The organism is Nocardia sp. NPDC004151 (assembly GCF_042874235.1).
In the GTDB taxonomy this organism is placed as follows: Bacteria; Actinomycetota; Actinomycetes; order Mycobacteriales; family Mycobacteriaceae; genus Nocardia.
This window is the reverse complement of record NZ_JBIAMR010000017.1, coordinates 1-113,592: the sequence shown is the minus strand read 5'-3', so window position 1 is coordinate 113,592 and position 113,592 is coordinate 1. Positions and strand designations below refer to the sequence as shown.

General features: G+C 69.0%; 105 protein-coding genes and 2 riboswitches (1 of these 107 only partly in view). Of the genes, 59 read left to right on the top strand and 46 right to left on the bottom strand.

What is annotated here, in order from left to right; genetic code table 11:
- Positions 1-1,309, bottom strand: the 5' portion of a protein-coding gene (locus tag ACFYTS_RS30250; RefSeq protein ID WP_387308949.1) for a hypothetical protein. Its footprint begins 1,220 nt before the window's first position; 1,309 of the gene's 2,529 nt are visible here — the first part of the coding sequence; it begins with the start codon at positions 1,307-1,309; its stop codon lies beyond the left edge, outside the window.
- An 83-nt stretch (positions 1,310-1,392) separates the two neighbouring features.
- Between ACFYTS_RS30250 and ACFYTS_RS30245 the strand changes: the two genes are divergently transcribed.
- Positions 1,393-1,836, top strand: coding sequence for a DUF3151 domain-containing protein (locus tag ACFYTS_RS30245; protein WP_357284848.1), 444 nt, complete (start codon positions 1,393-1,395; stop codon positions 1,834-1,836).
- Positions 1,837-1,894: 58 nt separating this feature from the next.
- A complete protein-coding gene (locus ACFYTS_RS30240) occupies positions 1,895-2,989 on the top strand; it encodes an FUSC family protein (RefSeq protein ID WP_357284982.1) in 1,095 nt (364 codons plus the stop codon).
- 1 nt (position 2,990) lies between these two features.
- On the opposite strand, the gene ACFYTS_RS30235 is transcribed toward ACFYTS_RS30240, so the two are convergent.
- Both ACFYTS_RS30235 and ACFYTS_RS30230 read right to left on the bottom strand, forming a co-directional pair.
- Entirely contained in the window at positions 2,991-3,773 is a 783-nt protein-coding gene (locus ACFYTS_RS30235) for a site-2 protease family protein (RefSeq protein WP_357284845.1), read from the bottom strand.
- A gap of 60 nt (positions 3,774-3,833) precedes the next feature.
- A complete protein-coding gene (locus ACFYTS_RS30230) occupies positions 3,834-4,493 on the bottom strand; it encodes a hypothetical protein (protein WP_357284843.1) in 660 nt (219 codons plus the stop codon).
- 297 nt (positions 4,494-4,790) lie between these two features.
- Between ACFYTS_RS30230 and ACFYTS_RS30225 the strand changes: the two genes are divergently transcribed.
- Positions 4,791-6,080, top strand: coding sequence for an adenylosuccinate synthase (locus ACFYTS_RS30225; RefSeq protein ID WP_357284840.1), 1,290 nt, complete (start codon positions 4,791-4,793; stop codon positions 6,078-6,080).
- Between the two features lie 72 nt (positions 6,081-6,152).
- Here the strand turns inward: ACFYTS_RS30225 and ACFYTS_RS30220 are convergent, their stop codons facing one another.
- A complete protein-coding gene (locus ACFYTS_RS30220) occupies positions 6,153-7,646 on the bottom strand; it encodes a PLP-dependent aminotransferase family protein (protein WP_357284837.1) in 1,494 nt (497 codons plus the stop codon).
- 62 nt (positions 7,647-7,708) lie between these two features.
- On the opposite strand from ACFYTS_RS30220, the gene ACFYTS_RS30215 reads away from it, so the two are divergent.
- Together ACFYTS_RS30215 and ACFYTS_RS30210 are read left to right on the top strand one after the other, a co-directional pair.
- Positions 7,709-8,011: a hypothetical protein gene (locus ACFYTS_RS30215; protein WP_387308948.1), complete on the top strand. Its 303-nt coding sequence runs from the start codon at positions 7,709-7,711 to the stop codon at positions 8,009-8,011.
- Positions 8,012-8,063: 52 nt separating this feature from the next.
- Positions 8,064-8,624, top strand: a complete 561-nt coding sequence (locus tag ACFYTS_RS30210; protein WP_357284831.1) for a methylated-DNA--[protein]-cysteine S-methyltransferase — start codon at positions 8,064-8,066, stop codon at positions 8,622-8,624.
- 365 nt (positions 8,625-8,989) lie between these two features.
- Here the strand turns inward: ACFYTS_RS30210 and ACFYTS_RS30205 are convergent, their stop codons facing one another.
- The 3 genes from ACFYTS_RS30205 to ACFYTS_RS30195 all read right to left on the bottom strand — a co-directional run bounded on the left by ACFYTS_RS30205 (position 8,990) and on the right by ACFYTS_RS30195 (position 13,842).
- Complete coding sequence (locus ACFYTS_RS30205; protein ID WP_387308947.1) at positions 8,990-10,000, bottom strand: hypothetical protein; 1,011 nt, start codon at positions 9,998-10,000, stop codon at positions 8,990-8,992.
- A 343-nt stretch (positions 10,001-10,343) separates the two neighbouring features.
- Complete coding sequence (locus ACFYTS_RS30200; RefSeq protein WP_387308946.1) at positions 10,344-12,956, bottom strand: LuxR C-terminal-related transcriptional regulator; 2,613 nt, start codon at positions 12,954-12,956, stop codon at positions 10,344-10,346.
- Between the two features lie 64 nt (positions 12,957-13,020).
- Complete coding sequence (locus tag ACFYTS_RS30195; protein ID WP_357284824.1) at positions 13,021-13,842, bottom strand: helix-turn-helix domain-containing protein; 822 nt, start codon at positions 13,840-13,842, stop codon at positions 13,021-13,023.
- Between the two features lie 102 nt (positions 13,843-13,944).
- Between ACFYTS_RS30195 and ACFYTS_RS30190 the strand changes: the two genes are divergently transcribed.
- Positions 13,945-14,481, top strand: coding sequence for a YceI family protein (locus tag ACFYTS_RS30190; RefSeq protein ID WP_379274717.1), 537 nt, complete (start codon positions 13,945-13,947; stop codon positions 14,479-14,481).
- A gap of 84 nt (positions 14,482-14,565) precedes the next feature.
- Here the strand turns inward: ACFYTS_RS30190 and ACFYTS_RS30185 are convergent, their stop codons facing one another.
- From ACFYTS_RS30185 to ACFYTS_RS30175, 3 genes are all read right to left on the bottom strand, one after another.
- Positions 14,566-15,663 carry a CaiB/BaiF CoA transferase family protein gene (locus ACFYTS_RS30185; protein ID WP_387308945.1) on the bottom strand — a complete coding sequence of 366 codons (1,098 nt, stop codon included), beginning with the start codon at positions 15,661-15,663 and terminating at the stop codon, positions 14,566-14,568.
- Positions 15,664-15,763: 100 nt separating this feature from the next.
- Positions 15,764-16,630, bottom strand: coding sequence for an amidohydrolase family protein (locus ACFYTS_RS30180; RefSeq protein WP_357284816.1), 867 nt, complete (start codon positions 16,628-16,630; stop codon positions 15,764-15,766).
- Between the two features lie 91 nt (positions 16,631-16,721).
- Positions 16,722-18,113 carry an FAD-dependent oxidoreductase gene (locus ACFYTS_RS30175; RefSeq protein ID WP_387308944.1) on the bottom strand — a complete coding sequence of 464 codons (1,392 nt, stop codon included), beginning with the start codon at positions 18,111-18,113 and terminating at the stop codon, positions 16,722-16,724.
- 222 nt (positions 18,114-18,335) lie between these two features.
- Between ACFYTS_RS30175 and ACFYTS_RS30170 the strand changes: the two genes are divergently transcribed.
- From ACFYTS_RS30170 to ACFYTS_RS30160, 3 genes are all read left to right on the top strand, one after another.
- Positions 18,336-18,770 (top strand): hypothetical protein, encoded by a 435-nt coding sequence (locus tag ACFYTS_RS30170; protein WP_357284810.1) that lies wholly within the window; start codon positions 18,336-18,338, stop codon positions 18,768-18,770.
- A gap of 63 nt (positions 18,771-18,833) precedes the next feature.
- Positions 18,834-18,949, top strand: a riboswitch (SAM riboswitch).
- Between the two features lie 14 nt (positions 18,950-18,963).
- Positions 18,964-19,386, top strand: a complete 423-nt coding sequence (locus tag ACFYTS_RS30165) for a rhodanese-like domain-containing protein (RefSeq protein WP_357284807.1) — start codon at positions 18,964-18,966, stop codon at positions 19,384-19,386.
- Positions 19,383-20,597 carry an O-succinylhomoserine sulfhydrylase gene (locus tag ACFYTS_RS30160; protein WP_357284804.1) on the top strand — a complete coding sequence of 405 codons (1,215 nt, stop codon included), beginning with the start codon at positions 19,383-19,385 and terminating at the stop codon, positions 20,595-20,597. The genes ACFYTS_RS30165 and ACFYTS_RS30160 overlap by 4 nt, the downstream gene beginning before the upstream one ends.
- A gap of 171 nt (positions 20,598-20,768) precedes the next feature.
- Here ACFYTS_RS30160 and ACFYTS_RS30155 read toward each other — a convergent pair whose 3' ends face one another.
- Positions 20,769-21,236 (bottom strand): VOC family protein, encoded by a 468-nt coding sequence (locus ACFYTS_RS30155; protein WP_387308943.1) that lies wholly within the window; start codon positions 21,234-21,236, stop codon positions 20,769-20,771.
- Positions 21,237-21,349: 113 nt separating this feature from the next.
- Between ACFYTS_RS30155 and ACFYTS_RS30150 the strand changes: the two genes are divergently transcribed.
- From ACFYTS_RS30150 to ACFYTS_RS30140, 3 genes are all read left to right on the top strand, one after another.
- On the top strand, positions 21,350-22,351 hold the full coding sequence (locus tag ACFYTS_RS30150; protein ID WP_387308942.1) for a helix-turn-helix transcriptional regulator: 1,002 nt from the start codon (positions 21,350-21,352) through the stop codon (positions 22,349-22,351).
- A 137-nt stretch (positions 22,352-22,488) separates the two neighbouring features.
- Complete coding sequence (locus ACFYTS_RS30145; RefSeq protein WP_357284797.1) at positions 22,489-23,127, top strand: type 1 glutamine amidotransferase family protein; 639 nt, start codon at positions 22,489-22,491, stop codon at positions 23,125-23,127.
- Positions 23,124-23,585, top strand: coding sequence for a MarR family transcriptional regulator (locus ACFYTS_RS30140; protein WP_357284795.1), 462 nt, complete (start codon positions 23,124-23,126; stop codon positions 23,583-23,585). The genes ACFYTS_RS30145 and ACFYTS_RS30140 overlap by 4 nt, the downstream gene beginning before the upstream one ends.
- On the opposite strand, the gene ACFYTS_RS30135 is transcribed toward ACFYTS_RS30140, so the two are convergent.
- A complete protein-coding gene (locus tag ACFYTS_RS30135; protein ID WP_357094669.1) occupies positions 23,586-24,344 on the bottom strand; it encodes an HAD-IIA family hydrolase in 759 nt (252 codons plus the stop codon).
- 193 nt (positions 24,345-24,537) lie between these two features.
- Here ACFYTS_RS30135 and fgd point away from each other — a divergent pair, with 193 nt between their 5' ends.
- From fgd to ACFYTS_RS30120, 3 genes are all read left to right on the top strand, one after another.
- A complete protein-coding gene (fgd, locus tag ACFYTS_RS30130; RefSeq protein WP_387308941.1) occupies positions 24,538-25,545 on the top strand; it encodes a glucose-6-phosphate dehydrogenase (coenzyme-F420) in 1,008 nt (335 codons plus the stop codon).
- 91 nt (positions 25,546-25,636) lie between these two features.
- A complete protein-coding gene (gene pta / locus ACFYTS_RS30125; protein WP_357284789.1) occupies positions 25,637-27,715 on the top strand; it encodes a phosphate acetyltransferase in 2,079 nt (692 codons plus the stop codon).
- On the top strand, positions 27,716-28,912 hold the full coding sequence (locus ACFYTS_RS30120) for an acetate kinase (RefSeq protein WP_387308940.1): 1,197 nt from the start codon (positions 27,716-27,718) through the stop codon (positions 28,910-28,912).
- Positions 28,913-29,110: 198 nt separating this feature from the next.
- Here ACFYTS_RS30120 and ACFYTS_RS30115 read toward each other — a convergent pair whose 3' ends face one another.
- The 3 genes from ACFYTS_RS30115 to ACFYTS_RS30105 are packed head-to-tail and all read right to left on the bottom strand — an operon-like array spanning position 29,111 to position 33,878.
- The gene (locus ACFYTS_RS30115; protein WP_357284784.1) at positions 29,111-31,561 is read right to left on the bottom strand and encodes a tetratricopeptide repeat protein; all 2,451 of its coding nucleotides are present in this window, start codon (positions 31,559-31,561) and stop codon (positions 29,111-29,113) included.
- Between the two features lie 2 nt (positions 31,562-31,563).
- Entirely contained in the window at positions 31,564-32,550 is a 987-nt protein-coding gene (locus ACFYTS_RS30110; protein WP_357284782.1) for a transporter substrate-binding domain-containing protein, read from the bottom strand.
- A complete protein-coding gene (locus ACFYTS_RS30105; RefSeq protein WP_357284779.1) occupies positions 32,547-33,878 on the bottom strand; it encodes a hypothetical protein in 1,332 nt (443 codons plus the stop codon). Before ACFYTS_RS30105 ends, ACFYTS_RS30110 begins: the two co-directional genes overlap by 4 nt.
- 133 nt (positions 33,879-34,011) lie before the next feature.
- Between ACFYTS_RS30105 and ACFYTS_RS30100 the strand changes: the two genes are divergently transcribed.
- Both ACFYTS_RS30100 and ACFYTS_RS30095 read left to right on the top strand, forming a co-directional pair.
- A complete protein-coding gene (locus tag ACFYTS_RS30100; protein WP_387308939.1) occupies positions 34,012-34,686 on the top strand; it encodes an NUDIX domain-containing protein in 675 nt (224 codons plus the stop codon).
- Positions 34,687-34,689: 3 nt separating this feature from the next.
- A complete protein-coding gene (locus ACFYTS_RS30095) occupies positions 34,690-36,873 on the top strand; it encodes a molybdopterin-dependent oxidoreductase (protein ID WP_387308938.1) in 2,184 nt (727 codons plus the stop codon).
- A 2-nt stretch (positions 36,874-36,875) separates the two neighbouring features.
- On the opposite strand, the gene ACFYTS_RS30090 is transcribed toward ACFYTS_RS30095, so the two are convergent.
- Complete coding sequence (locus ACFYTS_RS30090; RefSeq protein WP_387308936.1) at positions 36,876-37,322, bottom strand: hypothetical protein; 447 nt, start codon at positions 37,320-37,322, stop codon at positions 36,876-36,878.
- A gap of 203 nt (positions 37,323-37,525) precedes the next feature.
- Here ACFYTS_RS30090 and ACFYTS_RS30085 point away from each other — a divergent pair, with 203 nt between their 5' ends.
- On the top strand, positions 37,526-38,017 hold the full coding sequence (locus ACFYTS_RS30085; RefSeq protein WP_357284769.1) for a hypothetical protein: 492 nt from the start codon (positions 37,526-37,528) through the stop codon (positions 38,015-38,017).
- Between the two features lie 527 nt (positions 38,018-38,544).
- Here the strand turns inward: ACFYTS_RS30085 and ACFYTS_RS30080 are convergent.
- Together ACFYTS_RS30080 and thiE are read right to left on the bottom strand one after the other, a co-directional pair.
- Complete coding sequence (locus ACFYTS_RS30080; protein WP_357284760.1) at positions 38,545-38,928, bottom strand: hypothetical protein; 384 nt, start codon at positions 38,926-38,928, stop codon at positions 38,545-38,547.
- A 184-nt stretch (positions 38,929-39,112) separates the two neighbouring features.
- Positions 39,113-39,814: a thiamine phosphate synthase gene (thiE, locus tag ACFYTS_RS30075; protein ID WP_387308935.1), complete on the bottom strand. Its 702-nt coding sequence runs from the start codon at positions 39,812-39,814 to the stop codon at positions 39,113-39,115.
- A gap of 152 nt (positions 39,815-39,966) precedes the next feature.
- Between thiE and thiO the strand changes: the two genes are divergently transcribed.
- The 6 genes from thiO to ACFYTS_RS30045 all read left to right on the top strand — a co-directional run bounded on the left by thiO (position 39,967) and on the right by ACFYTS_RS30045 (position 45,223).
- A complete protein-coding gene (gene thiO / locus ACFYTS_RS30070; protein ID WP_387308933.1) occupies positions 39,967-41,034 on the top strand; it encodes a glycine oxidase ThiO in 1,068 nt (355 codons plus the stop codon).
- Positions 41,031-41,243, top strand: a complete 213-nt coding sequence (gene thiS, locus ACFYTS_RS30065; protein WP_357284752.1) for a sulfur carrier protein ThiS — start codon at positions 41,031-41,033, stop codon at positions 41,241-41,243. The genes thiO and thiS overlap by 4 nt, the downstream gene beginning before the upstream one ends.
- Positions 41,236-42,000, top strand: coding sequence for a thiazole synthase (locus ACFYTS_RS30060; protein ID WP_357284749.1), 765 nt, complete (start codon positions 41,236-41,238; stop codon positions 41,998-42,000). Before thiS ends, ACFYTS_RS30060 begins: the two co-directional genes overlap by 8 nt.
- A 119-nt stretch (positions 42,001-42,119) precedes the next feature.
- Positions 42,120-43,064, top strand: a complete 945-nt coding sequence (locus ACFYTS_RS30055; RefSeq protein WP_357284746.1) for an ABC transporter ATP-binding protein — start codon at positions 42,120-42,122, stop codon at positions 43,062-43,064.
- Positions 43,064-43,882, top strand: coding sequence for an ABC transporter permease (locus ACFYTS_RS30050; protein WP_357094460.1), 819 nt, complete (start codon positions 43,064-43,066; stop codon positions 43,880-43,882). Before ACFYTS_RS30055 ends, ACFYTS_RS30050 begins: the two co-directional genes overlap by 1 nt.
- Before the next feature lie 573 nt (positions 43,883-44,455).
- The gene (locus ACFYTS_RS30045) at positions 44,456-45,223 is read left to right on the top strand and encodes an adenylate/guanylate cyclase domain-containing protein (protein ID WP_387308979.1); all 768 of its coding nucleotides are present in this window, start codon (positions 44,456-44,458) and stop codon (positions 45,221-45,223) included.
- 54 nt (positions 45,224-45,277) lie between these two features.
- Here ACFYTS_RS30045 and ACFYTS_RS30040 read toward each other — a convergent pair whose 3' ends face one another.
- Complete coding sequence (locus tag ACFYTS_RS30040) at positions 45,278-45,436, bottom strand: hypothetical protein (RefSeq protein WP_357284743.1); 159 nt, start codon at positions 45,434-45,436, stop codon at positions 45,278-45,280.
- A 168-nt stretch (positions 45,437-45,604) separates the two neighbouring features.
- Here ACFYTS_RS30040 and ACFYTS_RS30035 point away from each other — a divergent pair, with 168 nt between their 5' ends.
- The 7 genes from ACFYTS_RS30035 to ACFYTS_RS30005 all read left to right on the top strand — a co-directional run bounded on the left by ACFYTS_RS30035 (position 45,605) and on the right by ACFYTS_RS30005 (position 54,863).
- Positions 45,605-47,320: an acyclic terpene utilization AtuA family protein gene (locus tag ACFYTS_RS30035; protein WP_387308931.1), complete on the top strand. Its 1,716-nt coding sequence runs from the start codon at positions 45,605-45,607 to the stop codon at positions 47,318-47,320.
- Between the two features lie 82 nt (positions 47,321-47,402).
- Entirely contained in the window at positions 47,403-48,551 is a 1,149-nt protein-coding gene (locus ACFYTS_RS30030) for an acyl-CoA dehydrogenase family protein (RefSeq protein ID WP_357284980.1), read from the top strand.
- Positions 48,548-50,152: a carboxyl transferase domain-containing protein gene (locus tag ACFYTS_RS30025; RefSeq protein WP_357284738.1), complete on the top strand. Its 1,605-nt coding sequence runs from the start codon at positions 48,548-48,550 to the stop codon at positions 50,150-50,152. The genes ACFYTS_RS30030 and ACFYTS_RS30025 overlap by 4 nt, the downstream gene beginning before the upstream one ends.
- Before the next feature lie 8 nt (positions 50,153-50,160).
- Positions 50,161-52,197 (top strand): acetyl/propionyl/methylcrotonyl-CoA carboxylase subunit alpha, encoded by a 2,037-nt coding sequence (locus ACFYTS_RS30020; protein ID WP_387308929.1) that lies wholly within the window; start codon positions 50,161-50,163, stop codon positions 52,195-52,197.
- Between the two features lie 3 nt (positions 52,198-52,200).
- A complete protein-coding gene (locus tag ACFYTS_RS30015) occupies positions 52,201-53,364 on the top strand; it encodes an acyl-CoA dehydrogenase family protein (RefSeq protein WP_357284734.1) in 1,164 nt (387 codons plus the stop codon).
- Between the two features lie 83 nt (positions 53,365-53,447).
- Complete coding sequence (locus ACFYTS_RS30010; RefSeq protein WP_357284731.1) at positions 53,448-54,242, top strand: enoyl-CoA hydratase family protein; 795 nt, start codon at positions 53,448-53,450, stop codon at positions 54,240-54,242.
- Positions 54,243-54,248: 6 nt separating this feature from the next.
- Positions 54,249-54,863 carry a TetR/AcrR family transcriptional regulator gene (locus tag ACFYTS_RS30005; protein ID WP_357284725.1) on the top strand — a complete coding sequence of 205 codons (615 nt, stop codon included), beginning with the start codon at positions 54,249-54,251 and terminating at the stop codon, positions 54,861-54,863.
- Positions 54,864-54,900: 37 nt separating this feature from the next.
- Here the strand turns inward: ACFYTS_RS30005 and ACFYTS_RS30000 are convergent, their stop codons facing one another.
- A complete protein-coding gene (locus ACFYTS_RS30000) occupies positions 54,901-55,188 on the bottom strand; it encodes a hypothetical protein (RefSeq protein WP_357284722.1) in 288 nt (95 codons plus the stop codon).
- Between the two features lie 209 nt (positions 55,189-55,397).
- Between ACFYTS_RS30000 and ACFYTS_RS29995 the strand changes: the two genes are divergently transcribed.
- The gene (locus ACFYTS_RS29995; protein ID WP_387308928.1) at positions 55,398-56,261 is read left to right on the top strand and encodes an alpha/beta fold hydrolase; all 864 of its coding nucleotides are present in this window, start codon (positions 55,398-55,400) and stop codon (positions 56,259-56,261) included.
- 46 nt (positions 56,262-56,307) lie between these two features.
- Here ACFYTS_RS29995 and ACFYTS_RS29990 read toward each other — a convergent pair whose 3' ends face one another.
- The 6 genes from ACFYTS_RS29990 to thiD form a co-directional block, all read right to left on the bottom strand.
- Positions 56,308-57,000: a hypothetical protein gene (locus ACFYTS_RS29990; RefSeq protein ID WP_387308927.1), complete on the bottom strand. Its 693-nt coding sequence runs from the start codon at positions 56,998-57,000 to the stop codon at positions 56,308-56,310.
- A 342-nt stretch (positions 57,001-57,342) separates the two neighbouring features.
- Positions 57,343-57,495, bottom strand: a complete 153-nt coding sequence (locus ACFYTS_RS29985; RefSeq protein WP_387308925.1) for a hypothetical protein — start codon at positions 57,493-57,495, stop codon at positions 57,343-57,345.
- 133 nt (positions 57,496-57,628) lie between these two features.
- Complete coding sequence (locus tag ACFYTS_RS29980) at positions 57,629-59,728, bottom strand: glycosyltransferase family 39 protein (RefSeq protein WP_387308924.1); 2,100 nt, start codon at positions 59,726-59,728, stop codon at positions 57,629-57,631.
- Positions 59,725-59,886 (bottom strand): hypothetical protein, encoded by a 162-nt coding sequence (locus ACFYTS_RS29975; RefSeq protein WP_387308922.1) that lies wholly within the window; start codon positions 59,884-59,886, stop codon positions 59,725-59,727. The genes ACFYTS_RS29980 and ACFYTS_RS29975 overlap by 4 nt, the downstream gene beginning before the upstream one ends.
- Positions 59,883-61,127 carry a glycosyltransferase gene (locus ACFYTS_RS29970; protein WP_387308920.1) on the bottom strand — a complete coding sequence of 415 codons (1,245 nt, stop codon included), beginning with the start codon at positions 61,125-61,127 and terminating at the stop codon, positions 59,883-59,885. Before ACFYTS_RS29970 ends, ACFYTS_RS29975 begins: the two co-directional genes overlap by 4 nt.
- Positions 61,128-61,213: 86 nt before the next feature.
- Entirely contained in the window at positions 61,214-62,056 is an 843-nt protein-coding gene (gene thiD / locus ACFYTS_RS29965) for a bifunctional hydroxymethylpyrimidine kinase/phosphomethylpyrimidine kinase (RefSeq protein ID WP_357284705.1), read from the bottom strand.
- Positions 62,057-62,245: 189 nt separating this feature from the next.
- Here thiD and ACFYTS_RS29960 point away from each other — a divergent pair, with 189 nt between their 5' ends.
- A complete protein-coding gene (locus tag ACFYTS_RS29960) occupies positions 62,246-63,997 on the top strand; it encodes an Ig-like domain repeat protein (RefSeq protein ID WP_387308919.1) in 1,752 nt (583 codons plus the stop codon).
- Positions 63,998-64,127: 130 nt separating this feature from the next.
- Positions 64,128-65,276: a GTP-binding protein gene (locus ACFYTS_RS29955; RefSeq protein WP_387308917.1), complete on the top strand. Its 1,149-nt coding sequence runs from the start codon at positions 64,128-64,130 to the stop codon at positions 65,274-65,276.
- Positions 65,277-65,281: 5 nt separating this feature from the next.
- Here the strand turns inward: ACFYTS_RS29955 and ACFYTS_RS29950 are convergent, their stop codons facing one another.
- Positions 65,282-65,905 carry an SDR family oxidoreductase gene (locus ACFYTS_RS29950; RefSeq protein ID WP_357284697.1) on the bottom strand — a complete coding sequence of 208 codons (624 nt, stop codon included), beginning with the start codon at positions 65,903-65,905 and terminating at the stop codon, positions 65,282-65,284.
- A 155-nt stretch (positions 65,906-66,060) separates the two neighbouring features.
- The gene (locus tag ACFYTS_RS29945) at positions 66,061-67,212 is read right to left on the bottom strand and encodes an epoxide hydrolase family protein (RefSeq protein WP_387308914.1); all 1,152 of its coding nucleotides are present in this window, start codon (positions 67,210-67,212) and stop codon (positions 66,061-66,063) included.
- A gap of 86 nt (positions 67,213-67,298) precedes the next feature.
- On the opposite strand from ACFYTS_RS29945, the gene ACFYTS_RS29940 reads away from it, so the two are divergent.
- The 3 genes from ACFYTS_RS29940 to ACFYTS_RS29930 all read left to right on the top strand — a co-directional run bounded on the left by ACFYTS_RS29940 (position 67,299) and on the right by ACFYTS_RS29930 (position 68,982).
- The gene (locus tag ACFYTS_RS29940) at positions 67,299-67,949 is read left to right on the top strand and encodes a TetR/AcrR family transcriptional regulator (RefSeq protein WP_357284691.1); all 651 of its coding nucleotides are present in this window, start codon (positions 67,299-67,301) and stop codon (positions 67,947-67,949) included.
- An 87-nt stretch (positions 67,950-68,036) separates the two neighbouring features.
- Positions 68,037-68,492, top strand: a complete 456-nt coding sequence (locus tag ACFYTS_RS29935; protein WP_387308912.1) for a hypothetical protein — start codon at positions 68,037-68,039, stop codon at positions 68,490-68,492.
- 85 nt (positions 68,493-68,577) lie between these two features.
- Positions 68,578-68,982, top strand: a complete 405-nt coding sequence (locus tag ACFYTS_RS29930) for a VOC family protein (RefSeq protein ID WP_357284685.1) — start codon at positions 68,578-68,580, stop codon at positions 68,980-68,982.
- Between the two features lie 60 nt (positions 68,983-69,042).
- On the opposite strand, the gene thiC is transcribed toward ACFYTS_RS29930, so the two are convergent.
- Positions 69,043-70,701 carry a phosphomethylpyrimidine synthase ThiC gene (gene thiC, locus ACFYTS_RS29925; protein ID WP_357284682.1) on the bottom strand — a complete coding sequence of 553 codons (1,659 nt, stop codon included), beginning with the start codon at positions 70,699-70,701 and terminating at the stop codon, positions 69,043-69,045.
- Positions 70,694-70,804, bottom strand: a riboswitch (TPP riboswitch). It overlaps the preceding gene by 8 nt.
- A 92-nt stretch (positions 70,805-70,896) precedes the next feature.
- Positions 70,897-72,291: a lipase family protein gene (locus ACFYTS_RS29920; protein WP_387308908.1), complete on the bottom strand. Its 1,395-nt coding sequence runs from the start codon at positions 72,289-72,291 to the stop codon at positions 70,897-70,899.
- Positions 72,292-72,387: 96 nt separating this feature from the next.
- Between ACFYTS_RS29920 and ACFYTS_RS29915 the strand changes: the two genes are divergently transcribed.
- Positions 72,388-73,062, top strand: a complete 675-nt coding sequence (locus tag ACFYTS_RS29915; protein WP_357284677.1) for a TetR/AcrR family transcriptional regulator — start codon at positions 72,388-72,390, stop codon at positions 73,060-73,062.
- Here ACFYTS_RS29915 and ACFYTS_RS29910 read toward each other — a convergent pair.
- The 4 genes from ACFYTS_RS29910 to ACFYTS_RS29895 form a co-directional block, all read right to left on the bottom strand.
- Positions 73,059-75,323, bottom strand: coding sequence for an MMPL family transporter (locus ACFYTS_RS29910; RefSeq protein ID WP_387308906.1), 2,265 nt, complete (start codon positions 75,321-75,323; stop codon positions 73,059-73,061). The two genes, ACFYTS_RS29915 and ACFYTS_RS29910, sit on opposite strands and share 4 nt — an antisense overlap.
- A 102-nt stretch (positions 75,324-75,425) precedes the next feature.
- Complete coding sequence (gene fahA / locus ACFYTS_RS29905) at positions 75,426-76,604, bottom strand: fumarylacetoacetase (protein ID WP_387308904.1); 1,179 nt, start codon at positions 76,602-76,604, stop codon at positions 75,426-75,428.
- A gap of 1 nt (position 76,605) precedes the next feature.
- Positions 76,606-77,811, bottom strand: a complete 1,206-nt coding sequence (locus ACFYTS_RS29900) for a homogentisate 1,2-dioxygenase (protein ID WP_387308901.1) — start codon at positions 77,809-77,811, stop codon at positions 76,606-76,608.
- 39 nt (positions 77,812-77,850) lie between these two features.
- Positions 77,851-78,477 (bottom strand): TetR family transcriptional regulator, encoded by a 627-nt coding sequence (locus ACFYTS_RS29895; protein ID WP_357284666.1) that lies wholly within the window; start codon positions 78,475-78,477, stop codon positions 77,851-77,853.
- A 124-nt stretch (positions 78,478-78,601) separates the two neighbouring features.
- Here ACFYTS_RS29895 and ACFYTS_RS29890 point away from each other — a divergent pair, with 124 nt between their 5' ends.
- From ACFYTS_RS29890 to ACFYTS_RS29880, 3 genes are all read left to right on the top strand, one after another.
- Positions 78,602-80,521, top strand: coding sequence for an acyl-CoA dehydrogenase family protein (locus ACFYTS_RS29890; protein WP_387308898.1), 1,920 nt, complete (start codon positions 78,602-78,604; stop codon positions 80,519-80,521).
- Positions 80,522-80,979: 458 nt separating this feature from the next.
- Complete coding sequence (locus tag ACFYTS_RS29885; RefSeq protein ID WP_387308896.1) at positions 80,980-82,806, top strand: acyl-CoA dehydrogenase; 1,827 nt, start codon at positions 80,980-80,982, stop codon at positions 82,804-82,806.
- Positions 82,807-82,944: 138 nt separating this feature from the next.
- Positions 82,945-83,583, top strand: a complete 639-nt coding sequence (locus tag ACFYTS_RS29880) for a hypothetical protein (protein ID WP_387308894.1) — start codon at positions 82,945-82,947, stop codon at positions 83,581-83,583.
- Positions 83,584-83,600: 17 nt separating this feature from the next.
- On the opposite strand, the gene ACFYTS_RS29875 is transcribed toward ACFYTS_RS29880, so the two are convergent.
- Genes ACFYTS_RS29875 through ACFYTS_RS29865 form a run of 3 tightly spaced genes read right to left on the bottom strand, consistent with a single transcriptional unit; the run spans position 83,601 to position 86,071 of the window.
- A complete protein-coding gene (locus ACFYTS_RS29875; protein ID WP_387308892.1) occupies positions 83,601-84,416 on the bottom strand; it encodes an exodeoxyribonuclease III in 816 nt (271 codons plus the stop codon).
- Between the two features lie 50 nt (positions 84,417-84,466).
- Positions 84,467-85,441: a GNAT family N-acetyltransferase gene (locus ACFYTS_RS29870; protein WP_357284652.1), complete on the bottom strand. Its 975-nt coding sequence runs from the start codon at positions 85,439-85,441 to the stop codon at positions 84,467-84,469.
- A gap of 6 nt (positions 85,442-85,447) precedes the next feature.
- Positions 85,448-86,071 (bottom strand): peptide deformylase, encoded by a 624-nt coding sequence (locus ACFYTS_RS29865; protein WP_387308889.1) that lies wholly within the window; start codon positions 86,069-86,071, stop codon positions 85,448-85,450.
- A 318-nt stretch (positions 86,072-86,389) separates the two neighbouring features.
- Between ACFYTS_RS29865 and ACFYTS_RS29860 the strand changes: the two genes are divergently transcribed.
- From ACFYTS_RS29860 to ACFYTS_RS29840, 5 genes are all read left to right on the top strand, one after another.
- On the top strand, positions 86,390-86,707 hold the full coding sequence (locus ACFYTS_RS29860) for a DUF3263 domain-containing protein (RefSeq protein ID WP_379102288.1): 318 nt from the start codon (positions 86,390-86,392) through the stop codon (positions 86,705-86,707).
- Between the two features lie 91 nt (positions 86,708-86,798).
- Positions 86,799-87,368, top strand: coding sequence for a LytR C-terminal domain-containing protein (locus ACFYTS_RS29855; protein ID WP_387308887.1), 570 nt, complete (start codon positions 86,799-86,801; stop codon positions 87,366-87,368).
- Between the two features lie 151 nt (positions 87,369-87,519).
- Complete coding sequence (locus tag ACFYTS_RS29850; RefSeq protein WP_357284644.1) at positions 87,520-88,197, top strand: superoxide dismutase family protein; 678 nt, start codon at positions 87,520-87,522, stop codon at positions 88,195-88,197.
- A 16-nt stretch (positions 88,198-88,213) separates the two neighbouring features.
- Positions 88,214-89,362: a glutamate--cysteine ligase gene (locus tag ACFYTS_RS29845; RefSeq protein WP_357284641.1), complete on the top strand. Its 1,149-nt coding sequence runs from the start codon at positions 88,214-88,216 to the stop codon at positions 89,360-89,362.
- A 184-nt stretch (positions 89,363-89,546) separates the two neighbouring features.
- Positions 89,547-90,911: a DUF5933 domain-containing protein gene (locus ACFYTS_RS29840; RefSeq protein WP_387308884.1), complete on the top strand. Its 1,365-nt coding sequence runs from the start codon at positions 89,547-89,549 to the stop codon at positions 90,909-90,911.
- 12 nt (positions 90,912-90,923) lie between these two features.
- On the opposite strand, the gene ACFYTS_RS29835 is transcribed toward ACFYTS_RS29840, so the two are convergent.
- The 4 genes from ACFYTS_RS29835 to ACFYTS_RS29820 all read right to left on the bottom strand — a co-directional run bounded on the left by ACFYTS_RS29835 (position 90,924) and on the right by ACFYTS_RS29820 (position 96,335).
- Complete coding sequence (locus ACFYTS_RS29835; RefSeq protein ID WP_357284636.1) at positions 90,924-92,267, bottom strand: hypothetical protein; 1,344 nt, start codon at positions 92,265-92,267, stop codon at positions 90,924-90,926.
- 140 nt (positions 92,268-92,407) lie between these two features.
- On the bottom strand, positions 92,408-94,678 hold the full coding sequence (locus ACFYTS_RS29830; protein ID WP_387308881.1) for an AAA family ATPase: 2,271 nt from the start codon (positions 94,676-94,678) through the stop codon (positions 92,408-92,410).
- A gap of 53 nt (positions 94,679-94,731) precedes the next feature.
- On the bottom strand, positions 94,732-95,622 hold the full coding sequence (gene pssA, locus ACFYTS_RS29825) for a CDP-diacylglycerol--serine O-phosphatidyltransferase (RefSeq protein WP_357284631.1): 891 nt from the start codon (positions 95,620-95,622) through the stop codon (positions 94,732-94,734).
- Positions 95,619-96,335, bottom strand: a complete 717-nt coding sequence (locus ACFYTS_RS29820) for a phosphatidylserine decarboxylase (RefSeq protein WP_387308978.1) — start codon at positions 96,333-96,335, stop codon at positions 95,619-95,621. Before ACFYTS_RS29820 ends, pssA begins: the two co-directional genes overlap by 4 nt.
- A 289-nt stretch (positions 96,336-96,624) precedes the next feature.
- Between ACFYTS_RS29820 and ACFYTS_RS29815 the strand changes: the two genes are divergently transcribed.
- Positions 96,625-97,653, top strand: coding sequence for a beta-ketoacyl-ACP synthase III (locus tag ACFYTS_RS29815; protein WP_357284627.1), 1,029 nt, complete (start codon positions 96,625-96,627; stop codon positions 97,651-97,653).
- Between the two features lie 3 nt (positions 97,654-97,656).
- Here the strand turns inward: ACFYTS_RS29815 and ACFYTS_RS29810 are convergent, their stop codons facing one another.
- The gene (locus ACFYTS_RS29810) at positions 97,657-98,355 is read right to left on the bottom strand and encodes an SIMPL domain-containing protein (protein ID WP_357284624.1); all 699 of its coding nucleotides are present in this window, start codon (positions 98,353-98,355) and stop codon (positions 97,657-97,659) included.
- Between the two features lie 15 nt (positions 98,356-98,370).
- The gene (locus tag ACFYTS_RS29805) at positions 98,371-98,829 is read right to left on the bottom strand and encodes an SRPBCC family protein (RefSeq protein ID WP_357284622.1); all 459 of its coding nucleotides are present in this window, start codon (positions 98,827-98,829) and stop codon (positions 98,371-98,373) included.
- Between the two features lie 262 nt (positions 98,830-99,091).
- Between ACFYTS_RS29805 and ACFYTS_RS29800 the strand changes: the two genes are divergently transcribed.
- The 10 genes from ACFYTS_RS29800 (at position 99,092) to groL (ending at position 108,602) form a co-directional block, all read left to right on the top strand.
- A complete protein-coding gene (locus ACFYTS_RS29800; protein WP_357284620.1) occupies positions 99,092-99,292 on the top strand; it encodes a hypothetical protein in 201 nt (66 codons plus the stop codon).
- 18 nt (positions 99,293-99,310) lie between these two features.
- Positions 99,311-100,984, top strand: coding sequence for an FAD-dependent oxidoreductase (locus ACFYTS_RS29795; protein WP_357284618.1), 1,674 nt, complete (start codon positions 99,311-99,313; stop codon positions 100,982-100,984).
- Positions 100,985-100,996: 12 nt separating this feature from the next.
- Positions 100,997-102,478, top strand: coding sequence for an ATP-binding protein (locus ACFYTS_RS29790; protein ID WP_387308878.1), 1,482 nt, complete (start codon positions 100,997-100,999; stop codon positions 102,476-102,478).
- Positions 102,478-102,831, top strand: coding sequence for a UBP-type zinc finger domain-containing protein (locus tag ACFYTS_RS29785; RefSeq protein ID WP_357284614.1), 354 nt, complete (start codon positions 102,478-102,480; stop codon positions 102,829-102,831). Before ACFYTS_RS29790 ends, ACFYTS_RS29785 begins: the two co-directional genes overlap by 1 nt.
- Before the next feature lie 132 nt (positions 102,832-102,963).
- Positions 102,964-103,419: a hypothetical protein gene (locus tag ACFYTS_RS29780; protein ID WP_357284612.1), complete on the top strand. Its 456-nt coding sequence runs from the start codon at positions 102,964-102,966 to the stop codon at positions 103,417-103,419.
- 32 nt (positions 103,420-103,451) lie between these two features.
- Positions 103,452-104,330: an RNA polymerase sigma-70 factor gene (locus tag ACFYTS_RS29775; RefSeq protein ID WP_387308876.1), complete on the top strand. Its 879-nt coding sequence runs from the start codon at positions 103,452-103,454 to the stop codon at positions 104,328-104,330.
- 92 nt (positions 104,331-104,422) lie between these two features.
- Complete coding sequence (locus ACFYTS_RS29770; protein WP_387308874.1) at positions 104,423-105,505, top strand: NAD(P)/FAD-dependent oxidoreductase; 1,083 nt, start codon at positions 104,423-104,425, stop codon at positions 105,503-105,505.
- Positions 105,506-105,571: 66 nt separating this feature from the next.
- Positions 105,572-106,327 carry a Clp protease N-terminal domain-containing protein gene (locus ACFYTS_RS29765; RefSeq protein ID WP_357284606.1) on the top strand — a complete coding sequence of 252 codons (756 nt, stop codon included), beginning with the start codon at positions 105,572-105,574 and terminating at the stop codon, positions 106,325-106,327.
- Positions 106,328-106,434: 107 nt separating this feature from the next.
- A complete protein-coding gene (locus ACFYTS_RS29760; protein ID WP_357284604.1) occupies positions 106,435-106,737 on the top strand; it encodes a hypothetical protein in 303 nt (100 codons plus the stop codon).
- Between the two features lie 242 nt (positions 106,738-106,979).
- Entirely contained in the window at positions 106,980-108,602 is a 1,623-nt protein-coding gene (gene groL, locus ACFYTS_RS29755; protein ID WP_357284602.1) for a chaperonin GroEL, read from the top strand.
- A gap of 395 nt (positions 108,603-108,997) precedes the next feature.
- Here the strand turns inward: groL and ACFYTS_RS29750 are convergent, their stop codons facing one another.
- Positions 108,998-109,699, bottom strand: coding sequence for a TetR/AcrR family transcriptional regulator (locus ACFYTS_RS29750; protein WP_387308871.1), 702 nt, complete (start codon positions 109,697-109,699; stop codon positions 108,998-109,000).
- A 148-nt stretch (positions 109,700-109,847) separates the two neighbouring features.
- On the opposite strand from ACFYTS_RS29750, the gene ACFYTS_RS29745 reads away from it, so the two are divergent.
- Both ACFYTS_RS29745 and ACFYTS_RS29740 read left to right on the top strand, forming a co-directional pair.
- The gene (locus ACFYTS_RS29745) at positions 109,848-110,798 is read left to right on the top strand and encodes an NAD-dependent epimerase/dehydratase family protein (protein WP_387308869.1); all 951 of its coding nucleotides are present in this window, start codon (positions 109,848-109,850) and stop codon (positions 110,796-110,798) included.
- A gap of 8 nt (positions 110,799-110,806) precedes the next feature.
- Positions 110,807-111,892 carry a DUF4386 domain-containing protein gene (locus ACFYTS_RS29740; protein WP_387308867.1) on the top strand — a complete coding sequence of 362 codons (1,086 nt, stop codon included), beginning with the start codon at positions 110,807-110,809 and terminating at the stop codon, positions 111,890-111,892.
- 14 nt (positions 111,893-111,906) lie between these two features.
- Here the strand turns inward: ACFYTS_RS29740 and ACFYTS_RS29735 are convergent, their stop codons facing one another.
- Both ACFYTS_RS29735 and ACFYTS_RS29730 read right to left on the bottom strand, forming a co-directional pair.
- Positions 111,907-112,779 carry an SDR family NAD(P)-dependent oxidoreductase gene (locus tag ACFYTS_RS29735; protein WP_387308865.1) on the bottom strand — a complete coding sequence of 291 codons (873 nt, stop codon included), beginning with the start codon at positions 112,777-112,779 and terminating at the stop codon, positions 111,907-111,909.
- A gap of 58 nt (positions 112,780-112,837) precedes the next feature.
- Positions 112,838-113,098: a hypothetical protein gene (locus ACFYTS_RS29730; protein WP_357284592.1), complete on the bottom strand. Its 261-nt coding sequence runs from the start codon at positions 113,096-113,098 to the stop codon at positions 112,838-112,840.
- Positions 113,099-113,592 lie beyond the last annotated feature (494 nt).

The window sequence follows — 113,592 nt, the reverse complement described above, 5'->3', positions numbered from 1 at the left end:
CGGCGGCATCGCCCGACTTCTCGTCGTCATCGGCTGAAGCGGCGGGCATCCCCTGCGTCGGAACATCCTCCGGCGCGGTCTTCCCCGACTTCCCGCCCTTACCGGCAGCTTCGGTCGAGGCCGCAGCAGTCGTGCCCGCGCCCGCGGCGCCGACGGCCGCGCCGCCCGCGACGGTCTTCCCGGAATCGGTGGAGCCGGATTGCCCCTGCTCGCCGCGCTTCCCGGCGCCCGGACCACTCGCACCCTGTGCGGGCCGCTGAATCTTGATCATCTGCGTGGTGGCATCGGCCTGCGCGTCGGCGCCCTGCGCGCCTCCGCCCGCCTTCTCCCCGGCGGGTCGCTGAATCGGAATGAACTGGGTCGGAGCGTCATCGGCGGGCGACGGCGCTCCCGGCCCCTGCCCACGTCCGGCCGGCTGCGCGCCCGCATCGGATTGTCCAGCGCCGCTGGGCTTTCCGCCGGTCGCGGGCTGTCCGTCGGACGCCGCGGCACCCTGGCGTTCCCGGGACTCGGGAGCCTGGGGCTTTTCGTCCGGCCCGGATCGCGCGCCCTCCGAGGGGCGTCCACCCGCGGCGTTCCCGGAACCGGGTGCGGCAGCGCCGGACTGCGCGGACGCGCCCGGCTGTACGCCCGAGTCGCCGGGCGAGGGCTGCCCACTCGGCGTGCTCTGCGGCTTGAACTCACCCGAGCCCTGGCGCGCGGCCGCCGGCTGTCCGCCGGACCCACCCTGCGCTCCGGCAGGGTTGCCCGGTAGTCCACCGGGCGCGCCTTGTGATCCGCCGGATCCGCCCTGCTGTCCGGCAGCTGTGCCCTGAGCTCCAGCTGACGTGCCCTGGGGTCCGGCAGGTTCACCCTGCGGTCCGGCCGGCGTGCCCGGCGTTCCGGCGGGCGGCTGCACTCGGCCCGCGCCGGCCTGGTCGGCGGGAGACTGGCCTCGGTTCGCGGCCGGGGGCTGGACGCGGTTCGCGCCCGGAGTGCCTGCGGGCTTGGAGGTTTCGTAGTGGATGGTGGCGAAACCGGCGGGGCCGGACTTGGCCTGCGGGGTCTTGGGGGCGCCGGGTCGAGGTGCGCCGGTGCGGATTTCCTCGGTGCGCGCGTTGGGGGAGGGGATGGCCTCGGTGGCGGCGGTCGCGGGTGCGGCGTCGGCGGTCGCCGGCGTGCTCGTGCCGTTCGCGGCCGCGGGAGCGGACTGGTCGGCCGGGTTCGCCGGGCGGGCGGGGGTGGCGCTGGTGTCCGTGTCGCCTGCGGCGGGACCCGATGCCTGGTTGGCAGAGCCCTGCTGCTGTTGGTCGTCTTTCGGGTCGGACACGCGCTGCACCCCTCGTATCGGCGGAACTGTGATTCGAAGGTCAGCCTACTGAGCATTCCGGGTACCGGTGCAGAATGATCGGCATGACCTCCTTCGGCGATCTGCTCGGACCGCAGCCGGTCCTCCTTCCGGAAAACATCGACGCGGAGGACGCGCTGCTCCAGAAACAGGACCCGGTGCAGGTCGCCGCGGCCCACCCGACCGCCTCCATCGCCTGGGCCCACCTGGCCGAAGCCGCCCTGGAGCGGGGCGCCGCCGCAGACGGCGACGTCAACCTCGACATCATCTCCGCCTACGCGTTCGCGCGCACCGGCTACCACCGCGGCCTGGACCTGTTGCGCCGCAACGGCTGGAAGGGCTTCGGCCCGGTGCCGTGGAGCCACGAGCCCAACCAGGGCTTCCTGCGCAGCGTGGGCGCGCTCGCCAAGGCCGCCCGGGCCATCGGCGAGACCGACGAGTACGCGCGCTGCCTGGACCTGCTCGAGGACTGCGACCCGCGCGCCGCCGCCGAGCTCGGCCTCGACTGAATTGACCGGTGGCCTGGGCGAAACCATCGACGCCGCCCGCGAGAGCGGCGTCACCCGCATGCGCAAGGCCGCCGGACGGGTCCGCTCGTCACTGTTGCCGATCGTGCAGTGCGCCATCGGCGCGGGCGTGGCCTGGTTCATCGCTCACAATGTGATCGGGCACGAACACCCGTTCTTCGCGCCGATGGCGGCCATGATCTCCATCGGCGTCTCGTTCGGGGCCCGGCTGCGCCGCTCGATCGAGCTCATCGTGGGCGTGGCCGTCGGCATCGGCATCGGGGACCTGTTCGTGTCCCGGGTCGGCACCGGCGGCTGGCAGATCATGCTGCTGGTGGTGCTGGCCATGTGCACCGCAGTCTTCCTCGACGGCGGTCCCGTCATCACCATGCAGGCGGCCAGTTCCGCGGTGCTGGTGGCGACCCTCTACCCGCCCGGCCAGGGCGGCGCGTCGCTGCGCATGATCGACGCCCTGGTGGGCGGACTGGTCGGCATCGTGGTGGTGGCGGCCATTCCGCTGCACCCGGTCCGCCGCGCTCGGGAGCAGGCGGCCGGAATCCTGGAGGTGATGGGCGCCGCCCTCACCGAATGCGCGGACGGCCTGCTCGAACACGACGCCGCCAAGATCAAGGCGGCTCTGGAGGCGGTGCGCGGCACGCAGGGTGCGATCGACTCGCTGCGCAACACTCTCGAGGGCAGTCGGGAGATCATTCGAATCTCCCCGCTGTACTGGAACTCTCGCGCCCGCCTGAGCCGGTTGCGCTACGCCGCCGACCCGCTCGACAATGCGGTCCGCAACACCCGCGTGCTGCTGCGCCGCGCCCTCACCTCGGTCCGCGACGACGAGGTGCTCGACCCGGGCCTCATCGTGGAGGTCGAGAAGCTCGGTCAGGCGGTCGACGTGGTGCGACGCATGATGCTCGCCGACCCGGACGAGAAGCCCGATCCCGCCGAGGCGACCCGCGTGCTGCGGTCGGTCGGCAAGGGCGCGACCAAGGATCTGGTCGACGGTGCGGGCCTGTCCGCGCACGTGGTGTTCGCCCAATTGCGGTCCATCGTGGTGGATCTCATGCAGGTGTGCGGGGTGCGGCGGCTGTCGGCCATGGCACTGCTGCCCCCGACCGTCGCGCACCCCTACGTCACGCCGATCGACTGACTCAGAGCCAGAAGCGCGTCAACCGGCTGCCCATCGACCACCACCAGCCCGGCAGCCCGGACAGCTCGAACAGCGCGTTCACCCCGTCGAAGAACAGCCGGTTCAGCTGCGGCGTGAACAACAGCGCGAACAGGATCAGCAGGCCGTACGGCTTGATCTGATCCAGCGACCGCCGGGTCTGATAGCTCAGCGACGGCTCCAGGATCCCGTACCCGTCGGTGCCGGGAATCGGCAGCAGATTCAGGACGGTCGCCGAAATCTGGAGGAAGGCAAGGAAACTCAGCCCGAACCAGAACGCGGCGTTCGAATGCCGACTACCCCACAGCGACACCATCACCAGCAGCACCACCGCGCACAGCGCGTTCACCGCGGGCCCCGCCCCACTGATCATCCGCTGCGTGCGCGGACTGAAATTGTGCGAGTGCACGTACACCGCGCCACCCGGCAGCGCGAACCCGCCGAGCGCGATGAACACCACCGGCAACCCGATCGACAGCAGCGGATGGCTGTACTTGAGCGGGTTCAGCGTGAGATACCCGCGCATCTCGACTTCCCGGTCCCCGGCTCGCCACGCCACGAACGCGTGCGCGAACTCGTGCAGGCAGACCGTCACGATCCACCCGGCCACCACCAGGATGAAGACTCCGAATTGGGCTTGGCGCGAATCGAGGTCGGCGTTCCAGGCGAGTACCCCGCCCAGTACCGCGACCGCCACCACCGCCAGGAACACCGGGCTGGGCCGGACCGCCCCGGAGGCCCGTCTCACCGCGCGCGCGTCATCCACCTGTCACTCCCAACCGGCCCGGCTCGTTGTCGCCGTGCCGACACCCATTCTGGGGGTGAATCAGCGAACCAGCAGCCAAGGCTCGTGGTGTCGATAGAACGTGGAGCGCTTCACCACCCGATCGGTGGTGATCCCGTCGCGGGTGACCAGCGCGCCCGGGGTGCCGAGCTGCATGGCGCGCCCGGCGACCCAGCGCTTCTTGCGCAGTCCGCGGTGCACGGTGGCGTGCAGGCCCGGCATCTCCAGCATGGGCGAAACATGCAGGGCCGCGACCTTTCCGGTGAACAGCCGGGTGTCGTCGACGTAGGCCTCGCCCTCGAGTTTCGCGCCGCCCTCACCGACGATGGTGGCGCGGCCGATGAGCACCTTGCCGGTGTCGTCGCGGATCAGCGGGGTCTCGACGGCCCGGCCCTCGAGCGCGCGCTTGGCGGCGGCGGATCCGGTGCCGGTCTCGTAGGCGCGGGAGCCGTAGGTGCGGTCGATGGGCACGTAGCCGATCTCCACGCCGAGACGTTCGGTGCGCATGAGATGGGTGAGCACGGCGGCCAGTCCGGCATCCTCACCGAGCACGATGAGGCGCGGCAGACTGTCCGCGGCCATCACCGGCAGCAGCTCGTCCAGGGTCCCGGTATCGGGAATGGCGGCGGTCTGCGTGAGGGACAGAGAAGCGAGCGCGATGGGAACGGGTGCGCCGTCGCAGCGGAGAACATGGGTACTCAACTGCCGAACACCCTCCTCTGGCCTGCCAACACCTATCCGCCTCGCTGCGTCCCGATGGAACCCCCTGCCGGTCCCTCTCCCCGTGCCACCATAGCCCTGTCTCATTTGCCCTGCTGTCCTCAGTGCGTATCCGTTATGTCTGGTTCACACAGGGTCGGGTCGGGTGCATGCAGAGCCGGGGCGTGCACCTGGACGTATGTGGTCATCCAGTAAAGTGTGCCCACGGCCACCGCCTTCTGATGGCGGGTAGCTGCAGCAACATGGGTGCTGCGCGTCGAACCCGTAGGAGACACTCGCATGCCGGCAATCGTGCTGATCGGCGCCCAGTGGGGCGACGAAGGCAAGGGCAAAGCCACCGATCTGCTCGGTGACCGAGTCCAGTGGGTAGTTCGATACCAGGGCGGCAACAACGCGGGGCACACCGTGGTGCTGCCGAACGGTGAGAGCTTCGCGCTGCACCTGATCCCGTCCGGCATTCTCACCCCCGATGTGACCAACGTCATCGGCAACGGCGTGGTCGTGGATCCGGGCGTGCTGCTGGCCGAACTCGCCGGTCTCGAAGAGCGCGGCGTGGACACCTCCCGCCTGCTGCTCTCGGCCGACGCGCACCTGATCATGCCGTACCACGTGGCCATCGATAAGGTCACCGAACGCTTCCTCGGCAACAAGAAGATCGGCACCACCGGCCGCGGCATCGGCCCCTGCTACCAGGACAAGGTCGCCCGCGTCGGCGTCCGCGTGGCCGACGTGCTGGACGAGAAGATCCTCACCCAGAAGGTCGAGGCCGCACTGGAATTCAAGAACCAGGTACTGGTCAAGATCTACAACCGCCGCGCGCTGGACCCGCAGCAGGTGGTGGACGAGGTGCTGGAGAAGGCCGAGGGCTTCAAGCACCGCATCGCCGACTCCCGCCTGCTGCTCAACGAGGCGCTGGAGCGCGACGAGATCGTGCTGCTGGAGGGCTCGCAGGGCACGCTGCTCGACGTCGACCACGGCACCTACCCCTACGTGACCTCGTCCAACCCGACCGCGGGCGGCGCGGCCGTGGGTGCGGGCGTCGGCCCCAACAAGATCACCACGGTGCTCGGCATCCTGAAGGCGTACACCACCCGCGTCGGCTCCGGCCCGTTCCCGACCGAACTCTTCGACGAATCCGGCACCTACCTGGCCAAGACCGGCGGCGAGGTCGGCGTCACCACCGGCCGCGCCCGCCGCACCGGCTGGTTCGACGCCGTGATCGCCCGCTACGCCACCCGCGTCAACGGCATCACCGACTACTTCCTCACCAAGCTGGACGTGCTCTCCAGCCTGGACACCGTCCCGATCTGCGTCGCCTACGAGATCGACGGCGAGCGCGTCGAGCAGATGCCCACCACCCAGACCGACTTCCACCACGCCAAGCCCATCTACGAGGAGATGCCCGGCTGGTGGGAGGACATCTCCGGCTGCCGCACCTTCGAGGAGCTCCCGGCCAACGCCCAGGCGTACGTGCAGCGCCTGGAAGAGCTGTCCGGCGCGCGGGTCTCGTGCATCGGCGTCGGCCCGGGCCGCGATCAGACCATCGTCCGCCACGACATCCTGGGCTGACACGCCCGAGCCGTGAAGCGACTTCGCCCCCGCCGCATCGAATGCGGCGGGGGCGAAGTGTTTCCGGCGGTATCAGTAGGTGATGAGGGGAGCCAGCGGGTCGGCCGCGTGCGGGGTGAGGCCCTGATACGCCGCGGCGATCGACTTCACCGCGACGCGGATATCGGCCTCCTCGTGGGTGAAGGGGAGGCGGATGAACCGCTCGAACGCGCCCTGGACGCCGAAACGTGGTCCGGCGGCGAGCAATACGCCGTGATTGGGGGCGGTGGCGGCGAGCGCCGTCGAGACCGGAGCGGGGAGCTGAGCCCACAGGGACATGCCGCCCGCGCCGGGGGTGACCCGCCAATCGGGGAGTTCCTCGGCGAGGGTTTCCAGCAGGACCGCGCGGCGGGAGCGGAGTTGCGCCCGGCGGGTGGTGAGGATCTCGTCCTCGTTGCGGAGCAGATGGACGGTGGCCAGTTGGTCCATCACCGGGGTGCCGAGGTCGACGGTGGAGCGGGTGCCCAGCAGTTTGGTGATCAACGGCTGATTGGCGCGGACCCAGCCCACCCGCAGACCGCCCCAGAACGACTTCGAGGCCGAACCGATGGTGACGATCTCCGAGCCGCGGGCGAAAGCCGCCGCGGGCGGCGGGGATTCGATATCGGAGAGATTCAGGTCGCCCATCGACTCGTCGACGATCACCGTCATCCGGGTCTCGCGGGCGATGGCGGCCAGTTCGGCGCGGCCCTCCGCGTCCAGCAGATGCCCGGTGGGGTTGTTGAAGTCGGGGATCAGGTACGCCATGCTGGCGGCGGTTTGCCGTGCGGCACTGCGGATTCCGTCCAGATCCCAGCCGTCCGGGCGCATCGGCACCGGCACCGGGCGCGCGCCCACATCGCGAATCGCCTCGATGGCGTTCGGGTAGGTGGGGTGCTCGATCAGGACCCGCTCGGCCGGGGTGGTGAGCACATTGAGCAGCAGGCGCAGGCCGTGCTGCGCGCCCAGGGTGATGAGGATCTGGTCCGGTTCGGTGGGCAGGCCGCGTTCGGTGTAGCGGCGGGCCAGCGCCTCGCGCAGCATGAGCACGCCCACCGGGTCCATGCCGTGCGTACCCAGATAGGTCGGAAGACCTTGCAGGGCAAAGGAGTACGCCTCGGTCATCTGCGGCGGGGCGGCCATGGACGCATAGGTCATGTCGATGGTCGGCAGTTCCGGCTGCGCCATCATGGCCAGGATGCTGCGGGCCGGCTTCGCGCCGTCGTGGACCACGGTCGGCGGCAACGCCACCGTGCTGCGCGAACCCTGACGGCTGATCAGGTAACCGTGTTCGCGCAGTAGCGAATACGCGGAGGTGACGGTGGTGCGGCTGACCGCGAGGCTGGTGGACAGGTCGCGTTCGCTGGGCAGGGCCACGCCCAGCGGGGCGCGGCCGTCGTGGATGAGCAGGCGGATGCTCTCGGCCAGGGCCACGTACGCGGGCCGCGTGGACCGCTTGCCGTTGTCGGCGGCCGCGCCCGATTCGTCGTTACGCCACCGGCCCAGGTCGCGTGTGAGGCTGGCCGCGCCGATCACTCGTGTCGCCATACAGGCCAGTATCCAGGCACTGGATATTTTCTTCAAGTCCAGGGCGGGTCCACCATGGGGGCATGGTCGCACTACTCGGTTCCCTCGTGATTGTCGCCGCGTTCGCCGGTCTCGTGTACCGGTTCGCGCCCGCACCCGGCGAGCGCTGGGGTGTGCTGCTGGAGCGGTATCGCCCGCATGCCCCCATGTCGGACTGGTCGGTCGGCGAATATGAAGCGGCCCGCCAGTATTCGGACCTCGCCGCCATCGCCTCGCTGCGTCCCGACGTGCCCTCGGAGCCCGCGCGCCGGAAGGCGGGCCGCGGCGCCCCGGCCGCGGCGGCCCTCTCCACCATTCCCTGCCGCAATGAGTCAGTCCAGTTCTAGCAAACTGGCCTTGAATCTGCGTTCTGTCGGTGCCAGCGTGCACACTGGCCTTATGTCCGCCCCGGTCCGCCCCCAGGCGTCGGCGGCGCTCTTCGATACCGCGATCGGCGTCTGCGCCATCGCGTGGAGCGCCACCGGCGTCCTGCGTTTCGCCCTCCCCGACCGCGACCCGGCGGCCACCCGCACCCACATCCTGCGCCGCCACCGCCGCGCCGACCTCCACGAGGCCGCCCCCACCCCCGAGATGGCCGAGGCCATCGCCCGCATCCAGGCCCACCTGACCGGCGACCTCGACGACCTCCGCTGGATTCCCGTGGACCCCACCCTCTTCAACGACTTCGACCGAGCCGTCTACGAGGTCACCCGCGCCATCGACCCCGGGCACACCCTCAACTACGGCGCGGTCGCCAACCGCATCGGCGCCCCCGGCGGCGCCCAGGCCGTAGGCCAATCCCTCGGCCGCAACCCCATCCCGCTGATCATCCCCTGCCACCGAGTCCTCGCCGCCGACCACGCCCTCCACGGCTTCTCCGCCCCCGGCGGCCTCACCACCAAACAGCGCCTCCTCGAAATAGAGCGCACCCCCGGCTTCGGCGAACCCACCCTCTTCTGACCCTGCTCACCCGAACAACGACAACGCCCACACCGACCAGACCGGTGCGGGCGTCGCCACGAAATCCGCTGTCAGTCCCGAGTTCTCATGACGTGATTCCAGCCGAGCTACGGGCGGATGAGAGCCTCCACGTCCAAGTCCGGGAGCTGGTTGCGTGTGCAGAACACCCACACGTCGGCGCCGGGGGTGAAGGTCATCCGCGCCGTGCCCCGGTCCCTGCACGAGACCGATCGGCGGCGCGCCGTTGACGTTACGGCGGCTGCAGACTCCAGCCACCGCAGTTCCACCACTCGCCGGGTGCGGTATCCGCCCGGATCACGCCGCCCGGCTCGGTCGTGATGACCGGCGCCATGGCCGAGGCCGAATCAGAGGGCACTGCCCAGGAAGCCGCCGATGGCAGCGCCACCCGTGCCGCCGACGGCGGCACCGAGGGTGGCAGCGGGAAGGCCCACGGCCGCGGCGCCGGCCGCCGCGCCGATACCGCCACCGATGAGCGCGCCACCGACCATGCCGCCGGGTACATCGATCGGAGCGAGTCCCGGCATGACCACTGCGGCGGCGGATCCGAGGCCGAATCCGATCGCGGTGCCGATGGCCGCACCGGCCGTTCCGCCCATGGCCGCACCGACCAGGGCGGCGGGGACTCCCGCGCCCACAGCTCCCGCGCCCGCTCCGATGGCGGCTCCGCCCAGGGTGCCCGCGGCGATCTTGTCGGAGCGGGTCGGGCTGACGCCGATGGAGTTGAGGCCGGTGGCGAGGCTCGCTTCGGCTTCGGCGGCGACGCCGTTGACACCGTCGAGGACGGTGCCGGGGAGTTCGTCCGGGGCGAGGGTGGTGAAGTCGCCGATACGGACGGTGCGCGGGGGCGGGGCGATGGGGAGGACCGGCGTGACGACGGTGGGGGCGTGCAGGGATTGGACGTCCAGGGCCGGGGCCGCGTCCCGGGTGTTGGGGACGGGGCGGAAGTTGGCGGGGACCGGGTAGTCCGCGAGCTGGGACGGTGGCTGCGGCGACGCGGGCCGGGGGCGCGGGATGGTGACGCCGGGCTGCACGGTCGTCACGCGGACGGGGTGGTCCTGGTCGCCGGTGGGGAGCGCTACGCCCGGCTGGGCGGCGGCGGTGCGGAGTGAGGGGAGGATGCCGGAGCCGGTGGCGTCGATGCCCTGCGAGTCCGGGTCGGCGGTTCCGGGCCGGGCGGTGTTGTGCGGGGAGCTGTTGCCGCCGGGTGTGCCGGTGCCGCCCGTCAGGGGCATGGAAGCCTGGGTGGCGGTGCCGTCGGCCACCTGGGCCGGTTCACCGGCGTTCGAGCAGGCCACGGCAAGTGCCAGCGGAATGGCCCCGACCACGAGCGCGCGCCGGGCGACGCTGCTGTTCATTTCACGATTTCGTCCACGCACGCGAAACACCAACTTTCCGAACGTATTTCGTTTCACCGGTCCGGCGGACCGTCCATCGATGCCGGTGATTCGCGACCGCCGCTGCCGGAGCGTTGCCGCCGGTCCGGTGTGACCGCGTTGACGCACGTCACAGCACCGGATCGGGGGTGCGAAGTTTTCCGGCCCTCAGGTTGTGACCCTCATCGGGTTCACGCTGCGCGGAAAGGTGACTGATGGAGAGCTGTTGGCTCCAGCCTCAATTGCCGACCCGGTGACATGACCGTGGGTGGCGGGAGGTATCGCATATTTTGCTGGTAAGCGGTGCGAACAACCCGACGTCGGGTCAGTTCACGGTGCTGCCGGACGATGTCCCGCCCCGCATGAGATCGGCCAGCGCCTCGCGATCGGTGACATCGAGCTTGATGCACGCCCGGTACAGATGCCCCTCGACCGTGCGCACCGAGACGGTCAGCCGATCCGCGATCTGCCGGTTCGACAGCCCGGCCGCGACCAGATTCGCGATCTCCCGTTCCCGCGCGGTGAGCGGTAACGGCTGTGCGGACTGCCGCAGCGCCGGGGTGGAGGCTCCGCCGCAGGCGGCGGCGAGCCGGTTGGCGGTGGCCGCGGATTCCAGCAGGCGGCGGCGATCCCCGGCCCGCTCGTGCGCGGACGCGGCCTGCGCGGCGGCGTCGGCGGCCGACAGCATCGCCCCGATGGACTCGAATTCCGCTGCGGCGGTGTCCAATCCGGGCCCGTCGTGGGCGGCGACCGCGACCGCGTGCCGGGCCTGCACCTGCACCAGCCGCCCGTCGATGCGCGCCGCCAGATCGGCGAGCCGGCCTGCCACCGTGGCATCGCCGAAGCGGGCGGCGGTGTGCAGCGCCATCGCTTCGACAGCATGCTGATGCGATCGCGCGGCCAGGTCGGCGGCGCCGATGGCGAGCCGGACCGCGGGCGTCGCGGTGCCTTCGGCGGCGGCCTGCATCGCGCGCGCCAAATCCAGCATCGCCTCGTACACCGCGCTGTGCCGCCCGCCCCGGAAGGACGCCGCCGCAATGGCTTCCGCGGCGTCGGCGGAGCGCCCGAGCGCCGAATAGGCCTCCGCGAGGCGCAGTTGGGCCGGGAACATCCAGGCCGCCGCGCCCTCGGTGGTGAGCGCGGCGAGCGCCTGCTCGAGATTGTCGATGCCCTGGGGGAACTTGCCCTGCGCCACATCCACGGTGCCCTGCAGGATCTTGGCCAGGCCCCAGGCCAGGTATTGCCCGGCGGAGGAGAACGGGTAGGGCCGGTTGGCGCACCCCCGTGCGGCTTCGAGTTCGCCGGTGAAGGTGAGCGCCAGGACTTCCGCGTGCGTGAACATGAACCGGTTCAGGCCGTCGATGTGCGGTTCCACGGCGTGCCCGCGGGCGGCGTACTGCCGGGCCGCCTCGCCGCGCCCCATGAGCGCCAGCGCGAGCCCGCCGCCGAACGCGGCCCAGTACACCGCCCAGGGCGGCGCCTCGGGCGTGGACATGACCGATTCGGCGAGGGTGAACGCCTCCTCGATGCGGTTCTCGTTGACCGCGCACGCGGAGGCCAGGCCGTCCAGCGCCGCAATGATTTTCGGGTGGCTGACCCGTTTGCGCACCGAGGCCAGCACCTCGTCGGCGCGGTCGGCGTCGCCCATGGACCACAGCAGATTCGCGACCCGGGTGCTGCCCCAGCGCGCCAGCTGGACCTCGGTGAGCTGGTCGGGGTCGAATCCGGCGAGGGTGCGTTCGGCCTCGATGCGATGCCCCTGCCAGAGCAGGGCGCGGGCGAGCAGATCGGCGGCCTCGACGCCGCCCTGTCGTTCCACCGCGGCGCGCGCGAACCGTTCTCCCAGTGACAGATTCGCCAGGCTGATGGCGTCGGCGGCCGCGGCCTGGAACAGCTCCAGGTCCGCGGATTTGTCGCTGTCCAAGGCCAATTCGGCGAGCCGGATGCGTTCGGAGGCGGAGTTGACGGGCCGGTCCTTGAGCGAGGAGTACAGCCGCCCGCGCAGCCGCCGCGCCGACGCGATGCCCAGTCGCCGCCGGATCACCTCGCCGAACAGCGGATGGTTGTAGCGCACCAGCAGCTGGTGCTCGTTCTCGACAATTCTGATGAGCCCGCGGGTTTCGGCCGATTCGACGGCTTCCTCGCCCGCGATCTCGGATAACACGTCCAGGTCGATGGGCTCGCAGAAGGTGAGCAGTTCCAGCACCCGCAGCACCGATTCGGGCAGCTGTTCCACCCGATCCTCCAGCAGCGCCGCCAGTTCCGAGGTGACCGCGGCCCGCCCGCGCAGCTGCCACACCCCGTTGACCTGTCGCAGCGTGCCCGCCTCGAGCGCGCCGTCGACGAGGTGGCGCAGGAAAAGCGCGTTGCCGCCGGAGGATTCCCACATCAGGTTGGCGGTGAAGCCCTCCAGCTGCCCGCCCAGCATGGATTCCACGAGTTCGACGCTCTGCCGCTGGGTGAACGGCTTGAGGTCGATGCGCAGCAGATGGCCGTCCTTCCACAGCGAGGTGATGGCGTCGGGCACCTGCACCCCGCTGCGCACGGTGGCCACGATGTGGGCGGCCTTGTCGATGGCCAGCTGCAGCAGCAGGGTGGCGGAGAGCTGGTCGAGCAGATGGGCGTCGTCGACGCCGATGATGGTGTGCCCGTCGGAGAGCAGCGCTTCGCGGGCGGCGGCCATGAAGGTCACCGGGTCGTGGGCGGTGTACACCCCCACCATGTGCGCGAAGACCCCGAGCGGAATGCTGCGGGCGGACTCGGTGCCGGCCACCCAGCGGACATTTCCCGCGGAGGCGGTGGCCATTCGCGCCAGCGTGGTTTTCCCGACCCCCGCGTCACCCGTGAGCACCACACCGACGAAGTCGCCGCCGGTGAGCGCCGACCTGATCGATTCGAGCTCGTTCTCCCGTTCGACCATCGGCCAATTCCGAGCCATAGGTCAACTGTAGTTCTCCGGGCCCGCCCCGGCGGTCGGAACGCGGGCCTGCGAGCTGCGGTTTTTATTCGTTGACCAGCCGCAATCCGGGGGTTCGGGCGTGTCGCCGGTCGACCAGCCAGATCATGACCGTCTGGTCTGCGGCCGGATCCAGGGTCTCCACTTCGACCTCCACCTCGCCGCGCAGCGGGTGTTGCAGGCGCACCACGACGGAACGGAAGTCGGTGAGCCGGTGCTCGCGCCAGCGCCGCTCGAATTCGGGATTGCGGCTCAGGGTCTCGATGGTCCCGGCGACCGACGGGTCGTCGGGGAACCGGGTGGCGGCGGCCCGCAGCGCCGAGGTGGCCATGTCGGCGACGTCGGGCCAGTTCAGGAAGGTTTTCCGGGCGGCCGGATGGTCGAAGACGTAGATCGCGAAGTTGCTGTGCGCCTCGGTGTCGAACATGCCGAGCGGTTCGGCGAAGTCGCGGAAGGACGGGTTCCAGGACAGCAGGTTCAGCCAGCGGCCGAGCACGAAGGCGGGCGTGGGCTGCAGGGCGTCGATGACGGCCTGGATGGTGTCGGAGACCTGTTCGCGGGCCTGTCCGGCGGCCGGGCAGGAGGTCTTCTGTTCCAGGCTCAGGGCCAGCTTGCCGAAGTGGTGCTTCTCGACTTCGTTGAGCCGCAAGGCATCCGCGAGCGCGGCGAGCACGGCGGTGGAGGGGTTGGTGTCGCGTCCCTGTTCCAGCCGGGCCAGGTAGTCTGCGCTGACTCCGGCGAGCGCGGCCACCTCCTCGCGGCGCAGGCCGGGTGTGCGCCGGCGGCGGCCGCTGGGCAGGCCGACGTCCTCGGGCTGCAGCTGGGCGCGTCGGGCGATCAGGAACTCGGCGAATTCGGAACGGGACACCCTTCCATACTGCCTGGTCCGTGTTCCGTTATCCCCGCCCTGCCAGTCCCCGGATAACCACGGTGTGGATAAACGGACCGGAGTCCACTTACGGTAGGTGACATGACGACTTCCGAGCAGACCACCCTCGCCCCCGGCTCCTGGACCCTGGACGCCGCCCACTCCTCGGTCAACTTCACCGTGAAGCACCTGGGCATCTCCAAGGTCCGCGGCCGCTTCAACCGCTTCGAGACCGGCTTCGTGGTCAACGAGGCCGGCGAGGCCGCCATCGAGGCCACCATCTACTTCGACTCCTTCGACACCGGCAACGAGATGCGCGACGGCCACGTCCGCAGCGCCGACATCCTGGATGTCGCCAACCGCCCGCACCTGACCTTCCGCATCCCGGAGCCGATCGCCCTCTCCGAGGAGTTCGAGGTCACCGGTGAGGCCACCATCGGCGGCATCACCAAGCCGGTCACCCTCGCGGTCGAGTGGGGCGGCGTGCAGGTCTTCCCGCAGGACAACAAGGAGCACGCGGGCTTCAACGCCACCGGCTCCATCAAGCGCAGCGATTTCGACGTCGCGCCGGGCATGCCGAACGCCATGCTGAGCGACAAGATCGCCATCGAGCTGGACATCCAGCTGGTCGCCCCGTAATTCCCGAGCGACACCCCGCCGCATCGGAAAAGTCAACGCCCCCTGTGGAATTCCAGAGGGGGCGTTCGGCCGTCTACGGGGAGGTCAGTCGGCCCAGACGTTCTCGATCGGGGTGCCCTCGTTCGGCGGCGGCGTCGGAACCGCGGCCGGAGTGCGCGAGAAGCGCGGCGCCGGGGCGTGCTGTACGACGCCGTCGATCTCGACCAGGCCGGTGCGGGCCTGGATGTGCGGGTTCTGCTCGGCCTCGGTGAAGGTCAGCACCGGGGTGGTGCAGGCGTCGGTGTGCTCGAAGATCGCCCACCACTCGTCGCGGGTCTTGGTCTTGAACTTCTCGGTGAACAGCTTGCGGAGCTGGTCCTGGCCGTTGGGGTCGAGCTGGTTGGGCAGGCCCTCGGGCGAGATCTCCAGGCCCCGCAGTAGTTCGGCGTAGAACTGCGGCTCGATGCAGCCGACGGCCATGTACTTGCCGTCGGAGGTCTCGTAGGTGTCGTAGAACGCCATGCCGGTGTCGAGCAGGTTGGTGCCGCGCTCGTCCGACCACAGGCCGACGCCCTTCATGCCCCAGATCATGTGCGACAGCGCGAGCGCGCCGTCGATCATGGCGGCGTCGATGACCTGGCCCTTGCCGGAGTTCTGACGTTCCACCAGCGCGGCCAGGATGCCGAAGACCAGGAACATGGAACCGCCGCCGAAGTCGCCGACCATGTTCAGCGGCGGAACCGGCCGCTCGCCCTTGCGGCCGATGGCGTTCAGCACACCGGTGAGGGAGATGTAGTTGATGTCGTGGCCCGCGCGGTCGGCCATCGGGCCGTACTGGCCCCAGCCGGTCATGCGGCCGTAGACCAGGCGCGGGTTGCGTTCCAGCGCGGCGTCGGGGCCCAGGCCCATGCGCTCGGTGACGCCGGGGCGGAAGCCCTCGAGCAGCACGTCGGCCTTGTCGATCAGGCCGAGCACCTTCTCGATGTCGGCGGGATCCTTGAGGTTGGCCTCGACGATGGTGCGGCCGCGCCACTGCGGGCGTTCCATGAAGCCGGGCAGCATGCCGGGCCGCTGGACCCGGACCACGTCGGCGCCGAGGTCGGCGAGCAGCAGTGCCGCATGCGGACCGGGGCCGATGCCGGCCAGTTCAACAACCCGGATGCCCGCGAGCGGGCCCTGCTTGGCGGTGGATGGAGTGCTCACGCCCTACCTCGGTTCGTCGTCGAATGCTGCGCACCGGCTCACCCGCCGGTGTTGACGCTATGACAATAACGCGAAGGTTCGGAAGCGCGGAGGGCGCGGCCTATCGATCGATGCGGGGCAGCGGGAGCGTGGCAGGGTGCTGGGGAGCGGGCAGTTCCGAGCGCGGCAGCCGCAGCGTCGGCGGTTCCCCGGTCGAGCGGTTCGCGGCCGGGTCCTCGAAGTCGCGCACCTTGGCGGGCAGGCCGTAGAAGGCGCGGGCATTGTCTTCCAGGACCTTGTGCAGATCCGAGCCCACGGAGTCGGCGAGCAGGGAGATGTCGGCGTCGCGGAAGGGCCGTCCGGCCCGGGTGCCCGGCAGATCGGTGCCGAACATGAGGGCTTCGGGGTTGACGGTGTGGATCTTGCGCAGGGCCGAGCCGACATTCATCGCCACCCGCCCGAAGCCGGAGGCCTTCACCTTGGCTCCCCGGTCGACCAGATTGAGCAGGTACGGCAGGCAGTCGTCGGACATGCCCAGGTGGTCGATGGACAGCTTGGGCAGCTTGGTGATGACCGGTTCCAGCGAGCCCAGCATGGACCCGTCGATGTAGAGCTCGACATGCCACCCGGCCAGTTCGTAGGCGCGCAGGGCCAGCATGGTGAGTCCGACGATGTCGCCGCCCGCCCGCTTGAGGTTGAACCGGATGGCCCGCACCCCGGCCTTGCTCAGCGCGAGGATCTCGGCGTCGCTCGCGTCGACGTGGAGATTGGTGACGCCGACCCAGCCCTCGCCGAGTTCGGCGAGGGCGGCCAGCAGATAGCTCTGATCGGTGCCCTGGAAGGACCCGCTGACCACCGCGCCACCGTCGATATCGAAGCGGGACATGCGCTTGCGATAGTCGGCGATGGTGTACGGGTCGGGCAGGTAGCCCTCGTTCTCGACCAGCGGGAACCGCGGATCGAAGATGTGGAGATGGGCATCGAACACGTGATCAGCATGCCTCAGAACGGTGACAAGTGTGGACAACCTTGTCCAGCAGGCGGATTCACGCTGGTCAGGACGTCGGGTCGGTGACCGCTCAGGAGGCCTTGTCGGGCTCGGAGGCGGCCAGCATCGCGTCGCGCTCGACGACCTTGACCCGCTCGCGGCCCTGCGGCTCGCCGAGGGCGCGCTCGTGCGCGTCCAGGCGGTACCAGCCGGCCCAGGTGGTGAACGGGATGCCCTTGCCCTCGAGGAACTCGGTGACGGCCTCGAGCTCCGGCTTGGCGGCCGGGGCGAAGTTGGCGGCGTCGTCGAGCAGGCAGGCGATGGTCTCGTTGGCGTCGCCCTTGGTATGGCCGATCAGGCCGACCGGGCCGCGCTTGATCCAGCCGGTGACGTAGGTAGCGGGCATGTAGCGGGCCGCGCCGTCGGCGTCCTCGTCGATGATCACGCGACCGGCCTCGTTGGGCACGGTGCCGGCCTGGTCGTCGAAGGGCAGGGCCGGGATGTTCTGCGACAGGTAGCCCACCGCGCGGTACACGGCCTGGATGTCCCAGTCCTTGAATTCGCCGGTGCCCTTGCAGTTTCCGGTGCCGTCGAGCTGGGTGCGCTCGGTGCGCAGGCCCACGACCTTGCCGTCCTCGCCCAGGATCTCCGAGGGGTTCTCGAAGAAGTGCAGGAACAGCTTGTGCGGGCGGTTGCCGACGTCGCGGATGGCCCACTGCTCGAGGGTGTTGCAGATCATGTCGACCTGCTTGGAGTGCCGGCGCGCGGCCTCGGAGCCCTCGTCGTAGTCGATGTCCTCGGGGTCGACGATGACCTCGATGGTCGGCGAGTGGTCGAGTTCGCGCAGCTCGAGCGGGGTGAACTTGGCCTGCGCGGGACCGCGGCGGCCGAACACGTGCACCTCGAGCGCCTTGTTGCCCTTGAGGCCCTCGTAGACGTTCGGCGGGATCTCGGTCGGCAGCAGCTCGTCGCCGGTCTTGGCGAGCACGCGCGCCACGTCGAGGGCGACGTTGCCGACGCCGAGGACGGCGACCTTCTCCGCCTCCAGCGGCCAGGAGCGGGCGACGTCGGGGTGGCCGTCGTACCAGGACACGAAGTCCGCGGCGCCGTAGGAGCCGTCCAGGTCGATGCCCGGCACGCCCAGCGCGCGGTCGGCGTTGGCGCCGGTGGAGAAGATGACCGCGTCGTAGAACTGCTGCAGGTCCTCGAGGGTGATGTCGACGCCGTAGTCGATATTGCCGAGCAGGCGGACCTGCGGCTTGTCGAGCACCTTGTGCAGCGCGGTGATGATGCCCTTGATGCGCGGGTGGTCCGGCGCCACGCCGTAGCGGATCAGGCCGAAGGGCGCGGGCATGCGCTCGTAGAGATCGATGCTCACGTCCGCGTCGGACTTCATCAACGCGTCGGCGGCGTAGATGCCGGCCGGTCCTGCGCCCACGATCGCAATGCGTAGCGGGCGGGTCGCTGCACTCTGTTCGGTCATTCTTCCGCGCACCCTTTGGGTCGAAACTAACTTGCCGTCAAAACTCAGCCGTCGCTCTTAGCTTAGGCTAAGTTGACGCTCTGGCCTCGGCGGCCTCCGTTGGCCCCCGACGCTGCAGCGTTGCTGCGTAGTCTTGCTATTCCCGCGCTGGGGCGGGAAATTCTGCTGATTCTATCGATGGCACGCGGCGGCCCGCACAAGGGGACCAGGCATGATCTACCCATGAGCGACGCCGAGGAGACCCCGATCCGGATCGACCAGAACGAGACCCGCAGCATGTGGCCGTTCCTGGTGGCGGCGGGAATCATCGCGATGGTGATCCTGGGAATCGTGATCGCGTCGGTCGTGTCGCCGGTTGAGAAGAATGTCACAGATTCCGATCGGCTCTCGCTGGCGGCGACCAAGTTCGTGATGGCCCGCAACGAGAAGGGGCAGTACGACCCGGCGCTGTCCTGCAAGGGATTCGACGAGAACGCCTCGCCGCTGAAGGCGGCCACCGCGACCGGCGGCTCGATCGCCTTCGACAAGCTGACCGACGCGTCCGTCACGGGCGACCAGGCCACCGCGCAGGTCACGTTCACCGTCGCCGGGGCGCCGTCGACGTCGACGTGGCACTTCGCCAAGGAGAATTCCCGCTGGTTGGTCTGTAATTCGTGACAACAGCCGAGTGCGCCGCCGGGGTTTGACAGTGGGGATGGTTCTTCGGCAATCTCAATCCCAGGTCATGAGTACCAGCGCCAAGCCCCGGCTGGCTGGTCGGCAACCCTCCTCCGCGGTGGGGTGCTCCGGGTGACGACCTGGCCTCGCATCGGACAGCGGTGCGGCAAGTGCGGATTCTCAGGAGGTACAAGTGAGCTACGCCGGTGACATCACGCCCAAGCAGGCGTGGGAGTTGTTGCGCGACAACCCCGACGCGGTCCTGGTGGACGTGCGCACCGAGGCCGAGTGGCGGTTCGTCGGCGTGCCCGACACCAGCGGCATCGGCCGCCCGACCGCGCTGATCGAATGGGTCGACGTGACCGGTACCCCCAATGCCCGGTTCACCGACCTGCTGAAGCAGTCGCTGGCCGACCGTACCGCGGACTCGGACGCGCCCGTCATCTTCATCTGCCGCTCGGGCCAGCGTTCGATCGGCGCGGCCACCGCCGCCACCACGCTCGGCATCACCCCTTCGTTCAACGTGGTCGACGGCTTCGAGGGCGCCCTCGACGGCCAGGGCCACCGCGGCAGCACCGGCTGGCGCGCCGACGGACTTCCGTGGAGGCAGTCATGATCACCGGCGGCTCTTTCGAGAAACCGCTCCCCGAGGGCGTCGGCCCCGCCACCCAGGCGGTGCGCGGCGGCACCCGGCGTTCCGGCTTCGACGAGACCTCCGAGGCGCTGTTCCTCAATTCGGGTTTCGTCTACGAGAGCGCCGAGGCGGCCGAAGCCTCCTTCACCGGCGATATCGAGCACTTCGTGTACTCGCGCTACGGCAACCCGACGGTCGCCATGTTCGAGGAGCGGCTGCGCCTGATCGACGGCGCGGAGGCCTGTTTCGCGACCGCGTCGGGCATGTCGGCGGTGTTCACCGCGCTGGGCGCGCTGTTGTCCGCCGGTGACCGGCTGGTCGCGGCGCGTAGCCTGTTCGGCTCCTGCTTCGTGGTGGCCAACGAGATCCTGCCGCGCTGGGGCGTGGAGACGGTGTTCGTCGACGGCGAGGACCTGAACCAGTGGGAGCAGGCGCTGTCCGTTCCCACCCAGGCCGTCTTCTTCGAGACCCCCTCGAACCCGATGCAGACCCTCACCGATGTGCGCGCGGTCTCGGATCTGGCGCACGCGGCGGGCGCGAAGGTGGTGCTGGACAACGTCTTCGCCACCCCGCTGCTGCAGCGCGGCTTCGATCTGGGCGCGGACATCACCGTCTACTCGGGCACCAAGCACATCGACGGCCAGGGCCGGGTGCTCGGCGGCGCGATCCTGGGTCCGCAGGACTACATCGACGGCCCGGTGAAGAACCTGATGCGCCACACCGGTCCGGCGCTGAGCCCGTTCAACGCCTGGACCCTGCTCAAGGGTCTGGAGACGATGCCGCTGCGCCTGCGTCAGTCGGTGGACTCGGCGTTGAAGATCGCCGAGTTCCTGGAGTCGCATCCGGCGGTGGCGTGGGTGAAGTACCCGTTCCTGTCCTCGCATCCGCAGTACGAGCTGGCGAAGCGCCAGATGTCGGGCGGCGGCACGGTGATCACCTTCGAGCTGAAGGCCGACGACAACGAGGCCAAGAAGCGCGCGTTCGAGGTGCTGAACCGGCTGCGGATCATCGACATCTCCAACAACCTCGGTGACGCGAAGACGCTGATCACCCACCCGGCCACCACCACCCACCGGGCGATGGGGCCGGAAGGCCGTGCGGCCGTGGGCATTACCGACGGTGTGCTGCGCGTCTCCATCGGTCTGGAGGACGTGGAGGATCTCCTCAACGATCTGGATCACGCGCTGAGCTGATCCGAAGATCTCTGCGAAGGGCCGGAACCCGCTGGGTTCCGGCCCTTTCGTCATTCCGTCAGCCCGGCACCACCCCGGCGCCTGCGACCGGCCGATACCGCCTGTGCTGCTGGGAATTTCGCGGCAGGGACTGGGGTGTGACCGGATCGGCCGCACCCCGGTGGAATGGCGTCAGGCCGGGTTGTACTCGGCTGTGACGTCGAGGATCCACGTGATGCCGAAGCGATCGCGCAGCATCCCGAAACCGGGCGCCCACTGCGCCGGGCCGAATTCCTCGATGACGCTTGCCCCGTCCGCGAGGCGTTCCCACAGCGCGCCGACCTCCTCGACGGTGTCGCCGCGGACGGAGAGGAAGAACGGTTCCGTGGTGCGGGTGGTGCCGTTCTCGCGGCGGGTGGTGGGCGCGTCCTGGGCGACCGGTGTGTCCGCACCGGGGACGTCGTATGCCATGACCCGGAAGCCGCTGCCGGCGATGATCTGTCCGAACATCACCTTGGTGGCTTCTGGCAGTTCCGCGGGCATCCCGAAGTCGCCGTAGGTGGCGATGGTGGTCTGACCGCCGAACACCGACTGGTAGAACTCCAGGGCCGCACGGGCCTGACCGTGGAAGTTCAGGTGGGCGACAGCGTTTACCGACATGGTGATCGGGTCCCTTCGGAGGTGATGTCGCCGCCGGAGGGTTCCGGCGACAACGCCACCCTGGCAGCAGTACCGGCCAGGGAACGTCCGCTATTTCTGGCAGCCTGGGGAGCATGCCGACCGCGTCTTCGAAGGTGACGTCTCGCCGCCTGCTCTCGCTGCTGTCGTTGCTGCAGGTCCGCCGTGACTGGCCGGGATCGCTGCTCGCCCAGCGGCTGGCGGTGAGCGAACGCACGGTTCGCCGCGATGTCGATCGGCTGCGCGAACTCGGTTACCCCGTCCGGGCGGTCAAGGGACCCGAGGGTGGTTATCGGCTCGAGGCGGGTAGCGAGCTGCCCCCGCTCCTGTTCGACGACGAGCAGGCGGTCGCGCTCGCTGTGGCGTTGCGGATCGCGGCCGGGACGGGTGCCGGTATCGAAGAGGCAGCCGCGCGCGCGTTGGCGACTGTGCGGCAGGTGCTGCCGTCCCGCCTGCGGCAGCGTGTCGACGCCCTCGACGTGACCGCGATCGAAGCGGCCGGGCCCGGCGCCGATCCCCAAGTCGACACCGCCGTTCTGCTCGCGCTGAGCGCCGCCGTCCGATCCGCGGAGGAGGTGCGGTTCGACTACCGGTCGGCGGCCGGGCCGCGGGATCCCGGGTCGCGGCCGGCGCGGCGGGTACAGCCGCACCACCTCGTGGTCCGGGCTGGACGCTGGTATCTGATCGGATGGGATCCCGAGCGGCAGGATTGGCGGATTCATCGTGCCGATCGGATGGCGTTGCGCGTCCCGAACGGGCCGCGCTTCATACCCCGGCAAGTTCCAGGTGGCGACGTCGCCGCGTTCCTGTCCGCCCGGTTCAAGGGTTCCGACAGCGCGAACATCTGGCCCTGTCGCGGTGAGGTGGTCCTCGACCTCCCCGCCGCACAGGTTGCCCCGTTCGCCGGCGACGGCATCGTCGAGGAACTCGGCCCCGCCCGAACCAGACTGCTGACCGGTTCCTGGTCCTGGGTCGCGCTCGCCGCGATGCTGGCGCGTTTCGACACCGAGATCGAGGTCATTGGCCCGGACGCACTGCGTGATGCCTTCGCCGCGCTGTCCCGGCGCGCCGCACGTGCCGCACGCCCGGAGTCATAAGCCTGTTCGAAGCATCGGCCGAACTCGCGCGGCGACGGCCTCGAGAGGGGGAGGTGGTTGTCGCTCGCGGCACTACTGCGTGTGGGCGCTTCTCCGAGTTATTGACAGCATGCTGTCAATCATGACAGCATGCTGTCATGATGAAAACAGTTCACATGGCCGTCTACGACACCTTCTCGGACTGGGAGGTCGGCCATGCGACCGCACACATCAATCGCGCACTCTGGCACCGTGACCCGGGAACGTGGCAGGTCAAGACCGTCGCCATCAGCGCCGAACCGATCACCTCGATGGGCGGCATGCGCATCCTGCCCGATCTCGCCCTCGAGGATCTGAAGTCCGGCGACAGCGCCATGCTGATCCTGCCGGGTCTGGAGACCGAGCTGGATTCCGAGACGCCCGCCGCTTTCGCACGCAAGGCCCGCGAGTTCGTGACGGCCGGGGTGCCGGTGGCGGCGATCTGCGGCGGAACCTTCGCGCTGGCGCAGGAGGGGCTGCTCGACGACCGGCCGCACACCAGCAATGCCGCTGAATACCTCGCCTACAGCGGCTACGCGGGCGGCGAGCACTTCGTCCAGGCGCCGGCCGTCACCGGTGGCGATGTGATCACCGCGTCCGGCACCAGCCCGGTCGAGTTCGCGCGCGAGATCCTCGCTCGCCTGGACATTTTCGAGCCGCACGTCCTGGAGGCCTGGTACAAGCTGTACGGGAACAACGATCCCGCGGGCTTCTACACGCTCTACGAGTACGAGCAGCAGCGGGCGGCGGCGCGGTGACGCGTACCGGGCAGGAACTATTCGCGACGGCGGCGGTCACGTCGTTCAAGCTGAACGGCCAATTCCTCGGTATCGCCGAGGAATTGGCGAGGCCGTCCGGGATCACGGTGGCGTGGTGGCAGGTGCTGGGCGCGATCCTGCACCAGCCGCTGCCGGTGGCGGGCATCGCCCGGGAGATGGGTATCACCCGGCAGAGCGTGCAGCGCATCGCGGATGTGCTGGAGGGCAAGGGATTCGTCGAGTACAAGCCGAATCCGGCGCATCGGCGCGCCAAGCTGGTGGCCATCACCGAGTCGGGTCACGACGCGGTCCGCGCGATCGACCCACAGCACGCGGCGATGGCGAAACGCCTTGTCGCGCACCTGGGCAGGGCCGAGCTGGAGCGGGTCGTGGACGCGCTGACGACCCTGTCGGCCGCCCTCGACGTGCTCGAGGACGACGCGACGGGCGCCGCCTGACTACAGCGCGAACGGGTCCTTGGTCTTGCCGACCAGCGAGGCGACCGACGGCAGGATGGCGGTCGGGCGGTACGGGAACTGCTCGACCAGGGCGGGCGTCGAGATGCCGGTGGTGACCAGGATGGTCCGCATGCCCGCCTCCAGGCCGGAGATGACGTCGGTGTCCATGCGGTCGCCGATCATGACGGTGGACTGCGAGTGCGCGCCCAGCCGGCGCAGCGCCGAGCGCATCATCAGCGGGTTGGGTTTGCCCACGTAGTACGGCTTCTTGCCGGTGGCCTGGGTGATCAGCGCCGCGACCGAACCGGTGGCCGGGAGGATGCCCTCGCGCGAGGGCCCGGTGGCGTCGGGATTGGTGGCGATGAAGCGCGCACCCGCCGCGATCAGGCGGATGGCGGTGGTGATGGCCTCGAACGAGTAGGTGCGGGTTTCGCCGAGCACCACGTAGTCGGGGTTGGAATCGGTGAGGACGTAACCGATCTCGTGCAGCGCGGTGGTGAGCCCGGATTCGCCGACCACGTAGGCGGTGCCGTCGGGCCGCTGGTCCTTCAGGAAGGTGGCGGTCGCCAGGGCGGAGGTCCAGATGGATTCGACGGGGATGTCGAGGCCGGTGTGCTGGAGCCGGGCCTGCAGGTCGCGCGCGGTGTAGATGCTGTTGTTGGTGAGCACCAGGAACGGGATCTGATTGTCGCGCAGTTCGGCGAGGAACTCGTCGGCTCCGGGCACCAGGTGGTTCTCGTGGACCAGGACGCCGTCCATATCGGTCAGGTAGGAAAGGATCGGTTCTCGGCTCGCGTTGGTCACGCGCATATTCTCCGCTATCCGCGGATCGAAAGCTCACATATTCCTGCGGTGTGACCGCTGCCGCATCGTCTTCCGGTGCTGACTACTGTGCGAAGTAGGCCGTTCGCGCCGACCGGTGCGAGCGCAGCATGGCGACAGGAGTGCCCAGGTGAAGGACCTCAAGCTCGGCTACAAGGCGTCCGCCGAACAGTTCGGCCCGCGTGAGCTGGTGGAGCTCGCGGTGGCGGCGGAGGAGCACGGCCTCGACAGCGCGACGGTGTCCGACCATTTCCAGCCGTGGCGGCACAATGGCGGGCACGCCCCGTTCTCGCTGGCCTTCCTGGCCGCGGTGGGGGAGCGCACCAACCGCATTCAGCTCGGCACCTCGGTGCTGACCCCGACCTTCCGCTACAACCCGGCGGTGATCGCGCAGGCATTCGCCACCCTGGGCTGCCTGTACCCGGATCGCATCATGCTGGGTGTCGGCTCCGGTGAGGCGCTCAACGAGATCGCGACCGGGTTCCAGGGCGAGTGGCCGGAGTTCAAGGAGCGGTTCGCCCGCCTGCGCGAGTCGGTGGAATTGATGCGCGCGCTGTGGACCGGCGAGCGCGTGGACTTCGACGGCCAGTACTACAAGACCGTCGGCGCCTCCATCTACGACGTGCCCAAGGGCGGCATCCCGGTGTACATCGCGGCGGGCGGCCCGCTGGTCGCCCGGTACGCGGGTCGCGCGGGTGACGGTTTCATCTGCACCTCGGGCAAGGGCATGGACCTCTACACCGAGAAGCTGATGCCGGCGGTCGCGGAGGGTGCGGCCAAGGCGGGGCGTGCGGTCGAGGACATCGACCGGATGATCGAGATCAAGATCTCCTACGACACCGATCCGGTTCTGGCGCTGGAGAACACGCGTTTCTGGGCTCCGCTGTCGCTGACCGCGGAGCAGAAGCACTCGATCACCGATCCGATGGAGATGGAGGCGGCCGCCGACGCGCTGCCGATCGAGCAGATCGCCAAGCGCTGGATCGTGGCCAGCGACCCGGACCAGGCCGTCGAGCAGATCAAGCCGTATCTGGATGCGGGCCTGAACCACCTGGTCTTCCACGCCCCGGGCCACGACCAGCGTCGCTTCCTGGACCTGTTCCAGCGCGACCTGGCCCCCAGGCTGCGCGCCCTCTGAGGTATTCCGCCACTCGGGTGGGGGACGGGCGTCCGATCCGGATGTCCGTCCCTGCGGAAAACAGCGCATAACGGTCGGTAGGCTTTCGCCCATGGCTGCCACACCGGTCTCCAGTGTGTACATCGCGTCCCCCGAGGGCGACACCGGCAAATCGACGGTGGCGCTCGGCGTTCTCCAGGCCCTGGCCGCCACGACCCCACGAGTGGGCGTGTTCCGGCCGATCACCCGGTCCGCCACCGCCCGGGACTACATTCTCGAGCTGCTGCTCGAATACTCGACCTCCGACGTCGACTACGACCAGGCCACCGGCGTCACCTACGAGCAGGTGCACGCGGACCCGGACGCCGCGATCAGCGAGATCGTCATGCGTTATCACGCCGTCGCCAAGCAGTGCGACGCCGTGCTCGTCCTGGGTTCGGACTACACCGATGTGGCCAGCCCCAGCGAACTGCGGTTCAACGCCCGCATCGCGGTCAACCTGGGTGCGCCGGTGCTGCTGGTGGTGCGCGGAATCGGCCGCACCCCGGGCGAATTGGGTCAGCTGGTGGAGTTGTGCCGCAACGAGCTGGTGGCCGAGCACGCCAAGCTGGTGGCGGTGATCGCCAACCGCTGCGAGCCCGATCAGCTGGAGGCCGACGCCGAAGCCCTGGCCAAGGCGTGCGCGGTGCCGTCCTGGACGCTGCCGGAGGTGCCGCTGCTGCAGGCCCCCACCATGGAGGAGCTGCGCGAGGCCATCGGTGGCGAGATCTACAGCGGCGACCCGGAACTCATGCACCGTGAGGCGCTGCACGTGATGGTGGGCGGCATGACGGCCGAGCACATTCTGGAACGCCTCACCGACGGTGTCGCCGTCATCGCCCCCGGTGACCGCTCCGACGTGCTGCTGGCCCTGGTGAATGCCCATGAGGCGGAAGGTTTTCCGTCGCTGGCCGGCATCATCATGAACGGCGCTATCCGCCCCCAGCCCGCCATCGCCCGGCTGATGGCGGGTCTCAAGCCCCGGCTGCCGATTCTGGCCACCGATCTCGGCACCTACGAGACCGCCAAGGCCACCGCGCTGACCCGGGGCCGGGTGTCGTTGTCGAGCATGCGCAAGGTGGACACCGCCCTGGCCGTCATGGAGGAGCGGGTCGATCCGAGAGAGCTGTTGCGGCAGATCGAGGTTCCCATTCCGAACATCGTCACCCCGCAGATGTTCGAGTACCAGCTGATCGAGCGCGCCCGCAACGACCGCAAGCGGATCGTGCTGCCCGAGGGCGACGACGACCGCATCCTGCGCGCGGCCGGCCGGGTGCTGCAGCGCAAGATCGCCGATCTGACGATTCTGGGCGACGAGACCGCGGTGCGCGGCCGCGCCGCCGAACTGGGCGTGAACATCGACGCCGCCGAGGTGCTCGATCCCCAGACCTGCCCGCTGCGTGACGAATTCGCCGAGGAGTACGCCCGCCTGCGCGCCCACAAGGGCATGACCGTGGACCGGGCCCGCGAATACATGGGCGACATCTCGTATTTCGGCACCATGATGGTGCACATGGGGGTCGCGGACGGCATGGTGTCGGGCGCGGCGCACACCACCGCGCACACCATCCGCCCGTCGTTCGAGATCATCAAGACCGAGCCGGGCGTGTCCACGGTGTCGAGCGTGTTCCTCATGTGCCTGGCGGACCGGGTGCTGGTGTACGGCGACTGCGCGGTGGTGCCGGACCCGACCTCGGATCAGCTGGCCGATATCGCCATCTCGTCGGCGCGGACCGCCGCCCAGTTCGGCATCGACCCGCGCGTGGCCATGCTCTCCTATTCGACGGGAGAGTCGGGCACCGGCGCGGATGTCGACAAGGTGCGTGACGCCACCAAGTTCGTGCACGATCGCGCGCCGGAGCTGTTGGTGGAGGGCCCGATCCAGTACGACGCGGCGATCGAGCCCGCGGTGGCCAAGACCAAGCTGCCGAATTCCGAGGTAGCCGGGCAGGCGACGGTCTTCATCTTCCCGGACCTCAATACCGGCAACAACACCTACAAGGCCGTGCAGCGCAGTGCGGGCGCGGTGGCGATCGGCCCGGTGTTGCAGGGTTTGAACAAGCCGGTCAATGATCTGTCGCGGGGCGCGCTGGTCGCCGACATCGTGAACACGGTCGCGATCACCGCGATTCAGGCGCAGCAGGAGGCGTAAATGAAGGTCCTGGTGATCAATTCGGGTTCCTCGTCGATCAAGTACCAGCTGCTGGAGCCCGCCACGGCCGACGTGTGCGCGCACGGCATGGTGCAGCGCATCGGCGAGGCGGTCGAACCGGACGTGGTGACCGTCGAACACCACACGGGAGAGAAGACTTTCGAGTACCAGGGCTCGATCGCCGATCACGCGCAGGGCCTGCAGGTGGTGTTCGACCTGTTCATCGCGAGCGGCCAGGATCTGGCGCACGCCGATCTGGGCGCGGTCGGGCACCGGGTGGTGCACGGCGGCGAGGTGTTCTACGAGCCGACGCTCATCACCGACGACGTCGTGCAGGCCATCACCGACCTGTCCTCCCTGGCGCCCCTGCACAATCCGCCGAACGTCACCGGCATCGAGTCCGCGCGGGCGCTGCTGCCGCGGGTGCCGCAGGTCGCGGTGTTCGACACCGCCTTCTTCCACAATCTGCCCGCCGCCGCCAAGACCTACGCCATCGACGCGGAAACCGCCGCGGCGCACGGGGTTCGCAAGTACGGGTTCCACGGCACCTCGCACGACTACGTGTCCGGGCAGACGGCGGATTTCCTCGGCAGGGATCGCGCCGAGTTGAACCAGATCGTGCTGCACCTGGGCAACGGCGCGTCCGCCTCCGCCATTCGCGCCGGGCAGGCGGTGGACACCACCATGGGCCTGACGCCGTTGGAGGGCCTGGTCATGGGCACCCGGTCCGGGGATCTGGATCCGGGCATCATCTTCCATCTGATCCGCACGGCCGGCATGGATGTCGACGATGTGGACGCCCTGCTGAACCGGTATTCGGGGATCAAGGGCCTGTCCGGCGTCAATGACTTCCGCGAGCTGGGCCGTCTCATCGAAACCGGCCATCCCACCGCGAAACTCGCGTTCGATGTCTACATCCACCGGTTGCGGCGCTACATCGGCGCGTATCTGATCGAGCTGGGCCGGGTGGACGCGATCACGTTCACCGCCGGGGTCGGCGAGAACGACGCGCGGGTGCGCGCGGAGGCGCTGGCCGGTCTGGAGCGCTACGGCATCCGGATCGACGCCGACCGGAACACCGCCGAAGACCGGATGGCACGTCGCATTTCGGCCGACGACTCGGAGATCTCGGTGCTGGTGGTGCCGACCAACGAGGAGCTCGCCATCGCCCGCGCGGCCGCGCGATTGGTCGGCTGAGGCTTCCTCACGAAATCATCATGATGCGGTCGGCACAGTGGTGCCCGGACCCGGTTCCCGCCGGTCCACCGGAACCCGTGTCGCACCACGCACAACCGCGGTGGTGGCCGAAAATCCCTCGCCGGTCACATGGTCTCAGGCTGCCCTCGAGACCGCCGCGGGCGGCACGGGGCTCCTCCGGATTCCTGAGACCGGCTGTCAGAACCAGGATTTGGCGCGCACCGCGTTGGCCAGATCCACCAGCGCGTACCGGTGATTCCGTTCGGGCGCGGACCGGGCCAGTCCACGCAGCCCCGTCTCGATGCCGCGCCGCAGATCCCGCTCGGTGAACGGCGAACCGAACAGCGTGGAGCCGGCCGACTTCGGCTTGTTTCCCGCCTGCACCCAGCCCAGCGCGATGCCCATCGACAGGATCCGCAGTTGCGCCGCACGCCCCTCGCCCGGCGGCAGGTCCTGCACGCGCGCCGCCGCCACCTGGAGGGTCGATTCGTCCAGTTCCGCGGCTGGAGCGCAGGTCAGCAGCATGAGAATGGCCGTCATCCGGGCTTCCGCGTAATGCCGGGAGGCGGGCGGCACCTGGTCGAGTGCGTGCACCGCGGCGGTGATGTTCCCGGCCGCCGCGAGCTGCCGAGCCAGGCCGAACGCGGCGCTCACCACGCCCCGGTCGGTGCGCCACACGGTGGCGTAGTAGTTCTCGGCGTAGGAGCGCCATTCCTCGGGGTCCGGCGAATCCCAATGCTGGAGAATGAGTTCCGCGGTGGCGGCGAGCGCCAGCTTGGGCGCGATCTCACCGGGCAGCGCCTCCAGCACCGCGTCGAAGCGGGCGAAGGCGCGCTCGTACTCCAATTCCAGCAGTTCGGTGAGCCCGAGATACCAGTCGATGCGCCAGTCCCAGGCGGGCGGCTCGGGTTCGTCGGTGAGCCGGGCCAGCAGCATGCGCGCGGCCGCGGGCTCGTTCAGGTCCAGATGCGCGCGGGCCTCGGCGAGGGTGACCTCCAGTTCGAGGGTCTCGGGCGCGCCACCGGGTTCGGCGGCCCCGCGTTGGCGGGCGTGCCGCAGTTCCTCGAGCGAGTGCCGGGGTTCGGGGTGGGCGGCGCCGGCCAGCAGCGGCGCGGACGGGTCGCTCGGATCGATGATGGGCACCGGTAGCGCGGCCACCACGTCACCGGGTTGCAGCAGGGTGCCGCGGCCGATGCCGTCGATGATGCCGTCGGTCTGCGCGATGAGTTCGCCGGTGCCGAAGCTGGTGCGCGGCGGGCTGAACAGGGTCGACAGCTGCGGGTGCTCGTTGCCGGTCTCGGCGGCCAGGATCTCGCGCAGCACGCCGGTGAGCTGGGCGGCCAGGACCCGCGCGGATGGGAAGCGGCGGTCCGGATCGGGATCGGTGGCGCGCAGCAGCAGCCGGTAGAGGAACGGATGCTGGGCCAGCATCGGCTCGTCCTTCGGATCCGGGATACCGTCGACGTAGGCGCCGCGCTCCATAGGCAGGTGCAGGGTGAGCACGGCGAGCGCACGTCCGACGGTGTAGATGTCCGAGGCCACGGTGGGCCCGGTGTGGGCGATCTCGGGGGCCTGGAATCCCCTGGTGCCGTACAGGTTTCCGTACGCTTCGAACTGGGTGACCGCGCCCAGGTCGATGAGCTCCACCCGGTCGGTGGTGATCATGATGTTGTCGGGCTTGAGGTCGTTGTAGGCCAGCCCCACCGAATGCAGATAGTCCAGGGCCGGAAGGATTTCCAGCAGGTAGGCGATGGCCACCGAGACCGGCATGCGGGCGGGCGCGTAGTGGTCGAGCAGGTGGCGCAGCGAATGCCCGCCCACGTACTCCATCACGATGTAGCCGATCGGCGTCCCGTCCGGGCCCGGATGCTCCACGAAGTTGTGGATCTTCACGATGCTCGGGTGCACCACCTCCGCGAGGAACTGCCGTTCGGCCAGCGCGACCGCCTGCGCTTCGGCGTCACCGGCGTGCAACAGGCCCTTGAGCACCACCCAGCGGTCGCTGACATTGCGGTCGATGGCGAGGTAGATCCAGCCCAGGCCGCCGTGCGCGATACAGCCCTGGATCTCGTACTGGCCCGTCACCCGGTCGCCGGGGTAGAGGGAGGGCCGGAAATCGTAGGGGGCGCCGCAGGTTTGGCAGTCACCCGCCGTGGTGGACGGCAGCGTCGGGGTGGCCCGGCCGACCGGTTTGCCGCAGCGCCAGCAGAATCGGCGGCCCTCGGCGACCACGGGATCGTCGAGCACCGCCTGCTCCGGATCCACCGGCTCCACGGTCGGGATCGGCACCAGGCCCGCGCCGAGCCGCCGCACCACCGGGCGCGGGCGGGCCATGCGCGCGGTGCGCTGGGACGGCCGGGTGGGGGTGCGCGGTTCGCCCTCGGAGCCCGGAACCGCCTCCGCCGGTGGAACTTCCGGTTCGTCCTCGATGCGGGGTGCGCGCTGGGTCATCTCGGTGCGCGGGGTGGCCTGGGTCGCGGCGGGTTCGTCCGGCTCGGCGGCGTGGCGTGCGCGTTCGCCGCGCGGGGGCACCTGCCGGGTGGTGATCTCGGTGCGGGCGGGCCAGTGCGGTCCGACGTTGGTGGCGTGGGTCGGGACGCCTTCGGCGTCGCCGCGGTCGGGGTGCTGCGGATCGGACGGAGTGCTCATCGTCAGTCCTGGTACCTCGGGGGCGGCGGGATGGCGGCGTCGCCGAGTTCGGCGCTGAGCCAGCGGCGGTAGAGCCGGTTCCAGGTGCCGTCGGCGCGAATGCGTTCCAGCGTGCCGTTGACGAATCGCACCAGATCGTCGGAGCCCTGCGAGATTCCGATGCCGTACTGCTCGGTGCTCAGGTTGGGCCCGACCACCTCGATGGCCGGATCCTGCTGGGCCAGCCCGGCCAGCACGGTGTCGTCGGTGCTGATCGCGTCGACCTGCCGCTGCTGCAGCACCACCAGGCAGTCGGCCCAGCTGGGAACGGTGAGGATGGAGACGGCGGGCTGGGTGCGCCGCACCAGGTCCAGGGAGGTGGTGCCGCTGACCACGCACAGCCGCTTCCCGGCCAGATCGGTGAGTCCGTCGATCCCGGAATTGCGTACCGTCAGCACGCGCTGATGCGCCTGCAGATAGGAGGTGGAGAACGTGACCCGTTGCCGCCGTGCGCAATTGATCGTCATCGTCTTGACCACGACATCGACGGTGTGTTCCTGCAGCGCCTTCTCGCGGTCGGCGGAGCCGAGGATCCGGTATTCGATGGCGCCCGGATCGCCGAGCAGGTCGCGGGCCAGTTCCCGGGCGATCTCCACGTCGAAGCCCGCCAGCGCCCCGGTGGTCGGGTCGCGGAAGCTGAACAGGTTGCTGCCCGGATCCAAGCCGACCAACAGCCGGCCCCGGGCCCGGATGGCGTCGAGTGTCGGCCCGCTGCGCACGCCGGTGGGGCGCAGGCTGGCGGTGGGGTCGCCGCAGTCGGTCACCTCGGGCGGTGGTGTGGCCTGCGGCTGGGCGGCGACCGCGCCGGAGGGCAGCGGCGGTTCGACGTAGCTGGGGACCCGGGTCGAGGGCGCGGGCGGGGGCGGACTGTTGTCCCCGCAGGCGGCGGTGCAGGCCACGGTCGCGGCCAGGGCCGCCAAGGCCAGGGAACGGACCGGTCGGCTGGTCATCGGTACTCCCGCAGTCGCGGCCAGAGCCCGACGGCGATCAGCACGGCGGCGGCGGTGCTGAGCACCAGCGCGCCGGGGCCGAGCAGATCCAGGGTGCGGGCGGCGTGGGATGTGTCGGCGCGCAACCGGTTCCGGGTATCGGCGATGCCGTCGCCGAGCGCGCGGTCCAGGGCATCGGTCTGCGCGGTGGCCTCGACCGCGCCCGGCCCGGTGGCCACCGCGGCCGCGCCGATGAAGTCGCCCTTCGAGAGGGCGTCGTTCATCCGCTGGTGGGCGGCCCGCCAGCGGTCCAGGGCGGCCGCCGCGGTCTTCACGTCACCACTGCCCGGCGCGTCGGATCGGTAGCCGGACAGGATGTTCCGCAGTTTCTCGATGGCCTGGTCGTAGGTGCGGTCGTAGTCGGCGCTGGTGTCGCGGCGCACCAGTTTCAGGGTTTCCGCGGTGCGGGCCTGCTGGGCGAGGATGCGGCTCTCGGTGAGGGCGGCCGTCGGCACGCTGCCCTTGTCGCGGGCGTGGGTGGTGTCGACCGCGGAGATGAAGCCCGCGATCACCGTCCAGGACAGCAGCACCACCATGGTCGCGGTGGCCAGCAGCAGTCCGAAGTTCAGCACCCGGTGCCAGCGCCGGAACAGGAACAGCTGGGCCGCGATCAGCGCCGCCACCGCCAGCAGCGGCAGCAGGATGGCGGGCCACGGCGGTCGCACGTGATTGCGCTGGGTTTCGGTGATGGCGGTCGCGCGATGCTCCTGCAGTTCCTGCGCCATCGGCAGCACGGACTTCTGCATGAGGTTGGAGGCCTCGCTCAGATAGGCCGCGCCGACCGGCTGCCCACTGCGATTGTTGGCCCGCGCGGTCTCGACGATGCCGGTGTACACCGGCAGCCCGGTCGCGATGCCGGTGCGCAGTTGCGCGTCGGTGTCGGCGTCGCCGCCGGTGGACTGCACCACCAGTTCCGCGGCGGCCTGGCCGACGGCCTGGTTGTAGCGGTCGCGGACCGGCTTCGATTCCAGCCCACCGGAAATGAAGGCGGTGCCCGCGGAGGCGTCGGCCACCGACAGCGAGGTATAGAGGCGCTGCGCCGAGTAGGCGTCGGGTTCGGACTGGTCGAGCAGGACGTCGAGCGCGTGTTGCCGATCGGTCACCGCGGTGGCGGTGACGATGCCCGCGGACACGCACAGCGCGAGCAGCACCAGCCCGACCGCGATCAGCTTGGCGGGCGACGATTCGGCGAAGGCGCGCAGTTCAGTGGTAGCGAACCGTTCGCGCCACGCTGCCGCGGCGGCGCGCGGGGAAAGCTCGTCCAGCCTCAACTCCTCGGCTCGAGCCATCCTCACCTCCCACTGACCGAAATCGAACGACCGACTTGTTCCTGCCGGATGAGCTTATTGTGGACGTACCGCCGCCGTGACGCGGGAATCCCCGCGGCAGTTCTCGGCGCGGTCGGACGATGGGATTGCGAAGATGCGTGGTGACGGCGACGGGTGGGCGGAGAGCGCTGACGGCACCCGCCAGTGGGGTCGTTTCGGGGCTGCTGGATTGTTGCTGCGCGCCCCGCTGGTCGATGGCGGTTCTGCAGTGCTGCTGCATCACCGGGCCGCCTGGACCCATCAGGGCGGCACCTGGGCGCTGCCCGGCGGCGCCCGCGACTCGCACGAGACCAGCGTCCACGCCGCGGTCCGCGAGGCCGAGGAGGAGGCGGGGATCGCGTCCGGCTCGATCCGGGTGCGCGGTTCCCGGGTGACCGCGACCGCGCCCAGCGGCTGGACCTACACCACGGTCATCGCCGACGCCGCCGACCGGCTGCGTACCCGCGGCAATATGGAGAGCCAGGATCTGGTGTGGGTGCCCGAGGACGAGGTCGTGGACCGGCCCCTGCATCCGGGATTCGCCGCCGCCTGGCCGACCCTGCGCGCTACCCCCACCCGGGTCAGCCTGACCGGGATCACCGACAGCGGCGCGGTGGCGGCCGCGTTGCCGCGCACCCTGGATCTGGCCGAATTGGGTTTCCTGTGGCTGCACTCCACCGGCGACGAGACCGGCCGCACCGCCCGGATCGGGACCGCCGAACTCGGCCTGGAACAGACCGATATGGCCGGAAATGTGTTGTTCCTCACTCTGGATCAGGTGTTGTCTTGAGGCGTGAGCACGCGCGAGCTTCCCACGTACTGCCGGATCTGTGAGCCGCTCTGCGGCCTGATCGCCACCGTCGAGGACGGCAGGCTGGTGCGATTGCGCGCCGACAAGGATCATCCGCTGTCCCGCGGCAACGCCTGCCCCAAGGGCATCGCGTTCACCGAGATCCAGAACGACCCGGACCGGGTGCTGCATCCGCTGCGGCGCACGGCCTCCGGCGAGTTCGAGCGGGTGTCCTGGGATACCGCGCTCGACGAGATCGGCGAGCGGCTGCGCGCGCTGATCGGCGAGCACGGAATCGACAGTCTCGGATGGTATTTCGGTAATCCGTCCACCTTCTCCTACTCGCACACCCTGTGGATGGTGGGTTTCCAGCTGGCCGCCGGGCTGAAGCACGTGTATTCGGCGGGCTCGCAGGACATCAACAACCGCTTCGTGGCCAGCGAACTGCTCTACGGCTCGGCGACCTCGGTGCCGGTCCCCGATCTGGACCGCACCGACTTCCTGCTCATGCTGGGCGCGAATCCCCTTGTCTCGCACGGCAGCGCGATGAGCGTGCCGCGGGTCCGCGACAAGCTGACCGGGATCACCAAGCGCGGCGGCCGGGTGGTGGTGGTCGATCCGCGCAAGACCGAGACGGCGAAACTCTTCGAGCACGTCGGCATCCGGCCCGACGGGGATGCCTGGCTGCTGGCCGCGCTGCTCCAGGTGATCTTCGCGGAGGGCCTCCAGGACGAGCAGGCCCTGCGCCGTCAGGCGCGCGGCGTCCGCGAATTGCGGTCCGCCGTCAGTCGTTTCACCCCCGAGGCGACCGCCGGGATCACCGGCCTGGACCCCGATCTCGTCCGCACCCTGGCCCGTGACCTGGCCCGTGCCGACTCCGCCGCCGTCTACGGCCGCACCGGCACCTGCCTGGGCCGCCACGCCACCCTGGTGGCCTTCCTCGTGGACGCGCTCGCCCTGGTCACCGGCAATCTCGACAAGCCGGGCGGCAGCGTCTTCGGCAAGGAGCTGGTGGCGGTCTCCGAGCTGAGCGCCCGCCTGGGTTTCGCGGGTTACGGCCGCAACCACTCCCGGGTCGGCGGATTCCCGGACGTCCTGGGCGCGTTCCCCGCCGCCATCATGGCCAAGGAGATCACCACGCCGGGCCCGGGTCGCCTGCGCGCCCTGTTCACGTCCGCGGGCAACCCGGTCTCCTCGGTCCCGAACGGCCGCGAACTCGCCTCGGCTCTCCCGGAACTGGACCTGTTCGTCTCCATAGACCTCTACATCAACGACACCAACCGCATCGCGGACTACATCCTCCCCGCGACCACTTTCCTCGAACGCGACGACATCCCGCTCCCGTTCACCGCGCTCTCCCCGACCCCGTATACCCAGTACACCGAGCGCGTCGTCGAACCCTACGGCGAGGCCCGCGAGGAATGGCGGATCATCGACGCCATCGCCACCCGAATCGGCGTGCAGCCCTTCGCCGTAGGCCCCGCCCGCCCGCTCGGCCGCGCGTTGAGTTCCCTGCGCCGCCGCGGCCCCCGGTTGGCCTCGGCCCGCCCGACCCCGCCGCTCCTCGCCGATCTCGCTCTGCGAACCGGTCCCTACGGCGACCGTTTCGGCCTCCGGCGCGAGGGTCTGAGCCTGCGCATGCTGCGCCGCCACCCCCACGGCGTGGTCCTGGCCGACAGCATCGCCACCGGCGTCCTGCGAAACATCGTGCGCCACAAGGGCGGCCGCGTCCGCCTCGACCCCGACGAGATCATCATCGAACTCCGCACCCTCACCGCCCGCCCCGCCGACCCCACCTACCCCCTCCGCGTGATCGGTCTCCGCGAACTCAAGTCCCACAACTCCTGGATGCACAACGTCGAACCCCTCATGCGAGGCGACCGCGAACACGCCGCCCGCATCAACCCCAAAGACGCCGCCGTAGCGGGCATCTCCGACGGCGACCGCTGCCGCGTCACCTCCGCCCACGGCACCATCGAAGTAACGGCCCGTCTGACCGAGGACCTGACCACCGGCACCATCGCCATCCCCCACGGCTGGGGCCACACCGGCGGCTGGCGCCGGGCCAACGCCGCCGGCGGCGCGAACGTGAACGACCTGATGTCAACAGATCTGGCCGACGTGGAACGCCTGGCCGGCATGGCCAACCTGAACGGCGTCCCGGTGCGCCTGGATCCGGTGAGCTGACCTCACAGCCCGGAGCAGCTGGAACCGGTCGAGTTCTGAGCGACCTGGACCCCGACCGGCGGGTTGGATCCGTCGCGGGTGAATTTGAGCGTTGAGGTGAACCACACCAGCCCGAGCTGGACGTTGTACCGGCCGCCGCTGGCCAGGGAGAAGTTGCCCAGGCTGCCCGGAACGTGCAGGCAGGATTCGGCGTAGACCACCACGAAACTGCCGTCGGTCGGCACGAAGATGTTCTTGGCCTCGTCCCACGCCTCGATCCGCAGGGCCTTGGCGCGTGTGGTGTGCTGACCGTCGGCGGGGTTGATCAGCCCGATGGCGGCGCCGGTCCCGTTCCACACGGTGATCATGACGACGGGGATGGTGTCCGCCTGTGCCGGTTGCGAATTCGCCGCGCCGAACGCGATCGTGATCAGCATGGCGACAGCGGCGAAGAGCCTGTTGAACCTCATGGGTGTACTCCATGTTTCGAGGGCTCCGGCCGTGGTTCGCCGGAGCCACGCGGCAGACGGTAGCAGTCGGCAGCTCATCTGAAACGCGAATGACTCTATTTCGGGGAACATGGAACAACTTGTGCTGCAAAGGATTCCGGTACTGGTAGCTTCCCACCCCGAGACCCGGCCGCACCGGCCCGGCTCACCGTTGGAGAGCGCACATGAAGATGTTCAAGCAGTTCCTCGCCGCCGTGTCCCTGGCCGCGGCCGCCGCGACCATGACAGCCGGTCCGTCACAAGCGATTCCGGACCTCCAGCCCGCGCAGGCCTCCCTGGTCTACGTCTGGATCCACAACAACACCGGCGCCGCTATCGGCATCATCAACCCCCAGGATTCCCACCACAACACCCGGGCCACCGCCCTCCCCATGGGCGCCTGGTCCAACCAGGCCATGTACGTCCTCTCCACCGGCTTCACCGTCATCTACGGCGAAACCTGCCTGAAGGTACCCGGCAGCCTCCCCAAGACCACCAATTTCTACTCCACCCAATCAGACAACGGCTTCACCCTCCGAAGCACCAATTACGATGTCGCCCTGGGCATCAAGAACAGCCTCGGCGGCGCCCTGATCATGACTCAGGAATACAGCAACCCCGAGAACAACGTCTACGTCAACCACGGCGTCTCCGGCGCCAGCTGCGCGGGCCTGTAGCCATACGCCCTCCTGCTTCGCTGTTCCACTGCGGAGCAGGAGGATTCATCGCTCGGTGATCGCCCCCGGCATCCGCCGTTCGATGACGTAGGCGCGGTGGCGTTCGGTCGAGGGCCGGCTACCGGACCCGCGGTGTCAGCTCCGCGGGTTCCACCGATTGTCCGCACGCGCAGGTCAATTGGGCGGTGACGATGCCGTCGCACCCGGCGTGGCGGAATTCCAACGGCCCGTCCTCGTCGTTGGGTGATGCTCGACGAAATGCCCGACGATCACTTCATGGTCGCCGGAAAGACGTGGGCGCAACTGAAATCCACCCGGATCGAAGGCCCCGCGAGCTGAGGAGTCTCGACCCGGTGAGTGTTATGCCGATTCGCCCGAAGAGTCGGCCTCGGGCTCGAGGATCTTTGCGGCGGAATCCACGATGAGTGCCAGATCCAGCCACCGCGTCAATCTGGCCAGATCCGAACAGCCGACCCCGGTGTCCTGACTGCCGCCGCCGCTTCCCGGCGGCCGAATGTCGCGGCGTGTCAGCCGGCGCTGCCGCTGCCGATCTGTTTCGGTTCGCCGCTGCCGGTGGAGAGGAAGGTGGCGGAGAGCTGGGAGTCGCCCTGTTTGACGGTGACGCTGTGGATGCCGCTGGCGAAGAGGGGGATGCTGGCCCAGTAGTGCTTGCCGTCGATGGTGACGGGGGTGGCGGGGCTGCCCGGCATGAGTTTGCCGTTGTCGTAGAAGGACACGGGGGCGGTGCTGTCAACGTCCGCGGCGAGGTTGGACTGGGCGTCGCTGACTTGCTGGATCCAGATGCGGGTGACCGACGCCTGTGCGGGCGCGGCCGTGATGACACTGCCGACCGCGGTGGCGGTCAGCAGTAGCGCGCCGAATCCATTGCGTACCACAGAACTTGCAAGCATTGGCAACCTCCGAAGGATGTGGCGATCGGACTGATCGCCATCGCAGCCGAACCTAGGTGACATCCGGATCTTTGAAATGCCGCCAGTTCCAATGGCACGACGGAGCTACCCGTGCGGCCGTCGGGCTCGCGACTACGCATTCGTCACCGAAGTTCGCGCCGCCCGACAGCACTCGAGATCCGTGCTACCGGTCGTTCTCCAGGATGCGCTGCTTGATGGCGCGGGCGGCGGCTTGGGGGTTGTCGGCGGCGGTGATGGCTCGGACGACGACGATTCGGGTGGCGCCGGCGGCGAGGACTTCGGGGAGGGTGTTCTCGTCGATGCCGCCGATGGCGAACCAGGGGCGGGTGGGGTGGGAGTCCGTGGTGGAGCGGACGAAGTCGAGTCCGGCGGGGGTGCGGCCGGGTTTGGTGGGGGTGGCGTAGACGGGGCCGGTGCAGAAGTAGTCGATGTGTTCGTCGATGGCGGCCAGACCGGCTTGGGCGCGGTTGTGGGTGGAGCGGCCGAGGACCACGTCGGGGCCCAGGATCTGGCGGGCGTACCAGGGCGGGAGGTCGCCCTGGCCGAGGTGGAGGACGTCGACTCCGGCGGCGAGGGCGATGTCGGCGCGGTCGTTGCAGGCGACCAGGGCGCCGTGGCGGCGGGCCACCGCCTTCAGTTCGGCGAGGGCGGCGAGTTCGGCCTTCGCCTCGAGCGGGCCGAACTGCTTCTCACCGGCGGAACCCTTGTCGCGGAGCTGGATGATGTCGACGCCGCCGGCGAGGGCCGCATCGGCGAAGTCCGCCAGGTCGCCCCGGTCGCGGCGGGCGTCGGTGCACAGGTAGAGCCGCGCGGTGGCGAGGCGTTCCCGTGGGGTGGCGGGCCGGTTCGGGTGGGAGGGTTGCACAGGGGTGACGGTAGTCGCGCTACGGTTGTCGGGTCGAAACGACCCGAGGGAAAACGCCCGGTGCGGCGGCTCGCGGCTTTCCTCGCGGCCGATGTTTCGGATCGGATATATGCGGGTCCCCGGGAACGCGGGGACGAGTTAGGTGGATTCACATGCGGACTCTGGCCGTCGTCGGCGGCGGTGTGATCGGACTGTCGGTGGCCTGGCGGGCCGCCGGAGCGGGCTGGACCGTCACCCTCTTCGACCCGGCCTCGGGTACCGGATCCTCCTGGGTCGCGGGCGGGATGCTCGCGCCGCTGTCGGAGGGCTGGCCGGGGGAGGACGCGGCCCTCGCGTTCGGCGCCGCCTCGCTGGTCCGCTGGCCCGAGTTCGCGGGTGATCTGAAGGCCGTCACCGGGACCGATGTCTTCGTCGCCGACGCCACCCTCACCGTCGCCCTGGACGCGGCCGACGCCGCTGACCTGCGCACCATCGCCGACTGGGTGAATGCCCGCGGCCACGAGCTGAGCCTGCTGGATCGCGCGGGCGTCCGGGCGGCCGAACCGAGCCTGGGTCGCGGCGTGCGGGCCGGACTGCTGGCCGCCGCCGAACCCGCCGTCGACAACCGGGCCCTGGTGAACGCGCTGAAATTCGCCTGCCTCGAGGCCGGAGTCGAGTTCCGCCGGGAGAGGATCGAGGACGTGGCGGCGCTGCCGCACGATCGCGTCGTGCTGTCCGCGGGCGCCGCCTCCGGCCAGCTGTGGCCGGGCCTGCCTGTGCGTCCGGTGAAGGGTGAGATCCTGCGCCTGCGCCGCCGCCCGAGCGCCCCCACCCCGCCCACCCGGGTGATCCGGGCCCGCGTGCACGGCCGCCCCATATATCTTGTGCCGAGGGCTGACGGGATCGTCCTGGGTGCAACACAATACGAAGTCGGGTTCGACAACGCCGTCACCGTCGCCGGTGTCCGGGACCTGATCACCGATGCCGAGGCCGTCCTGCCGGGCCTGGGCGAATACGAGTTCGCCGAGGCCGTCGCGGGTTCGCGTCCCGGCTCGCCGGACAATCTGCCGTTGATCGGATACCTCGACGACAAGGTGATCGTGGCCGCGGGCCACGGCCGCAACGGCATCCTGGACACCCCGGTCACGGCGGACGCCGTACTGGCCCTGCTCGCCGACACCGAGCTGCCCGAGGCGCGAGCCGCGGACCCGCACCGTTTCATCTCAGGAGGAGTTCGATGACCGCAATTCCGGTCGGCGTCACCGTCAATGGTGAGGACCACGTGTTCCCGGAGGAGCTCACCGTCCGCGAGCTGCTGGAGCGCCTGAACCTGCCGTGTCAGGGCGTGGCGCTGGCGATCGACGGCGCGGTCTTCCCGAAGTCCCGCTGGGACGAGCCGGTGGGCCGCGGCTGGGAGATCGAGGTGCTGACGGCGGTGCAGGGTGGCTAGCGCGGTCGAGCCGCTGGTCATCGCGGGCCGCGAGTTCGGTTCGCGCCTGATCATGGGCACCGGTGGCGCGGAGAACCTGGCCGTGCTGGAGGAGGCGCTGCTGGCGTCGGGCACCGAGCTGACCACGGTCGCCATGCGCCGGGTGGACGCCGCGGGCGGCACCGGCGTGCTGGACCTGCTGAAGCGCCTGGAGATCGCCCCGCTGCCGAACACCGCGGGCTGCCGCACCGCCGCCGAGGCCGTGCTCACCGCGCAGCTGGGCCGCGAGGCCCTCGAAACCGATTGGGTGAAGCTGGAAGTCATCGCCGACGAGCGCACCCTGCTCCCCGATGCCATCGAATTGGTGTCCGCCGCAGAGCAATTGGTGGACGACGGCTTCACGGTGCTGCCCTACACCACCGATGACCCGGTGCTGGCCAAGCGCCTCGAGGATGTCGGTTGCGCCGCGGTCATGCCGCTGGGTTCGCCGATCGGCACCGGCCTGGGCATCGGCAATCCGCACAATATCGAGATGATCGTGGCCGCCGCGGGCGTCCCGGTGATCCTGGACGCGGGCATCGGCACCGCCAGCGATGCCGCCCTGGCCATGGAACTGGGCTGTTCGGCGGTCCTTTTGGCGACCGCGGTCACCCGCGCCCGTCAGCCCGCGGTGATGGCGGCGGCCATGGCCCGTGCGGTGGAGGGCGGTTGGCTGGCTCGCCGGGCGGGCCGCATCCCGAAACGCTTCTGGGCGCAGGCTTCCTCGCCCGGTTTCTGATTCCCCGGTCCGCGGCCTGAACCCGGAGCCGGGTCCGGGCCGTAATCATCCCCGAGGATGAGCGACGCGCGACCTTTTGGCGATAGTGCGCGCTCACTACATGGGGAAGACTGGGCAGCATGATCGAACTGAGAGGCCTGACCAAACATTACGGCCAGACCGTCGCGGTGTCGGATCTGTCGTTCACGGTCCGTCCGGGGCAGGTGACCGGCTTTCTCGGCCCGAACGGGGCTGGTAAGTCGACCACCATGCGCATGATCCTGGGGTTGGACACCCCGACCTCCGGGACCGCGCTCATCGACGGCAAGCCGTACCACGACCTGAAACGTCCCCTCGACACCGTCGGCGCGCTGCTGGACGCGAAGTGGGTGCACCCCAATCGTTCCGCGCGCTCGCATCTGCGCTGGATGGCGGCGTCCAATGACATTCCGCAGTCCCGGGTCGAGGAGGTGCTGCGCCTGGTCGGCCTCAACGAGGTGGCCGGGAAGAACGCGGGCGGCTTCTCGCTGGGCATGTCGCAGCGGCTGGGCCTGGCGGGCGCGCTGCTCGGCGACCCGCAGGTGCTGCTGTTCGACGAGCCGGTGAACGGCCTGGACCCGGAGGGCATCCTCTGGATCCGCCGTTTCATGCAGCGGCTGGCGTCGGAGGGCCGCACCGTGCTGGTGTCGAGTCACCTGCTCTCCGAGATGGCGCAGACGGCAGAGCATCTCATCGTGATCGGCCGCGGTCGGCTGATCTCCGACACCTCCACGAAGGATTTCATCGAGAAGGCGTCGGAACAGTCTGTGCGCGTGCGCAGTCCGCAGCTGGATCAGTTGCGCAGCCTGCTCACCTCGAACGGCATGACGGTGCGCGAGGACGGGGCGGAGGCGGACGGCCGGGCGCTGATGGTGGCGGGCGTGACCAGCGACGCGGTCGGAAAGCTGGCCGGGGCCAATGACATCACGCTCTACGAGCTGTCCCCGCAGCGCGCGTCGCTGGAGGAGGCGTTCATGCGCATGACCGGTGGCGCGGTGCAGTACCACGGCGAAGGCTTCGATCAGGTGATGGGAGGTGGCCTCTGATGGGAGTGCTCACCGCGGAACGAATCAAACTGACCTCGACCAAGTCGCCGGTGTGGTGCACGGTGCTGCTGGCGGTGTTCGCGCTGGGCATCGCGGCGCTGTTCAGCCTGGCGTTGAACGCGTCGTGGCGGGTGTTCCAGGACCAGCTGGCCGAGGGCAAGATGCATCCCTCGGACGCGCCGTACGCGGAGAACTCGATCGCGGGCCTGGGTATCACGGGTCTGGCGCAGGGTATGCCGGGCTTCGGCTACCTGATGGTGATGATCCTGGCGGCGCTGGCGGTCACCAGTGAGTACCGCTTCGGCACCATCAAGACGACCTTCCTGGCGACCCCGAGCCGGACCACCGTGCTGCTCACCAAAGCGGGCCTGATTGGTGTTGCTATGGGTTTGCTGAGCTTGGTGCTGACCTTCCTCGGCTTCTTCATCTTCAAGGCCATGGTGACCCACGACGCGGGCGCCCACCTCAGCCTCACCAGTGGCGACCTGCGGGTCTTCTACGCCGTCCCGATCTTCATCCTGCTCATCGTTTTCCTGGCGGTCGGCGTCGGCACCCTGATCCGGCAGTCGGCGGGCGCGCTCTCGCTACTGATCGTGTGGCCGGTGATCCTGGAGCCGATGGTCGGCGCGTTCGGCAAGGTCGGCCGGGAAATCCAGGTGCTGCTGCCCTTCCAGAACGCGGGCCTGTTCCTCGGAACCGTGGACGAGAAATCCGAGTATTGGCATTGGGGTCCTTGGGGTGGTCTCATCTACTTTGCGGCCTTCGTCGCAGTCGTGTTCGGAGCCGCGCTCTTCGTGGTGAACAAACGCGATGCCTGACTCGTGTTACGAGTGATATAGACCCTGCCCGGGGAGCCGCCGGCCACTGCCCGGCACGGCGGCGCGCATCGGCCCGATACGGATTCCGTATCGGGCCGATGTCATTCGGCGGGGTGGTTCATACCGTTCCGACAGTGTGGTCCAGCTTACGTTTGATTCGCGCCGTGGTGATGTGGCGCGTGGCACCGGACGGTCGGTAGCATCGGTTCAGCAACCAAAACACTCAAACCTTCGGCGGGTCCAACGATGTGGCCGCTAGCACCGATCGGGAGGTGTCCGGTGGCAATCGTTGATCCATCCCATGACGGAACGCTGGGATACGCTCTGGGCGTGAGCGAACGACCCTCCGACGGCGGAGACCGCGCCAAAGACGCGAACCGCACGGACGGACTGGGGACCGATCGCAACCGCTCGCGTGACGCGGGCGGGAACCGGGGGCGCGACCAACCGCGTATCGACCCGGATGTGGTCATCCCGCTGATCCCCGCAGAACTTTCCGAGGACCCGGAGGACCCGGACGAGCTCGACGGGCAGCCGCGTCGCCGCGGCCGCTTCCCCGGCCAGCTCTCGGCCCTGGTCAATGCCGCCAATCAGCGCGGCGACATCATCGGCGCGATCCGCAAGGCGCGCGAGAATCTGCCCGGCGACCCGGGTTTCGGCGATCCGCTGTCGGTCTCCGGACCGGGCGGGGTGCGCGCGGTGGCCCGCGCGGCGGACAAGCTGGTCGGCGATTCGCCCAGCGCCGCACGCGAATTGGGGCTGGGTGCGCTGCAGGTGTGGCAGGCCATGCTGGAGCGGGTCGGCAAGGGCCGCGGCAGTGACGAGATCACCATCATGTTCACCGACCTGGTGGCCTTCTCCAGCTGGTCGCTGGCGGCGGGCGACGAGGTGACCCTGGACCTGCTGCGCCGGGTGGCCAAGGCCATCGAGCCGCCGATCGTGGATCGGGGCGGCCAGGTGGTCAAGCGCATGGGCGACGGTGTGATGGCCGTCTTCCCGTCCGCGGACCGGGCCGTACGGGCGGCCATCGCCGCCAAGGAGAACCTGTCCGCCGTGTCGGTGGACGGTTACCGCCCGCAGATGCGCCTGGGCCTGCACACCGGCAGCCCCCGTGAGATCGGCGGCGACTGGCTCGGCATCGACGTGAATATCGCGGCCCGCGTCATGGAAGCGGGCGGCAACGGCAACACCATGCTCTCGGGTGCCACGCTGGACGCCCTGAAGCCGGAGACCCTGGAAGAACTCGGCTTGGGCGTGAAGCCCTACCGCCGCAGCTTCTTCGCAGCCCCGCTCAGTGGAGTCCCCGAAGACTTGCGCATCTTCCGCCTCGAAGCCGAGTGAAGACGCTGCGGGCGTGAGAGGGGTTTCGCGGGAAGCCCCTCGGAGCCCGAGAGTTCAGTTGCTCATCCACAGGATCGCGCCCACCGCTGCGAGCACGCCGCAGACGGCGAGTGCCACGGCCAGTGGGCGCGAGGTCTTGAACAGCGAGTACGCGCCGCCGAAGAGGAATCCGGCGAGGGCGAGCAGGATGAGCGCGCTGACGTCTGTGGACACCCGTTCAGTCTGCCTGACGGTTGCCGTCGCCCTGGTACCCGGCCCTGACCGGGCCTTTCGGCAAATAACAAGCACGCGGGCTTGATTTTTTCCGCCCCTGATGTGACCCTGTAACCGACCGCAGCACCGAGGCTGCGCCGGCTTCGGGCGCACACAGGGAGGCCCTTCATGAGTCAGCTCGCCGACAGTCCGGATCTCATCCGGATCGGCAACTGTTCCGGGTTCTACGGCGATCGCATGAGCGCCATGCGGGAGATGCTCGAGGGCGGTCAGCTCGACGTGCTCACCGGCGACTATCTGGCCGAGCTCACCATGCTCATCCTGGGTCGCGACCGCATGAAGGACGCCAACCTGGGCTACGCCAAAACCTTTGTGCGGCAGCTGGAGGACAGCCTCGGGCTGGCCCTGGAGTCGGGCGTGAAGATCGTCGCCAACGCGGGCGGCCTCAACCCGGCGGGCCTGGCGCAGCGGGTGCGCGAGGTCGCCGAAAAGCTCGGTCTCACACCGAAGGTCGCGTACGTGACCGGTGACGACCTGCTCGCCCGCGCCGGTGAACTGGGCCTGGGCGCACCGTTGACCGCCAACGCCTACCTGGGCGCGTGGGGCATCGCCGAATGCCTGACCGCGGGCGCGGACATCGTGGTGACCGGCCGGGTCACCGACGCCTCCGTGGTGGTCGGCCCGGCGGCCGCGCACTTCGGCTGGGCCCGAACCGATTACGACGCCCTGGCGGGCGCGGTGGTGGCGGGTCACGTCATCGAGTGCAGCACCCAGGCCACCGGCGGCAATTTCGCCTTCTTCACCGAGATCGCGGATCTGGGCCGCCCCGGCTTCCCGATCGCCGAGGTGCGCCGCGACGGCAGCAGCGTCATCACCAAGCACGAGGGCACCGGCGGCGCGGTCACCGTGGACACGGTGAAGGCGCAGCTCATGTACGAGATCCAGAGCGCGCGCTACGCGGGCCCGGACGTCACCACCCGCCTGGACAGCATCCAGGTGAGCCAGGAGGCCCCGGATCGGGTGCTGATCAGCGGCGTGACCGGTGAGGCCCCGCCGCCGCAGACCAAGGTGTCCACCAACACCATCGGCGGCTTCCGCAACGAAATGCAGTTCATCCTCACCGGTTTGGACATCGAGGCCAAAGCGGCGCTGGCACAGCGTCAGCTGGAGTCGTGGCTGACGGTGCGTCCCGCCGAACTGGACTGGACGCTGGCCCGGCTGGACCGCCCCGACGCCGCCACCGAGGAGCAGGCCAGCGCCCTGCTGCGCTGTGTCGTGCGCGATCCCGACCCGAACAAGGTGGGGCGCGCGTTCTCCAGTGTCGCGGTGGAGTTGGCGCTCGCCAGCTTCCCGGGCTTCTCGCTGACGGCCCCTCCCGGCAACGGCGGACCCTACGGCGTGTTCAAGCCGGGGTACGTGGACTCCAAGGAGATCCCGCACACCGCCGTGCTGCCGGACGGCTCCGAGGTGGCGGTCGCCCCGGCGGGGGAGACCCTGGAGCTGGACGCGGTCGCGGAACCGGAACTGCCGCAGCCGCTTCCGGCGGGTGAGACCCGGCGCGTCCCCCTGGGCTCGATCGCCCTCGCTCGCAGTGGCGACAAGGGCGGCAATGCCAATGTCGGCGTCTGGGTGCGCACCGACGAGCAGTGGCGCTGGCTGGTCCACGCCCTGACCGTCGAGGAACTGCGCCGCCTGCTGCCCGAGACCGCCGACCTGCCCGTTACCCGGCACGTGCTGCCGAATCTGCGGGCGCTGAACTTCATCGTCGAGGGCCTGCTGGGCGAGGGCGTGGCGTATCAGGCCCGCTTCGATCCGCAGGCCAAGGGCCTGGGCGAATGGCTGCGCGCGCGGCATCTCGATATCCCGGTGGAGCTGCTGCCATGAGCGGGCACCCGGACGAATCAGTGGACACCACACGGCATTCCGGCCGTGCGAAGGGGAGTGAGGCGGTATGAGCGCCCAATACGTGAACCCGTGGCAGACGCCCGAGCGCCGCGAATTGCGCGCCACCGTGCGCGGTTTCGCCGAACGTGAAGTGCTGCCCTACCTGGATCAGTGGGAGCGCGACGGCGAGATTCCGCGCGAGCTGCACAAGAAGGCGGGCGCGCTGGGGCTGCTCGGCATCCAGTTCCCCGAGTCCGCGGGCGGTTCCGGCGGTGACGCCATCGACGCCGCCATCGTGGCCGAGGAGATGCACTACGCGGGCTGCTCGGGCGGCCTGTTCGCGTCGCTGTTCACCTGCGGTATCGCGGTGCCGCACATCATCGCCTCGGGCAATGCCGAGCACATCGAGCGCTGGGTGCGGCCGACGCTGGCGGGGGAGAAGATCGGCTCGCTGGCCATCACCGAGCCGGGCGGTGGTTCCGATGTCGGACACCTGCGCACCGCCGCGGTGCGCGACGGCGACGACTACATCGTGAACGGCTCCAAGACCTTCATCACCTCCGGTGTGCGCGCCGACTACGTGGTGACCGCGGTCCGCACCGGCGGTCCGGGCGCGGCGGGTGTGTCGCTGCTGGCGGTGGAGAAGGGCACGCCCGGTTTCACGGTCAGCCGCAAGCTGGAGAAGATGGGCTGGCTGGCCTCCGACACCGCCGAGCTCTCGTATGTCGACGTGCGGGTGCCGGCCTCGAACCTGGTCGGTCCGGAGAACAGCGGATTCGCGCAGATCGCACAGGCTTTCGTGAGCGAGCGGGTGGGCCTGGCCGTGCAGGCGTACGGTCACGCGCAGCGCTGCCTGGACCTGACCCTGCAATGGACCCGCGACCGGGAGACCTTCGGCCGCCCGCTGATCAGCCGTCAGGCGGTGCAGAACACGCTGTCGGAGATGGCCCGCCGCATCGACGTGGCCCGCGTCTACACCCACGTGCTGGCCGAACGCGCCGCACAGGGGGAGACCGATCTGATCGCCGAGGTCTGCTTCGCCAAGAACACCGCGGTGGAGACCGCCGAATGGGTTGCCCACCAGGCCGTGCAGTTGTTCGGCGGCCTCGGCTACATGCGCGAGTCCGAGGTCGAACGGCATTACCGCGATGTCCGCATCCTCGGCATCGGCGGCGGCACCAATGAGATTCTGACCAGCCTCGCGGCCAAGCGATTGGGGTTCCAGTCTTGAGTATTCTGCGCACATCCGTGGACCCGAATTCGGCGGACTATCAAGCCGCCGCCGAGGCGATGAGCGCCAAGCTCGCCGAGGTCGAGGTCGAATACGCGAAGAACATCGCGGGCGGCGGCCCGGACAAGATGGCGCGGCATCGCAAGCGCGGCAAGCTGACCGCGCGCGAACGCATCGAACTGCTCATCGACGAGGATTCGCCGTTCCTGGAGCTGGCCCCGCTGGCCGCCTGGGGCAGTGACTTCCATGTGGGCGCGAGCGTCATCGCGGGCATCGGCATCGTGGAGGGCGTCGAGTGCTTGATCACCGCGCCGGATCCGACCGTGCGCGGCGGCACCTCCAACCCGTGGACGCTGCGGAAAACCCTGCGCATGAACGACATCGCGCTGGAGAACCGGCTGCCGGTGATCGGCCTGGTGGAGTCCGGCGGCGCGGATCTGCCGACGCAGAAAGAGGTCTTCGTCCCCGGCGGCCGCATGTTCCGGGACCTGACCCGGCTGTCGGCGGCCGGAATCCCCACCATCGCACTGGTTTTCGGCAACTCGACGGCCGGTGGCGCGTACATCCCGGGCATGTCCGACTACACGGTCATGATCAAGGAGCGCTCCAAGGTCTTCCTGGGCGGTCCGCCGCTGGTGAAGATGGCCACCGGTGAGGAGTCCGACGACGAGTCGCTCGGCGGCGCGGAGATGCACGCCCGCACATCGGGTCTGGCCGACTACCTGGCGGTGGACGAGCAGGACGCGATCCGCCTGGGCCGCTCCATCGTCAAGCGCCTGAACTGGCAGAAGCAGGGTCCGGCCGCGCGCCCGGTCACCGAGGTGATCGAGCCGCTGCACGACCCGGAGGAACTGCTCGGCATCGTGCCGACCGACCTGAAGATCCCGTTCGACCCGCGCGAGGTCATCGCCCGCGTGGTCGACGGCTCGGACTTCGACGAGTTCAAGCCGCTCTACGGTTCCAGCCTGGTGACCGGCTGGGCGGAGCTGCACGGCTACCCGGTCGGCATTCTCGCCAACGCCCGCGGCGTGCTGTTCTCCGAGGAGTCGCAGAAGGCGACCCAGTTCATCCAGCTGGCCAATCAGAAGAACACGCCGCTGCTGTTCCTGCACAACACCACCGGCTACATGGTCGGCAAGGAGTACGAGCAGAAGGGCATCATCAAGCACGGCGCGATGATGATCAACGCGGTCTCGAACTCGAAGGTGCCGCACATCTCGGTGCTGATGGGCGCGTCCTACGGCGCGGGCCACTACGGCATGTGCGGTCGCGCCTACGACCCGCGTTTCGTATTCGCCTGGCCGAGCGCCAAATCCGCCGTCATGGGCGGTGCCCAGCTGGCGGGCGTCATCTCCATCGTCGGCCGGGCGGCCAACGAGGCGCGCGGCATCCCGTTCAACGAGGAGGCCGACGCCGGTCTGCGCGCCATGATCGAGGCGCAGATCGAGGCCGAATCGCTGCCCATGTTCATGTCGGGCCGCCTCTACGACGACGGCGTCATCGACCCCCGCGACACCCGCACGGTGTTGGGAATGGCCTTGTCCGCCATTCACAATGCCCCGATCAAGGGCGCCGAGGGCTTCGGCGTCTTCCGGATGTGAGGCCGAAAATGACTGTATCGCGGAGCGATTCCCCCAGGGGTGGCGGCGGGGCGACGGGTGGGCTTACGAACGTTCTGGTCGCCAATCGTGGCGAGATCGCGCGGCGCGTCTTCGCGACCTGCCGTCGGATGGGTATCTCGACGACCGCCGTCTACTCCGACGCGGACGCCAACTCGCCGCACGTCGCCGAGGCCGATGCGGCGATTCGCCTGCCCGGCAACACTCCTGGCGAGACCTACCTGCGCGGTGAGCTGATCATCGAGGCCGCGCTGGCCGCCGGTGCCGATGCCATCCACCCCGGCTACGGATTCCTCTCCGAGAACGCCGAATTCGCGAAGGCCGTGCAGGCCGCCGGGCTGACCTGGATCGGCCCGCCGGTCGCGGCCATCGAGCAGATGGGCTCCAAGGTCGAGTCCAAGAAGATGATGGACGCCGCCGGTGTCCCGGTGCTGAAGCAGCTGGATCCGGCCGAGGTCACCGCCGACGTGCTGCCCGTGCTGATCAAGGCGTCCGCCGGTGGTGGCGGTCGCGGTATGCGTGTGGTGCGGGAGCTGTCCGAGCTGACCGGTCAGATCGAGGCGGCGCAGCGGGAAGCTCAGTCCGCCTTCGGCGATCCGACCGTCTTCTGCGAGCGCTACCTGGAGACCGGCCGCCATATCGAGGTGCAGGTCATGGCCGACACCCACGGCACCGTGTGGGCGGTCGGCGAGCGTGAGTGCTCGATCCAGCGCCGGCACCAGAAGGTCGTCGAGGAAGCCCCGTCGCCGCTCGTCGAGAAGATCGACGGGATGCGGGCCCGCCTGTTCGAGGCGGCCCGGCTGGCGTCGGAGGCCATCGGCTACGAGGGCGCGGGCACCGTCGAATTCCTCGCCGACGAGAAGGGCGACTTCTTCTTCCTGGAGATGAACACCCGTCTCCAGGTGGAGCATCCGGTCACCGAGCAGGTCACCGGCCTGGACCTGGTGCGTCTGCAGTTGCAGGTGGCCGCCGGCCGCCCGCTGCCCGCCCGGCAGCCCGAGATGCGCGGCCACTCCATCGAGGTGCGTCTCTACGCGGAGGACCCGGCCCACGACTGGCAGCCGCAGTCCGGCGCCGTGCACCGGCTCGACATCCCCGGCACCCTGGGCGAATTCACCGTGCTGACCGAGCCGGGCGTGCGCCTGGACACCGGCATCGTGGACGGCTCGGTGGTGGGCGTGCACTACGACCCGATGCTGTCGAAGGTCATCTCCTTCGCCGAGACCCGCGACGAGGCCGCCCACCTGCTGGCTTCCGCCTTGCAGCGGGCCAAGATCCACGGCCTGGTCACCAACCGCGATCTGCTGGTGCGGGTGCTGCGGCATCCGGCGTACCTCGCCGGCGACACCGACACCGCCTTCTTCGCGACCCACGATCTGGAGAAGCTGTCCGCGCCACTGGTTTCCGAGGCGGACGAGGAGCTGTCCATCGTGGCCGCGGCGCTCGCCGACGCCGCCGCCAACCGGCGTACGGCCCGGATCGGCGGCGGTCTGCCCAGCGGCTGGCGCAACCTGCCGTCGCAGGCGCAGTCCAAGTCCTACGAGTCCCGGCTGACCGGCCGCCACGACGTGCGCTACCGGATCACCCGCTCCGGCCTGGAGGTCGAGGGCCACGAGGGCCTCGAATTGCTGGAGGCCACACCGGATCTGGTGATCCTCCAGGTGCCCGGTGAGCGCGGCCCGGTGCGCCGCCGCTTCGAGGTCGCCCGCTACGGCGATCTGGTGACGGTGGATTCCCCGCTCGGCCCGGTGGCGGTGCGCCGCCTGCCGCGCTTCGAGGATCCGGCCGACCAGGTGGCCGAGGGCTCGCTGCTGGCCCCGATGCCCGGTGCGGTCATCCGCCTGGGCGCGGCCGCGGGTGACCGGGTCGAGAAGGGTCAGCCGATCCTCTGGCTGGAGGCCATGAAGATGGAGCACACCATCGCCGCCCCCGCCGCGGGCGTGCTCACCGAATTGAACGTTTCCGCGGGCCAGCAGGTCGAAGTCGGCACGGTGCTCGCCGTCGTCCACAGCGAAGATCAGGAGTAGGCAATGGGTTTCATCGAGACCGACGAACAGAAGGCGCTGCGGGAGGCGGTGGCCAAGCTGGCCGCCAAGTACAACTTCCGCGACTACGCCGGGCCCAAGGCCCGCAAGGGCGAGCCGTTCGACGAGCTGTGGGACGAGGCCGGCAAGCTCGGCTTCCTGGGCGTGAACCTGCCCGAGGAGTACGGCGGCGGTGGCGCGGGCATCTACGAACTCGCGCTCGTCCAGGAGGAATTGGCGGCGCAGGGCTGCGGTCTGCTGCTCATGGTGGTCTCGCCCGCCATCTGCGGCACCATCATCACCAAGTACGGCACCGAGGCGCAGAAGCAGGAGTGGCTGACCAAGCTGGCCGACGGTAGCGGCAAGATGGTCTTCGGCATCACCGAGCCGGACGCGGGCTCCAACTCGCACAAGATCACCACCACCGCCCGCCGCGACGGCGAGGACTGGATCCTCAACGGCCGCAAGATCTTCATCTCCGGCGTGGACCAGGCCGAGGCCGTGCTCATCGTGGCCCGCACCGAGAACGCCAAGACCGGCAACCTGCAGCCCGCCCTGTTCATCGTCCCCGTCGATACCCCCGGCTTCGTGAAGACGAAGCAGGAGATGGACATCATCGAGCCGGACAACCAGTTCACCCTGTTCCTCGACGACGTCCGGCTCCCGGCGACCGCGCTGGTCGGCCAGGAGGACGCGGCCATCGCGCAGCTGTTCGCGGGCCTGAACCCGGAGCGCATCATGGGCGCGGCCATGGCGGTCGGCATGGGCCGCTACGCCATCGACCGGGCGGTCTCCTACGCCAAGGAACGCGCGGTGTGGAAGGGTGTGCCGATCGGCGCGCACCAGGGCATCTCGCACCCGCTGGCCCAGGTCAAGATCGAGCTCGAGCTGGCCAAGGTGATGATGCAGAAGGCGGCGTTCCTCTACGACGCCGGTGACGACTTCGGCGCCGCCGAGGCCGCCAATATGGCGAAATACGCTGCGGCCGAAGCCAGTATCAAGGCGCTCGACCAGGCCATCCAGACCCACGGCGGCTCCGGCCTGACCGCCGATGTGGGCCTGGCGGGCATGCTGGCCGCCTCCCGCATCGCACGGGTGGCTCCGGTCAGCCGTGAGATGATCCTCAACTTCGTGTCGCAGCACTCACTGGGCCTGCCCCGGTCCTACTGACCGCGGCGACGAGTGGCGGTGTGCGCGCGGCCACCGCCACTCGTCCCGCTTTTCCGTAAGTCACTCAGCAGCAGGAGTATTCGATGACCGACACAGCCGGTGCCACCGCGGACGCGCCGTTCGTGCGCTACGAGGTGAGCGACGGATTCGCGGTACTGACCCTGGATTCGCCGCACAATCGCAATGCCCTGTCCTCGCGGCTGGTGACCGAACTGCTCGCGGGCCTGGAACGGGCCGCCGCCGACGACGCCGTGCGCGGCGTGGTGCTCACCCACACCGGCAACACCTTCTGCGCCGGAGCCGATCTCAAGGAGGCGGTGGACGCCGATCCAGCGGCCGCCGCCGAGATCCGCACGCAGTGGATGATCTCGGTGCTGCGCACCGTCCTGGCCATGCCCAAGCCCGTGGTGGCGCAGGTGAACGGCAATGTGCGCGCGGGCGGCATGGGCATCGTCGGCGCGTGCGACCTGGCCGTCGCGGGCCGTGACAGCAGTTTCGGCCTCACCGAGGTACGTATCGGCCTGGCCCCGTTCATGATCTCCCTGACTCTGCTGCCGCGCATGTCCGCCCGCGCGGCCGCGCGCTACTTCTCCACCGGCGAGACCTTCGACGCCGCCGAGGCCGAACGCAACGGCCTCATCACCGTGGCCGCCGACGACCCCGCCGCCGAGGTGGCCCGCCTGCGTGCCGAACTCCGCAAGGGCTCCCCCCAGGGCCTGGCCGAGGCCAAGCGTCTGGTCAACACCGACCTGCTCGAGGTCTTCGACCAGCGGGCCGAGGAACTGGCCAAACGCTCCGCAAGCTACTTCGGCACCCCCGAGGTGATCGAGGGCATGACGGCCTTCCTGCAGCGCCGCCCACCGAGCTGGGCACAATAGGTCACCATGGCGACACCCCACGAACCCAAGCAGGACCGCAGCCGGGCCACCCGGCAGCGGCTGCTGGAGGCGACCATCGACTGCCTGTCCCAGATGGGCTGGGCGGCCGCCACGGTCGCCGTCGTCGCCGAACGAGCCGGGGTGTCGCGCGGTGCCGCCCAGCATCATTTCCCCACCCGTGAGGATCTGATCACCGCCGCCCTGGAGTACATGTTCGAAACTCGTATGGCCCAGGCCAAGGCGGACGCGCTGGCGGTCGCCGAGGTCGCGCAGGGCGTCGCCCGCACCGAGGCCGTGGTCGCGGGTTTGGTCGAGTCCTACACCGCCCCCATCTTCAAAGCGGCCCTCCAGGTCTGGACCCATGCCGCCGCCGACCCGGTCCTCCGCGAACGCATCGTCCCCATGGAAGCCCGCTTCGGCCGCATCTCCCACCGCATGGCCATCGAAGCCCTGGGTGTGGACGACACCGACCCCGTCACCCACCATCTGGTCCAAGCCACCCTCGACCTGGCCCGTGGCCTCGGCCTCGCCGACGTCCTGACCGATGACTCCTTGCGCCGCAAGGAAATCGTCCAGCAGTGGGCCGCCACCCTCCACACCGCCCTCGAAGCAGCCCGCTGACCTCCCGGCCAGCGGTGCCGAAGCGGTGCGGCTTCGGTCAGCCGGCGATCAGATAGCTGTGGACCGGTTCGAACGAGATACGGGGCTCGCTGGTTACTCCAGCCTTTTCGAGCGCCGGGGCCAGTCGTTCGTTGGCGAAGCGCTGGAATTCCTCGGGGGAGTTCCAGACGTCGGTGACTCGGAGCCCCCTGTCCGTGGTGGTCGCCCAGTGGAATAGTCCGCCCGTAGCCATGGGGCCGCCGGGCGCGAATCCCAAGATCTCGAGAATCGAGTCGTACTCCTCGACCGTTGTGTCGTCGAGTTCGACGATGACGGCGACGGCCATGATGATCTCCTTTCGCGACAGCGGCCCGACGCGGGTGTCGGGCCCTGGGTCGAGCGTAGATCCGGCCTAGCTGGAGTTTCGTCGAATAGGAGGAAGCGGGCAGACGCGCCGGATGGCACGCCTGACAGCCGCTGTCGCGGCCACACCGATGACTTTCCGCTCGATTCGTCGTCGGTATATCGAGGTGAACCGACAGACAGGAGTTCGGCATGACGGGACCGATTCGGATGGGCGTGACCTCGGTGCGGGCGAACGGTGTGGACCTCGGCATCGAGGGCTTCGGGCGGGCGGACGATCCGCTCGTCCTGCTGGTCGGCAGCCCGACGATGCTGTCCTGGCCCGACGAGCTGTGCGAGCGGCTCGCGTCCGGCGGGCGGCATGTGGTGCGCTACGACCTGCGCGACTCCGGTGCGTCGACGACCATCGACCCCGAAAATCTGGGGTACGACCTGCGGGATCTTGTCGCGGATGCGGTTGCGTCGGTCAAGGCGCTCGGTGCCGGGACCGCCCATCTCGGTGGGGTGGGCGTCGGTGGGATGGTTGCTCAGGTCGCCGCGCTGGACCACCAGGACGTATTCACCGCACTGACCCTGGTCAACACCCGGCCGGTCGCACCGGGTCCGGTCGACGACGACCTACCCGACCATGACCCCGCTGTGATGGGCGCGTTGTTCGCCCACCCGCAACCGGACTGGACCGACCGAGGCGCTGTCGCGGAGTTCGCCGCCGCGGGAGCCGAGCTGTTGGGCAACGATCCTGAGGACGCGCGGGCGACCGCTGCCCGAATCTGGGATCGCACGCCGTCAACCGATCCCGCGGTGCACCAGGCGAACCAGCTCGGGATGACGTTCGCCCGCATCGATTGCGCCCCGCGCTGGCGGGACCGGCTCGGTCGGCTCGCCGTACCCACGCTCGTGGTGCACGGCCGCGCCAACCCGTTCTTCCCGCTCGGCAACGCCGAGGTCCTCGCCGCCGAAATCCCTGGGGCGCAGCTACTGGTCCTCGACGGCGTGGGTACGGCCTTGTCCCGCACCGTGGCCGACCAGACCGCCGCCGCCATGCTCGCCCTGTAGCCCCCGAGCGCGGTTGCTCGGCCTGTGGTATTCGAGGGCTGCCGAATCAGCGACTGCTGCCGGTGCCGTTGAGCAGCAGGGGGATTCGGGCCGCCATGTCCACCGGGAGGTAGGTCGTGGCGCTGGTGGTCCAGGCTTGACCGGATTGCGAATCGTACTGGCTGGGCATGGTGATTCCGGCGGGTGCGTAGGCGTGCAGTCCGTTGTCGCGAGTCGTGTACGTCGCGCGCCACAGGTGATCCTTGAACGCGATGACACCGGCGACATCGGTGGCCTGGGAGGTGCCACGCAGTGCCGCAACCTTTTTCGCCACCCCATCGGTGGACAGGTAGGTCAGCGTGCCATCGGCCTGCTGATCGGCGGCGATCGCGACGACATCGGTCATGCCGTACTTGGCGCGAAGCACGTCGGCGATGACGGTCTGGGCGTAGACGGGAATGCTCCTGCCGCCGCGAGCGGCCACGACGGCGGCGGCAAGCGCCTCGTTCACGGGCCCGGGCTCACCCTCGGTGCGCGCGGGATCGGCCCCGGCCGGAATCCGATTGCCGAAACTGTAGGCGACCAGAAACGTGAACTGATCCGCGGCCGCCGTGGGCACGGGCCACAGGTCACTCGACCCCGACGCCGACCCGCTCGCCGACCCGGACGCGGATGACCCGCTGTCGGCCAGGGCAATCGGCGCCTGAACGGCGAAGCCGACGGTGAGAGCAGCGGCGAGCACAACGAGCGACGACCTCATAACCGCGAAACCTAGCAGCCCCGATCCGCCCCACAGCCCCTTCACCCGACCTCGTCCGCTCAGCGGGACAGCGGTGGCCGGCGGAGGCTCCCCTGGACCGCACCGATCATTGTTTTCGGTATCGGTAGCCCTATCGGTCGTGTGCTGTGGTGCGAGTTGAATGGTTGGCGATTCGCGATAGGCTCGCGTGGACATATTTCTTGGGGGCGGGAGCTTTTCGTGCCCATCGGAAGTTAGGAAACGGAAGTCGACATGGGCGTTCTCGGGGTTCTCTTCACTCTGCTGTCGCAGGCGTTCGGGATTGTGACCAATGGGTCTGCGTACATGAACAGCCCGCACTGATCAGAAGCCGAAAACTTCTGCCAATTCGATCGATTCGTCGTCCCAGCGGCGTTCGATGCGCTCGCGTTCGATGTCGGGGAGGAACGGATCCCATCCAGCCCTGCGCCAGAAGGCTTCTCGATGCTCATCGGGGAGGGGATGCGGCGTGCTCATGCGGATTCCCTGGATCGTGACGGCCGTCACATTCAGTTTATCGGGTCGTGGTGGGGCGCAATGAAGAACCGAGCGCCCGCATCCGGAGGGGTGCGGGCGCTCGGTTGTGTTGTGGCGGTGGCAAGGCCGCCGGTCAGTTGGCTTTGGGGGCGGTGAGGTCGTAGAGGGTGATGCCGTCTACTTCCTCGGCGATGAAGTGGTCCTTGACCCAGGCGGTGATCTGGGAGCTGGTGCCGTTGCCGCCGCGTTCGCCGCCCATCTGGCTGCCCGCGATGAAGTAGTGGATGCGGCCCACCTGGACGTACTCCTGGAACTGGGCGAGGGTGGGTGAGGGGTCGCTGCCGTTGAAGCCGCCGATGGGCATGACCGGTAGTTCCGTCGCCAGCTGGAAGCCGGCCGCCGAGTTCGAGCTGACGGTGGCCGCCACCCAGGTGTACTCGGAGCCGCTCGCCTTCAACAGGTCGGTGACCTTGGCGCTGGGGCGGCTCGCCATCATCATGTTGCCCGCCGCACCGCCGAATCCCTCAGGCCCACCGGCGGTTCCGCCCGGGCCGACGTTCGTGGCACCGCCGTGGTTCATGCCCGCGCCGTGCTGGCTGCCGCCGGGCTGACCGCCCGGAGTGCCGTTGCGCGGGCCGCCATTGCCGCCGTCGCCGCCATTGCCGGGCGCGAATCCGTTCCCTTCGCCGAAGACGTTGCCGGGGAACCCGTTAGGACGGTCGCCGCCGCGGGGTCCACCCGGACCCCAGCCGCCGCGGACCGCCGGACCGGCCGAAGGCATCGGTCCCTGGTGCGCGGTGGCGATCCCGTTCACGGCGTAGGCGGTGGGCGCCGCCAGGCCGAGGATCACCGCGGCCGCCGCGACGGACACACCGGCCTTGCGGGGCAGGCGGAGGAGCAGCAGCACGGTGACGGCGATGCCGCCGACCAGGACCGTCCAGCGCATCCACGGTACGAAGGACGTGCTGCGGGACAGGATGATCCACGCGGTGGCGGTGGTCAGACCCATGGTCGCGACCAGGGCCGACCGCACCCAGAGCTGGTCGCGGTGCCGCCAGGCGAGCACCGAGCCCGCGCCGATCAGCGCGGCCACACCGGGGGCCAGCGCCACCGTGTAGTACGGGTGGAAGATGCCCTTCATGAAGCTGAAAACCAGTCCGGTTCCGACCAGCCAGCCGCCGAACAGGATGAGCGTGGCGCGCTGCGGGTCGGTGCGGGTCAGCGTGCCGCGCAGGACGATTCCGGTCACGAGCAGCACCAGCGCCGCCGGGATGAGCCAGGCGATCTGACCCGCCTGCTGCGGCTCGAACAGCCGCCCGATGCCGGGCGTGCCCCACATGCCGCCCCCGCCGTTCGGCATGTCGCCGCCGAAACCGCCGACGCTTCCGCGCTCCTCGCCGTTCAACCGGCCCAGGCCGTTGTAGCCGAGGGTCAGTTCGATGATCGAATTATGCTGCGAGCCACCGAAGTACGGCCGGTCCGCGGCGGGCCACAGCTCGGCGAGCAGCACCCACCAGCCCGCACCGGCCACCATGGCCGCGCCCGCCGCGACCAGCTGCGCGATCCGCTTGCCCAGCGCGGGCGGCCCGGCGATCAAGTAGGTGAGCGCCAGCGCGGGCACTACCAGCAGCACCTGCAATTGTTTGGCCAGGAAGCCCAATCCGATGAACGCGCCGGTGAGCACCAGCCAGCGCCACCGCCCGTCGGCGACCGCCCGGGTCATGGCCCAGGCCGCCGCCAGCATGAGAAACACCAGCATCGCGTCGGGGTTGTTGAACCGGAACATCACGGCCGCGATGGGAGTCAGCGCGAGCACCAGCCCCGCCAGCAGTCCGGCGGTCGCCCCGAAGTTCCGGCGCACGATCGCCCACAGCAACGCCACCGACGCCACGCCGAGCAGCGCCTGCGGCAGCAGCATGCTCCAGCTGTGCAGCCCGAAGATCCGCACCGAGATCTCCATGGGCCACAGCGACAGCGGCGTCTTGTCCACGGTGATCGAGTTGGCCGCGTCGGAGGAGCCGAAGAAGAACGCCTTCCACGACACCGAACCCGCCTGCACCGCGGCCGAATAGAAGGAGTTGGCCCAGCCGTTGGCGGACAGGTTCCACAGGTAGGCGACGGCCGTGCCGGCCAGCAGGGCGGCCAGGGCCAGGTACTCCCGGCGGTCGCCGCGCGCAGCGGGCGGCTCGGCCGGGGGCGGGGCGACCCGGGTCTCGGTCAGTGTCGCGGTCATCGGTCGCCTCCTCGGCTGATTCGATCGGTCTGGGGATCGTTGGGGATGGTCCAGAACGGCAGTTCGCCGTGTTCGGGGCGGTGACGGTACGGGAAGTCGACGGCGGCGAGCCGGAAATCGTCCGGAAGTCCTTGCTGCGCACGGGAGAAGGGGGTCAACGCGTCACCTCGGGCGTGGCGTGCTTCCCGGCATTGCGGAACACCCAGCGCAGTCCGACGAACCGCAGCAGCGTGGCGACCAGGTTGGCCACGACCAGCACCACCAGTTCCAGATGGACGGCCGCGTCGGGAGCCCAATGGTGCAACGCGAACAGCGAGCCCGAGGTCAAAGCCAGTCCGACGCCGAAGATGGCCAAGCCCTGGAAGTGGTGCGACACAGCTTGATTGGACCCGCGCACCCCGAATGTGAAGGCCCGGTTGGCCGCGGTGTTACCGACCGCGGTGATCAGCAGTGCCAGGAAGTTGGCGGCCTGCGCCCCCGTAATCCCTTGCAGTAGTACATAGAGCAGCAGATACGCCAGCGTCGAGGTGACACCCACGATGCCGAACCGCACCAGCTGCCCGACCATCCCCAGCGGCACACCCTCGACCAGCGGCTCCCGCCCGATGGCCGCCCGCAGTTCGTTGATCGGCAGCCGCCCGGTGGTCAGCGCCCGCCCCACCCGCCAGATGCCGAGCAGGTCCTTGCGGGCGGTGTCGACGATGTCGACCCGGGAGTCCGGGTCGTCGATCCAGTCCACCGGCACCTCGTGGATACGCAGCCCGATCTTCTCGGCCAGCACCAGCAGTTCGGTGTCGAAGAACCATTCGCCGTCCTCCACCAGCGGCAGCACCAGCTTGGCCACCTGGGAGCGCATGGCCTTGAACCCGCACTGCGCGTCGGAGAACTTGGCCTGCAGGGAGGTCCGCAGGATGAGGTTGTAGCAGCGGGAGATGATCTCGCGCTTGGGTCCGCGGACCACCCGGGACTGGGAGGCCAGCCGGGTGCCGATGGCCACGTCGGAGTGCCCGGACACCAGCGGCGCGACCAGCGGCAGCAGCGCGTTCAGGTCGGTGGAGAGGTCCACGTCCATGTAGGCGACGACCTGAGCGTCGGACGCCTGCCACACCTCGCGGAGCGCCCGGCCGCGGCCCTTGCGGTCCAGGTGCGCCACGCGCACCCCGTCCAGCTGGGCGGCCAGCTGGCGCGCCACGGTGAGGGTGGAGTCGGTGGAGGCGTTGTCGGCGATGGTGATTCGCGCCGTGAACGGGAAGTTCAGGGTCAGGAAGGCGTGCAGCCGGCGCACGCAGGGCCCGAGATCGACCTCTTCGTTGTAGACGGGAACGACCACGTCCACGACGGGCGCGGTCACTGCTGCAGTGGGTTCCGCCGCCCGGACGGCGGTCACGGTGTCGTTCATGGTGACCAACCTCGATCACCAGACTCACATCAGCCTGCGCCCTGCCTGGGAGGTTCCTGGGAGCGGGATTCCGCCGACCGGCGAGCTCAGGCGTGCAGCCGCCACAGCGGCGACACCGGTCCGTGTCCCGCGCCCAGGTCGTAGGAGGCTTCCAGACAGCGGAAGGTCCATTCCTTGGCGAAGGCGACCGCGTCGGGCACCGAGTACCCGTGGGCGAGCGCGCAGCAGATGGCCGCGGCCAGGGTGTCCCCGCCGCCGTGGTCGTTGCCGGTGGCGAGGCGTCTGGCCGGGAGTTCGTGGAAGGTGTCGCCGTCGAAGAGCAGGTCGGTGGACTGCTCGGAGGTGCGCAGGTGCCCGCCCTTGACGATCGCCCACTGCGGGCCGAGCGCGATCAGCGCTTCGGCGGCCTTGCGCGCGGACCGGTCGTCGACCACCTCGATGCCGGTGATGAGCCGGACCTCGTCCAGGTTCGGCGTGACCACGGTGGCCAGCGGAATCAGCGTGTGCCGCACCGCGTCCAGCGCCTCGGCGTGCAGCAGCGCGTCGCCGTGCATGGAGGCCGCGACCGGATCCACGACCAGTGGGATGCCGCCCTGCCGCCCGATGCCGACCTCACGGCACACCTCGGCGACCGCCTCGATGATGGCGGTGGAGGCCAGCATGCCGGTCTTGGCCGCCCCGATCCCGATGTCGCCGACCACGGTTCGCACCTGGTCGGCGACGATCTGCGGCGGGATCTCGTGGAACCCGCTGACGCCCAGGGTGTTCTGCACGGTCACCGCGGCGACGGCCACGCACGCGTGCACGCCGCACAGAGCCATGGTGCGGGAGTCGGCCTGGATGCCCGCGCCGCCGCCGGAGTCGGTGCCCGCGATGGTGAGGGCGCGAACCGGGGTGGTGCCATTCGGGGCAAGCGGTAGGAACTGCACGTCACAGACCCTACCGATATCCCCGGGGACCTCGTCTTCCCGTCCTCCGCGGCCGGTCGTCCGCCGTCCGGAAATTCCTTCCGAATGAAATGATCAAAACTAAAACACGTTCTAGTCAGACCATGCATACTGGCGGCGTTTAGTTCGGATTGTCCGGTTCCGTCGATGTGACCGGGCGTAAGGAGTCCTGTGAACCATTCGTCCAAGCGGCTCGCCGTCGTGCCTGTCACCGGCGCGGCCATGCTCGCCGGGGTGCTGCTCACCCCGGGTACAGCGAGCGCCGGTGACACCAGCTTCACCAGCTCGTGCCAGGCGAAATCGATCATCACGGTCGACAAGTCCGTCGCCGCCACCATGAGCGTCACCGCGCCCGCCTCGGTCGCGGCGGGGGAAACCTTCACCTATCGCATCCAGCCCAACGCGTCCTCGTACCCGGACAAGGACTCCGGCGCGACCACCACCAACCTGTCGCGCATCAAGTACGACTACGCGATTCCCGACAACGCGACCTTCGTCAGCGCGGCGATCGTGCCGGGCACCGCCGTCAATATCGACAATGTGGCCCCGAACGTGCTGCGCGTCAACGATTCCGGCGCCGTCGACAACGCCGGTGGCATCCTGCGGCTGTCGGGCAATAACGAGGTCGTCGGCAACAGCCCGACCAGCAGCACCAATTCCGAGGGCGGCATTCGCGCGCCGAAGCTGAAGAAGAACCTCGACGGCACCGCCAACTCCGCGGGCGAATCCTGGTACCGGCTGCCCGCCGTCGACGTCACCGTCACGGCCGTCGCGGCCGGCGTGATCACCCCGAAGGTGCGGACCGCGGGCAGCGCCGCCAGCTACGGCAACGACCAGAACTTCAGCACCTCGCTGGCCAAGGCCTCGCTGCTCGGCACCCAGTGGGCCCCGACCCGCTGCATTCCCAGCGACGACAAGAGCACCCTCAACGCGGGCGCGGGCCCGCTGGCCACCATCACCGTCACCGGGCCGGTCAACAACTCCACCACGACTACCCTGACTGCTCCGGCGACCGCGACCACCGGCCAGGCGGTCACCTTGAGCGCCACGGTGGCCCCGGCCGCCGCCACCGGCACCGTCCAGTTCAAGGACGGCGACGCCAATCTCGGTGCGGCCGTTCCGCTGAACAACGGCACGGCGACCCTCTCGCAGACCTTCACCACCGCGGGCGCGCATTCGATCACCGCCGTCTACGGTGGTGACTCGAAGAACCAGCCGTCGACGTCGGCGGCCTCGGTCGTCTCGGTCACGGCCGCGATCGTCGACACCACCACCACGATGAATGTCCCCAGCACCGCGACGACCGGTCAGGCGACGGATCTGTGGGCGACCGTGAACGCTCCCGGCAATGTGCCCGCCGTGGGCGGCACCGTGCAGTTCAAGGACGGCGGCGCCGACATCGGCGGCCCGATCGCTCTTTCCTCCGGCGGCGCGAAGCTGACCTACACCTTCAATGCCGCGGGCGCCCACGCGATTTCGGCGGTCTACTCGGGTGCGGAGGGCTTCAACCCGTCGACCGGTGCGGCCGCGACCGTGACGGTCAGCGATCCGGCTCCCGTCGAGCTGAACACCACGACCACCCTGACGGTTCCGGCCGCGGCCACCAAGGGTGACGCGGTGGCCTTCACCGCCGAGGTAAAGACCGAGGCCGGCGCGGCCGTCACTTCGGGCACCGTCCGATTCATGGACGGCGGCACCCCGATCGGCGACGCGGTGACCGTGGTCAACGGCAAGGTGACCCTGCAGTACACCGTCGGCCAGACCGGCAACCGGGTGATCACCGCGGTCTACACCGGCGGCACCGGGTACAAGGGCTCGACCTCGGCGCCCTCGACCCTGAACGTCAAGGACGCCACCACGCCCGGCGGGGGCGGCGGTTCCTTCGGCCTGCCCGGTCTGCCGACGGGCTCCCTGGGCAAGTGATCGAACGCTGAGCTGATCGAACGCTGAGCTGATCGAACGCTGACGCCCGGCCGGATTTGTTCCGGCCGGGCGTTTCGCGTTCTCGGGCACCGATCGCAACCTGCAAATGAAAACCGTTACCATTAACGCCATGACTTCCGATCCGCAGACCCAGCCCTTGCCCGTGACCGTGCTGTCCGGCTTCCTCGGCGCGGGTAAGACGACCCTGCTCAACCACATCCTGGCCAATCGGGAGGGTCGCCGGGTGGCGGTCATCGTCAACGACATGAGTGAGGTGAACATCGACGCGGCGCTGGTCGCGGGCCAGGGGCACCTGGACCGGACCGAGGAGAAACTGGTCGAACTCACCAACGGCTGCATCTGCTGCACGCTGCGCGAGGACCTCATCGAATCGGTGGGCACGCTCGCCCGCGAAGGGCGCTTCGATCAGCTGGTCATCGAATCCACCGGCATCTCCGAGCCCATGCCGGTGGCCGCCACCTTCGAGTGGGAGTTCGAGGACGGCTTCCGGCTCGGCGAGCTCGCGCGACTGGACACCATGGTGACCGTCGTCGACTGCTCCACCTTCCTCGCCGAAGTCGTCAAGGGGCAGGCGCTGGCGGAACGGAATCTGGAGGCGGGTGAGGGGGATGCGCGCACCATCGCCGACCTGCTCATCGAACAGGTCGAGTTCGCGAATGTGCTGGTACTCAACAAGACCGACCTGGTGAGCGCCAACGCCGTGGGCACGGTGGAGGCGACCGTGCGGCGACTGAATCCGGGGGCACGCGTCGTGCGGTCCGCGCGCGGCGTGGTCGATCTCGCCGAGGTGCTCGACACCGGGCGCTACAACCCGGACCTGGCGGCCCAATTCGACGGCTGGACGGAGGAATTGGCGGGCGGCCACACCCCCGAGACCGAGGAGTACGGCATCGGCAGCCTCACCTTCACCGCCGATCGGCCCTTCCATCCGCAGCGTCTCGACGCGGCCCTCTCCCAGCTGGAACGGCTGCTGCGCAGCAAGGGCTTCTTCTGGCTGGCCAGCCGTCCGGACCTGGCGGCCATCTGGTCGCAGGCCGGTCCGAATCTCACGTTCGAGCCGGGCGCGCACTGGGACGCACTGGATCTGGCTCCGGGACAGGAGATCGTCTTCATCGGTGTGAAGATCGACCGGCCGCATGTGCGGGACCTGCTGACGGCCGCGCTGCTCACCGACGCCGAGTGGGAAGCCGGGCCGCGGGCGTGGCTGCGGTACCCGGATCCCTTCCCGTCCTGGGGTGACATGCACGAGCACGCCTGACCTGATCAGTGCGAAATGCCCGGCGTACGACGCACATACGAGGTGTCGGTGAGCTGCTCGACCAGGAACCCGGCCACGTCGGCGCGCGAGATCTTCAGCTTCAGACCGGATTCCGTGCCCGGGAAGCCGCGGCGGTAGTCGCCGGTGGCCGGACCGTCGGTGAAGGCGCTGGGCCGCACGATGGTCCAGTCCAGATCGCTGGCCAGCACGTACTCCTCCTGCCGCACGTGATCGGCGAAGGCCGGGCGCAGCAGCATGCCGAACATGATGTACTTCCAGACGAAGTTCAGGTTGCCCGCGCTGTCGCCGACGCCGAGCGAGGACTGGCAGATCAGCCGTTTCACGCCGGTCCGGTTCATGGCCTCGATGACGTGGCGGGTGCCCTCGGCGCGCACCACGCCCTTGCGGCCCGCGCCGAGCGCCACGATCACCGCGTCCTGTCCGATGACGGCCCGCTCGACGGCGGCCGGGTCCAGGACGTCGCCGGTGACGACCCGCAGCCGCTCGTGGGTGACGGTCAGTTTGGCCGGATCGCGAACCAGGACGGTGACCTGGTGCCCGGCCGCGAGGGCCTGGGTGACTGCGTGGCGGCCGACGGTTCCGGTGGCTCCGAAAAGGGCGATGTTCATGTCTCTCACCTCGGGTTATTCGTTGTCGCGAAGGTGAGATAAGTACATCAACGGGAGCCGCCGGGGAACATCGCCGCGCGTCTCGCGAACATGCGGGAGGGTCCAGGCATGCGACGGGCCCGCAACCCTGAGGGTGCGGGCCCGTCGGAGACGAATCAGCGCAAACCGGCGAAGAATTCGCGGATGTCGGCGACCAGCACGTCGGTCGCCTCGTGCGCGGCGTAGTGCCCGGCGGCGTCATTGGCGCTCGTCGACGTGGACGAATTCACGTCGTACGCATGCCAGCTCACGATGTTCTTGTGATCCCGCTCGGCGAAGCGGCGAATGGACTGGAAGTCACCCTTGAACATGGCCAGCCCGGTGGGCACCGTGGTCGGGCCCTGCGGCTGCTCGGCGTGCGCGTCCTCGTAGTAGAAGCGCAGCGACGACCCGGCGGTGCCGGTCAGCCAGTAGATGGCCGTGTTGCCGATGACGAAGTCATCGTCCAGGCCCTCGCTGAACAGCTGCGCGTTCCAACCCAGCAGGCCCACCGGCGAATCCGCGAGCGCGAACGCGATGGTCTGCGGCTGCTGGCTGTGCAAGGTGTTGAAGGCCATCTTGTTTTCGTAGAACCACTGCAGATGCGCCAGCGCCGCCATGTCCTCCTCGGACAGGCCGGCCATCTCGGCCGGATCACCGGACGGGAACGAGAACAGTTGCGTCACATGGACTCCGACCACCCGATCGGGGGCGATGCGGCCGATCTCGGGGGAGACCATCGAGCCGCCGTCATTGCCGATCGCGCCGAAACGCTCGTACCCGAGCCGGTTCATCAGCTCCACCCAGGCGCCGGCGGTGCGGTAGCGGCTCCAGCCGGTGGACCGGGTCGGGCCGGAGAACCCGAAGCCCGGCAGCGAGGGGATGACCACGTGGAAAGCGGGCGCCTCGGCGTCCTCGGGCTCGGTGAGCGGGGCGATCACGTCCAGGTATTCCAGGACCGAGCCGGGCCAGCCGTGGGTGAGGATGACCGGGGTGGCGTCCGCCCGCGAGGACCGTACGTGCAGGAAGTGGATGTCCTCGCCCTCGATCTCGGTCGTGAACTGCGGGTAGGCGTTGAGCGTGGCTTCCAGCGCTCGCCAGTCGAACTCCTCCAGCCAGTACTTCGCCAGCCCGCGCACCCGGTCGTTGGTGACGCCGTAGGCGTCGGCGACGCCGGGGAGCTCGTTCGGCCACAGGGTCTTGCGCAGGCGGTCGGCCAGATCGTCCAGCTGGGCCTGGGGGACGTCGATGCGGAACGGGCGGATGGCGGTGGTGGGCTGGGCGTTCATCATTCTCTCCTTTTTGGAACGGAATGCTTCGTTCTGTTCAAACCATAACGGAACGGATCATTCCGTTCAAGTGCTATTCTCGATTCATGCCGAAAACAGCCGAAACCACAGCTCAGCGGGCCCTGCCCGGCCGCAAGGCCCAGGCCGCGCGCAATGACGAACTCATCCTGGCCGCCGCCCGCGACGTGTTCCTCGCCGAACCCAAGGCCCCGATCTCGGCCGTCGCCGAGCGCGCGGGCGTCGGCATCAGCGCGCTGTACCGCCGCTATCCGAGCAAGGAGGATCTGCTGCGCACCCTCTGCTACAGCGGGTTGCGTCGCTACAACGCGGAAGCCGAAGCGGCCCTGGAGAATCCCGACGGCTGGGCGGCGCTGGTGGAGTTCCTGCGCAATGTCGTCGACGCCGACGTCCACTCGCTGGCGGTGCACCTGGCCGGCACCTTCACCGCCGACGACTCGATCCTCCCGGATGTGATGCGCAGCGCCGAGCTCAATGACGAACTCCTGCGCCGCGCACGGGAATCCGGCACCTTGCGCCCGGAGGTCACCGTCGCCGATCTGGGCCTGATCCTCGAGGCGTGCGCCGCCGTCACGCTGCCGGATACCGAACGCACCGCCCAGCTGCGCCGCCGGGTGCTGGCCCTGCTCGTCGACGGCCTCACCGCCACCGGCGACCTGCCCGGCCCGCCGCCCGCCCCGGGCGAATTCGCGCACCGCTGGCAGCGTCGTGACCAGTGACCGGCAGCGCCGTGACCAGTGAACGGTAGCGTTGGCCGGGTTCTCACCGACATTCGTTTGTCCCCGTAATCAATTCGAGGAGTCGCGATGCGCTGGATCCGTCCCCTGTTCGCCCTGCCGCTCGCCGCGGCCGCGCTGTTCGCGGTCACCGGCACCGCCGCCGCCGACCCGATTACCACCTTCACCCCCGCCTACACCGCCGGGTCGGGTGCCTTTCCCTGCTTCGGTCAGATCCAGGCGTTCCACGATCCCCAGAACACCTACTACGGCAAGCAAACCGTCTGGGTGCGAGCCGAATTCACGTTCCTGCCCATCCCGAACCCGGGCTGCGGCGCGACGGCGACCCTGAGCTGGCGCAATCTGGATACCGGGGCGAGCGGCAGCTTCCCGCCGGTTCCGCTGGGCGACGGCACGCCGTTCGGGCCGAGCAACGCGCTGTGGGTGCCGGAGACCCTGCCGACCGGCACCGGGCGGGTGGAGGTCACCATCGACACCGATCTCCCCCACATCGCGGGCAAGGGCACCTTCTACTCGCCGGAGTGACGCCCTCGGGCAGATAGCGTTCACGATGATTTCCGTGCCGTCGCTCCGACTACTGGGAGAAACACTCGAATCGGAAGGATCCGTCATGAATTGGACGCTCGAAGTGGTCATCGTTCCGGTGTCGGACGTGGACCGCGCCAAGGAGTTCTATGCCGACAAGCTGGGGTTCCATGTGGACCACGACACCGCGCCCGCACCGGGGATCCGGATCTGCCAGCTCACGCCGCCCGGCTCGGGCTGCTCCATCGTGATCGGCGAGGGCGCGGTCCCGAAGATGGAGCCGGGCAGCATCAAAGGGCTGCAATTGGTGGTCAACGATGTGCGGCGGGCGCACGCCGAGCTGGTCGAGCGGGGCGTGGCGGTCAGTGACGTCCAGGTGCTGCCGGGGCCGGTCACCGAGGGCGATCCGTTGAACAACGCCGGGTTCATCTTCTTCGACGATCCGGACGGCAACAGCTGGGCCGTCCAACAGATCTCGAACCGGCCCTGACCGGAATACGATTCGGGGCGAGCGGCTCGAAAGTCACTCGCCCCGAATCGGATTCGACGGTTAGACGACCGGCAGGTACACCTTGTTTCCCGCGTCGGCGAATTCGGCCGACTTCTCTGCCATTCCGGCCTCGATGGCGTTCACGTCGGTGAGGCCGTGCTTCTCCGCGTAGTCGCGCACGTCCTGCGAGATGCGCATGGAGCAGAACTTCGGACCGCACATGGAGCAGAAGTGGGCGGTCTTGGCGGGCTCGGCCGGCATGGTCTCGTCGTGGTACTCACGCGCGGTGTCGGGGTCCAGCGCGAGGTTGAACTGGTCGGTCCAGCGGAACTCGAAGCGCGCCTTGGACAGCGCGTTGTCGCGGTCCTGGGCCCGCGGGTGCTGCTTGGCCAGGTCGGCGGAGTGGGCGGCGATCTTGTAGGTGATCACGCCGACCTTCACATCGTCGCGGTTCGGCAGACCCAGGTGCTCCTTCGGGGTCACGTAGCACAGCATCGCGGTACCGGCCTGGGCGATGATGGCCGCGCCGATGGCCGAGGTGATGTGGTCGTAGGCGGGCGCGATATCGGTCGCCAGCGGGCCGAGGGTGTAGAACGGAGCCTCCTCGCAGAGTTCCTCCTCCAGCCGCACGTTCTCCACGATCTTGTGCATCGGCACGTGGCCGGGGCCCTCGATCATCACCTGCACGCCATAGGATTTCGCGATCTTGGTGAGCTCACCCAGGGTGCGCAGCTCCGCGAACTGGGCCTCGTCATTGGCGTCCGCGATGGAACCCGGACGCAGACCGTCACCCAGGGAGAAGGTGATGTCGTACTTCGCCAGGATCTCGCAGAGCTCACGGAAGTTGGTGTACAGGAACGATTCCTGGTGATGCGCCAGGCACCACGCGGCCATGATCGACCCGCCGCGGGACACGATGCCGGTGACGCGCTTGGCGGCCAGCGGCACGTAGCGCAGCAGCACGCCCGCGTGCACCGTCATGTAGTCGACGCCCTGCTCGGCCTGCTCGATCACGGTGTCGCGGTAGATCTCCCAGGTGAGCTTGGTGGGATCGCCGTTCACCTTCTCCAGCGCCTGGTAGATCGGCACGGTGCCGACCGGGACCGGGGAGTTGCGCAGGATCCACTCGCGGGTCTCGTGAATGTTCTTGCCGGTGGACAGGTCCATGATGGTGTCGGCGCCCCAGCGGGTGGCCCACACCATCTTCTCGACCTCCTCGGCGATGGAGGAGCTCACGGCCGAGTTGCCGATATTCGCGTTGATCTTCACCGCGAACTTCTTGCCGATGATCATCGGCTCGGACTCGGGGTGCTTGTGGTTGGCGGGGATCACCGCGCGACCGGCGGCCACCTCGTCGCGCACCAGCTCGGGCGAAACGCCTTCGCGGGCGGCGATGTAGTGCATCTCGCTGGTGACGACGCCCTGGCGTGCCCAGTTCAGCTGGGTCGGTGGGCCGTCGACCCGCGGCTTGTCCCAGCCGTCGCGCAGCTTGGGCAGACCCGCCTCGAGATCGATGGTGGCGGTGTCGTCGGTGTACGGACCGGAGGTGTCGTACACGTCGAAGTGCTCGCCATTGGTGAGGTTGATGCGCCGCACCGGAACCCGCAGCGTCGTGCCGTCGGCCTCGACCTGCTCGTAGTGTTTGACGCTGCCCTGGATGGGGCCGGTGGTCACGGTGTCGACCGGGGCGGCCGAGCTGGAGACACGACTCGATGACATTGCAGATCCTCCCTACGCCGGCATTACCCGGTCAGGTTCATACGGTCGACGGCCCACTAGCCGTCCTCTCAGCCCGCTGGTGCGAGCCCCCGTTGGCAAACTTTTTCCGAGCCGACCATACCCGGCCCCGGGGCACGGCAACCCCGGGACCGTGGAATATACGATTCGGTCTGCTCCGAGCGGGTGTCCCGCCGTTCAGTTCTCGCGCGGCCCGATCGGCCGGCCCAGCGCGCCGAATACGGCGTTCAACTGGATCTCGATCTGCGTCGCGAGCGCGTCCGGAGCGCCGAGCATGGTGACCACGTCCTCGGTGCGGCAGCCTGCCGGATCGGGTGCGCCCGGTGCCAGGCGCGCCTTCACCCAGTTGAAGGCATCCGCCATGCCGAGCGTGGTCAGGGTGAGGTGCTCGCTGAGGTGATCGCGCTTGTAGTAGACCGACGCACCGCCGTCACACCAGCGCCGCACCATGCGGTCGTTCGTGAACCACGGGACGGCCTCGTCGTACACGCCCTGATAGACCATGGTCGGCGCGGTCGGCGCGGTGCCGCCCAGCACGGTCGCGTCGAAGACCTCGTGGATCTCCGGCAGGGCCAGGTAGTCCGCGATCGGGATGGTCAGCAGGCGTTGGTAGTCGGTGAACATGAGGGTCAGGGCATTGCGCACCAGGCACTGGTGCGCGGTGCGGTCCATGAGCGCGCGGCCCTCGGGGGTCAGGTACTTCTCGGTGGTCTCCGCGAATCGCGGGTACGCGTTGCGCAGCGACGCGATGCCAACGCCGATGAGGCCGGCGAACAGGGAACCGTTGACGTGCAAGAGGGATTCGACATCCGAGACCGGCGCACCGAGCGCGATGCCCTTGATGTTCAGCTCCGGCGCGTACCCCGGCTGCATCTCCGCGGCCCAGCCGCTGCCCATGCCGCCGCCGGAGTAACCCCACAGTGCCACCGGGGTATTCGCGCCGTCCAGGCCCAGCGGCGCGAAGCTCTCGGCGGCGCGGACACTGTCCAGAATCATGTAGCCGGGTTCCTTCGCCACCGCGAGATGCCCATCCACCCCCTCGTAGTCGGGGATGTTGATCGCGTAGCCCTGACTGATGGAGGCCGCGAGTTCCAGGTATTCGGCGGTGGAGTGGATGCCCTCCACCGCGGGCAGCCCGCCACCCTGTCGCAGGACATAGGACGGCGCGCAGGCCGGTGAGGTGCTGTCGTAGAAGAATTGGTGCGAGACCAGCGGGCGACCGTGGGAGGTGTTCGCCCCCTCGGGAACCGCGACGGTGGTGGCCGCCACGGCCGGCTGCCCGAACAGATCGGTGGTGCGGTACAGCAGCTGCCACGACCGCACGTGCACGGGCAGCACCGTGAGTACCGCGAGTCGCACCTCGCGTGTGCGCAGCACGGTGCCCGGCGCGGTCGATTCGAATCCGTCCGGCGCTCCGTAGAACGGATCCTGATTGACCGGAAGCGGTTGTGCGGCGGCTGTTCCCGAATTCGCGCCGCCTAGTAGTACGGCCGCGGTGGCCGTCAGTGCCGTCGCGAGCGCGGCCGCGAGCAGCCGCCCCCCTCGCGGTCGGCGATCCCCATCGATTGCCACGTCTCCGTTCCCTTCCTCGACGTGACAGCGATTACAGCACGGCCCCGGGTTGCCAACAAGATGTCTTTCTGAAATGTGCTTGGCTATCGTTTAGGTATGTCCCGCAGCAAATCTGCCGCGTCGACCGGCGCGCCACCCGTCCGGCGTCGCATCCGCGGCCTCGACGCCGGCGAGCGCAGCGCCCAGCGCCGCCGTCAGCTCCTCATCGCCGCCACCGAACTCTTTGCCCGGCAAAGCTATTCGGGCACCTCTATCGAGCAGATCTGCCAGCACGCCTTCGTCGGCACCAAGGGCTTCTACGACCACTTCGACAGCAAGGAGGCGTGTTACACCGCCCTGCTGGAACAGATCACCACCGGCATCCAGCAACGTGTCGCCGAGGTGGCCGTCGAGACCGCCGACGCCGACTGGCCCACCCGCCGCGCCACCGTCCTCGCGGCCTTCGTCCACGCCATCGCCGACGACCCCCGCCTCGCGAAGGTCACCTTCGGCGAAGCGGGCGGCATCTCGCCCGCCGTCGAGGGCATGCGCCGCGCTAATCGCCGGTGGTCCGCAGAATTCCTGAAACGCCAATGGCTGCAAGCCGACCCGCATGAGGAACCCCGGCTGCTGGCGCTGGCCCTGGCCACCATCGGCGGCATGTTCGAGCTCGTCGCAGACTGGCTGCACCACCACGACGACGGCGGCGCCCCGGAATCCGTCGACATCCTGATCTCGGACCTGGAGAACTTCGTCGCCGTCGTCGACGCGGGCCGCGCCGCCCGCCGCTAGCGGGCCAGCGCGACCTCGCGGTCCTCGTCGCCGGCCGCCGCCGCGCCCGGCTCCTCCTCCAGCCCGATCCGCTTGTGCAGGGCGGCAAGGGGTTTGGGGGCCCACCAGTTCGCGGTGGACATCAGGCGCATGAGGGCCGGGGCCAGCAGGCCGCGGATGACGGTGGCGTCGGAGACGACGGCCAGCGCCAGGCCGATGCCGAACAGCTTCATGGGGGCCACCTCGGAAGTGGCCACCGCCAGCAGGACCACCGCCATCAGGCCCGCGGCGGCGGTGAAGATGCGGCCGGTGCGGGCCACGCCCAGCGCCACCGAACGGGTGTTGGCCTCGGGCGAGCGGTCGGAGGCCAGCCACTCCTCGCGGATGCGGGAGAGCAGGAAGACCTCGTAGTCCATGGACATGCCGAAGGCCAGGCAGATCATCAGGATCGGCATGAACAGGTCGATGCTGCCGGTGGAGGTGAAGCCCAGCAGGCTCGCGCCGTGACCCTGCTCGAAGACCCAGATCATGGCGCCGAAGGTGGCGGTCAGTGACAGCAGGTTCAGCAGGAGCGCCTTCACCGGGAGCACCACGCTGCCGGTGAACAGGAACAGCAGGATCAGGGTGATGATCGCGATGATCGCGCCCGCCAAGGGAAGCCGGGTGATCACCGAATCCATGGTGTCCTCGTTCAGGGCGGCCGCGCCGCCGAAGAGGACGTCGCCGGGAGCGGGCACCGCGCGGAGAGCGGCGAGCTGCTGCTTGCCCTCCGCGGAGTACGGGGCGATCCGGGTGCCGACCGACAGGTACGCGCCGTCGGGTCCGGTCATCTGCTGCACGCCGGGAGCCATCTTCGCGCCGTTCACGTAGACGCCGTCACCGGACAGCACCGCCGGAACCCCCGGCACCTGCGACAGGCGGGCGGCGTACGCGCCGATCTCCTTGGTGTCCCCGTGGAATCCGGGCAGTGCCACCACGGCACTCGAGGCCATATCGGCGCCGAAGTCGTGCCGCAGCGCGTCACCGACCTGACGGCTGGAGGCGAAGGTGCCGATCACCCGGTCGTCCGGCGTACCGAAATGCGCCTTCAGGAACGGGGATCCGAGCGCCAGCAGCACCGCCGCGGTGACCACGGCGACCGGCAGCGCCCGCCGCATGACACCGGTGACCAGCTTGTACCAGAAGGTCTCCTCCGGCTGCTTCGGCGCGGGCTCACCGCGACCCAGCAAGCGGCGCACCGGCTTCCGCAGATCCCAGGCATTGACGCGATCGCCGAGCAGCATCAGCGCGGCGGGCAACAGCAGCACCGACGCGCCCACGGCCGCGACCACCACGGCGACACCGGCATAGGCGAAGGACTTGAAGAACGGCTGCGGGAACACCGCCAGCGCCGCCAGCGCCAGCGCGACGGTCAGGCCGGAGAACACCACGGTCCGCCCGGCCGTCTGCACCGACCGCAGGATCGCCGCCCGGGTGTCGCGCCCATTGGCCAGCTCCTCCCGGTACCGGCTGACGATGAACAGGCTGTAGTCGATGGCCAGTGCCAGGCCCAGCGCGCTGGTCATGTTCAGCGCGAAGATCGACACGTCCATGAACGTGGTCATGGCGCGCAGGATGCCGAGGGTGGCGGCGATCGCGAACAGCCCCACGCCCACCGGCAGCAGGGCCGCGATCACGCTGCCGAACACCAGCACCAGCAGCAGCGCCGACACCGGCACCGCGATGGCCTCGGCCAGCAGCAGATCCTTCTCGACCTGGTGGTTGATATCGGCGAACGATCCGGCCATGCCGCCCACCCGCACCCGCACGCCGTCGCGGTCGCCATTGAGCTCGGTGGACAGGTCCGCGGCCCGGTTCTGCACCTCGGTGTCGGTGCCGGTCACCGTGGCCATGATCAGCCCGCGCTGCCCGTCCTTGCTCTTCAGCGCGGTGGCCAGGTCGGGCCGGGCCGCGCTGTTGGCCCAATAGGACTGGACGCCGGTGACCGTCGAGTCGTGGCTCAACGTGTCGGTGATGCGCTGCGCCTCCGCGCGCACCTCCGGACTGTTGACTCCGCCGTCACCGCTCACCATGACGATGAGGTTCGGGTTGCCGCCGGGGAAGCTCTTCGTGATGAAGTCGTTGGCCTGCACCGACTCCAGCGAGCCGGTCAGATATCCGCCGCCGACCATGTGCGATTTCACGGTGGCCCCGAAGCCGCCGCACACCAGCATCAGCAGCAGCGCGGCCACCAGCACGGCGCGCGGGCGCGCCATGGCGAACCGGGCAGAAGTGGTCAACATCGACGCCGCCCTCCGAAAGTCGCAAACTTTCGGAACGGTACTTTCCCTGATCGACCGACCGGTAGGTTCAGTGACCATACTCATGGCCATGCGTGCTGGCTATTACTCGGCTTTCGCGATGCGCCCGCGGACTTCGCCCAGCTCCAGCCGCCCGCCGCCGACCGCCGGGGCGGTTGCCGTAAGCACCACCTCATCGCCGTCCTGCAGGAACGTCCGCTGCACGCCGTTCAATTCGACAGGTTCGGTGCCACCCCAGCTGATCTCCATCAGCGACCCGCGCTCGCCGCGATCCGCGCCGGAGATCGTGCCGGACGCGAACAGGTCCCCGGTGCGGGTCGAGGCCCCGTTCGCCGTCAGGTGCGCCAGCATCTGCGCCGGTGACCAGTACATGCGCCGGTACGGGGGAGCGGAGACCAGCTGCTCGTTCCAGGCCACCCGAACCGTGATGTCCAGACCCCAGGCCGCGGCATCGCGCAGATACGGCAGCGGCTCGGGATGCTGCGGCGGCAGCGGAATGCGGGCCGCGGCGAGGGCGTCGAGCGGAGTCACCCACGCCGACAGGCTGGTTGCGAAGGACTTGCCCAGAAACGGGCCCAGCGGCTGACCCTCCCATGCCTGGATATCGCGCGCCGACCAATCGTTGACCAGAGCCACCCCGAAAACGTGGTCGGCGAACTCGCCGGTACCGATCGGCGTGCCGAGCGCCGAGCCCGCGCCCACCACGAAACCCAGTTCGGCCTCGATGTCGAGGCGGCGACTCGGACCGAAATCCGGTGTGCCGGAGTCGGTCCGGCGCTGCCCGTGCGGCCGGATGACATCGGTGCCCGATACCACCACGGTGCCCGCGCGGCCGTGATAGCCCACCGGCAGATGCCGCCAATTCGGCAGCAGCGGTTCACCGTCCGGGCGCAGCATGCGGCCCAGGGCGGTGGCGTGATCGAGGCTGGCGTAGAAGTCGACGTAGTCGCCGATCTCGATCGGCAGATCCAGGCGGACCGCGCGCACCTCGTGCACCGCGGCGGCAGGGAGTTCCGCCTCCGCGGCGGTCCGCACCCGCTCCCGGATCTCGCGCCAGCACCGCGGCCCCTGGGTCATGAAAGCGTTCAAGCTGGGCTGATGGAACATCGGGTCGTCGAGTGCCACCGCCAGATCGATCACGGTGTCGCCCAGCCGGGCGCCCACCCGGGGTTCCCGGCCGGAGGGCCGGAATACGCAGTACGGCAGGTGGTCCAGGCCGAAACCGGAATCCGCGGGGACCTCGATACGCACCCGGCTGCTCAATTCAGATCCATTCCGACGGCCCCTTACCCGACCAGGTCCACGCGTAGCGCGGGTCCTCGCACGCCAGCGCGCCCTCACCCAACTGCAACGGATGGAAGGTGTCCACCATGACCGCCAGTTCGTCGAAGAAGTCGATTCCGATGCTGCCCTCGTAGGCTCCCGGCTGCGGACCGTGCGCGTACCCGCCCGGATGCACCGACACCGAACCCTGACCGATCCCGGATCCCTTGCGCGCCTCGTAGTTTCCGCCGCAGTAGAACATGATCTCGTCGGAGTCCACGTTCGAGTGGTAGTAGGGCACCGGGATCGAGAGCGGGTGGTAGTCCACCTTGCGCGGCACGAAATCGCAGATCACGAAGTTCTGGCCCTCGAACGCCTGATGCACCGGCGGCGGCTGGTGCACCCGGCCGGTGATCGGCTCGAAATCGGCGATATCGAAGGTGAACGGGTACAGGCAGCCGTCCCAGCCCACCACATCGAAGGGATGGGTGGCGTAAACCATGCTGGTGCCGACGATCTCACCGGCGGGACGGTGCTTGACGAGCACCTCCACATTCTCGCCGCCGACCTCGACCGGCTCGGTCGGCCCGTGGAGATCGCGTTCGCAGTAGGGCGAATTCTCCAGGAACTGACCGTATTTCGAGAGATACCGTTTCGGTGGGGTGATGTGGCCGGAGCCCTCGATGATGTAGGCGCGCAACGGTTCCGGGCCGTCCGGAACCCAGCGGTGAGTGGTGGCGCGCGGCAACAGCACCTGATGACCCTGCCGCACCGGCAGCGTGCCGAACACGGTTTCCAGTCGCCCCGAACCGGATTCGATATAGGCCAGTTCGTCGCCGATGGCATTGCGGTACAGCGCCGATTCGCGCAGCGCCGCCACATAGGAGATGCGCACGTCGGCATTGCCGAGCAGCAGCCGCCGCCCGGTCACCACGTCGCTGTCGCCCGGTCTGTCGCCCAGGAACAGTTCGTGCAGTTTCAGATGCCGGTGCCGCAGTGGGTGATTCGGGAACAGCCGCTGCTGCGGCAGCACCCACACCGACGAATCCACGATGGCCGGGGGCAGTCCGCGGTGATAGAGCAGCGAGGAATCGCCGGAGAAGCCCTCTTCTCCCATCAGCTCTTCGTAATAGAGCCGGCCGCTCTCATCTCGATGCTGCGTGTGCCGCTTGGGCGGCACCGAACCAACCTGCCGATAGAACGTCATGGCGTCCTCCCGCTGACCGATGGTCGATTTCCATCGTAGTCAGGCGTGACGCAGGGCGCGGTAGACCGCCGCGCCGACGAACTCTCCGAGAGTGTCGGGATTCCAATCGCCCGGTTCGGTCAGCAGTGTGCGGACCGCGCCCTCGCCGGCCGACACCCACAACTCGACCAGGGCCGGAAGCTTGTGTTCGGCATCGGCGGTGCCCCAGGCCGCCAGGGTCGGGCGTAGTCGCCGGGTGCAGCGTTCCACCGCCAGCAGCCGACCCTTGCCGAACGAATCCGCCACGGCCGGATCGGGATTGCCGTACAGCAGCCGCCAGGTGTCGGGGCGTTGGGAGACCGTGTGCAGCAGGGCGCGGAAGCCCTCCACGAACACCGCCTCATCGGCTTCCACCCGGCGGCGGGGTAGCGTCTCCAGCACGCCCTGCACCAGGTAGTCCTCCTCGCGCCGGATGAGCGCCTCGAGTAGCTCGACCCGATCGGCGAAGCAGGCGTAGATGACCGGGCGGGTGACCTGCATGCGGTCGGCCACCGCGGCGATGGTGACCGCCGCGATGCCGTCGGCGACGGCGATCTCCAGAGCGGTGTCGAGGACCTGCGGGCGACGGCGTTCGGGACCCAGATGCCGCGCGCGCTGGCGTGGACGTGTCGCCGAATCGGTGCCCATGCGCACCGACGATAGCAGCGGCCCCGGCGATCCTTTCCTACAGCTACGAACAAAAATGCTACATTCACGAATGAAAACACCCGGAGGAGCCGGGCGAGCCCACGGCCGGAGGAGACGAAGACCGATGAGTCAGACCCTGTTCAACCCGAAGACCTGCGAATTCACCGAATTCGACGCGGAGACCCGGCGACTGCTGCGGGCCACCGTCGACTACTTCGAGGCGTTCGGCAAGGTCCGGCTGCTGGCCGAGAGCCGCGACCGCGTCTGGTACGCCGACTTCCTCGACTTCATCAAGCGCGAACGGGTCTTCGCGACTTTCCTGACCCCGGCCGCGCAGGCCGGCGGGGACCCGCACAAGCGCTGGGACACCGCCCGCATCGCCATGATGAGCAAGATCCTCGGCTTCTACGGCATGCAGTACTGGTACGTGTGGCAGGTGACGATCCTGGGCCTGGGCCCGATCTGGCAGAGCGCCAACGCCGAGGCCAAGGCCCGCGCCGCCGGACTGCTGGAATCCGGCGAGATCTTCGCCTTCGGCCTGTCCGAACGCGAGCACGGCGCCGACATCTACGCCACCGACATGGTGCTCGAGCCGACACCGGGCGGCGGGTGCACCGCCACCGGCGGCAAGTACTACATCGGCAACGGCAATCTCGCGGGCATGGTGTCGGTCTTCGGCCGCCGCGCCGACAAGCCGATCATCGACTCGTCCGACTTCCTGCGGAAGATGACCGACGAGGAGTACTCCGGCTACCTGTTCTTCGCCGCCGACTCCCGGCACAAGAACTACAAGCTGCGCAAGAACGTCGTCGACTCCCAGATGTATGTCGCCGCCTTCGATCTCGACGAGTACCCGGTCGCCGAATCCGACATCCTGCACACCGGCCGCGCCGCCTTCGACGCCGCCATGAACACCGTCAACGTCGGCAAGTTCAACCTCGGCTTCGGCGCGGTCGGGGCCTGCGAGCACGCCATGTTCGAGGCCGTGACCCACGCCGAGAACCGAATCCTGTTCGGGCACCGCGTGACCGAGTTCCCGCAGGTGAAATCGCTGCTCGCGGACAGCTACGCGCGCCTGATCGGCATGAAGCTCTACAGCGAGCGCGCCATCGACTACCTGCGCTGCGCGGACGAGAACGACCGGCGGTACCTGCTGTTCAACGCTATCGAGAAGATGTCGGTCACCCGTCACGGCCAGCAGCTCTACGAGGACCTCGCCGACGTGATCGCCGCCCGCGGGTTCGAGAACGACATGTACTTCCCCATGGCCATGGTCGGCATGTTCGGGCTGCCGCGGCTCGAGGGTACCGTGCACGTGAACATGGCGCTGTCGCTGAAGTTCATGCCCAACTACATGTTCCATCCCGCCGACGCGGGCCTGGCCGCGCTGCGCTACCTGCCCGGCGCGGGTCTCGCCCCCCAGGGCGCGGTGCGTGCGGTGTCCGGCGCGCTGAGCTGGACCAGCCGCCGCGCCACCGGTCCGGCCGCCAAGGCCGTGCCCGCGCTGAAGACCGAATTCGCCCGTGCCGCACACGCTCCCGTGCCCACCCGCCGCGATGCCGCCGACGACGAATTCCTGTTCCGGCAGGGCCCGAGCAGCGGCCTGGGCAAGATCCGCTTCGCCGACTGGCGTCCGGTATTCGAGAAGTTCGCGCACATCCCGAATGTCGCGGTCTTCCTCGAACAGGCCCTCGCCTTCCAAACCCTGCTGGCCGCGGCGACGCCGACCGCCGAACAGCAGCAGGACGTCGACTTCCTCTTCGGCCTCGGCGAGCTGTTCACCACCCTCCCGTACGCGCAACTCATCCTCGAGCAGGCCGAGATCGCGGGCGCCGACGAGGCCGTCCTCGACCAGCTCTTCGACCTGTTCGTGCGCGAATTCTGCAAGCACGCACTGACCTTGCACACCAAGCCGACCGCCACCAAGGCCCAGCAGGTCCGCGCCCTGGACCTGGTCCGCCGCCCGGTCGCCGACCCGGCCCGCTTCGAGAACGTCCTCACCCAGGTCCGCGCCCTGGCCGGAACCTACGAGATGAACCCCTGATCCGACACCGCACCCCGGCGGCCATCGCCACCCTGCCCGAGTGGATGCGGGTCGCCGGTGGCTTCGATCGGTCCGCCGTGCTCGACGCCGCCTACCCGCCCGCGATGCGCGCGGCCATGTCGGCGATGACGAGCGATCGGCTGAAGCCGGCCTGTCGTCCGCCATGGAATTGGTCGGATGACCGGTCGGCTTTTGGTGGAACATATGCGAGCCGGGGTTCCCGTGAATCCCATCACGGTCACTCCGCAGCAGGCCAAGGAGCCGTACGGACGCAGATCCAGCTCGAGCGCATAACGGCGCGGTTAACTTTTCGGGATCGGGCCGGGTCGGTGCGGGCCCGAATGGTTAAGACGTCTGCCTACGCTTGCGTAACCGGACAGGCGTACGGAATCGTTCGGGTCGATCCCGGATCTTGATCTGAGGAACCGCGTCGAAACTTCAGCCGAGGAGGCCCTTCCGTGTCCCATTACAAGGCGAACCTGCGAGACATCGAGTTCAACTTGTTCGAAGTACTGGGGATCGGGGAACTGCTGGACAGCGGCGCCTACGGCGACCTCGACGGCGACACCGCGCGGGAGATGCTCGCCGAGGCCAAGCGCCTCGCGGAAGGCCCGATCGCGGAGTCCTTCGCCGACGCCGACCGCAACCCGGTCGAGTTCCTGCCCGAGCAGCACACCATCACGGTGCCCGGATCGCTGAAGAAGACCGTGGCCGCGGTCAACGAGGCCGGCTACTCCGGCCTGGGCATGGCCGAGGAGATGGGCGGCGTGGCCGCCCCCAACGTCCTCATCTGGGCCATCCAGGAAATGCTGGTCGCCGCCAACAACTCGGCCTCCTTCTTCAACATGGGCCCGCTCATGCACAAGGTCCTCTTCGACGAGGGCACCGACGAGCAGAAGCGCTGGGCCGCGCACGCCTGGGAGAACCGCTGGGGCGGCACCATGGTGCTCACCGAACCCGACGCCGGCTCCGACGTCGGCATGGGCCGCACCAAGGCCATCGAACAGGCCGACGGCACCTGGCACGTCGAGGGCGTGAAGCGCTTCATCTCCGGCGGCGACGTCGGCGACACCGCCGACAACATCTTCCACCTGGTGCTGGCCCGCCCCGAGGGCGCCGGACCCGGCACCAAGGGCCTGTCGCTGTTCATGGTGCCGCGCTTCCTGTTCGACTCGGAGACCATGGAACTCGGCGCCAAGAACGGCGCGCTGGTCACCGGCGTCGAGCACAAGATGGGCATCAAGTCCTCGCCCACCTGTGAGATCACCTTCGGCGGCGACATCCCGGCCGTCGGCTACCTGGTCGGCGGGGTGCACAACGGCATCGCGCAGATGTTCAAGGTCATCGAGAACGCGCGGATGATGGTGGGCACCAAGGCCACCGGCGCGCTGTCCACCGGCTACCTCAACGCCCTCGAGTACGCCAAGCAGCGCGTCCAGGGCGCGGACCTGACCCAGATGACCGACAAGGCCGCCCCGCGCGTCACCATCACCCACCACCCGGACGTGCGCCGCTCGCTGGCCACCCAGAAGGCGTACGCCGAGGGCCTGCGCGCGCTGTACATGTACTGCGCCTCCTACCAGAACGCCGATGTGGCGCAGGCCAATTACGGCGCCGACGCCGAACTGGCCGAGCGGGTCAACGACCTGCTGCTGCCGATCGTGAAGGGCTGCGGCTCCGACCGCGCCTACGAGTCGCTGACCGAATCGCTGCAGACCCTCGGCGGCTCCGGCTACCTGCAGGACTACCCGATCGAGCAGTACATCCGCGACTGCAAGATCGACTCGCTGTACGAGGGCACCACCGCCATCCAGGCGCAGGACTTCTTCTTCCGCAAGATCATTCGTGACAAGGGCGTGGCGCTCGGACATGTCGCGGGCCTGATCCAGCGGTTCGTCGACGGCGGCCCCGACCAGTTCAAGATCGAACGCGGACTGCTCGGCGCGGCCCTGACCGACGTGCAGGCCATGGCGGCCGCGCTCACCGGCTTCCTGATGGCCTCGCAGCAGCAGGTCGACGAGCTCTACAAGGTCGGCCTCGGCTCGGTCCGATTCCTGTACGCCGTGGGCGATCTCGTCATCGCGTGGCGACTGCTCGAGCACGCCGCCATCGCCCAGGCGGCGCTGGACGCGGGCGCGGCCGAGAAGGACAAGAACTTCTACGCCGGCAAGGTCGGCGTGGCGTCCTGGTTCGCCAAGAACAAGCTGCCGCTGCTCAGCGCCTCGCGCTCGGTGATCGAGAACCTCGACAACGACATCATGAAGCTGGACGAAGCGGCCTTCTGATTCGCACTCGAGCTCCGGCCCCGCACCCGTGGTGCGGGGCCGGATTTCGTTGGGGGATCAGATGACACACCGTCATGACACGCACACTTCATTGCTGACCCACCGATACGTGTCGTGCCGAGCGGGTACAACTACGGCATGGTCTTCCCGGTTACCTTCGGCTGGATCCAGATGGTGCTGTTGGTGCTGGGCATCGCGGCCATCGGATTACTGGTCTCGGCCGTACTGAAAGCCCGCACGGTCGGCTGGCGTGTGCTGGTCGGACGCGGCATGGGCGCGGCGGGTCTGGCGTTCGTCGCGGTGGTGATCCTGTGGATCACCACGCTCCTGCAGGCCTTCCTCGGACTCGCCGGCGAAGTCAAGGCCGCGCATGTCGAGGTCGAACCCGTTGCGGGACAGGAACACCTGCTGGATGTGAACCTCACCCTCTACGGCGACGAGGGCCACGGCGACCAGCACAAGACCTACCAGGTCGAGGGCGACATGTGGGTGCTGCAGGCCAATATCGTGGAACTCGAGGCGTGGGTGAACGCGCTCGGCTTCAATGCCGGATACAAGGTGACCCGGCTCTACGGCCAGCGTCTCGACGGCGTCGCCACCAAGCAGAACCAGATCTTCCTCAATGGCAGCGACGCCGACTTCTTCCAGGACATGAAGGACAAGACCTGGTACACCAGGCCTTTCGTGCGCTCGACCAACGGCAACGCCGTCATCGCCGTCCCGGGCACCTACGACGTCTTCATCTCCCGCGACGCCATCAAGGCCCGGCCGGTCTGAAGCCGGGCCCGGCCGAACTAGTCCGCGAGGACGGCTGTCACGGGCGCGTGATCGCTGGCGCCCTTGCCCTTTCGCTCCTCCCGGTCCACGTTCGCGTCGGTGACGCGCGCGGCCAGGGCGGGGGAGGCCAGGATGAAGTCGATGCGCATGCCCTCCTTGCGGGGGAAGCGCAGTTGCGTGTAGTCCCAGTAGGTGTAGACGCCGGGGCCCGGGTGGAAGGGCCGCATCACGTCGGTGAAACCGGTCTCGCCGAACGCGTCGAAGGCATCCCGTTCCCGTTCGGACACATGGGTTTTGCCCTCGAAGAACTCCGGCGACCACACATCCAGATCGGTCGGCGCGATATTCCAGTCACCCACCAGCGCGATCTGCGCGTCCGGATCCTCCGACAGCCACTTGGCGCCCGCGGACCGCAGCGCCGCCAGCCACTCCAGCTTGTAGGTGTAGTGCGGGTCGTCGAGCGCGCGGCCGTTCGGCACGTACAGGCTCCACACCCGCACCCCGCCGCAGGTCGCGCCGATCGCGCGGGCCTCCACCACCGGTGTGCTCAACAGGGATTCGCCCGCGTCCTTGTCGAAACCGGGCTGATCCGGGAAGTGGATCTCGACATCGTCCAGGCCCACCCGGGAGGCGATGGCCACGCCGTTCCACTGGTTCAGGCCCACGTGCGCGACCTCGTACCCGGCGGCCTCGAACGCCTCGAACGGGAACTGCTCGTCCTTGCACTTGGTTTCCTGTATGGCCAGCACATCGATATCGGCGCGGTCCAGCCACGCCAGCACCCGATCCTGCCGGGTGCGGATCGAGTTCACATTCCAGGTGGCGATACGCACAGCGATAAACCTTTCGGAACTAGTGTCTTACGCGAGCGGGCGGCGCGCGATCAGGGCGCGGCGTACCGGTAGCTGTGATGCTCGACGAAGCCCATCTCCTGGTACAACGCCAGCGCCGCGTCATTCTCGTCCGACACCTGAACATAGGCGTGGGTGGCCCCGTGCGTGCGGCCCCAGCGGATCATCTCCGCGCACACCAGCGCGCCCAGCCCGTGCCGCCGATGCCCGGTCGCCACCGCGACGCAGGTCAGGCCCACCCAGCGGCGGCCGTCGGGAGCCGTGGTCACCGCGGCCCGGCCGATGGCGATCGGCGCGGGCAAACCCAGCGTGGCGAAGGTGAGCTCGCCGTCGCGAACCGCGGTCAGCACGTCCACCACCGGGCTCGAGCCGATATCGGTGTCCCCGCCCCGATGCCGGTGCATGGACAGCCACGCCCCGTCCGGTTCGGGCGTGAACCGCACCATGGACGGGCCCGACGGCAGCGGCATGGTCTCGATGTCGACCGCCAGCACCCGGGTCTCGTGCCAGGTCCGCCACTCCGCGGGCCGGGTCGCCAGCCGATCGGGCAGCTGCAGTTGCAGCGGCAGGCCGTGCGCGGTGTACCACTCGCCGATCCGGTGCAGGGTCTCGGTGTTCATCAGCGCCGGTCCGTCCGTACCGCCCAGCGGCACCGCGGAATTCGCGCGATAGGTGTAGCCGTCCCCGGCACGCAGCAGCCAGCCGTCGATCCAGGATCGCATCAGACCCGGCCAGCCGTCCGCGGCCGCCGCTTCCAGGGACCGGATCTCACTGGTCCGAATGGGTCTGGGGCCGAGCGGTTTCCAGGCCACCACCTGATCCCGGGCGACCGACACCACCTGGCCGTCGGCGGTGCGCACGGTCAGCGGGTCGGCGGCGATCAGCTCGCCGATCACATCCGTCAACGGCTGTGGATAACCCGCGGGCAGCCGGTAGCGCACCACTACCCGCTTGCCGAGCGGCGGGAGCGCCCCGGCGCCGTCGGGGCCGGGCTCGGAATCGGTCATGACCGATCAGTCGTCGAGATCGTCGTCGTCGTGTCCGAAGGGGTCCGGCACGGTGCCCGGGACCCAGTTCAAACCCGGCTTGCCCCAGCCGTTTCGCTTGATCGCCTTCTTCGCGGCGCGGGCATTGCGGCCGATCAGCACGTCCACGTAGAGGAAGCCGTTCAGGTGGCCGGTCTCGTGCTGCAGCATGCGGGCGAAGAAGCCGTGGCCCTCCAGCTCGACCGGCTCGCCGTGCTCGTCGGTGCCGGTGACCTTGGCCCAGTCGGCGCGGCCGGTCGGGAACTGCTCGCCGGGAACCGACAGGCAGCCCTCGTCGTCATCGTCTGGATCCGGCATGGATTCGGGGATCTCGGAGGTCTCCAGCACCGGATTCACCACGCAGCCGCGGCGGCGGACGGTCTTGCCGTCCTCGGTCTCGTCCGGGCAGTCGTAGACGAAGACGCGCGGCGACAACTCGTCCTCGTCGGCGATGATCACCTGATTGGCGGCCAGACCCACCCCGTGCGCGGCGTCCATCGTCTCGTACATGTCCGCGATCAGCTGCGCCAGCTCTTCCGGGGTCTGCGTGACCGGCGTGGTCGCGCGGTGCAGAACCGGGTCGCCGACAATGCGAATCGGGAGAATAGCCATGCCGCAGAGCCTACTGGGCTGCGATTTTTCCACGGATCACACCCTGGACATGCGCCCGCAAGTTCGCGGCCGTCTCGATTCTGGACTGACGGAGCGAGGGAGCGAAGCCGAGGAGCGGAGGAGGGAAGAATCGAGACCTCAGGGCCGCGAACCCTCGCCCCGGAGCGAAGCGGAGGGGCAAATCAGACGCCGACACGCCGGGGCCTACGTCACAAAACACGCCGATCGGTACGCATCGCGTTGTCTGCGGCGCGTGGTTGAATGACACCGACGCACAAGCACCATATTCGTCTGGTGACCACTCGGCGAGGGAGCACTATGGACAGCGCAGCGGCACGCGACATGCCCGCAAGCGAGGACGGTCCTTCCGACGAGGATGGCGCGCACGGGCTTTCCCGCCGTGAGCTCGAGATTCTCGACTTCGAGCGCAAGTGGTGGAAGTACGCCGGTGCGAAGGAAGAAGCCATCCGCGAACTGTTCGACCTCTCGGCAACCCGCTACTACCAGGTCCTGAACGCGGTCGTCGACAAGCCCGAAGCGCTGGCGGCGGACCCGATGCTGGTCAAGCGCCTGCGGCGGCTGCGCGCCAGCCGCCAGAAGACCAGGGCCGCACGCCGTCTCGGTTTCCAGGTGTGAGCCGCGCCGCGATCGTGAGCCAGGTCTCCACCCGGCCCGCGTCCGCGCTTGATCCCGCGCGGGCGGCCCTGCACCCATTAGGCTCGACGCCGTGAGCAACCCGAATTCGCCGACCGGCGGTCCGCCGCTGCGGGCCCTGGCGATGGTCCTGATCGCGCTGGCCATCGTGTTTGCCGGGATCGGCGCGATGTCCCTGTCGAGTTCGGACTCCTCGGACAGCAGCGCCGGATCGACCTCCGAGGCCGCCACCACCACTGCGGCGCAGCAGAATTCGACCGGGGCGGGCACCCCGTCGGTAGTGCCCGGCACCATCGCGCCCACGACCACCACGGCCGCGCCCACCACGACCGCCGCGGCGACCACCTCCGGTGCCGCGGGCGTCGACAAATCCCTCCCGGTCCGGGTCTACAACAACGGCACCGTCGCCGGACTGGCCAAGAAGACCGGCGACCAGCTCAGCGGTGAGGGTTACAACATCACCGAGGTCGGCAACTATCCCGGCGGCGTCATCCCGAAAACCACCGTGTACTACGGCAGTTCGCCCAAGGAGCAGGCGCTGGCCAAGGCCATCGCCGCGGAACTGGGCTGCGCCGCCGAACCCCGCTTCCCGGGGATCTCGGATTCGCCCACCGGTGTCATCGTCATCGTCACCGGCAACTGAATCGTTGTCCGTCGGCCGCCGGACCGCCACCCGAAAGAAACCGTGCGGCCCCTCCACGGGACACAGGCACGTCTCTGGCATCATCTTGTCCGGTACGAAGTATGTCCACCCTGCTTTCCCGATAAACTCGGACTCGTAAAGGAGTTCCCCGATGGCCTCGTCCTCAACTCGTCGCCCGTCCTGGTGGACTGTTGCTCCGGTGCTCGCGGTCGCGGCCCTGGGGCTCACCGCCTGCTCCAACAGCCAGGAATCGAGTGACGTCAAGGGGACGACCCCGCCGGTGTTCACCAGCTCGCCCGCTCCCGCGGGCGCTGCGCCCGGCCACGGCACCGAGGGCGACACCAACGCCCCCCGGGAGTCCACCGCCGTCACCCTGAAGGACCCCTCCGGTGGCACCGTCGGCACCGCGTCCGTCGTGAAGGTGGGCAACCACCTCGAGATCACCGTCGAAGCCCACGGCCTCAAGCCCGGCTTCCACGGCCTGCACATCCACCAGTTCGGCAAGTGCGAGACCAACTCCACCGCCCCCTCCGGCGGCGCGCCCGGCGACTTCCTGTCCGCCGGCGGCCACCTGCAGGTCGGTGAGCAGAACGCGCACCCCGCCAGCGGTGACCTGGACTCGCTCCAGGTGCTCAAGGACGGCACCGCCAAGCTGGTCACCACCACCGACGCCGTCACCCTGGAGGAGATCAAGGGCAAGGCCCTGATCATCCACGCCGGCGCCGACAACTTCGGCAACATTCCCACCCGGTACGCGCCCGCACCGGATGCGGACACCCTCGCGACCGGCGACGCGGGTGCACGGGTCGCCTGCGGCGTCGTCGCCTGAACCCCTTGAGGTGAGCATGGCCGGGGCAGGCATTTCGAAGGTCCCCTTCAATTCATCGCCCCGGCCCACGCTCGGTGTGGAATGGGAGGTCGCGCTCGTCGACAAGACGACGCGTGACCTGTCCAATACAGCCGCCGCCGTTTTCGAAGCCTGCGGTGATCTGCGCGCCTGGGACGGCACCCCGCAGATCACCAAGGAACTCCTGAAGAACACCGTCGAACTGGTCTCCGGCAAGCACGACACCGTGAGCGAGGTCGTCGACGAACTGCGCGCCACCCAGGACGCCGTGCGCCGCGCCGCCGACCAGGTCGGCGTCGACCTGTTCTGCGCGGGCACCCACCCGTTCGCGCAATGGTCCACCCAACAGCTCACGCGCAGTGCGCATTACGACGAACTCATCGAGCGCACCCAGTGGTGGGGCCGCCAGATGCTGATCTGGGGCGTGCACGTGCACGTGGGAATCTCGCACCCGGACAAGGTCTTCCCGATCCTCAACGCCATGCTGCCGTCGTACCCGCACCTGCTGGCGCTGTCCGCCTCCTCACCCATGTGGGCGGGCGTCGACACCGGCTACGCCAGCAACCGGGCGCTCATGTTCCAGCAGCTACCCACCGCCGGACTGCCCTTCCAATTCGACAATTGGGGCCAGTTCGAGGGTTTCGTGCACGACCAGATGAAAACCGGTGTGATCGAACAGATCGGCGGCATGCACTGGGACATCCGGCCCGCACCCAAATGGGGCACCATCGAGGTGCGCATCTGCGACGGCATCCCCACCAAGGTCGAACTGGCCGCCATCGTCGCCCTGATCCACTCCCTCGTGGTCGATCTCGACCGGCGGGTGGAGAACGGCGAAGCCCTGCCCGCCATCCTGCCGCCCTGGCACGTGCAGGAGAACAAGTGGCGCGCAGCGCGATACGGGCTCGACGCCATCATCATCACCGACGCCGACAGCAATGAGCGGCTCGTCACCGACGACCTCATGGACCTGCTCAACCGGCTCGAGCCGACCGCCAAGAGCCTCGGCTGCGAGAACGAGCTCGCCATGGTCGCCGACATCCCCAAGCGCGGCGCGTCCTATCAGCGACAGCGCCGGGTGGCCGCGGCCGCACAGGGCGATCTGGTGTCGGTGGTCGACTCGCTGGTCCACGAACTCGAGCAGTGACGCCGGGGCGGTACGGTTCACCGTCGCGAGTTCCATTGCTGTGATTTCAGTTACGCGATTCTGCGGCCGCTGTACGCCGTGGCCAGCGGCAATACCACGCTGACCGGCGGCTGTTCATCCGGGGTGGGATGCGGCGTTCAACTGGGTATGGGGTCGGCGTTCACACGGCGTTTACTATGGCTGGATGTTGCTCGACGATCCGCGTTCCCAGACCGGCGGCGCAGCACGCCGATCAGGGATGCGGATGCCGTCGCCGCGCGTCCGGATGACGGCCGTGCTCACCGTCGGAGCGCTCGCGCTCCTCGCCCTGCAGATCGTCGCCTCCCAGCACCACTTCACCGGTCCGCTGGAGAGCATCCGGGACGACTTCGTCGGCAATGCCAAATCTTTCACCGTGCCGTGGGCCGGACTCGGGCTCGCGCTCATCGGACTGGACTGGCGGCGGCGCTTCGTGGCCGTCGGCACGGCGCTCGGCATCGACGTCGCCTACCAGACGATTCGCAGCCTCTCCGGCGGTCCGCTGGCCATGGGCAACGGGCCGGTGCTGGTGCTGCTCGGCATCCTCGGGCTCGCCCTCTGGCGGTGGCAGGGCAAGGACCGCTCCAACGCGCTGCACGCCGCCGCGCTCGGCATCCTGCTGGTGCTGTCCAGCAAGGTCGCCGACGTCTGGCTCGGCATCACCGTGCTCGCCGGACCCCGCGTCCTCGACGAGCACATCGTGCTGGTGGACCACGCCCTCGGCGATCCCTCCTGGATGGCCGGGCAACTGCTGGAATGGCTGGGACCGGTGGCTTCCGCTGTCCTGCACTGGGTTTACATCGAACTGCCCGTCGGCGCGATGATCGTGACCATCTGGCAGCTGCGCAACGTGGTGAAGACCGGGGTGTGGCCGGGGCACTACCTGGTGCGGACCTTCCTGGTGATCGGGCTGATCGGGCCGCTCTTCTACGTCATCTTCCCCGTCGTCGGACCGATCTTCGCCTACGGCACGGAAGGGCACGCCTTCGCCCTCGGCAACTACTGGCCGAATGTGGTGCCGCCGGTGGACCTCTCGCCCGGCTCGATCGCCTTCGACCGATTCGCCCCGCGCAACTGCATGCCGTCGCTGCACACCGCGTGGGCGCTGTCGATCTTCGTCCACTCCCGCCGCGACCCGCTGACCGGCGCGCCCGCACCGACCTGGCTGCGCTGGGGCGGAACCTTCTGGTTGCTCGCCACCATCGGGGCCACGCTGGGCTTCGGGTACCACTACGGCGCGGACCTGGTGGCGGGCGTGGTGCTGTGCCTGGCCATCGAATCGGCGCTGCGCGCACCCGAACGCGGCTGGGATCGCGCCCGCGTCCAGCTGGTCGGCGCGGGGGCCGCGCTGTTCACCGCACTCCTGCTGTCCTACCGGTACCTGTCGGTCGAATTCGCCGAGCACCCGGTCCCGGCGGGCGCCCTCGTGATCGGCCTGTTCGCCGCCTACGTGACGGCGTTCTACCGGACCTGGTTCGCCGAACCCGCCACCGCTCCGGCCGCGGAACTGGACCTCGCCGCCCGCGCCTGACCGTACCCCGGTCTAATCGGCGGTGCCCCCGTTCGACGACCCCTCGGGCGGGGTGGCCGCCGCCGCGGACGGCACCGGCAGCGGCCGCAACCGCCGCAGCAGGAACATGCCCGCCAGACACCCGCCCGCCACCAGCACCGAGGTCCAGCCGGGTGTCGCCGTGGAACCCGAGCTGACCGTGCACATCCCCGAATTGCCCGACAGCATCGCGTAATCGCCACGTGCCACGTAATCCCGCATGCCCAGCACCGCCGACGGCACGAACAAGATGGAGGTCCCCAGCACCCGGCTCGGCACATACCGCGGCCGGGCCGCCAGCAGGCCGAAACCGAGCAGCCAGGACACCAGCGCCGCGCTGCCCACGATCAGCCACGCCTTGGCGGTGTCAGCGGTGAACGCCGTCGACACCCCGACCAGCATGGACAGCCACAGGGCCGGCATCGGCGCGGACACCTGACTGCCCGCCCACATGCCGAACGCGCTCACCGCCACCAGCAGCGGAATCGACCAGGCCGGCATCTCCGCCGCGATGGTGGCCGCGCCCACCGCGCCGACGCCCACCGCGATCAGCACGATCTCCCCGTCCCGCCCCGGCAGCAGCATGGACGCGATCATGGCGGTGCCGACCGAGGTCACCACGGCGAGCACGATGCCCGCCACGCTGCCGCCGTGCCGGGCCAGCCACTCCGCGCTGAACAGGGTGATCAGCACCATCAGCGTGCCCGCCAGGATCGGGGCCAGGGGCAGCTCGATCGACAGCCGTTGCGCGGCCGGTCCTTTCCGATTGATCAGCAGCGAGACCACGGCCAGTGCGAAGGCCAGCACCACCATCCACATGGGCGGGATGTCGGAGGCGTGCCAGTGGTCCTTTAGGTTGTCGGTGATGCTGCCGCCGCCCACCCGCGGCACCGGATTCACCGAACCCAGCAGCAGACTGATCAGAATGCCCAGCGTCCAGGCGAAAGAGGGCAGCCGGTGATGCAGCACCGCCGCCCCGAGCGCGCCCAGGATCACGCCCCCCGACAGCGAGTCGATGAAGTTCATCGTCGACAGCGAGGCATTCGGGTCGCCCGCGTGCCCCAGCGTGTGGTTGGCGACCAGCACCAGCAGCCCGCCCACCGTGGTCGACCAGGCCACCGACGGGCTGCCCATGGTGGTGATCAGCACCGCCACGATCATGGCGATGAGCACGCCCGCCGAGATGGCGCGGGGCAGGCTGTAGGCGAGCAGATCCAGTTGCAGGGCGGAACTTTGCGAGGTCCAGCCGAAGTCGATGGGCAAGGTCAGCGCGAGGCCAGCAACCAGTGCTGCGACCAGCGCGGTGATCGTTTCGGTAGCGACCTTGTACGACCTCACCTGCGCAAAAGTACCGGCCTACGGAGAGTCGATCGGTCCGACTCGCTTACTTTGTAGATTTTTGGCGAACTTACGGCCACATTCGGGCGTAGGCGGAGGAATCAGACCGAGCGCATCAAATCAGACATGGCTCGACTCGATCAGACATAGCCCGACGGGTCGCCCGGCGGACCCGACATCTCCCGCTTCGCCGCGAACAAGCGCAACGACTCCACCTGCACCGGATCCAGCGACGGCCGCACCGCCTTGCGCGCGGACGCCACATCCGCCGCGGTCACCTCCCCGGCCTCCACATCGCGGCGCATGGCGGCCAGCGCCGCCTCCCGCAACAGGGCCGAACAGTCCGCCGCCGAGTAGCCGTCCAGCTCACGGGCCAGCCGCCGCAGATTCACGTCCTTGGCCAGCGGCACCGACGTGGCCGCGGTGCGCAGGATCTCGGCCCGGGCGTCGGCGTCCGGCGGCGGCACGAACACCAGCCGCTCCAGCCGGCCCGGCCGGGTCAGCGCCGAATCGATCAGATCCGGGCGGTTGGTCGCGCCGACCACCACCACGTCCCGCAGCGGCTCCACCCCGTCCAACTCGGTGAGCAGAGCCGCCACCACCCGATCCGACACCCCGGAATCCGAGGACTGCCCGCGCTGCGGGGCCAGTGCGTCCACCTCGTCGAGGAAGATCAGCGACGGCGCGGAATCGCGTGCGCGCTGGAACAACTCGCGCACCGCCCGTTCCGAGGAGCCGACCCACTTGTCCATCAGCTCCGCGCCCTTCACCGCGTGCACGCTCAACTGCCCGGACCCGGCCAGCGCCCGCACCAGGAAGGTCTTGCCGCAGCCCGGCGGCCCGTAGAGCAGCACCCCGCGCGGCGGCTCGATCCCCAGACGGGCGAACGAATCCGGATGCTTCAGCGGCCACAGCACCGCCTCGGTCAACGCCTGCTTGGTCTCCGCCATGTCGCCGACATCGTCGAGACTCAGGTTGCCGATGGACAATTCCTCCGACCCGGACCGCGACAGCGGGCGGATCACCTCCAGCGCCCCGGTCAGATCCTCCTGCCGCAGTACCGGATCCACGTCCTGACCGCTGTCGTGGTGTTCGCGGCTGGCCCGGGCCGCCGCCCGCAGCGCCGCCTCGCGGACCAGCGCCGCCAGATCCGACACCACGAATCCCGGTGTCCGCAGCGCGATCTCGTCGACCTCGAGGTCCTCGGTCGGGGCCTTGCGCAACAACTGTTCGAGCAGCGCGGCCCGCACCGCGGCGGTCGGCAGCGGCAGCGACACCTGCCGGTCGAACAGGTCGGGACCGCGCAGCCGCGCGTCCAGGCCCAGTGGATTCGAGGTGGTCGCCAGCACCGCCACCGCGGGCACCGCGATCACCCGGCGCAGCTGGTCCAGGATCATGGTGGCCACCGGCTCGGCCTCGGCCGGCAGCAGTGCGTCGATATCGGTGATCAGCAGGACTCCGCCCGCGCCGGAACCGATCTCCTGCATCTTGTCGCCGACATCGCGAAAACGCTTGCCGCTCTCGGTCGCGCCGACCGCCGGGCCGTCCAATTCCACCAGCCGCCGCGACCCCACCACCGCCCGCGCCAGCGTCGCCTTACCGACGCCCGCCGGGCCCGTGATCAGCACGCCCAGCTGCGAACTCGCGCCCAGCGCCTTCAGCAGCTCGGGCTCGTCCAACGCCAGATTCAGCCACTCCCGCAGCTTCGCGGCCTGGGCCTGCACCCCGGCCAGATCGGCGACGGCCACCGCCGAGGTCGGGGCGGTCGTCACCGGGCGCTCGGCGGCGACGAGCGGCGAACCGTCGAGGGGGACGTCGTCGAGCAAGCCGAGCGGCGCGTCGGTCGAGCCGAAGGTCGTGCCCAGCGTCACCGCCGTGCTCGGCAGGATGGTGACCGGGCCCGGATACGGCTCGGTGGCCACCACCGTCAGCACCTCGGAGGTCCAGGCGATCCCCAAGCCCTTCAACGCCTTCCGGGCCGCGGCCGGATTGTCGCTGGGCAGCAGGTCACGCGGCAGCAGGGTGACGGTGTCGCCCACGGTGACGATCTTCCCCAGCAGCGCCTGCCGCAGCGTCGACTCCGGAATCGCGGCCATGGCCAGCGACGAACCCGTCACCGAGACGCGGCGGGCGTCGGTCTCGGTGGCCGGGGCGATGGTGACGTCACCGCCGTCGCGCACCTTCGCGTTCGACAGCGTCACCTCGTCGAGCAGGGCGACGCCGGTGCCGAAGCCCTGCGACGGCTTGAACGTCCCCACCACGGCCGTGGTGCGCCGCCCGCCGGTCAGGGTGACTCCCTGCCCCGGATGCAGAGCCAGCGCCATCAGGACTTCGGGGTGCAGGCGCACCAGCCCCCAGCGGGCGTCGCCGCCCGAGGAGTTGCGTTGCGCGGTCAGCGTGAATTCCGGCACCCGTCAATTCTGCCCGGGGGAACCGGCCGCCGGTGACTATCCGCGTGGGATGGTCATCCGCGCTGGCCCGGACGGCGCAGGCGCAGCCGCGCCGTCGACACCCGAGGCACCCGTCCGGCCAGCGGCCGCTCGCGGCGCTGGGCCTTGCGCTGGGCGCGGCGCTCGGCGGGCTTGTGGTTCCAGGTCTCCGGCCGGGCGGCCACCCAGCGCGCGGAGTGCACCGCGAACGGGATGTGGCCCAGGTACAGCACCACCAGCGCCATCATCAGGATCAGCGGGTAGGTGACCAGCAGCGCGGCCGCCAGGGCGACCAGCACCAGCAGGATCGGCGCGGTCCTCGGGGCCACCGACACCGACTTGACGGCCAGCGTCGGCAGCGTGCTCACGCACAGCAGACCGGTCAGCACGGTCCACACCGCCACCATCGGGAAGCTCACCCACCAGCCGTCGCCGAACTGCTCCGACAGCGCGATGGGCGTCAGCACGATCAACGCGCCCGCGGGCGCGGGCACCCCGACGAAGTACTCCCGCTGCCAGTCCGGCCGGTTGTCGTCGTCCATCAGGGTGTTGAACCGGGCCAGGCGCAACACCATGCAGACCGCGAACATCAAGGCCAGCACCCAGCCGATGCTGTCGGCGTGCAGGAAGGTCACGTACAGCACCAGGGCGGGCGTGACGCCGAACGCGATCGCGTCCGACAGCGAATCCAGTTCCGCGCCCATCTTGGAGGTGGCGTCCAGCATGCGGGCGATTCGGCCGTCCAGCATGTCGAACACCGCGGCCGCGCCGACCAGCGCCAGCGCGAACCCCAGCTGCCCCTGGATGGCGAACTTCACCGCCGACAGGCCCGAGCACAGGCCCAGCACGGTGACCATGCTGGGCAGCAGCCGGATGGTGCGGTTGCGGCGGCGCGCAGACGGCGCGGGCGCGAGTTGCTCCATCATGAATCCAGTTCGGCCAGTACCGTTTCCGCACCGATGGTGCGCTGCCCGGGGGTGACCAACAGCTTGGTCCCGGCCGGGAAGTAGGTGTCGACGCGCGATCCGAACCGGATCAGGCCGTAGGTGTCGCCGATGCTCAGCTTGTCGCCGGTCTTGGCCTCGCACACGATGCGGCGCGCCAGCAGACCGGCGATCTGCACGACCACGATCCGCTGCCCCGACCCGGTCTCGATGACCATGCTGTTGCGCTCGTTGCGGTCGCTGGCCTCGGGCAGGTCGGCCGACAGGAAGTGCCCCTTCTGGTAGGCGATCTGCTCCACCAGGCCGCTCACGGGCACCCGCTGCACGTGCACGTCCAGCACCGACAGGAAGATGCTCACCCGCGGCAGCGGGGCGTCACCCAGGCCGAGCTCGGCCGGCGGCACCGCGGTGTCGACCAGGGCGACCTCGCCGTCGGCGGGCGCGACCACCACGCCGGGGCGGTTCGGCGGCACCCGGTGCGGGTGCCGGAAGAAGGTGGCACAGGCCGCGGCGGCGGCCAGTCCGGTGCGCCGCACCCACTTCCGGCGGAAGCCCAGCGCGGCCACCGCCAGCGGCGCCGCCACGAACGGCAGGCCGGCCGGGTGCAGCGGTGGAATGGAGGATCGGACCAGGTCGGCCACGTGACCGAGTCCGGTCGTTTCCGGGGTGCCGGGCGGGGTGGGGCGACGGGCCACGAGCTCCTCTTTCATGCGCGGATGGTTGCGGTCATAGACCGCGTCACACACTACGGGAAGCGCGTCGGACGCTCGCGTTCTCGGTTGCCCAAGGCCTCGGTGAACGATCTTCCAGCGGTATGTGAAGCACTGGTCACCGTATGCGTAATTGTGAGCGGAAGCACATACGTGAGAAGCTGTCCGGATTAAGCTGAGGGAGCCTCATGTATGCGGCATTCCGGCCGCGGGGGTGGGGAACTCGATGAAGGTCACGTTCGACGCGCAGTACGCAGTACATAAGGGAGAACCAATGTCTGCTCGAATTGCCTCGATCAGCGGGGCAGAGCACACGGCAATGCTCGGGCTCGGCGTGTACCGGCCGGAGCGAATCGTCACCAATGACGAGGTGGCGGGGCCGATAGATTCCAGCGACGAATGGATCCGGACCCGGTCCGGCATCCGTACCCGGCGCTTCGCCTCCCCCGAGGAGACGATCATCAGCATGAGCGCCGCGGCCGCCCGCGACGCCATCGACGCCGCGGAAGTCGATCCCGCCACGATCGACTGTGTCATCGTCGCGACCTCTACCTGGCTCTTGCTGACGCCTGCCGCGGCTCCGCAGATCGCCACCGAACTCGGCCTGCAGAATGTGGCCGCCTTCGACGTCTCGGCCGGGTGTGCGGGCTTCTGCCACGCGGTCGCGTTGGCCTCGGATCTGGTCAAGGGCGGTACCGCCCGCAATGCCCTGGTCATCGGCGTGGAGAAGCTCACCACCACGGTCAACCCGAAGGACCGTGGCACGGCTTTCCTGTTCGCCGACGGCGCGGGTGCTGTGGTGATCGGCCCGTCCGACGAAGCCGGGATCGGGCCCACCGTGTGGGGCTCGGACGGCACTCAGCACCGCGCCATCCGTCAGGACAAGGACTGGATGGAGTTCTTCGCCGAGATCGACGAACACGGTCTCGACGCCGTCCGGCCCTATCTCGCCATGGAGGGTACGGCCGTGTTCCGCTGGGCCGCACACTCTTTGGAGAAGGTCTGCCGCGATGCCATCGAAGCGGCCGGGCTGACCCCGGCCGATCTGGACGCCATGGTTCCGCACCAGGCCAACGGCCGGATCATCGAGATCATGGCCCGGGTGCTGAAGCTCCCCGAGGACTGCGCCCTTGCCAATGACATCGAGGAGGCCGGCAACACCTCCGCCGCCTCGATTCCGCTGGCCATGGAGGCCATGATGCGCAAGGGCGACGCCAAACCCGGCGGCACCGCCCTGCTCATCGCCTTCGGCGCGGGCCTGTCCTACGCGGCCCAGGTGGTCCAGCTGCCGAACTGGAAGTAGCGGTCAGTCCATATCCCAGGCGGCGGTCACGGTGAACGTGACCGTCTGCTGGCCTGGCTCGAGGTTGATGGTGGGCGCGGCCCCGGAGGGCAGGGCGTCCTTGTACATCGGCGTCGGAGTGGGCCCGCTGCCGTTCTCGCTGATGGTCTTGACCTTCTTCAGCTTCAGCCCCGACAGGTCCGCGTACTGCTGGGCGCGGCTCTTGGCGTCCTCGAAGGCCCGGGCGCGGGCGTCCGCCAGCAGCTTGGTGTTGTCCTCGAGCCCGAAGGCGACCGAGCTGATGCGGGTGTCGTTGCCGCCCGCCTGCACCGCGGCCGACAGGATGCCCGACGCCTTGGGCAGGTCCCGCACGGCCACGTGCATGGTGTTGGTGGCGCGATAGCCGGTGATGGTGCGTCCCTCCGGCCCGTAGGAGGGCTGGACTGACAGGTCGCTGGTCTTGATGTCCTCACGCTTGGCGCCCGCGGTGACCATGGCGTCGGTGATGGCCTTCGCCTTGGCATTGGCCTGATCGACCGCCGCGGACACGTCGGTCGCGCTGACCTCGGTGCCGAGGTCGGCGTTGAGCACGTCCGGGGTGCCCTGGACCTTGCCGGTGCCGGTGACCGTCACGGTGCGGTCGCCCGAGTCCGAGCTACCGCATCCGGTCGCCAGAATCGCGACACCGGCGGCCGCGGCGCAGATCGCTGTGAGTCGTCGCATAGGCCGAACCTACGCTCAGCGCTCCAGAAGTTCCTTGATCCGGCCGAGGGTTTCGTTCATACCGTCGACCAGCCCGCCCTCGAAGGCCGCCTCGCCGCCGAAGACCTTGTCGACGGTGAACTGCAGCCAGCCCGGCAGCTTGCCCTTGGGCACGTCGCGGCGCTGGATCAGCTTGGTGCCGCCGGCCGCGGTGGGTTCGAGAGTGTAGCTCCAGACGGTGCCGTTCTCGTTCATCCGGAACGCCAGCGCGTGGTTCGGCTCGAAGCGCACGATCCGCGACGTGCTCGGGTACACGTAGCCCTCGGCCTTGTTGAGGTTCACCGTCCAGGTGCCGGTGCGGACCGTGCGGCCCAGCGGCTGCATGCGCAGGGTGTTGGGGCTGAACTCGCGGATTCGCTGCAGGTCGGAGACGACGCTCCAGACCTGGTCCGGCGCGGCCGCGATGTCGATGCTGGCTTCGAGGGTGTTCGGCAACGCTGCCTCCGGGGACGTGACGGTCGGTTACGGGCATCCTAGTTCGCGTGGCCTGGGTCACCGGGCGGCCGTGGCGTGGATCACCCGCTCCGACCTGGGCGTATGAAATGTGACCCCGCGGTCGTTCCCGGCGACCAGATCGCTTGGGTCACATTGTTGGGGTGTTGATGTCCGAAATGTAATGACTGGCGCACAATATGAGATAAACGAAGTTACAGACACAGCCACCTGCTTCCGACTGGGAAACGTGAGGTGATCGGCCGTGAACCTGCGTTCGCTTCTGCATCTGGAGAGCAAGACCGTCCCGCTCCTCCCTGCCGACGAGTCCGGAACCGATGCGGATTCCGCCGAATCCAAACCACCCGGCACGTCCGGCCGCAAGGCGAATCGGGCGCTCGAGGAACGCCTCGAGCGATTACTGACCCCGACCGAGATGGATCTCATTCAGCATCACCGAATTTGAGTCCGCGATACTGGTCAGGTGACTTCACCCTCTGCCGTCAAGCCGGCCATTCTCAGCGTCGACGACGACCCCGGCGTCTCGCGGGCCGTCGTGCGCGATCTGCGCCGCCGGTACGGGGCTGATTACCGGATTCTGCGGGCGGAGTCCGGCGCGGACGCCCTCGATGCCCTGCGTGAGATGAAACTGCGCGGCCAGCCGGCCGCGGTGCTGATCGCCGACTACCGGATGCCCGGGATGAACGGCGTCGAATTCCTCGAACAGGCCATGGACCTGCACCCGTACGCCCGCCGGGTGCTGCTCACCGCCTACGCGGACACCAATGCCGCGATCGAGGCCATCAATGTGGTGGACCTCGACCACTACCTGCTCAAACCGTGGGACCCGCCGGAGGAGAAGCTCTACCCGGTCGTCGACGCCCTGCTGGAGGCCTGGCGCGGCGACGAGCACAAGCCGGTGACCGAGACCAAGGTGGTGGGCCACCGCTGGTCGGCCCGCTGCTCGGAAGTGCGGGAGTTCCTGGCGCGCAACCAGTTGCCGTATCGCTGGTACCAGGTCGACGAGCCGGAGGGCGCGCGCCTGCTGACCGCGGCGAACGCCACCGAAGACCAGTGCCCGGTCATCATCAGCCCCGGTGGCGACGTGCTGATCATGCCGACCGACGCGCAGCTGGCCGAGGGCGTCGGCCTCAATACCGACGCCTCCAGCGACTTCTACGACCTGATCGTGGTCGGCGGCGGACCAGCCGGGCTGGGCGCGGCCGTCTACGGCGCCTCCGAGGGCCTGCGCACCGTGCTCGTCGAACGCACCGCCACCGGCGGCCAGGCCGGGCAGAGCTCCCGCATCGAGAACTACCTCGGCTTCCCCGACGGCCTGTCCGGCGCCCAGCTCGCCGACCGCGCCCGCCGCCAGGCCGTGAAGTTCGGGGCCGAACTGATCACCGCCCGCGAGGTGGTGGCGCTGGAGGCCTGCGGGTCGGCGCGCGTGGTGAAGTTCGCCGACGGCGGCAGCGTCGCCGCGCATTCGGTGCTGATCGCCACCGGCGTCAACTACCGCCACCACCCGGCCCCCGGCGTCGACGACTACACCGGCCGCGGCGTCTATTACGGCTCCGCCATGACCGAGGCCAGCGACTGCGCCGGCAAGGACGTCTACATCGTGGGCGGCGCGAACTCGGCGGGTCAGGCCGCGGTGTTCCTGTCCCGCCGGGCCCGCACCGTGCACATCCTGGTGCGCGGTGAATCGCTCGAGGCGTCCATGTCGCACTACCTGATCCAGCAGATCGCGCAGATCCCGAACATCAAGGTGCACACCCGCACCGAGGTGGTGTCCGCCGACGGCGACGACCACCTGGAGCGGATCGTGCTGCGCGACAACGCCTCCGGGACGGAAGAAAAGGTGGACGCCGAACGGTTGTTCCTGTTCATCGGCGCCGCACCGGAAACCGACTGGCTCGACGGCATCGTCAAACGCGACGACGCCGGCTACGTGCTGGCCGGACCCGATCTCATGGTGGACGGCGAACGGCCCGCGGGCTGGGAACTGCCGCGTCCCCCACAGCATCTGGAGACCAGCGTGCCCGGCGTCTTCGTCGCCGGTGACGTGCGTTCGGAATCGGCGAAGCGGGTGGCCTCGGCGGTCGGCGAGGGCGCGATGGCCGTCATGCTGGTGCACCGCTGGCTGGCGAAACAGTAGGAGTAGGCGCATATGGGCAACACCCGATTGATCTGCGACCCGAACGAACTGCGGCACCTGTTCCTGTTCGAGAAGCTCGACGACGAGCAGCTGGCCTGGCTGTGCCGCGACGGGCGGGTCGAGATGTTCGAGCCCGGACTGGTTTTCCGTGAGGGCGACCCGGCCACCTGCTTCTACGTCCTCATGGACGGCGAGGTGCGGCTGACCAAGATGTCGGGCGGCGAGGAGATCGAACTCGTCCGCACCGAGCATGTCGGCTCGTACTCGGGCGCGTGGACCGCCTACATGGGCGACAAGGTCGAGCAGACCTACACCGCGTCCTTCTACGTGACCAGGCCCTCGAAGTTCTTCGTCCTCGACGCGGGAACCTTCGCGAAGATGATGCAGGACTGGTTCCCGATGGCCCTGCACCTGCTGGAAGGGGTCTTCTTCGGCAATCGCAATGCCAATGAGCGCATCGGCCAGCGGGAACGGCTGCTGGCGCTGGGCTCGCTGTCGGCGGGCTTGACCCACGAGCTGAACAATCCGGCCGCCGCCGCCGTGCGCGCCACCTCCTCGCTGCGCGAGCGGGTGGCCGGGATGCGGCACAAGCTGAAGATGATGGCGCACGGCAAGTTCAACTCCGAGACGCTCGAGGCGTTGGCCCAGTTGCAGGAGGAGGCGGCCGCGCAGGTCGCCAAGGCCCCGGTGCTGACGCCGCTGGAGGCCGCCGACCGCGAGGACGAGCTGGGCGACTGGCTCGAGGACCACGGGGTCGGCAACAGCTGGGACATCGCGCCCAACTTCGTGCAGGCCGGTTTCGATCTGGACTGGATGGAGAGGGTGCACGGCACCCTGTCCGGTTGCGGCGGTGACGTCTTCGAGGCGGCCATGCGCTGGCTCAACTACACCGTCGAGACCGAGTTGCTGATGAACGAGATCACCGACTCGACCAACCGGATCTCCACGCTGGTGCACGCGGCCAAGCAGTACTCGCAGATGGACCGGGCCCCGTTCCAGGTGGTGGATCTGCACGAACTGCTGGACAGCACGCTGGTCATGCTGGCCCGCAAGATCGGCGACGACATCACGGTGGTCAAGGAGTACGACCCGGCGCTGCCGCCGGTGCCGTGCTACGCGGCCGAACTCAACCAGGTGTGGACGAATCTGATCGACAATGCCGTGTCCGCGATGGGCGGGCGCGGTACGCTCACCGTCCGTACCTATCGCGAGAACGAGTGCGCGGCAGTGGAAATCGGCGATACCGGGCCGGGCGTGCCGGACGAGATCCGCACCCGCATCTTCGAACCGTTCTTCACCACCAAACCGGTGGGCGAGGGCACAGGGCTGGGTCTGGACATCTCTTTCCGGATCGTGGTGAACAAGCATCACGGCGATATCCGGGTCGAATCCGAGCCCGGGAGTACGCGTTTCATCGTGCGGCTGCCGCTGGAGGCGGCGAACCCCGCGCCGGCCGAGGCCGAAGCGGAACCGGCGACGACAGGAGGCAACTGATGACCGAGCAGATCAAGGGCATCGATCCGAGCGTTCCGCCCAGCGGGGCGGGCTGCGCGGAATGCGACGCGGCCGGCGGCTGGTGGTTCCATCTGCGGCGCTGTGCGGAGTGCGGCCATATCGGTTGTTGTGACAACTCGCCGAGTCAGCACGGCACCAAGCACTTCCGCGAGACCGGGCATCCCTTCATTCAGAGCTATGAGCCCGGTGAGGACTGGTTCTACAATTTCGAGACCGAGGATATGTACAGCGGCGGTCCCGAACTGGCCGCCCCGACCTCGCATCCGGCCGATCAGGGGGTGCCGGGCCCGCGTGACCGGGTGCCCGCGGACTGGCAGCAGCGCCTGAACTGACCGGCTCACCGGCCGGTAAAAACCGGCCGACCAGACTTTTCCTTTCCGGCTCCGGCGGAGCCGGGTACGCTGCTGCGAGCGCCGGGGCGGTCCGGCGATTCGGCACTCTCGGGAAAGTTCGGAAAGCAGGGTATGAAGCGTCTTTCGATGGTCGCCCTCACCGCAGGTGCGATCGCCCTCACCTTGGGCGCGGCTCTCACTGGCTGTGGTTCGGACAAAGCCGGTAGCAGTAATGGCCTGAAACAGGCCGAGACCACCACCGCGGCGGCCAGAACCACCAGCGCCGCCCCGACCACGGCCGCGATCCCGGCCGAGTCGCCCGTCGACGCCCCCGCCGCGGTCCCCACCGCCGCGACGGTGGCCAAGAAGACCAGTGCCCCCAACGGCGCGCAGACCACCTGCGCCGACTTCCGCGACCTCACCGAGGACGCCGAACGGCAGGTCATCCAGCAGGTGCTGGCCGCGCACCCGGGGTCCTTCCTGGACGGCAGCCCCAATGCCGCGCTGAGTACGGCGAAACTCGCCTGCATGTCCGGAAATTACGCCAACACCCCGGTCGCCGTCGCGATCCGGGTGGCGCCCAAGTAGTCTCACGGGAGAATTTCCGGGAGGCGGCACACGTGGTGGAATTCGAACGGCACCGGCCGCGTCTCTTCGCGCTCGCGTACCGCATGCTCGGATCCGCCGCCGAGGCCGAGGACGCCGTCCAGGAGACCTACCTGCGCTGGCACGGCACCGATCGCACCGACATCCGTTCCGTCGAAGCCTGGCTGACCACCATCCTGGTGAATCTCTGCCGCACCTGGCTGGATTCGGCCCGCGCCCGCCGCGAGACCTACGTCGGGCCCTGGCTGCCCGAACCGGTCCCCACCGGCCACGGCGAACTCGGCCCGCTGGAATCGGCGGAACAGCGGGAACTGGTGTCGATGGCGTTCCTGGCGCTGGCCGAACGGCTCAGCCCCACCGAACGCGCGGTGTTCGTGCTGCGGGAGGCCTTCGGCTACGCGCACCGCGAGATCGCCGACATGCTCAGTCTCACCGAATCCAATGCGCAACAGGTGTACCGCCGCGCCGCGCACCGGGTGCACGAGGAGAGGCCCCGCTTCGAGTCGGCCCCGGCGCACGCGCGGGAACTGGTCGAAAAGTTCCTCAGCGCAGCGCAATCCGGTGATCTCGCCGCGCTGGAGTCCATGTTCACCGCCGATATCGTGGCGCTGGCCGACGGCGGTTCGAAGGTCAATGCCGCGAAGCGGCCGATCGTCGGCGCGGAGAAGGTGGCCCGCTACCTGCTGGGTCTGTTCGGCAAGATCCCGAGTTTCGGCGCCGACATCAGCGTCGTGATCGAAGAGGTCAATGCCGCGCCCGCCTTCGTGGTGCGCGCGGACGGGGCCGTGCTCGGCACCATCTCCGTCGGCTTCGACGGCGACTCGATCGCCTCGGTCCAGCTCGTGGTGAACCCGGACAAGCTGGCCTATTTCGCGTCGCACGATCGAGTGTGACGCAGGGAACACCCGGATTCTGTCAGGGATCGGGGGGCTGTCCGGTCTAGAGGGTGTCGGCTACCGAGCGGGGCCGGAAAAGGAGCACTCTCATGACCGGGCAGCATCGAATCGTCGTTCTGGGCGCGGGCTACGCGGGACTGGCCGCGGCGCGGGAAGCGATCAAGGCCAAGGGCGCGCACGTCACCGTCATCGACCTGCACACCGAATTCGTGGACCGGGTGCGGCTGCACCAGGTCGCCGCCGGGCAGGACGTGGCCCGCTGGGAACTGCGGAAGACCTTGGCGGCCAAGGGGATCGAGTTCGTCAACGGCCGCGCCGAGCGCATCGACACCGAGGCTCGCCGCGTCGAACTGGCCACCGGCGAGGCCGTCGCGTACGACTCGCTGATCTACGCCCTGGGCAGCCGCGCCGACCTCTCGATGGTGCCCGGCGCGGCCGAATTCGCGCACACCGTGGCCACCTCGGAGGATGTGCGCCGGATTCCCGCCCTCACCGGCCGGGTCGCCGTGGTCGGCGGCGGGGCGACCGGCCTCGAGACCGCCACCGAACTGGCCGAGAGCAACCCCGGCCTCGAAGTGGTGCTGGTCAGCTCGGACGAGCCGGGCGGCTGGCTGATCCCCAAAGCCGTCGCGCACATTCGCGCCGTCCTGGATCGGCTCGGCGTCCAGGTGCGGGTCGCCAAGGTGGCGGCGGTGACCGGCACCGGCCTCGACCTGGTGGACGGCGACCACGTCGACGCCGACATCGTGCTCTGGACAACGGGTTTCAAGGTGCCCGAGGTGGCTGCCCGCTCGGGTCTGCCGGTGGACGGACGCGAACGGGTGCTGGTCGACGACCGGCTGCGGGTCCGCGGTCTCGCCGATGTGTACGCGGTCGGTGACGCGGCGGTGATGATCGGGCACAACGGCCGCGAGGCCCGGATGTCGTGCCAGGCCGCGCAGCCCGCGGGCAAGTACCTGGGTGCGGCCGTCGCGGCCCGGCTGCGCGGCAAGCAGCCGGGGCCCTTCACCCCGCGCTTCGTCCTGACCTGCATGAGCCTGGGCCGCCGCGACGGTCTGGTCCAGTTCATGAAGGCCGACGACTCGAACGGCAGCATCGCGCTGACCGGCCGTACGGCGGCGTGGATCAAGGAGCAGATCGTGGGCGCGGTGGGCCGGGCTGCCAAGCTCTGATCGACACGCCGAAGAATCGTCAACCAATGGTTGACCAATCCATCTTGGTCAACCTAAAGTTGACGCATGACGAACTCGATCCGCCTCGACGACCTGATCGACGGCATCAAGAAGGCCCGCCCCGACGACGTGCTCGAGCAGCTCTCCGACGCCGTGGTGCTGGGCAACCACATCGGCGAGGTGGCCGACCATCTGATCGGCCACTTCGTCGACCAGGCCCGCCGCTCCGGCGCGTCCTGGACCGATATCGGCCAGAGCATGGGCGTCACCAAGCAGGCCGCCCAGAAGCGCTTCGTCCCCAAGACCCCCGCCGACGCCGGACAGGCGGCGGCTCTCGACCCGAATGCCGGTTTTGCCCGCTTCACCCCGCGCGCCCGCCAGGTGGTGATGGCCGCCCAGGAGGAGGCCCGGGCCGTCGGCAATCTGGAAACCCGCCCCGAACACCTGATCCTCGGCCTGCTCTCGGAGCCGGAATCGCTCGCGGTCAAGGTGATCGAGGCCAAGGGCATCTCCGCCGACGCCGTCCGCCGGGTGGCCACCGCCGCGCTGCCCGCCGCCACCGGTGACCCGGTTCCGCCGCTCATCCCCTTCGACGCGCAGGCACGCAAGGCCCTCGAGCTGACGTTCCGTGAGGCGCTGCGGCTCGGCCACAACTACGTCGGCACCGAGCACCTGCTGCTCGCCCTGCTCGATCTGGAACACGGTGCGGGCATCCTGTCCGGCCTGGGTCTGGACAAGGATGCGGTGCAGGCCGACGTCGCGGGCCTGCTGGCGTCGCTGACCGCGCCCGCCGCGCCGGCGGGTACCGAGGACACGCAGTAGTCCGCGTGTCGTTCCGCCCCGCTGCCGACCTGGTGATGTAAGCCCCGGTACCGATGTCCTCGCGCCGGATCCCCTGGGGAGCATGTTGCGGCAGATACGATTGTGGAATGGCGGACGACGAGGGTTCCGACCTAGTTGCGGGGGAGCAGCGCGCTGACCTGCTGCGCGCGCTCAGCTATGTCTCCACAGAGGACACGCCCGACGGCGGCTACATCGTGAACGGAGACCTCCCACCCGAGGTCGCGCCTCCGTTCATCCGGGCGATCATGCGTATCGAAGCCGAACTCCTGCTGCAGGACGCCGAACTCGTCACCATCGAGCACGGCGAGCCCCGCACTCCCGAGGAGCGCCGCACGGATGCGCTGATCGCCCTGCTGCTGCGGGTCGACGACCGCTCGCACTTCTCGTAGTAGCGGGCGGGCGGCCGGACCGCACGAGGCGACTCGTGCGGTCTTGCGCGCGTTCCGGGGCCCGGCCCCAACCTTGCAGTCGCAGGGGGTGAGTGCTAGAAATGGGTTTGGCACTCCATACCTGTGAGTGCTAGGTCGGGGCGGTGAGGCCGGGCTGGTTAACAAGCTCCTCGGTCGTCCGTCGCGGGCACCATGCCTGGCCAGAACACTGTCAATCCCCAGATCTGGAGGATCTCAACGCAATGGCCAAGACAATTGCGTACGACGAAGAGGCTCGCCGCGGTCTCGAGCGTGGTCTGAACGCTCTCGCTGACGCCGTCAAGGTGACCCTGGGCCCGAAGGGCCGCAACGTCGTGCTGGAGAAGAAGTGGGGCGCCCCCACCATCACCAACGACGGTGTCTCCATCGCGAAGGAAATCGAGCTCGAGGACCCGTACGAGAAGATCGGCGCGGAGCTCGTCAAGGAAGTCGCGAAGAAGACCGACGACGTCGCGGGTGACGGCACCACCACCGCCACCGTGCTGGCCCAGGCGCTGGTCCGTGAGGGCCTGCGCAACGTGGCCGCCGGCGCCAACCCGCTCGGCCTGAAGCGCGGCATCGAGAAGGCCGTCGAGGCCGTCACCGCCAAGCTGCTCGACACCGCCAAGGAGGTCGAGACCAAGGAGCAGATCGCCGCCACCGCCGGTATCTCGGCCGGCGACTCGTCCATCGGTGAGCTGATCGCCGAGGCCATGGACAAGGTCGGCAAGGAAGGCGTCATCACCGTCGAGGAGAGCAACACCTTCGGTCTCCAGCTGGAGCTCACCGAGGGCATGCGCTTCGACAAGGGCTACATCTCCGGTTACTTCGTGACCGACCCCGAGCGTCAGGAAGCGGTCCTCGAGGACCCGTACATCCTGCTCGTCGGCTCGAAGATCTCGACCGTCAAGGACCTGCTGCCGCTGCTGGAGAAGGTCATCCAGGCCGGCAAGCCGCTGCTGATCATCGCCGAGGACGTCGAGGGCGAGGCCCTGTCGACCCTGGTCGTGAACAAGATCCGCGGCACCTTCAAGTCCATCGCCGTCAAGGCGCCGGGCTTCGGTGACCGTCGCAAGGCCATGCTGGCCGACATCGCCATCCTGACCGGTGGCGAGGTCATCAGCGAAGAGGTCGGCCTCTCGCTGGAGACCGCCGGCATCGAGCTGCTGGGCCAGGCCCGCAAGGTCGTCATCACCAAGGACGAGACCACCATCGTCGAGGGCGCGGGCGACGCGGAGGCCATCAAGGGCCGCGTGCAGCAGATCCGCACCGAGATCGAGAACTCGGACTCGGACTACGACCGTGAGAAGCTGCAGGAGCGTCTGGCCAAGCTGGCCGGCGGTGTCGCGGTCATCAAGGCGGGCGCGGCCACCGAGGTCGAGCTCAAGGAGCGCAAGCACCGCATTGAGGACGCCGTCCGCAACGCGAAGGCCGCCGTCGAAGAGGGCATCGTCGCCGGTGGTGGCGTGGCCCTGCTGCAGTCGGCTCCGGCCCTGGACGCGCTGACCCTGTCGGGTGACGAGGCCACCGGTGCGAACATCGTTCGCGTCGCGCTGTCCGCGCCGCTGAAGCAGATCGCCTTCAACGCGGGCCTGGAGCCCGGCGTCGTCGCCGAGAAGGTCTCGAACCTCCCCGACGGCCACGGCCTGAACGCCGACTCCGGCGAGTACGTCGACCTGCTGGCCGCCGGCGTTGCCGACCCGGTCAAGGTCACCCGCTCGGCCCTGCAGAACGCGGCCTCCATCGCGGCCCTGTTCCTGACCACCGAGGCCGTCGTCGCCGACAAGCCGGAGAAGGCCGCCCCCGCGGGCGACCCGACCGGCGGCATGGGCGGCATGGACTTCTAGTCCGCCGTTCCGGCAACGGAATTTGATCGACCTGAGCCCGGTCACCTCACGGTGACCGGGCTCAGTGCTGTGTGCGGTGAGGTTCGGCAACGGAATCGAACGACCTGGGCTGTGCGTGGTGAGGATCGGCACCGACAACACTCGGCGGCGGCCCGACCCCGAGCCCCGGTGGGAAACCGCGAATGCCGGGCCGGAATCGGCGAATGGCGGGCCCACATTGTCGCTCCGAGGAGGCGGGCCGGGTGTTGCCTGCGACCAGCACGGTGGCGCCGGTCAAGTCGGCGGCGCTGGGCACCGGCGGCGGCATGACCGGCAGGTCCAGGCGATCGTCGACGCCGGTGTAGAACTCGGAGATCGTCGTGTGCGGGCCGAGGTCGTCGGGTCGCGGGTTGGAGTCAGTCGGTGGTGGGGAGGCCGACGAGGTCGGCCATCAGGTTCATGTGGTGGTGGAAGTAGTCGGCGACGGCTTCGATGGTGCCGTCGAGGCGGCCGAAGATCTCGAAGGTGACCAGGCCGAAAAGCTGTGTCCAGCCGACGAATACGCGATCGAGGGCCTCCTCGGGCAGGTCGGCGGACTGTTGTTCGATGAGGGCGCGGAGGTCCGCGCGGACGGGGGCGGGCAGGGGGGTGGGCAGGGCGGCGGGGGTGAGTTGGTCGGCGGCCGCGGCCCGGGTGGCGATGCCCGCGAGCAACAGGACGACGGTGGCGGCGGGGCCGACGGTGTCCTTCGGCGCGTCGTAGCCGGGGATGGGACTGCCGTAGAGCAGGCCGTATTCGGTGGGGTTGGCGAGAGCCCAGTCGCGGACGGCGGTGCAGACCGAAAGCCATTGTGCGCGTGCGTTGTTCGCATCGGCGGCGTCGTGAGCGGCGGTGGCGGCCGCGCTGAGGGAGCGGTAGCCGTCCAGGATGAGCGCGGTGAGCAGGTCGTCGCGGCTGGGGAAGTAGCGGTACAGCGCGGAGGCGACGATGCCGAGGTCGCGGGCGACGCCGCGCAGCGACAGATTGGCGCCGTCGGTGGCCAGCCGCGTGCGGGCGGTGGCCTTGATCTCCTCGATCATCTCGGTGCGGACGCGGGCGCGCAGGGATCCGGCGGACATGGTCGCAGTGTAGAGAACAGGAAACCGTTGAGAGAACGGTAGGCGACTGAGAGAACAGTGTTCTTGACAGGAAACGGCGTGCACTCCTACCGTCGAGAGTGCGAGAACAGTGTTCTCGGAACACCCATCCGACAGGATCGAGGACCCCATGTCCCTGCACGTCGTCATAGGAGCGGGCCCGGTGGGCACGGCCACCGCGCGGCTGCTCGCCGCCCGGGGCGACCACGTCCGCATCGTCACCCGCAGCGGCTCCGGCCCCGAGCACCCGAATATCGACCGCGTCACCGCCGACGCCACCGACCCGCAGTCGCTGCTCGCCCACTGTCAGGGCGCGACCGCCCTCTACCAATGCGCCCAGCCCGCCTATCACCGCTGGTCACAGGATTTCCCGCCCCTGCACCACGCCGTTCTGGCGGTGGCCGAGCGCTCCGGCGCGCCCCTGATCACTGTCGGAAACCTGTACGCCTACGGCGAATTCGACGGCCCGGTCTCCGAGTCCCACCCGTTGCGCCCGAACTCGGTGAAGGGCCGAGTTCGCGCGGACATGTGGTCCGAGCAGTTGGCCGCCCACCGATCCGAGCGCATCCGCACCGCCGAGGTGCGCGGCTCGGACTACCTCGGTCCGGCCGCGACCTCGGTTTTCACCGTCATGGTGTTGCCGGCCGTGCTCGCGGGCAAGCGGGCCCTGGCTCCCGCGGACCTGGATGCCCCGCACAGCTGGACCGCGACCGCGGACGTCGCCCGCCTGCTGGTCGCGATCGCCGACGACGAAACCGCCTGGGGCCGAGCCTGGCACGTGCCCACCGCGCCGCCGCTGTCGATCCGAGCCCTCGCCGACCTGACCGCGTCGGTGGCCGGCGCGCCGACCGCCCGCATCGGCCGCCTGCCCGCCGCACTGCTCTGGGCGGCGGGCCTGTTCAACCGCGACGCCCGCGAAATGCGTGAGCTGCGCTATCAGTTCGACCGCCCCTTCGTCCTGGACTCCTCCGCCGCCACCAGCCGTTTCGGGCTCGCGCCTACGTCGCTCGAGGACACCCTGCGCGCCACGCTCGACGGACTTCCCGGCGGCGTTCCCGCTCGCACCGCCGCGGGAAGGTAGGTCACGCGATGTCTCCGATGCGCGATTCCGTATCGCCCGGCGCTCCTGACCCGGCGAGCATCGTTGCGTCCACCACCGCCCAGGTCGCCGGCGCTGACGGTGCGCCCGCCACCGCCCAGGTCTCCGGCGCGGACGGTGTGCCCGTGGCGGCCGAAGCCGCACACGCGAACGCCGTGCTCGCCTCCCATCCGGGCCGCGCAGTCGTGAACGCAGTGGTGCCGGCCGGTTCCGATCGGCGGAGGGTCGACGTCGCAGGGCCGCTGATCATGCCCGCCCAGGTCCCGGGCGGCGCCTCCGCTGCCGCCGAGTTCCGGAGCGCGGGCGGCGTATCCACGGCAGCCGAGTTCACCGACGTGGACGGTGTCCCTGCCGGTACCGGCGGCGCGGCCGTGACCGCTGTGACGCCAACTGCTTCCGACCGGCGAGCGTCCGGCGCTGCGAGGGCGCTGCTGGTGCCCGCGTTGATCGTCGCGGCGGTGGTGTCCATGAACGCTGGGTTCGCCGGCTTGGGCGCGGTCTTCGATTACCCGCGGGTCTTGTCCCGTCCGGGCACGGAGGTACTGGCATCGTTCCGGATGCACGAGTCCGCGGTGGTCGCCTGGTTCTCGGTGCTCGTGGTCGGCGCGCTGCTGTTCGTTCCGATCGCGCTGGGGGTGGGCCGTCGCACGGATTCGCCGCGCATGCGCTGGGCGGTGCGCGCCGGGGTGGCGGCGGGGGTGGTGCAGGCGGTCGGCCTGTCGCGCTGGCAGCTGCTGGTGCCGGGGCTCGCCACTCGTGCGGCTTCCGAGGTCGGAAGTTCCACGGCGGTCACCGAATTCGGGTTCTGGAACAGGCTGTTGGGCTCGTTCGTCGGAGAGACGCTCGGCTACTCGTTGACCGCCGCGTGGACGGTGCTGGTGGTCTCGGTCCTGCGGCGCGAGGGCTTCCCGCGCTGGTTCGCGGTCCTCGGCACGACGTCGGCGGCACTGATCCTGCTCGGTGTGGCTGCCCCGTGGCAGGTGGCGGGTGCGCAGCAGGCGAACTTCGCCGGGTATGTGCTGTGGAGCGGGTGGATGCTGGGGCTGGCCGTGTTGTGGGGCCGCCGTCGCGGGTGACGGCGGCCGGGTGTTCACATGCCTTGGCGGAAGCGGGCGTTGCGAATGGTGTCGGCGCGTTCGGGGAGGACGCTGTCGATGAGCGCGGCGACCCGGCCCATGACCGGGGCCAGCCGGCGGGGGCGGTCGATGATGGCGTCGCAGATGATCCGGCCGCCTTCGTCCGCGGTGAGCGCGTTGGCCGTGGCCTGCTGGTAGACGGGGTTGGCGGTGATCATGTCGGTGCGGACGAGGGGGAGGTAGATCGAGGTGAATCGGAGGTTCTCGGTCTGGGTCTCGGCTTGCAGGTTGGTGCTGAGCGAGTCGAGGGCGGCCTTGGACGCGACATACGCGGCGTAGCCGGGCCCGCCGTACAGGTTGGCGAGCGACAGGATGTTGATGATCTGTCCGTCGCGGCGGTCCCGCATGGCGGGGGCGAAGGCGAGGATGAGGCGGACCGCCGCGAAGTAGTTGAGCCGCATGGTGCGCTCGTAGTCGTGGAAGCGGTCGTAGGACTCGTCGAGCCGGCGGCGAATGGATCGCCCGGCATTGTTGACGAGGATGTCCACCCGGCCGTGATCGGCGAGCACCTTCGCGGTCATGGCGTCGAGCGCCTCGAAGTCGTTGAGGTCGCAGGGGTAGGCGGCGGCCCGCCCGCCCGCGGCCTCGATCTCGGAGACCGCGTCGGAGAGCTCGTCCGCGCGGCGCGCGACCAGGAGAACGGTGGCCCCGGCCGCGCCGAGCTGCACGGCGGCGACTCGTCCGATTCCCGAGGAAGCCCCGGTGATGAGCACGGTCCGGCCCGCGACGGCGTCGGCGAGGGTGCGGTAGCGCCGCAGCCGGGACAGGCTGACCTGGGTGTCGAGGCCGTGGCGGATCTTGTGCAGCAGTCCACTGATGTCGTGCATGCCCAGTGATGCTAAGTGCCGCACCGGGATTCGGTGGGGGTTCGGATTCGTGTCCCGGTCAGCGCCGGGGATGACGTTCGGAGAGCATGGCGGCGGCATCGATGGCACGGATACCGAGGAGTGCGGCGGCGGCCGCGACGGTCGCGTGCGTGGCGGGATCGTCGGGATGCGCGGGGTCGAGGAGGAGCTCCACCAATTCCATGGCGGCGATCGCTTGTTCACGGGTGACGAGGCGCCCGGGCAGCCAACTAACGCGCCAGTCGGTTTCGTTATTGCCGGGGAGTCTTTCCGCGAACTCGTCGGCGATGCCACTCGTCATCGACCAAGCACACACGTACACCCGCGAATTATGCCTCTGACCAGCCGATTTGACTTCTGTTCGTAGCAACACGTAACTTAGTCCAGGTCAGAGCGACACGGACACCGACCCGGAGCCCCAAGGGCCTGGGAAACGAGGTTGGACGAGGAGCGCCTGACAATCACACTAGTTCCACCTGACCAGCGGATTTGGTTCCGCTGATACGGCTGGGCTAAGCTGTAAAAGTTGCCTCACGATCGAGCGGGACTAAGAGCCCGGGAGATCGTTTGTGCGTGTGTTCTTTGAGAACTCAATAGTGTGTCGATGAATGTCAGTGCCAAATAATATATTTGGTTCCAATCATTCTCACCCCCGTGAGGGTGGTTGGACATTTAAGTCGGTCATTTTCCGGCCGACTAATTTTGCTAGGTTTTCGGACTCTGGTTCGAGATACTTCTGATTCGCTGCTTCGGCAGTAAATCTAGAGTCTTCAACGGAGAGTTTGATCCTGGCTC

What these genes read in the sequence shown, in the direction of transcription:
- ACFYTS_RS29870 (WP_357284652.1), bottom strand. Translation starts at nt 85,441, where the DNA reads ATGACCGATTCCGAGCCCGGCCCCGACGGCGCCGGGGCGCTCCCGCCG.
- ACFYTS_RS30225 (WP_357284840.1), top strand. Translation starts at nt 4,791, where the DNA reads ATGCCGGCAATCGTGCTGATCGGCGCCCAGTGGGGCGACGAAGGCAAG.
- pssA (WP_357284631.1), bottom strand. Translation starts at nt 95,622, where the DNA reads ATGATGGAGCAACTCGCGCCCGCGCCGTCTGCGCGCCGCCGCAACCGC.
- ACFYTS_RS29995 (WP_387308928.1), top strand. Translation starts at nt 55,398, where the DNA reads ATGACGGGACCGATTCGGATGGGCGTGACCTCGGTGCGGGCGAACGGT.
- ACFYTS_RS30090 (WP_387308936.1), bottom strand. Translation starts at nt 37,322, where the DNA reads ATGAGGTTCAACAGGCTCTTCGCCGCTGTCGCCATGCTGATCACGATC.
- ACFYTS_RS30160 (WP_357284804.1), top strand. Translation starts at nt 19,383, where the DNA reads ATGATCACCGGCGGCTCTTTCGAGAAACCGCTCCCCGAGGGCGTCGGC.
- ACFYTS_RS30055 (WP_357284746.1), top strand. Translation starts at nt 42,120, where the DNA reads ATGATCGAACTGAGAGGCCTGACCAAACATTACGGCCAGACCGTCGCG.
- ACFYTS_RS29745 (WP_387308869.1), top strand. Translation starts at nt 109,848, where the DNA reads ATGTCCCTGCACGTCGTCATAGGAGCGGGCCCGGTGGGCACGGCCACC.
- ACFYTS_RS29910 (WP_387308906.1), bottom strand. Translation starts at nt 75,323, where the DNA reads ATGTTGACCACTTCTGCCCGGTTCGCCATGGCGCGCCCGCGCGCCGTG.
- ACFYTS_RS29940 (WP_357284691.1), top strand. Translation starts at nt 67,299, where the DNA reads ATGCCGAAAACAGCCGAAACCACAGCTCAGCGGGCCCTGCCCGGCCGC.
- ACFYTS_RS29895 (WP_357284666.1), bottom strand. Translation starts at nt 78,477, where the DNA reads ATGGGCACCGATTCGGCGACACGTCCACGCCAGCGCGCGCGGCATCTG.
- ACFYTS_RS29970 (WP_387308920.1), bottom strand. Translation starts at nt 61,127, where the DNA reads ATGAACGACACCGTGACCGCCGTCCGGGCGGCGGAACCCACTGCAGCA.
- ACFYTS_RS30115 (WP_357284784.1), bottom strand. Translation starts at nt 31,561, where the DNA reads ATGAGCACTCCGTCCGATCCGCAGCACCCCGACCGCGGCGACGCCGAA.
- ACFYTS_RS29740 (WP_387308867.1), top strand. Translation starts at nt 110,807, where the DNA reads ATGTCTCCGATGCGCGATTCCGTATCGCCCGGCGCTCCTGACCCGGCG.
- ACFYTS_RS30170 (WP_357284810.1), top strand. Translation starts at nt 18,336, where the DNA reads ATGAGCGACGCCGAGGAGACCCCGATCCGGATCGACCAGAACGAGACC.
- ACFYTS_RS29750 (WP_387308871.1), bottom strand. Translation starts at nt 109,699, where the DNA reads ATGTCCGCCGGATCCCTGCGCGCCCGCGTCCGCACCGAGATGATCGAG.
- thiO (WP_387308933.1), top strand. Translation starts at nt 39,967, where the DNA reads ATGCGGACTCTGGCCGTCGTCGGCGGCGGTGTGATCGGACTGTCGGTG.
- ACFYTS_RS30005 (WP_357284725.1), top strand. Translation starts at nt 54,249, where the DNA reads ATGGCGACACCCCACGAACCCAAGCAGGACCGCAGCCGGGCCACCCGG.
- pta (WP_357284789.1), top strand. Translation starts at nt 25,637, where the DNA reads ATGGCTGCCACACCGGTCTCCAGTGTGTACATCGCGTCCCCCGAGGGC.
- ACFYTS_RS30145 (WP_357284797.1), top strand. Translation starts at nt 22,489, where the DNA reads ATGATGAAAACAGTTCACATGGCCGTCTACGACACCTTCTCGGACTGG.
- ACFYTS_RS29985 (WP_387308925.1), bottom strand. Translation starts at nt 57,495, where the DNA reads ATGAGCACGCCGCATCCCCTCCCCGATGAGCATCGAGAAGCCTTCTGG.
- ACFYTS_RS29735 (WP_387308865.1), bottom strand. Translation starts at nt 112,779, where the DNA reads ATGCACGACATCAGTGGACTGCTGCACAAGATCCGCCACGGCCTCGAC.
- ACFYTS_RS29730 (WP_357284592.1), bottom strand. Translation starts at nt 113,098, where the DNA reads ATGACGAGTGGCATCGCCGACGAGTTCGCGGAAAGACTCCCCGGCAAT.
- ACFYTS_RS30190 (WP_379274717.1), top strand. Translation starts at nt 13,945, where the DNA reads ATGACGACTTCCGAGCAGACCACCCTCGCCCCCGGCTCCTGGACCCTG.
- ACFYTS_RS29950 (WP_357284697.1), bottom strand. Translation starts at nt 65,905, where the DNA reads ATGAACATCGCCCTTTTCGGAGCCACCGGAACCGTCGGCCGCCACGCA.
- groL (WP_357284602.1), top strand. Translation starts at nt 106,980, where the DNA reads ATGGCCAAGACAATTGCGTACGACGAAGAGGCTCGCCGCGGTCTCGAG.
- ACFYTS_RS30105 (WP_357284779.1), bottom strand. Translation starts at nt 33,878, where the DNA reads ATGGCTCGAGCCGAGGAGTTGAGGCTGGACGAGCTTTCCCCGCGCGCC.
- ACFYTS_RS30200 (WP_387308946.1), bottom strand. Translation starts at nt 12,956, where the DNA reads ATGGCTCGGAATTGGCCGATGGTCGAACGGGAGAACGAGCTCGAATCG.
- ACFYTS_RS30015 (WP_357284734.1), top strand. Translation starts at nt 52,201, where the DNA reads ATGGGTTTCATCGAGACCGACGAACAGAAGGCGCTGCGGGAGGCGGTG.
- ACFYTS_RS29810 (WP_357284624.1), bottom strand. Translation starts at nt 98,355, where the DNA reads ATGCGACGACTCACAGCGATCTGCGCCGCGGCCGCCGGTGTCGCGATT.
- ACFYTS_RS30050 (WP_357094460.1), top strand. Translation starts at nt 43,064, where the DNA reads ATGGGAGTGCTCACCGCGGAACGAATCAAACTGACCTCGACCAAGTCG.
- ACFYTS_RS30035 (WP_387308931.1), top strand. Translation starts at nt 45,605, where the DNA reads ATGAGTCAGCTCGCCGACAGTCCGGATCTCATCCGGATCGGCAACTGT.
- ACFYTS_RS29865 (WP_387308889.1), bottom strand. Translation starts at nt 86,071, where the DNA reads ATGGCTATTCTCCCGATTCGCATTGTCGGCGACCCGGTTCTGCACCGC.
- ACFYTS_RS30150 (WP_387308942.1), top strand. Translation starts at nt 21,350, where the DNA reads ATGCCGACCGCGTCTTCGAAGGTGACGTCTCGCCGCCTGCTCTCGCTG.
- ACFYTS_RS29930 (WP_357284685.1), top strand. Translation starts at nt 68,578, where the DNA reads ATGAATTGGACGCTCGAAGTGGTCATCGTTCCGGTGTCGGACGTGGAC.
- ACFYTS_RS30210 (WP_357284831.1), top strand. Translation starts at nt 8,064, where the DNA reads ATGTCCGCCCCGGTCCGCCCCCAGGCGTCGGCGGCGCTCTTCGATACC.
- ACFYTS_RS29760 (WP_357284604.1), top strand. Translation starts at nt 106,435, where the DNA reads ATGGCGGACGACGAGGGTTCCGACCTAGTTGCGGGGGAGCAGCGCGCT.
- ACFYTS_RS30085 (WP_357284769.1), top strand. Translation starts at nt 37,526, where the DNA reads ATGAAGATGTTCAAGCAGTTCCTCGCCGCCGTGTCCCTGGCCGCGGCC.
- ACFYTS_RS29785 (WP_357284614.1), top strand. Translation starts at nt 102,478, where the DNA reads ATGACCGAGCAGATCAAGGGCATCGATCCGAGCGTTCCGCCCAGCGGG.
- ACFYTS_RS29955 (WP_387308917.1), top strand. Translation starts at nt 64,128, where the DNA reads ATGACTTCCGATCCGCAGACCCAGCCCTTGCCCGTGACCGTGCTGTCC.
- ACFYTS_RS30100 (WP_387308939.1), top strand. Translation starts at nt 34,012, where the DNA reads ATGCGTGGTGACGGCGACGGGTGGGCGGAGAGCGCTGACGGCACCCGC.
- ACFYTS_RS30155 (WP_387308943.1), bottom strand. Translation starts at nt 21,236, where the DNA reads ATGTCGGTAAACGCTGTCGCCCACCTGAACTTCCACGGTCAGGCCCGT.
- ACFYTS_RS29880 (WP_387308894.1), top strand. Translation starts at nt 82,945, where the DNA reads ATGGTCTTCCCGGTTACCTTCGGCTGGATCCAGATGGTGCTGTTGGTG.
- thiS (WP_357284752.1), top strand. Translation starts at nt 41,031, where the DNA reads ATGACCGCAATTCCGGTCGGCGTCACCGTCAATGGTGAGGACCACGTG.
- ACFYTS_RS29790 (WP_387308878.1), top strand. Translation starts at nt 100,997, where the DNA reads ATGGGCAACACCCGATTGATCTGCGACCCGAACGAACTGCGGCACCTG.
- ACFYTS_RS30080 (WP_357284760.1), bottom strand. Translation starts at nt 38,928, where the DNA reads ATGCTTGCAAGTTCTGTGGTACGCAATGGATTCGGCGCGCTACTGCTG.
- ACFYTS_RS29770 (WP_387308874.1), top strand. Translation starts at nt 104,423, where the DNA reads ATGACCGGGCAGCATCGAATCGTCGTTCTGGGCGCGGGCTACGCGGGA.
- ACFYTS_RS29890 (WP_387308898.1), top strand. Translation starts at nt 78,602, where the DNA reads ATGAGTCAGACCCTGTTCAACCCGAAGACCTGCGAATTCACCGAATTC.
- ACFYTS_RS29900 (WP_387308901.1), bottom strand. Translation starts at nt 77,811, where the DNA reads ATGACGTTCTATCGGCAGGTTGGTTCGGTGCCGCCCAAGCGGCACACG.
- ACFYTS_RS30110 (WP_357284782.1), bottom strand. Translation starts at nt 32,550, where the DNA reads ATGACCAGCCGACCGGTCCGTTCCCTGGCCTTGGCGGCCCTGGCCGCG.
- ACFYTS_RS29850 (WP_357284644.1), top strand. Translation starts at nt 87,520, where the DNA reads ATGGCCTCGTCCTCAACTCGTCGCCCGTCCTGGTGGACTGTTGCTCCG.
- ACFYTS_RS30205 (WP_387308947.1), bottom strand. Translation starts at nt 10,000, where the DNA reads ATGAACAGCAGCGTCGCCCGGCGCGCGCTCGTGGTCGGGGCCATTCCG.
- ACFYTS_RS29935 (WP_387308912.1), top strand. Translation starts at nt 68,037, where the DNA reads ATGCGCTGGATCCGTCCCCTGTTCGCCCTGCCGCTCGCCGCGGCCGCG.
- ACFYTS_RS30010 (WP_357284731.1), top strand. Translation starts at nt 53,448, where the DNA reads ATGACCGACACAGCCGGTGCCACCGCGGACGCGCCGTTCGTGCGCTAC.
- ACFYTS_RS30020 (WP_387308929.1), top strand. Translation starts at nt 50,161, where the DNA reads ATGACTGTATCGCGGAGCGATTCCCCCAGGGGTGGCGGCGGGGCGACG.
- ACFYTS_RS30175 (WP_387308944.1), bottom strand. Translation starts at nt 18,113, where the DNA reads ATGACCGAACAGAGTGCAGCGACCCGCCCGCTACGCATTGCGATCGTG.
- ACFYTS_RS30240 (WP_357284982.1), top strand. Translation starts at nt 1,895, where the DNA reads ATGCGCAAGGCCGCCGGACGGGTCCGCTCGTCACTGTTGCCGATCGTG.
- ACFYTS_RS29915 (WP_357284677.1), top strand. Translation starts at nt 72,388, where the DNA reads ATGTCCCGCAGCAAATCTGCCGCGTCGACCGGCGCGCCACCCGTCCGG.
- ACFYTS_RS30220 (WP_357284837.1), bottom strand. Translation starts at nt 7,646, where the DNA reads ATGGCGACACGAGTGATCGGCGCGGCCAGCCTCACACGCGACCTGGGC.
- ACFYTS_RS29815 (WP_357284627.1), top strand. Translation starts at nt 96,625, where the DNA reads ATGTCTGCTCGAATTGCCTCGATCAGCGGGGCAGAGCACACGGCAATG.
- ACFYTS_RS29860 (WP_379102288.1), top strand. Translation starts at nt 86,390, where the DNA reads ATGGACAGCGCAGCGGCACGCGACATGCCCGCAAGCGAGGACGGTCCT.
- ACFYTS_RS30215 (WP_387308948.1), top strand. Translation starts at nt 7,709, where the DNA reads ATGGTCGCACTACTCGGTTCCCTCGTGATTGTCGCCGCGTTCGCCGGT.
- ACFYTS_RS30135 (WP_357094669.1), bottom strand. Translation starts at nt 24,344, where the DNA reads ATGGACGGCGTCCTGGTCCACGAGAACCACCTGGTGCCCGGAGCCGAC.
- ACFYTS_RS29990 (WP_387308927.1), bottom strand. Translation starts at nt 57,000, where the DNA reads ATGAGGTCGTCGCTCGTTGTGCTCGCCGCTGCTCTCACCGTCGGCTTC.
- ACFYTS_RS30000 (WP_357284722.1), bottom strand. Translation starts at nt 55,188, where the DNA reads ATGGCCGTCGCCGTCATCGTCGAACTCGACGACACAACGGTCGAGGAG.
- ACFYTS_RS30120 (WP_387308940.1), top strand. Translation starts at nt 27,716, where the DNA reads ATGAAGGTCCTGGTGATCAATTCGGGTTCCTCGTCGATCAAGTACCAG.
- ACFYTS_RS29980 (WP_387308924.1), bottom strand. Translation starts at nt 59,728, where the DNA reads ATGACCGCGACACTGACCGAGACCCGGGTCGCCCCGCCCCCGGCCGAG.
- ACFYTS_RS29945 (WP_387308914.1), bottom strand. Translation starts at nt 67,212, where the DNA reads ATGAACGCCCAGCCCACCACCGCCATCCGCCCGTTCCGCATCGACGTC.
- thiC (WP_357284682.1), bottom strand. Translation starts at nt 70,701, where the DNA reads ATGTCATCGAGTCGTGTCTCCAGCTCGGCCGCCCCGGTCGACACCGTG.
- ACFYTS_RS29780 (WP_357284612.1), top strand. Translation starts at nt 102,964, where the DNA reads ATGAAGCGTCTTTCGATGGTCGCCCTCACCGCAGGTGCGATCGCCCTC.
- ACFYTS_RS29765 (WP_357284606.1), top strand. Translation starts at nt 105,572, where the DNA reads ATGACGAACTCGATCCGCCTCGACGACCTGATCGACGGCATCAAGAAG.
- ACFYTS_RS30245 (WP_357284848.1), top strand. Translation starts at nt 1,393, where the DNA reads ATGACCTCCTTCGGCGATCTGCTCGGACCGCAGCCGGTCCTCCTTCCG.
- ACFYTS_RS29845 (WP_357284641.1), top strand. Translation starts at nt 88,214, where the DNA reads ATGGCCGGGGCAGGCATTTCGAAGGTCCCCTTCAATTCATCGCCCCGG.
- ACFYTS_RS29840 (WP_387308884.1), top strand. Translation starts at nt 89,547, where the DNA reads ATGTTGCTCGACGATCCGCGTTCCCAGACCGGCGGCGCAGCACGCCGA.